This window comes from Rhodococcus sp. BP-160 (assembly GCF_019836205.1).
In the GTDB taxonomy this organism is placed as follows: Bacteria; Actinomycetota; Actinomycetes; order Mycobacteriales; family Mycobacteriaceae; genus Rhodococcoides.
In genome coordinates this window covers 57,672-173,014 of record NZ_JABUEK010000001.1, presented here as the reverse complement: position 1 = coordinate 173,014, position 115,343 = coordinate 57,672, and the positions used below count along the sequence as shown (strand labels likewise).

The window sequence follows — 115,343 nt, the reverse complement described above, 5'->3', positions numbered from 1 at the left end:
CGTGGTCGGTCTCATCTGTCGTGCGAGACTGGGACCCGTCACACTCGACCGAGGGGATTCGCGCGTTGGCCACCAGACTCACCACTCAGGACGCGTCCTTCTACTTCCTGGAGGCCAGTACGACTCCCATGCACGTGGGGTCGCTCGCCATCTTCCGGCTCCCGCGCGGGGGCTTCAGTTACGACGAACTGCTCACCCTCGTCGAGAGCCGGCTCGCTCTCGTTCCGCGCTATCGCCAGAAGGTGCGCGAGGTGGCCTTCGGCCTGGCTCGCCCCGTGTGGGTCGACGACCGCGACTTCGACATCACGTACCACATCCGGCGTTCCGCGCTGCCCAAGCCGGGATCCACCGAACAGCTGCACGACCTGGTCGCGCGACTCACCTCACGCCCTCTCGATCGCACGCGTCCGCTGTGGGAGATGTACCTGGTCGAGGGTCTGGCACGGAACCGGTTCGCGATCTTCACCAAGTCGCACTCGTCGATCGTGGACGGCGACAAGGCGCTCGAGATCAGTCAGGTCATCCTGGACGCCACCAAGGCTCCGACTCCGATGGCCGAGGAACTGTGGATGCCCGCGCGGGAACCGTCGGAGAAGGCGCTCGTCGCCCGGGCGCTCGCCGAGATGGTGTCGCGGCCGGGGGAGGGCGTGGAGGCGGTGCGCGGAGCCGTCGGTGACGTCACCCGCGCCGCCGGCGAGGCGGTACGCGCCGTGGGCAAGTTCGCGGCGGTGGTCCGCACCGCGGCGCAGACGGCACCGACGAGTCCACTGAACACGACCATCTCCCGCAACCGCCGGTACTCGGTGGCCAAGACCGATCTCGACGACTACCGGATGGTGCGGTCGAAGTTCGGGGGGACGGTCAACGACGTCGTGCTCACGGTCGTGTCCGGTGCTCTGCGGAACTGGTTGCTCTCGCGCGGTGAGCCCATCGGCCCGTACACGACGGTGCGCGCGATGGTGCCCCTGTCGGTGCACGCGGCCGCCACGGGGACGGGCGACGAGGGCGACGTGCCGCCCAACGAGGTCGAGTCCTTCCTCATCGATCTGCCCGTGGGCGAACCGAACGCCGTGGTGCGGTTGTCCCACGTGTCGCACGCGACGGAGGCTCACCTGGGACAGAGTCGCGGTGTGACGGCGTCGACCCTCATCACGCTGTCCGGGTTCGCGCCGGCCACGCTGCACGCGATGGGTGCGCGCGTCGGGTCGAGCCTGTCGCAGCGCATGTTCAACATCATCGTCACCAACGCCCCCGGCCCCCAGTTCCCGCTCTACGCGGGCGGTGCACGCATGCTCGAGATGTATCCGGTGCCGCCGCTCGTGCGCAATCAGGCGCTCAGCATCGGCCTGACGTCGTACGACGGCAACGTCTACTACGGTGTGAACGCGGACCGGGCAGCGATGCCGGACATCGACGTGATCACCACGTTGCTGCACGAGGCACTCGAGGAACTGGTCGACGCGGCGCGCGACGACAAGAACGTCCGCTGACGACGGTGAGGGAATGAGGCGCAGGTGAGGGTGTTCGTTCCGGCGACCATGCGGATGTTGCAGACACTGGTGGACGAGGGTGAGTTCTCGCCGATCAGTCGGACGGCCTTCGCCGTGACGCCGACGTTGCGGGAGGCGTACGTCTCCGGTGACGACGACGAGTTGGCCGACGTCGCGCTGCGGGAGGCCGCGCGGGCATCGCTGCGGCTGATCGGCGGTGAGCCGGAACTCGACTCCGACGATGACGGGGACGCCGACGAGGTCGCCGACGCCACTCCGAGCTTCCGCCGCGTCGTCATCGCCGCCGACGTCGATCCGGTGACCCTGCGTCCCGATCTCGACGACGCCGTGGTCCGCCTGCCGGCGCCGCTCTCCCTGACGGAGGTGGCGGCGGTCCACGTCGATCTCGCGGCGGCCGAGTCCGCCGTGAGCGCCGCTGTCGCCGCGGTGGACGCGGCCGACCTGGGGGATCCCGACGCCGAGTTCGTGCTGGGCGACGTCGAGGATCACGAACTCGCCTGGTACGCACCGCAGGAGATACCGTTTCTCCTGGAACTGCTCTGACACCGGAACTGCTCTGACACCGGAACCGCTCTGACACCGCCCTGTTTCGTCGCAGTCGTCGACTGCGTCCGTGGTGGCCGCTCGACCGAGGAGATGTGACATGGGAATCAAGGACTGGCTCGAAGCCCCGGCCGCGAGTGTGTCGTCCCCGCGGCGGCCGTCGCTGAACGTGGTGCGCGGTGCGTTCGCGCGCATCACCACGCCGTTGATTCCCGACGACTACCTGCACCTGGCCAATCCGCTGTGGTCCGCGCGCGAGTTGCGCGGCCGCATCGTGCGGATCGAGAAGGTGACCGGCGACGCCGCGACCATCGTCATCAAGCCCGGATGGGGCTTCGACTTCGACTACCGGCCGGGGCAGTACATCGGCATCGGCCTCCACGTCGACGGTCGGTGGCACTGGCGGTCGTACTCCCTGACGTCGCCGCCCGACTGGAAGGACAAGCAGATCTCCATCGCCGTCAAGGCGATGCCGGAAGGGTTCCTGTCCTCGCATCTCGTCGGCGGTGTGCCGTCGGGCACGATCGTGCGGCTCGCCGCGCCGAAGGGGAACTTCGCCCTTCCGGAGCCGCCGCCCGCCAAGATCCTGTTCGTCACGGCCGGCAGCGGCATCACACCGGTGATCGGCATGCTGCGCAGTCTCGACTCGCGCGGCCACATGCCCGACGTGGTGCACGTGCACTCGGCTCCCACGGCGGACGACGTGATGTTCGCCTCGGAGTTGGCGGCGCTCGACGCGAAGTACGACTCGGTCGTGTCCCACGTGCAGCACACCCGCTCGGACGGCAAGTTCGATCTGGGCTCGCTCGACGAGCACTACCCGGACTGGCGCGAGCGTCAGACGTGGGCGTGCGGTCCGGCGGCGATGCTCGACGACATCGAGAGGGTGTGGCGGGAGGCAGGCATCTCGGAGAACCTGCACACCGAGCGTTTCGAGATCGTGCGCACCGGCGCGCCGAGCGACGGCGGCACGGTCACGTTCTCCGTCTCCGACCGCACGGTGGCGGTGGACGGCGCCACCACGTTGTTGGAGGCCGGTGAGAAGGCCGGTGTGCGAATGCCTTTCGGCTGCCGCATGGGTATCTGCCAGACGTGCGTGGTGCCGCTGACCGACGGTCACGTCCGAGATCTGCGCTCGGGCAAGGAGCATGCGCACGGCGAGCGGATCCAGACGTGCATCTCCGCGGCTGCCGGGGACTGCACGCTCGAACTCTGACTCCGTCGGCCCCGGGTCGCGCCGCAGGGGTGATCGCACACACACCCTGCGCACAGGCTCGTCCGCTATTCTCGGAAAGGCCTGCCCGCCGATACCGAATCGGTGCGAGGAACGGCATACCGCGATCCGGGGAGTAGACCAGCATGGCCATCACGGACATCTTGGAGTTCGCACATCTGACCGACGAGGACATCGAGTCCCTCGGTCGTGAACTCGATGCCATCCGTCGGGACGTCGAGGACACCCGAGGACGCAAGGACGCGGAGTACATCCGCCGCACCATCGCGCTGCAGCGCGCGCTCGAGGTCGGCGGACGGCTCGCGATCATGGGTTCCCGCTGGCGCTCGGCCGCGCTGGTGGGCGCAGGTCTGCTGGCGGCCAGCAAGATCATCGAGAACATGGAGTTGGGCCACAACGTCTCTCACGGTCAGTGGGACTGGATGAACGATCCGGAGATCCACTCCACCTCGTGGGAGTGGGACCAGACCGGTCCGTCCGCGCACTGGAAGCGTGCGCACAACTACTCGCATCACACGTACACCAACATCGTCGGCATGGACCACGACGTGGGCTTCGGGATCCTCCGGATGACCCGCGACGAGAAGTGGCGGCCACGCAACCTGGTGCAGCCCCTGGGCAACCTGGTGCTGGCACTGACGTTCGAGTGGGGCATCGCTCTGCACGACCTGGACGCGGCGAAGCTCGAGGCTGGTGTTCCCGCGACGCAGCTGCTCTCGGAGCCGAACAAGGAGTTCGCTCGGAAGGTCGCGTCGCAGGTCGGCAAGGATTTCGTGCTCTTCCCGCTGCTCGCGGGTCCGGCGTGGCGTCGTGCACTCGGGGCGAACCTCACCGCCAACGTGGTGCGGAACCTGTGGGCGTACGCCGTGATCTTCTGCGGTCACTTCCCGGACGGCGCCGAGAAGTTCACGATGGGCCAGTTCGAGACGGAGACCCACGAGGAGTGGTACCTCCGGCAGATGCTCGGCAGCGCCAACTTCACGGCCGGCCCCACGATGGCGTTCATGAGCGGCAACCTCTGCTACCAGATCGAGCATCACCTGTTCCCGGACCTGCCGAGCAACCGGTACGCCGAGGTGGCCGTCCGGGTGCGCGCCCTGTGCGACAAGTACGACCTGCCGTACACCACCGGCAACCTGGCGACCCAGTACTGGAAGGCGCTGCGCACCATCTTCAAGCTGTCGCTGCCCGACCAGCTGCTTCGTCGCACGTCGGACGACGCGCCGGAGACCAGTTCGGAGCGCCGTTTCCAGAGCTCCGGCTCCTCCGTCGTGGACCGGGTGCGGTTCGATCCGATCACCGGTCGCAAGCGCGGACTGCGGTCGGCCCTGCACGAGGCGCGGCTCGAGGCGCGTCAGGCAGTGAAGCGGGTCACAGATACGACGGCGTAACCTACGGGTGCGTAACTTCCGGTAGAGTAACCACGGTCAGGCCCACACGGGCATCGACCACCTGCCGAGGAGTGACCACATGGCGATTTCCGACGTCAAGGAATATGCCCACCTCACCGAGGCCGACGTCGAGGCGCTGGGCCATGAACTCGACGCGTTGCGTCGGGAGATCGAAGAGTCGCGCGGCGAGAAGGATGCGCGGTACATCCGCAACACCATCCGTTTCCAGCGCTCCCTCGAGGCCCTCGGCCGCACCACGATGCTCGCCAGCAACCACCGCGCCGCGTGGTGGGCCGGTAGCGCGATGCTCGGTGTCTCGAAGATCGTCGAGAACATGGAGCTCGGCCACAACGTCATGCACGGCCAGTGGGACTGGATGAACGACCCGGAGATCCATTCCACCTCGTGGGAATGGGACAACACCGGTCCGTCCGAGCACTGGAAGCAGACCCACAACTACATCCATCACAAGTACACCAACGTGCTGGGCATGGACGACGACGTGGGCTACGGCCTCATCCGCGTCACGCGTGACCGCAAGTGGGTCCCGTTCAATGCCGGCAACCTCGTGTACAACACGCTGCTGATGCTCCTGTTCGAGTACGGCGTGGCGGTACAGCATCTCGAGCTGGGCAAGGCCGTGAAAGGCCGTGTGCCCAAGGAGGAGACGCGACGCAAGCTGAAGGAGGTCGGCGACAAGGTCGGCCGCCAGATGCTGAAGGACTATGCGATCACGCCGGCCATCACGTCGCTGTCGCCCGCCGCGTCCTACCGGAAGACGTTGACCGCCAACATCATGGCGAACGTCATCCGTAACATCTGGACGAACGCCGTCATCTTCTGTGGTCACTTCCCGGACGGTGCGGAGAAGTTCACGCGCCACGACCTCCAGGACGAGACGCAGGGGCAGTGGTACCTCCGACAGATGTTGGGCAGCGCCAACTTCCACGCCGGACCGACCCTCGCCTTCATGTCGGGCAACCTCTGCTACCAGATCGAGCACCACGTGTTCCCCGATCTGCCGAGCAACCGGCTCGCCGCGATCAGTGTGCGGGTCCGCGAACTGTGCGAGAAGTACGACCTGCCTTACACCACAGGGCCTTTCCTCGCCCAGTACGGCAAGTCCTGGCGCACCATCGCGAAGCTGTCGCTCCCCGACAAGTACCTCAAGGCCACGGCGGACGACGCACCGGAGACGGCATCCGAGCGCAAGTTCGGCGGCCAGGTCACGTCCACCGTCGATCCGGTCACCGGGCGCCGTGCCGGTCTGCTGACCGCGATCAAGGAATCCAAGCGCGGCACGGGACTGCGAAAGCTGCTCTCGCGCTGATCGATCGGTCGGAGCTCCGTCAGTAGGAGTCGTTCGACATCACGGCCACCAACAGCAGGCGAACCGCGGCGACGCGGTTCGCCTGCTGTCCTGTCAGGGTGTCCAGAGCGCACTCCGGGTCGGCCGGCGGCCCGAGGTGTGTGCAGCCGCGCGGGCAGTCCTCGATGGTGACGGCGAGGTCCGAGAACGCCGCGACGACATCCTCCGGCGAGATGTGGGCCAGCCCGAAGGACCGGATACCGGGAGTGTCGATGACCCAGCCTCCACCCGGAAGATGCAGCGACACCGACTGAGTCGACGTGTGCCGTCCCTTGCCGACGCCGGAGACGATGCCGACGGCGCGATGTGCCTCCGGCACCAGCCGGTTCACCAGGGTCGACTTGCCCACCCCCGAGTGGCCGATCAGCGCGGACGACTTCCCGGTGATCATCGCCAGGAGCTCGTCCAGCGGACGGTCCCGGCCCACCAGCACCACCGGCACGTCGAGGTCGGCGAAGACGGCGGCGAACTCGTCGGACGACGCCAAGTCGTCCTTCGTCAGACACAGCACGGGTCGGAGACCACCCACGAACGCTGCCACCATCGCGCGCTCGACGAAGCCCGAGCGGGGTGGCGGGTCGGCCAACGCCACCACGATCAGCAGCTGGTCCGCGTTGGCCACCACGACACGCTCGTACGGATCCGTGTCGTCGGCGGTGCGCCGCAGCACCGTTCGTCGTTCGTCCACGCGGACGATGCGGGCCAGGGCGTCGACGCGTCCCGAGACGTCGCCGACGATGCCCACCGCGTCACCGACGACGATCGGGGTCCGGCCCAGCTCGCGCGCTCGCATGGCGACCACGAGGCGCTCGGGATCATTGTCGATCACGCAGCCCCACCGGCCGCGATCCACCGACACCACCATCGCGTCCGAGGCGTCGGCGTGGGTGGGCCGGGTCTTCGTTCGTGGGCGCGTGCCCTTGCCCGGCCGGACGCGGACGTCCGACTCGTCGTACACCCGCCGGATCAGCGTGCACCACCTCCGGCCAGCATGGCGCTCCAGAGGGTCGCGAACCCCGGCAGCGTCTTGGCGGTGGAGTCGATGTCGTCGACCTCGACGCTCGGGACGACCAGACCGATCACGGCGCCCGCCGTGGCCATGCGATGGTCGGCGTACGCCCGCCAGGGTCCGCCGCGCAGCGGCGCCGGCTCGATGATCAGGCCGTCCTCGGTCTCCTCGACACCGCAGCCCAGAGCACCGAGTTCCGCCGTGAGTGCGGCGAGCCGATCCGTCTCGTGCCCGCGCAGATGGGCGATCCCGCGCAGGCGCGAGGGGGACCCGGCCAGGGCCGCCATCGCCGCGACCGTGGGGGTCAGCTCGCCGATGTCGTGCAGGTCCACGTCGACGCCCTCGAGCTTCTCGGGCCCCCGCGCCGTGAGCGACTCGGCAGTGAGCAACACCTCGGCCCCCATCGACGTGAGGATGTCGCGGAACGCGTCACCGGGCTGCGTCGTCCGGGCAGGCCACCGGGGCACGGTCACCTCACCGCCCGTGACGGCCGCCGCGGCGAGGAACGGGGTCGCGTTGGACAGGTCCGGTTCCACGACACGGTCTACCGGAGCCACGGCGCCGGGATGCACGCGCCACCGGTTCGGAACGCCCGAGTCCTCGGGAGTCTCCACCTCGATCCCGCTCTCGCGCAGCATCTCCACCGTCATGTCGATGTGAGGCATCGACGGCACCGGGGGACCGACGTGCTCGACGACGAGGCCCTCGTCGAACCGCGCCGCCGAGAGCAGGAGCCCCGACACGAACTGGGACGACCCGGACGCGTCCAGTCGGACCGTGCCCCCGCGGACCCGGCCCGTGCCGTCGACGACGAACGGCAACCGGTCCCCGCTCACGGGAACACCGAGGGCGCGGAGCGCGTCGAGAATGGTCTGCTGCGGGCGCGAGCGGGCGTGCTCGTCGCCGTCGAAGCGCGAGCGACCCGTGGCCAGCGCGGCCACGGGGGGAACGAAGCGCATGACGGTGCCGGCCAGCCCGCAGTCCACGTCGCCGCCGCGGCCGGGTCCGGGGGTGACCCGCACCGTCGTCCCGTCGTCGTCGGGGGACTCCACGACGGCACCCAGGGTGCGCAGCGCATCGATCATCAGATCGGTGTCACGGCTGCGCAGAGCGCCGGTCACCGTCGACGGTCCGTCCGCGAGCGCGGCCAGGATCAGGGCGCGATTGGTGATCGACTTCGACCCCGGGAGGTCGACGGTCGCACGGACGGGCTGCGGGGCGAGGGGCGCGATCCAGGACGTCACGGTCACAGTCTCTCACTGGCGGACGCGCGTCGGATGTCCGCGACGGTCGCGGCGGTCGCCCGGACGAGATCCTGTGCGGAGAGTTCGATCTCCAGACCGCGCCGACCGCCGCTGCAGAAGAGGGTCGAGTGCCCGAGTGCCGACGTGTCGACGACCGTGGGCAGGGGCGTGCGCTGACCGAGCGGGGAGACGCCCCCCAGGACGTAGCCCGTCGACCGGCGCACGGCTGCGGGATCGGCCATCGACACCTTGCTCGCCCCGAGGGCGGCGGCGACGGACTTCAGGGCGAGCATGTCCGGCACGGGAAGAACCGCGACCGCCAACGAGGAGCCCGTCGACACGACCAGGGTCTTGAACACCCGATCCGCCGACACACCGAGGCCGGCGGACAGTGCGTCGACCGCCTCGTCGCCGTACTGCTCGGTGCCGCGGTCGTGCTCGTAGGTGTGGACGGTGAACTCGATTCCGAGACGCGTCAGCATCGTCGTCGCGGGAGTAGCCGTTCCGGCCATGGCGTCGTGGTCCCTTCCCACCGTGATCCCCCGCCCCGCGAGTACGTCGAGAACGTCGTGATCGGCTGCTGGTACACGACATTCTGGCCGTACTCGCGGAGACGGTCCGGCAGCGGGGGGAACACGACGGCGGCCACGGCTGTTGCACGCAGCATCAGGACGGCGCGCACTGTGCGCCGCCGCTCGACGGAGGAGGGCGTGTGAACGTCGTTGCACCGGAGCGCTCCGGAGCCGAGAGGCTCTCGGCGACGCTGACGAATGTGGTGGTGATCCCATCGGTAAAGTGGAGTCCGGACGACCACGGTGAGCTCACCGGTTCCCGGACGTCCGAGGTCGACACCTCGGAGGACGGGGCGGTCGCCGCGGGGCACACGAGAGGGGCCAGCGTGACGGATCAGCCACAGACCGAGACCGGCACCACGACGGGCGCCGTCGATCCTGCGATCCTCGAGACAGAGGACGGCATCCGCTCGCGGGAGAACGCTGCGGATCTGACGGCGCGGTTCGAGCGTGACGCGCTCCCGCTGCTCGACCAGCTGTACGGCGCGGCCCTGCGGATGACGCGGAACCCGTCCGATGCCGAGGACCTGGTCCAGGAGACGTACGTCAAGGCGTACACGGCGTTCAAGAGCTTCCGCGAGGGCACGAACCTCAAGGCGTGGCTCTACCGGATCCTGACCAACACCTACATCAACTCGTACCGGAAGAAGCAGCGCCAGCCGGCGCAGTACCCGACGGACGAGATCACCGACTGGCAGCTCGCGGCCACCGCTGAGCACTCGTCCACCGGTCTACGGTCGGCCGAGGTCGAGGCGCTGGACGCCCTGCCCGACGACGACATCAAGGCGGCGCTGCAGGCGCTGCCCGAGGAGTTCCGCATGGCGGTGTACTACGCCGACGTCGAGGGATTCCCGTACAAGGAGATCGCCGAGATCATGGGCACGCCCATCGGCACCGTGATGTCGCGGTTGCACCGCGGCCGCAAGCAACTGCGCAACGAACTGGCGGAGGTCGCTCGCGACCGTGGATTCAACCGGTCCGCCGCGGCGACCGAGGAGGTAGCACGATGAGCGGCAACGAGTTCGAGGACCTGGACTGCTCGGCCGTCATCGCCGACGTGTGGACGTTGCTCGACAACGAGTGCGACGAGGCCAGCAGGCAGCGCGTGCAGCGTCACCTCGACAGTTGCGGTTCGTGCCTCGCGCAGTACGGCATCGAGGAGAAGATCAAGTCTCTGGTCGGCCGCAAGTGCGGCGGCGAGCGGGCTCCGGAAGGCCTGCGGGAGCGCCTGACGCTGGAGATCCGGCGGTCGGTGACCATCACCGCCACCGAGGACTGACCGCCTACACGACGAAGGGCCGGGACGCTGTGCGTCCCGGCCCTTCGTCGTGTGGTGCTCGTGATCAGCTGTTGGGGCGCTTGCCGTGGTTGGCTGCATTTCCCTTACGGCTGCGCTTCTTGCGTCCTCGCTTGCCCATGGTGGATCTCCTTCCTGTTCCACCCAGTTTCTCACGTGTGGTTGGCTGTACGACGAGCGGCCGTGCCTCCGGCGTGGTCCGTTCACCGAACGAGTCGACACGCGCGTGCAGACGAGCGGAACGGAACAGGGGGACCGTGATGGCCGAGGACGTCCGAGCCGAGATGGTGTCGACGGTGTTCCAGATCGTCGTCGCCGAGGGTGATCACGTGAACGAGGGCGACGCCGTGGTGGTGCTCGAGTCGATGAAGATGGAGATTCCCGTGCTCGCCGAGTCCGCGGGCACCGTGACGTCCATCGGAGTCGCCGTGGGTGACGTCATCCAGCAGGGCGACCTGATCGCCGTCATCTCCTGATCCGGTCACCACTCTGATCAGCCGACGCCGCACCGGGACAGGGTGATTCGTCGTGTCCACGCTGTCCGAGATGCTCGCCGAGCACACCGACCTGCCGGGTACGGCGGTCGATCATCTGCAACGCGTCGTGGGGGAGTGGCAGATCCTCGCGGACATCTCCTTCGCGGACCTGCTGCTCTGGGTGCCCGTCGACCATCCCGGATCGCGTGCGGTGACGTCGTCGGACACGGCGACGGTGGTGTGCGTCGCGCAGTGTCGTCCGACGACGGCCCCCACGGTGATTCCGTCGGACACGGTCGGTGCGGTGGTCGGGGAGACCGAACATCCCGAGGTCGCGGAGTGCCTGCGCACGGCGTCGATCGTGCGCGGCGGAGGTCGCCTCCCCGACGATCAGGGTCCGCCCCACGACGCCGTTCCCGTGCGCGTCGACGGCCGCGTGGTCGCCGTGCTGACGCGTGACTCCGCGCCGGTCTCCGGCCGACCGCCGAGCTTGCTGGAGGCCGCGTACCGCGACTGCGCCCACCACCTCTCCGACATGATCGCGGAGGGGTCGTTCCCCTCGCCGTCCGAGAAGACTGACGTCAACTCGAGCCCACGCGTCGGCGACGGGTTCATCCGCCTCGACACCGCCGGCATGGTCACCTACGCGAGCCCCAACGCGGTGTCCGCCTACCACCGGATGGGGTTGACAGCAGACCTCCCCGGCCACGACCTCGCTGCGTCGACCCGGTCGCTCGTCACCGATCCCTTCGACGCGGAGGAGATCGCCGCCACCATCGGAGCGGCCGTCACGTCCGCCGGGGGACGACGGATGGAGGTGGACGCTCGCGGTGCCACCGTGCTGCTGCGCACGGTTCCGCTGCGCCCGGCCGGCACGTCCGTGGGCGCTCTGGTGCTGGTCCGGGACGTCACCGAGGTGAAGCGTCGCGATCGCGCGCTGCTGAGCAAGGACGCGACCATCCGCGAGATCCATCACCGGGTCAAGAACAACCTGCAGACCGTCGCTGCTCTCCTGCGTCTGCAAGCTCGCCGGACCGACAACGACGAGGCCAAGGTCGCGCTGAGCGAGTCGGTCCGCCGGGTCACCTCCATCGCCCTCGTCCACGACGTGCTGTCGACGTCGGTGGACGAGGTCGTCGACCTGGACGAGGTGGTCGACCGCCTGGTTCCCGTCATGGTCGACATCGGCTCGCTGTCCGCGGACGTCACCGTCGGTCGCGAGGGCAGCCTGGGCGTGTTCCCGGCCGAACGGGCGACCCCGCTGGTCATGGTGCTCACCGAGCTGGTCCAGAACTCGCTCGAGCACGGGTTCGATCCGGGTGCGCGAGGCCGTGTGACCATCGAGTCCCGACGGTCCTCGCGCATGCTGGAGGTCACCGTGCGCGACGACGGCCGTGGAGTCTCCGACGACTTCGACGCGTCGGCGTCCGACCGGCTGGGACTGCAGATCGTCTCGACACTCGTCACGGTGGAGTTGGGCGGCACCATCAGCGTCGCGGCCGGGCCGGACGGGGGCACCGCTGCCGAGCTCCGCGTCCCGCTCGGACGCCGAGAACCACGCGGCTGATACGGCTGCCCCGTCGGACACACAAAAGGCCCGGCACCATGCGGTGCCGGGCCTGCGTGCGTCTTGCGAGCTGTGTCAGACCGCCGAGCGTGCGCGGGTACGCGCGTTACGACGCTTCAGCGCGCGACGCTCGTCCTCGCTCATGCCGCCCCAGACGCCCGCGTCCTGACCGGACTCGAGAGCCCAGGACAGGCAGTCCGCGGTGACGGGGCACCGGTTGCACACGACCTTGGCATCAGCGATCTGTGCGAGTGCCGGGCCGCTGTTTCCCACCGGGAAGAACAGTTCCGGGTCCTCGTCGCGACAGATAGCCTTGTGGCGCCAATCCATCCTCTTACTCCTCACTGAGCGCACGACGGCGCTGTCGAATAACTGATCCTGGACTCACGTCCGGATCGTGGGCTTGTTGTCCTGCAGTTCGCGAGCGCGGCAACCAATGTTTCCGCACTGTTACTTGTGAATGCTTTCACGAACCAAGCAGAAGTCAAGAGATGACGCGGTGCGGGTGGCCAAGCTCACTGGACCCGATTTGGTTTCACACCCGACGTCTGGTACCCGGATCGGGAGATGTGAAACACAGTAGCTTGGCCTACGGGGTATCGCCAGGTAAAGGCGCCACGACGGCGAGGGCGTCCGGTGCGGACGCGAATTCGACCTCGGTGCGTTCTCCCAGGTAGTCGCCGTCGACCTGCAGGCCGGTCGGTTCCACCGAACGCACGCGAATCCATTTCACGTCGTCCTCTCGGAGAAGCGCCCGTGAATGCGGACCGGACGTTCCGGACAGCATTTGCACGACCACTCGCAACGTCGTGAACACCTTCGTGGATCGCATTGCGAATATGCCGAGTCCGCTGTCGAACGAGGTGCCGGGGTTCGTTCGGACCGGACGTGCGTCGAGGAACGTCCACGGATCGGAGTTGGTCACGAACGCGAAGTGAACGCCCGTCACGGCCTCGCCGGTGTCGGTCTCCACGGTGAGGTGCGGGTCGCGACGCTTGCGGCGGAAGAACGTGGTGACCGCGGTCCGGACGTAGCGCGAGGGCGTGACCGCCTCGCCGCCCTTGCGGCCTCGATCGATCGCGTCGCACACGTCCGCGTCCCATCCGAGGCCGGCGTTGAACAGGAACCATGTCTTGTCGCAGTGCCCCAGGCCGATACGCCTGCTCGTTCCCGACTCCAGCAGATCGATGAGCTGGTTGGTGGCCTCGACCGGGTCCCGCGCGATGCCCAGCGAGCGAGCGAACACGTTGGCGGATCCGCCCGGGACGACCGCCAGCAGCGGCACGGGTCCCACGGTGACCGACTGCATGGAGGTCGGGGCAGGAACACCGAGAAGTCCGTTCACCACCTCGTTCACCGTTCCGTCGCCGCCGTGCACGATCACCAGATCGATACCGGCCCGGCGGGCCTCGGTCGCGAGTTCGCTCGCGTGTCCACGGTGCGTGGTGTGGAGCACTCTGAGCGACACCCTGCTCGCGAGCGCATGCGCCACCAGGTCTCGGCCGGCAGCCGTGGTGGACGTGGCGTTCGGGTTGACGATGAGGATGGCTCGCACGATCACTCAGAGTAGACGCGAGCGGCGGCGGCTCACGACCACCGGCGCGTGACCGTCGGCCACCTCGCGCGTGTGCTCTAGGGTGGCCTGGTGCGTCCGAAGCTGCCCGATTCCGGTGTTCCGGCACCGGTGCGCGCCGCGGGCCTGTTGGTGTCCGTGCAGGGCGCCACGGCGGTCGTGGTGGCACTCGTCCTGGTGATCCGCGGCGCCGCCGGCGCCGACGAGAGCGTCATCAACGGTTTCGGCACCGCGATCTGGTTCGCCGCACTCGGGGGCGCCGTGCTCACCGGTGGCATCGCCCTGATCCTCGGGCACCGCTGGGGCCGCGCCATCGCGATCGTCGCGCAGCTGTTGTTGCTCCCGGTGGTCTGGTCGCTCCTCACCGATTCCGGGCGGCCCGTGCTGGGCTCGTTGCTCGGCATCGTCGTCATCGGCGTCCTGGTCTGTCTGTTCAGCGGCCCCGCCACGAGGTGGCTCGCCGACGACTACGTCGAGACCGACGACGCCTGAGCGGCTCTCCGACCGACGCCGGGCAGCTCAGGAACCGAGGCGAGGATCCACGTTGTGGGTGTGGATCTGCCGGTACTCGTGCTCGTACCCCAGCACGGTGAAGCCGGCGGGCGCCAGCGCGAAGCGCTTTCCCTCTGTCACCGGTTGCTCGACCCACCGCGCGATGACCGACCTGGAGAAGTGGCCGTGCCCGACGAGCACGACGTCGCGCTCGGCGAGGGTGGGAACGACGACGGACAGGACGAGATCGGCCCGTGCGGACACGGCGTCGATGGTCTCGCCGGACGGTGACGGATGCGTCCACACGGTCCAGTGCGGCGCGGTCTCCCGGATCTGCGGAGTGGTCAGACCCTCGTAGTCGCCGTAGTCCCACTCGACCAGCGCGTCCCACACCCGATCGACGGTCAGTCCGGCCAGCTCCGCCGTCCGCAGCGCCCGCGATCGGGGGCTGCTGACCACCAGGGGACGTTCGAGCCCGAGCGCCGCGATGCGGTCCCCGGCGGCGCGGGCCTGATCCTCCCCGTCGGCGGTGAGAGCGATGTCCGTCCGTCCGGTGTGTCGACCGCTCGCCGCCCACTCCGTCTGACCGTGACGGATCAACACCAGTCTGGCGTCGGAGCGCCGCGGCGACGTCCCGGACCCTCCGGACGATGCGGGTGCCGGGTCACGGGGGTCGGGGTCTGCCATGGATCGATCATGCTCCCGGGTCGCGCCGCGTCGATGACGGAGGTCGTCCCGGTGACGGAGGTCTCGTGAAATCCGCTGGTGATCGCCGCCGGTGGGGTGTTTACTTCCTTGGTCCGATCACGCGACACCCGGCCTCGATGCCGGCGGATACAGATCAGCCAGGAGACTCCGCATGACCGATCAGAGCACCGAGAAGGGCGCGCAGGGGTCCCCGAACACCCCCGGGCAGGGTGGTGTCGACACCGGTCAGGGGCTGGACGCGGCCGTCCTCAAGATCGCCGCCGTCATCGTCATCGGCGCCATCATGTCGATCCTCGACGTGACCGTCGTGAGCGTGGCGCTGCCGACCTTCGCCTTCGAGTTCCAGACGTCCTACGCCAACGTCGCCTGGACCATGACCGGCTACACCCTCGCTCTCGCGACCGTCATCCCGCTGACCGGCTGGGCCGCGGACCGGTTCGGTACCAAACGCCTCTACATCCTGGCGCTGATCCTGTTCGTCGCCGGATCCATGCTGTGCAGCGTCGCGTGGGACATCACGTCGCTGATCGTGTTCCGCGTCCTGCAGGGCTTCGGCGGCGGCATGCTCATGCCGCTCGGCATGACGATCCTGACCCGCGCCGCCGGTCCTGAGCGCATCGGTCGTGTCATGGCCGTCCTGGGTGTACCGATGCTGCTCGGTCCGATCGCGGGCCCGATCCTCGGCGGGTGGCTCATCGACGCGGCGAGCTGGCACTGGATCTTCCTGATCAACGTGCCCATCGGCGCCGTGGCGCTGGTGGCCGCGTGGGTCATCCTCCCGAAGGACGCACCCGAGCCCTCGCAGTCCTTCGACTTCGTCGGCATGCTGCTGCTGTCGCCGGGCCTCGCGCTCTTCCTGTTCGGCGTCTCCTCGATCCCCGAGACCGGAACGGTGATGTCGGCTCGCGTACTGGTCTCCGCCGTCGTGGGGCTCGTCCTGGTCGCGGCGTTCGTGCGCCACGCCCTGCGGACCGAGCACCCGCTGATCGACCTGCGGCTGTTCGCCAACCGTCACCTGTCCGTCGCGGTGATCGCGATGAGCCTGTTCGCCATCGCGTTCTTCGGCGCGGGCCTGATCTTCCCGAGCTACTTCCTGCAGGTCCGCGGGGAGACCACGCTCATGGCCGGCCTGCTGCTCGCCCCGCAGGGACTCGGGGCGATGGTGTCGATGCCCATCGCCGGACAGCTCGCCGACAAGATCGGGCCGGGCAAGATCGTGATCACCGGCATGGTGTTCGTGACGCTGGGCATGGCCGTCTTCACGCAGGTGGGATCCTCGACCTCGTACGTCGTCCTGCTCGGCGCCCTGTTCGTCATGGGGTTGGGACTCGGCGCGACGATGATGCCGATCATGACCGCCGCGCTCCAGACGTTGGACGACGCGTCCGTCGCCCGCGGTTCGTCGCTGATGAACATCATCCAGCAGTCGGCCGGGTCGATCGGTACGGCCGTGATCTCGGTGGTGCTCACCAACCAGCTGCTCGACCGGGCGGCTGCGGGACCCGCCATCGCGGCACAGCGTGACCCGGCGATCGCCGAGCAGATCGGGCCGAATGCCGTGCAGGCCGGACTGGCGCAGGCAGCCGACGCGTTCGGCGGCACCTTCCTGGTGGCCACGATCATCGTCGCGTTCACCTTCGTGCCCGCACTCCTGTTGCCGCGCAAGAAGTTCCAGCGTGCAGACCAGGGTGACGCCGTCGCGCGCGGTGCGATGCTGCACTGAGCTCGGCCTCCGTTCCACCCCGTTCGGCCCGGTGCGGCATCACGCCACGCCGGGCCGAACGTCGCTCGACACACCGAGTGATGCCAAGATCGTGCTGTGACGACGATCCTGGCAGTGGCCAACCAGAAGGGTGGCGTCGCCAAGACGACCACCGTGGCATCGCTGGGAGCGGCGCTCGTCGCTCTGGGCCGACGAGTACTCGTGGTGGACCTCGACCCGCAGGGAAGTCTGACCTTCTCGCTGGGGCACAACCCCGACAAGCTGGAGACCTCGATCCACGAGGTCCTCACCGCCGGGGTTCCCGTGGGCGACGCCGTGCTCGGCACGGACGAGGGTGTGGACCTGCTCCCGGCGACCATCGACCTGGCCGGCGCCGAGGCGCTGTTGCTCATGCGTCCAGGCCGCGAGTACACCCTCAAACGCGCCCTCGCGCCCCTCCTCGAGAACTACGACGTCATCGTGCTGGACTGCCCGCCCTCACTGGGCGTGCTCACCCTGAACGGGCTGACGGCCGCGACGAGCGTGCTGATCCCGCTGCAGTGCGAGACGCTCGCTCACCGCGGTGTGGGTCAGCTGTTGCGCACCGTCAGTGAGGTCCAGCAGATCACCAACCCCGATCTGACACTCCTGGGCGCTCTCGCGACCCTGTACGACGCCCGCACCACGCACAGCCGTGACGTCCTCGCGGACGTGTCCGGTCGGTACGACATCCCGGTGCTCGCGCCGCCGATCCCGCGCACCGTGCGGTTCGCGGAAGCGTCGGCGTCCGGCACCTCGGTGATCGCGGGACGTAAGAACAAGGGCGCTCAGGCGTACCGCGACCTCGCCGACAACCTGGCCGCGCACTGGACCGAGGGCGCACCCCTGGCCACGTACGACGCCGACGCCTGAGGCTCAGCCCAGGGCGACGGTCTCGGCACCGCGGCGCTCGAACACGCTGGTGCCGAGGACGGACAGTGCGACCGGTCCGGTGTACTCGCCGCGGTCCACCGCGATCGTGCGGGAGGCGACGCCGTTCTCCGGATCCACCACCGCGATACCGCCGGAAACCGGGACGAGGAGCTGACCGGCCATCACAGCACCCGCGCCGAGAGTTCCGGCGAGAACCCAGCGCTGTGACAGATCGGACTGCGTGAAGCCGACGGTGTCGGCGCCCGTCCACCAGGAGACGACGGAACCGGTACGCACGATGTCGGATGCGAGGGCGTCGGCGGACGGTGTGGTGACGTCGGCAGTCACGGCCTGCGCGGAGACGAAGTTGGCGGACCCGTCGAAGAGTGCCACCCGGGCGACCTCGCTCCCGGCCGGGGGGAGGTAGACCGCGAGGCGATCCCCGACCACCGCGAGGACGCGTGCTGCCGCTGCGTCCGCGGGGACGTCGGCCAGGATGGTCGAGCCGTACACGTCGGGCACCGTGTTGTCCTTCGGTGCGGGGTTCATCGACGTCAGGCGCAGGCCTTCCTCACCGGGACACCGTTCCAGCACGGCGAGGCGGGTGCTCGCGGACGCGCTCGACACGAGGTCGCATCCGGTGCGGGGTTGGCTGCGCGGGTTGACCGGGGCGTCGACACGCCCGTACTCGAGTGTGCGCACGAGGTCGGAGCGCCAGAGTTCGAGGCGCGTGGCGCCGAGTTCGGTCACGTACGTGCCGTCGAACGACAACCGGACCGGGTCGTCGGCGTCGTTGGTGCGCTGGTCCTCGCGCGCTCCGGTGGACCCGTCGAGCTCGGTGACCTGGCCGCATCCCCGGCCGTCCCGGAACACCGCCACCGCCGCGTCCCACGCCCCCACGACCGAGCAGAGGGCCCGGTCACGCGTGTAGGACCAGGACGGCGAGCCGGTGGCGGGATCGAGTCCGGTCACCGCGTCGCCGGTGGAGACGACGACGGCTCCGCCGACGGTGGTCGGTGCCCCGGTTCCGGTGTCGTCGGCGCGCCAGATCTCCGAGAACGACTCGGGTACCGACAATGCCGACGCCGGGGCGGTGAGAGGCACGTCGGCGACCACGGACGTGGTGCCGCGAGCGTCGCTGCGGAACCAGATCACCGAGGCGCCCACCAGGACGACCACGACGATCACCACAGCGGCGATCACGTCGACGCGGGTGCGCCGTTCGGGAGCGAGCACGTCAGGTACGTGACGGTCAGTCGGACGTACCGGCGGACGACGAGGCCTCCGCCGACGCGCCGTTCTCACCGGCGTGCGCCGCGGACCCGGCGGACGACCGGCGTCGACGGCGACGACGGGGCTTGTCCGACGTGGATCCGTCACCGGACGCCTCGGCGGGACCTGTCGTGGCCGAACTGTCCGCGGTGGCGGCAGCGTCGGCGTGGCCCCCGCCGCGGGTGCGGCGACGTGACCGGCTCCGGCGCGACGTGGTGGTGGCCTCGCCGTCCGACGCCTGGTCCGAGTTCTCGCTCCGGCTCGAGCGGGTGTCCGTCTTCTCGGCGGCGGGAGTCTCGGCGCGCCGCTTCGCGATGCTGCCCGTGGTGCCGTGCGGGATGTTCAGCTCCGCGTACAGGTGCTCGGAGCTGGAGTACGTCTCCACCGGGTCGGGGATGTCGAGGCCGAGGGCCTTGTCGATCAGCTGCCAGCGGGGGATGTCGTCCCAGTCGACCAGCGTGACGGCGATACCGGTGCGGCCCGCACGACCCGTACGTCCGATGCGGTGGACGTACGTCTTCTCGTCCTCGGGGCACTGATAGTTGATGACGTGGGTGACGTCGTCGATGTCGATACCGCGCGCCGCGACGTCGGTGGCGACGAGCACGTCGATCTTGCCGGAGCGGAACGCCGCGAGCGACTTCTCGCGGGCGACCTGCCCGAGATCACCGTGGACGGCGCCGACGGAGAATCCGCGCTCGGCCAGATCGTCGGCGACCTTCTGGGCAGTGCGTTTGGTGCGCGTGAAGATCATCGTGGCGCCGCGGCCCTCGGCCTGCAGCACCCGCGCGACCATCTCCGCCTTGTCCAGTGCGTGTGCCCGGTAGACGTGCTGGGCAGTGCGCTCGTGGATCGCGGAGGACTCGGCCTCCTCGGCGCGGATGTGCGTCGGCCGAGTGAGGAACGTGCGGGCGAGCGTGATGATCGGCCCGGGCATGGTCGCCGAGAACAGCATGGTCTGACGCTTCTCCGGCACCATGCTCATGAGGCGCTCGATGTCGGGGAGGAAGCCCAGGTCCAGCATCTCGTCGGCCTCGTCGAGCACCAGGACGCCGACCTTGCCCAGGACGAGGTGGCCCTGTTTGGCCAGGTCGAGAAGTCGTCCGGGGGTGCCGACGACGACGTCGACGCCGGTCCGCAGGGTCTCGATCTGAGCCTCGTAGGGCCGTCCGCCGTAGATCGACATGACCTTCACGCGACCGTTGGCCGAGTGCAGGTGCTTCGACGCGTTCTCCAGGTCGGAGGTGACCTGGACGCACAGCTCGCGCGTGGGAACGATGATCAGCGCACGCGGGGTGCCGTCCAGGACCGTGGTGCCCGAGCCGTCGGCCGGACCGGTGGCGAGACGGTGCAGCAGCGGGACGCCGAAGCCGAATGTCTTGCCCATGCCGGTGCGGGCCTGGCCGATGAGGTCGTCGCCCGCGAGTGCCAGGGGAAGCGTGAGTTCCTGGATCGCGAACGTGCGCTCGATGCCGATGTCGGTCAACCCACGGACGATCTCGGGGTGAACGCCCAGCTCGGCGAAGGTCGGGGGAGTGTGGGTGGTGTCCAGGGTGGCCGAGACGGTGGTCTCCGCCACGTCGTCGGTCTCGTGGTCCACAGTGATCTTGCTCAGTGTTTCGGCCTTTCTCGTCTCTCGCCTCGCACGCACGACGAGGGCCAGGCCGCTCCGCGGCCGGTGTCGAAACCCTCGATTCGTCGACAGGCGCGATCGGGGTCGGCCGCAGATGCGGCGACACGATCGGCGGCAGACACGAATCAGGTGCGCGCACAATGTCGTGAGCACGGCTCCCGGTGCTCGCCGCGATCGCCTCCGACAGAGGTGACCACGGTGCGTCGGGCCGGCGTGCGGACCGTCTCGGTCCCTGCTGCCGGCACCGGTGGAGCGTGCTCGCGACCTATTCTACCTGGTCGGCACCCGACGCCGCGGTTCCGCTCGCGCGAGCCGTGTCGACGGTAGTCTCGGCAGCCATGCGAACAGATTCGGATCCACAGCACGGCGGGTCCACTCCGAACGTCCCGTCCGGGTCCGACGAGGGCCTTGCGACCGGGGGAACCGTGCCGGGTGATCATCCCGGAATCATCAGTCTCCTGGGCGTTCTCGCGTACGGCGAGATCTCGGCGTTCTACCGGTTGGTCGACGACGCTCGAATGGCCCCGACGCTCGGCGACCGCATCGCCATGGCGAGCATGGCGGCCGCCGAGATGAACCACTTCGAGGTGCTCGAGGCGGCCCTCGCGGAGCGCGGGCGGGACGTCCTGTCGGTCACCGAGCCTTTCGCCGCCGCTCTCGACGCTTACCATGCCTCGACGCTGCCCTCGACGTGGATGGAGGTGCTCGTCAAGACCTACGTCGCAGACGGCCTCGCCGCCGATTTCTACCGCGAGATCGCGCACAGCCTCCCGGACGACATCGCCGCCACCGTGCGCGAGGTGCTCGCCGAGACGGGCCACTCGGAGTTCGTCGTCACCGAGGTGGTGGCGCGTGTCGCGGCGAGTGCCGCGGACAAGGACCGGTTGATGCTCTGGGGACGCCGCCTGCTCGGGGAGGCCATCACCCAGGCGCAGTTCGTCCTGGCGCAGCGCGAGGAGCTGACCGAACTGGTCATGACGGCGTCGGGCGATTTCAACGGCATCGTGGCGCTGTTCGACCGCATGCAGGTCCGGCATTCCGAGCGCATGGCGATTCTCGGCCTCGTCTGACTCGTGTCGGTGTTCGCTGTGGGCGTGTGCGTCACGCACTCACCGGCGGCCGGTGCTGCTCTAACCTGAAGTGGACAGCAGGTTCGCGACAACGTTTCGGAGGTCGGCCGTGGAGGTCAAGATCGGAATTTCGGACAGCCCACGGGAATTGGTCATCAACAGCGCGCAGACGCCCGACGAGGTGGAGACCCTGGTCTCGAAGGCCTTCGGCGGCGAGGGTGTGCTGTCGTTGGTGGACGAGAAGGGCCGCAAGTTCCTGGTGCCCGCGGGCAAGCTCGCGTACGTGGAGATCGGTCCGTCCGACAGTCGTCGGGTCGGTTTCGCGTCGTCCGGCACCGCCTGACCGACGCGCCCACCGCGCACGAGGAACGGCCCCGCACCTGCTGGTGCGGGGCCGTCGTGGTTCGTGAGACCGGGGTGCGTCGCCTACTGGGACTGCAGGGGGACGTGCGAGAGTCCACCCCAGGCGAGGGTGACGGTGGTGTCCACCGCTTCCTCCTTGGTGATGGGGCGATCCGCCTCGAGCCAGTAGCGGGCGGTGAACTGGCTCGCGCCCACGAGGCCGACGGCGAGGATGCGGGCGCGGTGCGGGTCGAGTCCGGAGTCGTGGCTGACGAGGTCGAACACGGCGTCGACGCAGGCCTCGGTGGCCTGATCGACGCGGCTCTGCACCTGAGGATCGCCCATGAGGTCCGACTCGAACACCAGGCGGAATCCCTGGCTGTCGTTGTCGACGAAGTCGTAGAACGCGAGCACGGCGGCCCGGACGCGCTTGTGGTTGTCCGTCGTCGACCGCAGCGCCTGGCGCAGACCCGAGATGAGGCTGTCGACGTAGTTCTGCAGCACCGCGACGTAGAGGTCGAGCTTGCCGGGGAAGTGCTGGTACAGAACAGGTTTGCTGACGCCCGCGCATTCCGCGATCTCGTCCATCCCCGCGGCGTGGTACCCGCGGGCGACGAAGATCTCCCCGGCAGCGGCGAGGAGTTGGGCGCGGCGTGCATCACGGGGCAGTCGAGCACTGCGCCGGCCACTCCCGGTCCCGCCCACGGAGGAGCTTCGGTCGGCGACGTCTGTCATGTGTTTCGTGTGTCCCATCCGCCGCGACACCGGTGGACGAGGATCACTCAGACATCGGAACTACGCGGCATGAAAGTTCTTCCGGATCGTGACGACGATACCCCGGCGCGCCGACCGAAGGCCGCAGACGCGTGTGAGAACCTGGATCGGTGAGTGACCGACGGCAACCGCAGAGAGAGCCTGCGACGCGTGACGACCGTGCGCGACGCTCGCATCAGCCTCTGCGCGCCCAGTGGGATCCCACCGCGGTCGATCCCGGACGCACACGCGCCGCACGGCCGGAGCGCAGCGCCCGGAAGCAGAGCCGGCTGGGGCGGTTCACGTCGACCTACGGTTGGCGCGCCTACGCGATCCCGATCCTCGCGGTCGTGACGGTACTCGTGGTCGTCGACGCGATACGCGATCCCGGAACCGCGTCCACGACGGACTCGGCACCCGGATTCCCCGCGCTGAGCAACACGACCGACGACACCGGCATCATCGGTGTCCCGCCGCAGGCCGACGGGAACTTCGCCGCGACGGTGTCCAGCGGTCAGCTGCCCGACGGCGGTCAGTTCGCGGTGCAGGGCGCAGGCACGTGGCGCGTGGTGCCGGGAGTCACCGACCAGGTGGGCCAGGGCACCGAACGCACGTTCACCTACACCGTCGAGATCGAGGACGGCGTGGACACGACGGGCTTCGGAGGCGACGAGTCGTTCGGTCGCCTCGTCGACCAGACTCTCGCCAATCCCAAGAGCTGGACGAATGATCAGCGTTTCGCCTTCCGCCGCGTCGACACCGGTGATCCGGACTTCCGGGTCTCGCTGACGTCGCAGATGACCATCCGCGACGCGTGTGGGTACGACATCCAGCTCGAGGTGTCCTGCTACAACCCCGGTATCGGCAGGGTGGTGCTCAACGAGCCGCGCTGGGTGCGCGGCGCCGTGGCGTTCCAGGGCGACATCGGGTCGTATCGGCAGTACCAGATCAACCACGAGGTAGGCCACGCGATCGGGTACCAGGCGCACCAGCCCTGCGAGACCGACGGTGGCCTGGCCCCGATCATGATGCAGCAGACCTTCGGCACGGCGAACGACGACATCGCGGTACTCGATCCTGCGGGCGTGGTGCCGATGGACGGCAAGACCTGTCGCTTCAACCCCTGGCCGTACCCCAGGGCCTGACCGGGGAGGTACGAGGAGCATGACGATCGTCGACCCGGTGGTGGAACCGGGCCCGGAGCTGAGCCGCGACCAGGTCGGTCGGTACAGCAGACACCTGCTGCTACCCGACGTCGGAGTGCTGGGCCAGCGGCGTCTGCGCAACGCGAGAATCCTGGTGATCGGTGCCGGCGGCTTGGGTTCGCCCGTGCTGCTGTATCTCGCCTCGGCGGGCGTGGGCACCCTCGGCATCGTCGAGTTCGACGACGTGGACGCCTCCAACCTGCAGCGACAGATCATCCACGGCGAGGCCGACATCGGTCGGCCGAAGTCGGTCAGCGCCCGCGAGTCGATCCGGGCTGTGGACTCCACCATCGAGGTCCGGCTGCACCAGGTCCGGCTCGAGCCCCGCAACGCGGTGAACCTCTTCCGCCAGTACGACCTGGTGGTGGACGGCACCGACAACTTCGCGACGCGGTACCTCGTCAACGACGCGGCCGCCGTCGCCGGCATTCCCTACGTGTGGGGATCCATCTATCGCTTCGACGGGCAGGTGTCCGTGTTCTGGGACGCCGCACCCGGCGGTCTCGGCGTCGACTACCGGGACCTCTACCCGGATCCGCCCGCGCCGGGCACTGTGCCGTCGTGTTCGGAGGCCGGCGTGCTGGGCGTGCTCTGCGGGGTCGTGGGCTCGATCATGGCGACCGAGGCCGTCAAGCTGGTGACGGGCATGGGCGACACGCTGCTCGGGCGTCTGCTGGTCTACGACGCGCGCACCATGACCTTCCGCACGGTCACCCTGCGCCGGGACCCCGGTCGCGTGCGGGTGTCCGAGGTGGAGGAGGACTACGAGGTGTCCTGCGGTGTGGCCTCGCCCCTGCCGTCGGTGGACTCGGTGGACGGCGACCTCGATCCGGCGGCCGTGCGCGCGCTGCTGGACGGCGGTGCCCCGGTGGCACTGATCGACGTGCGGGATCCGGTCGAGTGGGACATCGTGCACCTCGACGGCGCAACGCTGATGCCTCTGCCGACGGTGGTGGCCGGTGACGCGGTCGCGTCGCTGCCGACGGACCGGCCGGTGGTGCTCTACTGCAAGACGGGTGTCCGCTCGGCCGAGGCACTCGCGGTCCTGCGGTCCGCCGGCATGGCCGACGTCCACCACCTGCGCGGCGGACTCGAGGCGTGGGCGCGCGACGTCGACCCCACCGTCCCGACGTACTGACACCGGGTTCGGTCACGCGTGCCGGGACACGCGCTCACCGGGGTCTGCGGACTCGCACCGCGGCGGCGGTACGGTGGCCGTCATGACATCGGCGGAACCTCCCCAGCACGTCATCGGCACGTTCGGGCTCCGAGACGTCGCGCCGGTGGCTCTGGGAGCGGACTGGGACGGCGGTTGGCGTCTCGGTGACGTCGTCCTGTCCCCGGTGGCCGATCACGCCCGCGGTGCCTGGTCGGCGAAGGTGCGCGAAACCCTTGCGGTGGAGGGGGTTCGGCTCGCACGGCCGGTGCGGTCGACCGACGGCCGCTACGTCGTGTCCGGATGGCGCGCGGACACGTACATCGAGGGGGTTCCCGAACCCCGCCACGACGAGGTCGTCTCGCTGGCGACCCGGCTGCACGTCGCGACGTCGCAGCTCGAGAAGCCGCGGTTCCTGACCCAGGCGCCGGTCGCGCCGTGGAGTGACGTGGACGTGTTCGTCGCCGCTGATCGTGCTGCGTGGGAACAGGTTCCGTTCCGCTCCGCGCGTGCCGGGGGAGCGGTGGAGCCGACGTCGCCGGACGGTGTGCGCAGTGTCGAGGTGATCGGTCAGCTGGCCACCCTGCGTCGGCCGGTGCGCGAGCCCGACCAGTTGGTGCACGGAGATCTGTTCGGCACGGTGCTGTTCGACGGCGTGCAGGCTCCCGGCATCACCGACATCACCCCGTACTGGCGCCCCGCGTCGTGGGCCGCGGCGGTGGTGGTCGTCGACGCGCTCTCCTGGGGCGGCGCGGACGACGGGCTCATCGGCCGCTGGGAGGATCTCCCCGAGTGGCCGCAGATGTTGTTGCGGGCGGTGATGTTCCGCCTCGCGGTGCACGCTCTGCATCCGCGCTCGACCGCCGAGGCGTTTCCCGGTCTGGCCCGTACCGCCGATCTGGTGCGCCTGATCCTCTAGTCGGTCGGCAGTGCGCCGGTGTCCCGATCATCGGCACCGTCCGCGGCGAGCTCGGTGAAGAAGCAGCGTGCGGCGGTGGCCGCCGCGTCGGCGTCCCCGGACACGACCGCTCGGACCAGGGCCGCGTGCTCCTCGTGGAACGCACGGTCGGAATCGGCGTCGTGGTCGAGGATGGTCTCCTCGATACTGGGGAGCAGGAAGTCGTAGACCTCCAGGTAGATGCTGTTGTGGCTGGCCGCGACGATGGCACGGTGCAGGGACACGTCGAGATGCAGGGCCCGGGTGCGGTCGACGTCCCACAGTGCGGTCCGATGCGCCAGGGTGTCCTCGAGCATCCGGACGTCCTCGTCGGTCCGCCGCTCGGCGGCCAGTGTGGCCGCGGTGATGTCGAGCGCCCGCCGCAGCTCCAGGACGTCGCGTCGCCGCGCGGACGAGAAGTACTTGCCGAGGGCCGACGGCATCTCCGACGACGCGAGCACGTAGGTGCCCGATCCCTGGCGCCGCTCGAGCATCCCCGCGTGCACCAGCGCCTGGACGGCCTCGCGAACGGTGTTGCGTCCCGTGCCGGTCAGCTCGGTCAACTCCGGTTCTGTGGGTATCCGCGTACCGACGGCCCACGTCCCGGACTCGATCTCGCCTCGTAACTGGTCGGTGACCTGCCCGATGAGGCTCTGCCGGCGTACGGGTTGCACGTCAGTGTCTTTCTCTCGTGTGGTGTCGGTCTCGGCCAGTCTAGTAGTCCTTTGCCAGACAGGTCGGATCATCCTATGATTCGTCCCATGACTGCGACCGCCACCACTGCCGAGCCCGGGTCACGCTCGACACTGCAGGGACGGCTGTTGGTGTTCGCGGCACTCATCCTGTCCGCGTTCACACTTCGGGCAGCGGTCACCTCGGTGTCGCCGCTGTTCCCCCGGATCGGCGACGACCTCGGGTTCGGCGCCGGCGCCATCGGGCTCCTCGGGATGCTCCCGACCGCGATGTTCGCGCTGTTCGGCGTGCTCACCCCGGTCATCGCGACTCGTCTCGGACTCGAACGGACGGCACTCGCCGCGGCGGCTCTGACCGGTGTCGGCATCTTCGCGCGGGCGTTCGCCCCCGGGCTCGGGTCGCTGGCGCTGCTCTCGGCGGTCGCCCTGGCCGGTATGGGCATCGGCAACGTGGTCATCCCGCCGCTGGTCAAGCGCTACTTCTCCGACCGGCTCGCCATGATGAGCACCGTCTACATCTGCCTCCTGCAGCTGGGCACGATCGTCCCGTCGCTCACGGCGGTCCCCGTCGCCGACGCGGTCGGGTGGCGCTGGTCGCTCGCGATGTGGGGTGTGGCCGCCGTCGCCGCCGTGGTGCCGTGGACGGCCATCGTGCTGACGCGACGCACTCGCCCCGCCGCCCCCGCGGTGCGCGGTGCGGAGTCTCCGGCGCAGGACGCCGCCGTGGAGGCCGAGCTCGACGGGCCGCTCACCGAGCCGTCGGCCCAGCCGGTGGCGCCGCCCGTCCCGGTCTGGCGCACCTCGCTCGGCTGGGGGATGGCCGGCATGTTCGCGATGACGTCCATGGTCACGTACTCGATGCTGACGTGGCTGCCCTCCCTCCTGGTCGAGGCCGGCATCAGCGAGGGTGCCGCCGGTGCCTCGCTCGGGGTGTTCGCCGCGGTCGGTCTCGCGGGTTCCCTGCTCGCGCCGTCCTTCACCAGTCGGATGGTCGACCCCTATCCCATCGTCATCGGCTGCGCGGTCTGCTATCTCGCAGGCTTCGCCGGCCTGCTGTGGGCGCCCGCGACGGGCACGGTGCTGTGGCTGGTGTTGGTCGGTGCAGGTCCGACGACGTTCCCGATGTCGCTCACGCTCATCAATCTGCGCACGCGCACGGCCGTCGGCTCGGCATCCCTGTCCGGCTTCACGCAGGGAGTCGGGTACACGATCGCCTGCGCCGGCCCCATTCTCTTCGGTGTGCTGCACGAGAACACCGGGGGCTGGGAGTGGTCGTTCGCGTTCCTCACGTGCGGCATCGCCGTGCTGCTGGTCGCCGCCAAGGCCGCCTGCCGTCCGCGCGTCCTCGAGGACGGGCCCGTCCGCCAGGCTCAGTCGCGACCCTGACCCTCACGAAGCAGACCCTCACCAACCCGGAAACACGGACGTGAGGTCAAGTTCACGCACGGGTCACAGCGTGCAGCGCCCCCGCAACATGGTTTTCCTATCTTTGGGCTTCCCCAGAGATCAGGAGGCCACTCGTGACCAGCTTGTCGGATACCGGCGCTGCCACGGCGCCCACCGGTGCCCCCGGTGCAGTCGCTCGTAAGCACCACATCACGAACTGGGACGCGGAGGACGTCGAGGCCTGGGAGGCCGGCGGCAAGCACATCGCCCGCCGCAACCTGATCTGGTCCGTCGTCGCGGAGCACGTCGGCTTCTCCATCTGGTCCATCTGGTCCGTGATGGTGCTCTTCATGCCGATGGCGCAGTACGGCATCGACCCGGCCGGGAAGTTCTTCCTGGTGGCCGTGCCGACATTGGTCGGCGCCATCCTGCGAATCCCGTACACGTTCGCCACCGCGAAGTTCGGCGGCCGCAACTGGACGATCTTCAGCGCCCTCGTGCTGCTGATCCCGACCGTGCTGACGTTGTACTTCATGATGAATCCCGCCTCGTACACGACGTATCTCGTCGTGGCCGCGTTCGCGGGACTGGGCGGCGGCAACTTCGCCTCCTCGATGACCAACATCAACGCCTTCTATCCCCAGCGTGAGAAGGGGTGGGCTCTCGGACTGAATGCAGGCGGCGGCAACATCGGTGTCCCCGTCATCCAACTCATCGGGCTCCTCGTCATCGCGACGGTGGGCAACACCGCACCCGAGATCGTGTGCGCCGTCTACCTCGTCCTGATCGCGGTCGCCGCCGTGGGCGCGGCCCTGTACATGGACAACCTGGACAACCAGAAGACCAACGGCCGCTCCATGATCGACGTGCTGCGCTTCTCCGACTCGTGGTGGATCGCGTTCCTCTACATCGGCACGTTCGGGTCGTTCATCGGCTACAGCTTCGCGTTCGGGCAGATCCTGCAGATCAACTTCCTCGCCGGTCTGGCCGACGGGGGCGCGGTCACCCCGGCCATGCAGGCACAGGCCTCCCTGCACGCCGCTCAGATCGCGTTCATCGGCCCGCTCCTCGGTTCCCTGTCCCGACCGATCGGCGGCAAGTTCGCCGACCGCGTCGGCGGCGGCCGCATCACGATGTACACCTTCGTCGCGATGATCTTCTCCGCCGGCATCCTCGTCGCGACGTCGATGACGGACGACGCCACGGCCGGAGCGGCGACCGGATCGATGATGGTGTTCTACGTCGTCGGCTTCATCCTGCTGTTCGTGCTCTCGGGGCTCGGTAACGGCTCCGTCTACAAGATGATCCCGGCGATCTTCGCGTCGAAGTCGACGTTGCTGGTGGGGATGTCGGCCACCGAGCAGGCCGCGTGGTCCCGCCGGATGTCCGGTGCGCTCATCGGTATCGCCGGTGCGATCGGCGCGCTCGGTGGAGTGGGCATCAACCTGGTCCTGCGCGCGTCGTACTCGGGCGCGGAGAAGTCGGCGACGTCCGCCTTCTGGGTCTTCCTCGTCTTCTACGTCCTCTGCGCCGCGGCCACGTGGGCCGTGTACCTCCGCCGATCCGGCGCGCGTACCGCGAACGAGCAGGACGTGGTCACCGTATGACCGTCGCTGCATCCGTGCCGGAGACCCTTCGGCCACCGGCCATCCGAGCAGGAACGGCGACGCACTGCCCGTACTGCGGGCTGCAGTGCGCGATGACCGTCACCGGCACGGATGCAGCGAGCGCCGGGATCGAGGCCCGCCAGTTCCCGACCAACAAGGGTGGTCTCTGCCAGAAGGGGTGGACCGCCGCCGAGGTGCTGCGAGTGCCCGGCAGGCTCACCACACCACTGGTGCGTGTCGACGGGGAACTCGTCCCCACGACCTGGGACGCCGCACTCGACGCGGTGGCCACGACGCTTCGACGCGTCCGGGCCGAGCACGGCGCCGACGCGGTCGGGATCTTCGGGGCGGGCGGGCTGACCAACGAGAAGTCCTACATGCTCGGCAAGTTCGCCCGTGTCGCGCTGGGCACGTCGAACATCGACTACAACGGGCGGTTCTGCATGTCGTCGGCCGCGGCCGCCGGCAACAAGTCGTTCGGAATCGACCGAGGACTGCCGTTCCCGTTGGCGGACATCGGTTCCGCGCGGGCCGTGCTGGTGCTGGGCGGCAACGTCGCGGAGACGATGCCCCCCTTCGTGCAGCATCTCCGGACCGCCGCCGACGCGGGCGGGCTCATCGTCGCCGACCCACGGCGCACCGCGACGGTGGACCGGGCGCTGTCCGCCGGCGGAGTGCACCTGCAACTGTCGCCGGGCACCGACCTGGCACTCGCGCTGGGCCTGGTGCATCTGGCGGTGGTCGAGGGGTACGCCGATCGCGACTACATCGACTCACGCACCGAGGGTTTCGACGAGTTCTGGACGGCGGCGGCGCAGTGGTGGCCGGAGCGGACCGAGCGCGTCACCGGCGTTCCCGTCGCTCGCCTGCGGGAGACGGTGCGGTTGCTGGCGCAGTCACGGGACGCGGGTACGGGCGCCTACGTGCTCACCGCCCGTGGAGCCGAACAGCACGCGTCCGGAACCGACACGGTCTCGGCCGTCATCGGACTCTCTCTCGTGCTGGGGCTGTGCGGACGACACGGAACCGGATACGGCTGCATCACCGGCCAGGGCAACGGACAGGGCGGACGCGAGCACGGGCAGAAGGCGGACCAGCTTCCCGGATACCGCAAGATCACCGATCCCGCAGCGCGTGAACACATCTCCGCCCTCTGGGGTATCGAGCAGTCCGCACTCCCGGGTGCGGGACTGAGCGCCTACGAACTGCTCGACGCCCTCGGCACCCCCGGTGGTCCCCGCGCGCTCATGGTGCACGGCTCGAACATCGCCGTCTCGGCCCCGCGGGCCGGTCACGTCGTCGATCGGCTCGCCTCACTCGAGATGCTCGTCGTCACCGATTTCGTGCTCTCCGAGACTGCCGCAATGGCCGACGTGGTGCTGCCGACGCTGCAGTGGGCCGAGGAGGAGGGCACCATGACCTCCCTCGAGGGCCGCATCCTGCGCCGGCGCAGGGCCGTGGACGCTCCCGAGGGCGCGCGCGGGGAGCTCGACATCCTCGCCGATCTCGCCGTTCGCCTGGGCCAGCCCGCCGACCGCTTCCCCCGCGACGCACGGACGGTGTTCGAGGAGTTGCGCCGAGCGTCCCGCGGTGGCATCGCCGACTACTCGGGCGTGACCTACGAGCGTCTCGACGCCGGGGAGGCGCTGCATTGGCCGGTACCGTCGGAGACGCACGGCGGCACACCGAGACTGTTCCTCGATCGTTTCGAGACACGTACCGGGCGAGCGCGTTTCGTCACGGTCGACCAGGTCGGGCCCGCAGAAACCACCGACGCCGACTTTCCTCTCCTCGCGACGACGGGGCGGGTGCTCACGCACTACCAGTCCGGTGCGCAGACCCGGCGCGTACCGTCCCTGTCGGAGGCGGCAGGCCCGATGTTCGTCCAGGTCCACCCGGACACCGCCGGTCGCGCGGGGCTCGAGGACGGCGACGACGCGGACGTCGTCTCGCGCCGCGGAACGGTCGTCGCCCGCGTGCGGTGCGACGCGTCGATGCGGCTCGACACGGTGTTCCTGCCGTTCCACTTCGCCGATGCGGCGCGCGCCAACCTCGTGACCAACCCGGCACTCGATCCCACCAGCCGGATGCCCGAATTCAAGGTCTGCGCGGTGCGCGTCGCCGCGCACCTGGTCGGCGCGACGGACGGGGAGACGGCATGAGTGCACCTCATCGCGTCGTCGTGGTCGGGAACGGCCTCGCCGGTGCCCGGTTGCAGGAGGAGATCCACCGACGCGACGCGGATGCGGCCCGCGTCCAGGTGGTCGTCTACGGCGACGAGAATCACGCCGCGTACAACCGCATCCTGCTCTCCAACGTGGTCGCCGGGCACCTGACCCCGAGGGACACTCGAATCAAGCCCGAGAACTGGTGCGAGCGCAACGGTCTGGAGACGCACATCGGGGTCGCGGTCACGTCGATCGATCGCGAGCGCCGCACGATCACGCGCTCGGACGGGTCCACGGACACCTACGACACGCTCGTCCTCGCCACCGGCTCGCGGTCCTTCCTGCCGCCCGCGCCCGGCATGACCGACGCGGACGGTCACCCCGCGGACGGTGTGGTGGCGTTCCGCACTCTCGCCGACTGCGACGCCATCACCGCAGCAACGGGACCCGGTTCCCGCGTCGTCGTGATCGGCGCCGGGCTTCTCGGCATCGAAGCCGCACGCGGCGCCCTCATGCGCGGATCGGACGTCACCATCGTCCACCCCCGCGCGTATCCGATGGAGAAGCAGATGGACGGCGGTGGCGGCGCCGTGCTGACCCGAGTGTTGCGAGAGCTGGGGATGGACGTGGCGCTGGGCGCTCGGGCCGAGGCTCTGCGTACCGCGCCCGACGGCACGCGCGAACTCGTGTTGTCCGACGGCAGCGCGTTGCCCGCCGACCTGGTCGTCGTCGCGGCCGGGATCCGTCCGAACATCGACCTCGCCGTCGCGGCCGGGCTCGACGTCGACCGCGCTGTCGTCGTCGACGACGACCTGCGCACCTCCGACCCGCACATCCGCGCGATCGGCGAGTGCGCCCAGCACCGCGGTGAGGTCTACGGCCTGGTCCAGCCCGCCTGGGAGATGGCCGGGGTGGTCGCGGACCAGCTGTGCGGCAGCGCGTCCCGCGCCGAGTACCACGGCACCGCGCAGATCACCCGCCTCAAGGCGCACGACGTCGACCTCGCCTCGATGGGCGAGATCGACGTCGACCCGAACGACACCGAGTCCGAGGTCCTCGTCATGAGCGACCCCACCCGCGGCCGGTACGCGAAGGTCGTCGTCCGCAAGGACCGCCTGGTCGGCGCGGTGATGCTCGGCAACCCGGAAGTCGTCGGAACGCTCAGCCAGTACTTCGACGGCGGATCGCTCGTCCCCGTCGACCGTATGACCCTGCTGCTCGGGCACCTCGTCGGTGGACCCACCGAGAGCGCCAACCCGTCGACCATGCCCGACGCAGCCGTGATCTGCCGCTGCAACACCGTCACCAAGAAGCACTTGGTCAGCGCGTGGCGCGGCGGTGCCCACACCCCCGAGGCCATGGCCGAGAAGACCCGCGCCACCACCGGTTGCGGTAGCTGCGTGGGCGTCGTCGACGGCCTCTGCGACTGGCTGCACCGAGCGGATCCCGTCCCCGACAACGACCGGCCTCCGGCCTTCCCGGTCCCCGACAACGACCGGCCTCCGGCCTTCCCGGTCACCGCATGACCGACCCGAGTCACACCACCCGTTCACCGTTTCCCGAGGAGATTGTCATGACCGACCAGACCGCTCACCGCACAGCCGTGGTGGTGGGACACGGAATGGTGGGCCACCGGTTCGTCGAGGCGCTGCGCGCACGCGACACGGCCGGCGAGTGGTCCGTCACCGTCCTGTGCGAGGAGGCCCTCCCCGCCTACGACCGCGTCGGGCTCTCGTCCTACGTCGGCGCCTGGGACCACAAGGAACTCGCGTTGGCGGGCAACGACTATGTCGGGGACGCCGCGGTGACCCTCCGTACCGGCGTGCGGGCCGAGTCGATCGACCGCGACGCTCGGGTGGTCACCACCTCGGACGGTGCGGCGGTGCCGTACGACGCTCTGGTCATGGCCACGGGGTCCTACCCGTTCGTCCCGCCCATCGCGGGGCACGACCTCGATCGCTGCTTCGTCTATCGCACGATCGACGACCTTGATCGCATACGCACCTGCGCCGACGCGGCCGGCCCCGGCGCGGTGGGAGTGGTCGTCGGCGGCGGCCTGCTCGGTCTCGAGGCTGCGAACGCCCTGAAGCAGATGGGCATGACGCCGCACGTGGTGGAATTCGCGCCGCGACTGATGCCGCTGCAGGTCGACGAGGGCGGCGGTGCGGTCCTGGCGAAGCTCGTCACCGAGCTCGGTGTCACCGTCCACGCCGGTGTCGGCACCTCGGCCATCGCCGAGAACGATCACGGCATCGACGTCACTCTGGCGGACGGCAGCGTCATCGATGCCGCCCTTCTGGTGTTCTCGGCGGGTGTCCGCCCGCAGGACGCTCTCGCCCGCACCAGCGGCCTCCCGGTCGGCGAGCGTGGTGGCATACTCACCGACATCGGTTGCCGTACCGAGGATCCCGCGATCTACGCCATCGGCGAGTGTGCGGCCATCGAGGGCCGGTGCTACGGTCTCGTCGCTCCGGGGTACTCCAGCGCGGAGGTCGTCGCCGATCGGCTCGTCGGCGGTACCGCCGAGTTCCCGGGCGCGGACCTCTCGACCAAGCTCAAACTGCTCGGTGTGGACGTCGCCAGTTTCGGAGACGCGATGGGCGCCACCGAGGGCGCACTCGAGGTGGTGCTCAACGATGCCGCGAAGGGCACCTACGCCAAGCTCGTGCTGTCGGACGACGCGAGGACTCTGCTCGGCGGCATCCTGGTGGGGGACGCGTCGGCGTACGCGACGCTGCGCCCGCTCGTCGGCCGCGAACTCCCGGGCGATCCGGCTGCACTGATCTCGCCGAGCGGCGAGAAGCTCGGCGCCGGAGCGCTTCCCGACGATGCCGAGGTGTGCTCGTGCAACGGTGTGGACAAGGGGACCATCTGCTCGGCCATCGCTGCGGGCGCCTGCGACATCGCCTCGGTCAAGTCCTGCACCGACGCCGGCACCACGTGCGGTGGCTGTCTTCCCACGATCAAGTGGTTGCTCGCCGCGTCGGGCGTGGTCATGTCGAAGGCCCTGTGCGAGCACTTCTCCCAGTCGAGGCGCGAGTTGTTCGAGATCGTCGCCGGCGCGGGCATCCGCACGTTCTCCGGTCTCGTCGCCGCTCACGGCCGCGGCGCCGGCTGCGACATCTGCAAGCCGGTCGTGGCCTCGATCCTGGCGTCCACGTCCTCGGAGCACATCCTCGACGGTGAGCAGGCTGCACTGCAGGACACCAACGATCACTTCCTCGCCAACATCCAGAAGAACGGCACCTACTCCGTCGTGCCGCGGATGCCGGGTGGGGAGTGCACTCCCGAACAATTGATCGTCATCGGTGAGGTGGCACGCGACTTCGGTCTGTACACCAAGGTGACGGGTGGTCAGCGCATCGACATGTTCGGCGCGCGCGTGGAGCAGCTCCCCGCCATCTGGAAGCGACTGGTCGACGCCGGCATGGAGTCGGGTCAGGCCTACGGGAAGTCGTTGCGCACCGTGAAGAGTTGCGTCGGGTCCACGTGGTGCCGCTACGGCGTGCAGGACTCCGTGGGCATGGCCGTCGACCTCGAGAAGCGCTACCGGGGTCTGCGGTCCCCGCACAAGATCAAGTTCGGTGTGTCCGGCTGCGCCCGCGAATGCGCCGAGGCGCGCGGCAAGGACGTCGGCATCATCGCGACCGAGAGTGGGTGGAACCTGTACGTCGGCGGCAACGGTGGGCAGTCGCCCAAGCACGCGCAACTCCTCGCGTCGGGGCTGGACGACACCACCCTCGTCCGGTACATCGACCGGTACCTCATGTTCTACGTGCGCACGGCGGACCGCCTGCAGCGCACGGCGCCGTGGGTCGAGAGTCTCGAGGGCGGACTCGACCACCTGCGCGCCGTCGTGTGCGAGGACAGCCTGGGTATCGCCGCGGACCTCGAGGCAGCGATGGCGTCGCACGTCGAGGGCTACCGGGACGAGTGGCGGGGTGTGTTGGAGGACGAGACCAAGCTCGCGCGCTTCGTCTCGTTCGTCAACGCCCCGGAGGAGTCCGACCCCACCGTCTCGTTCGACGAGTCCGGTGCCCGCAAGGTTCCGGTCCTGATGGGGATGCCGTCCGTTCCGGTCGGGTGAGTGGCCGGGAAGGCCGGAGGCCGGCCGAGATGTGGCCGGGAAGGCCGGAGGCCGACCGAGACGTGGCCCGTCATGTCGCCGTAACGGCCGAGTAACACCAGCCCCGTAGAACTGTCCCCAGGGAGGACCATCATGACTGTCATCGACTCAGCACCTCGCCATTCCACGACCGTGACCAGCGGCGACACCGACGAGTGGATCACCGCGCTCGCACTCTCGGAACTCACTCCGGGTCGGGGAGTCGCCGTGTTGCTGCCCTCCGGGGCGCAGGTGGCGTTGTTCCGCACCGGCGACGAGGAGCTGTTCGCCGTGAGCAACATCGACCCCTTCGGACGGGCCGCCGTGATGTCGCGCGGACTGGTCGGGGACCGCGGCGGCGAGCCGACCGTCGCGTCGCCGTTGCTCAAGCAGGTATTCTCGCTGGTGGACGGCCGTTGCCTCGACGACCCGGACACGACCTTGGCGGTACACGAGGTCACCGTGATCGACGGCGTCGTCGCAGTGTCCGCCCAGCCCTCGGGCGCATCGACCCAGACCTCGGGCACATCCGTCCGGCCGAGAAGTGGAACGGAGACGACATCCCCGTGATCGATCAGCCGACCTCGTCCGACGCTCCCCTCGCGGGGTTCACCGTGGGCGTCACCGCGGCTCGACGCGCCGACGAACTGGCCTCGCTGCTGGTACGGCGCGGAGCGAACGTGGTGCACGCCCCGGCGATCAGGATCATTCCGCTGTCGGACGATGCGGAGCTCGGTCGTCGTACGCGCGAGATCATCGAGTTTCCGCCGGCCGTGACCGTGGCCACCACGGGCATCGGTTTCCGTGGCTGGATGGAGGCCGCCGACGGCTGGGGTGACGCCGAGGAGCTCACTCGCGCTCTCGAGGGCACCCGCATCCTCGCCCGTGGGCCGAAGGCCAAGGGAGCCATCCGTGCAGCAGGTCTGCGCGAGGAGTGGTCACCGGAGTCCGAGTCGTCCGCGGAGGTGCTGGAACATCTGTTGGCGGAGGGCGTGGACGGCGTCCGCGTCGCGGTGCAACTGCACGGCGCCACCACCGAGTGGGAGCCGGTTCCGGACTTCTGCGAGGTGCTGCGGCAGGCCGGCGCGACGGTCATCCCGGTTCCGGTCTACCGCTGGGTGCAACCCGACGACTCGGCACCGATGGACCGCATGATCGAGGCCGTACTGTGTGGTGACCTCGATGCGGTGACCTTCACCAGTGCCCCCGCCGTGGCCTCGATGTTGATGCGCGCCAAGGAGAACGGTGTGCTGGAACCGATGCTGCAGTCGTTCCGCGATCGGGTGCTCGCCGTGTGCGTCGGGCCCGTGACCTCCGCTCCGCTCGACGTACTGGGTGTTCCCACGACGGCGCCCGCGCGGGCGCGTGTCGGAGCTCTCGTGCGCCACGTCGCCGACGAACTTCCGCGTCGAGCGGGCATCGTCCGGGCCGGCGGTCACGAGTTACGCGTTCTCGGCGCGTGCGTCGTCGTCGACGGCACACCCAAGGCTCTGTCACCCGCGGGCATGGCCGTGCTGAAGACTCTCGCTCGCCGTCCCGGACAGGTGGTCTCCCGCGAGGACCTGCTCGCCGCTCTGCCGGGCGGGGGCGGCGACACCCATGCCGTCGAGACGGCCATGGCGCGAGTGCGGTCCGCGCTCGGCGCACCCAGAGCGATCCAGACCGTCGTCAAGCGGGGATACCGCCTCGCCGTCGACGACAGCGCGGACGACCTGATCGACGCCGTGTCGAGTGTTCCGGGCGGCGGCCTCGGCCGGACGGGCGAGGCGTCGTGAGCGATCCTCGACTGGTCCTCGTCGCGCACGGCACGCGCAACCCCGCCGGCGTCGAGGTGATCGCCGCGCTGGCCGACGCCGTGGCTCCGCACGTGGGCCCGGTGCGGGTCGCCTTCGTCGACGTGCTGGGACCCACTCCGTCGGAGGTTCTGCGCGATGTCGACGGCCCCGTCGTGGTCGTGCCCGCCTTCCTGGCCTCGGGTTATCACGTGCACGCGGACGTGCCCCGCGAGATCGCCGAGAGCGGTCACGACGACGTCCACGTCACCCGCGCACTGGGCCCGGATCTCGACCTCGCGCGGGTACTGCGTGACAGGCTCGAGCAGATCGGATGGACGACCGGCGATCGCATCGTCCTCGCCGCGGCGGGCTCCTCCGACGTGCGGGCCCTCGACGACGTGCACACCGCGGCGGATCAGCTCGCCGCCGTCACCGGATCGGCGGTCACCGTCGCCTACGTCGCCACGGGCGAGCCGCGCGCGGCGGACCTGGTCCCCACTCTGAAGGCCACCGGGGAGAAGGTCTTCGTCGCCTCGTACCTGTTGGCGCCCGGTCTCTTTCACACGAGGTTGCGGTCCGCTGGAGCGGACGGTGTCACCGAACCGCTGGGGCTGCACGGGGGAGTGGTGCAGCTGCTCGTCGATCGCTACCGCGAGGGTGCCGACGTCATCTCTGCGGCAGCGGCACGATCTCGACGGGAGCGCCCGGACTCCGGCCTGCAGTGACGACGGCGATGCCGTCACGGCCCACCAGCGCGGCGAGATGTGCTGTACGCACAGAGCTCTCGCACCGCCAGGTACCCGCACCGAGGTAGGACGCGGGCAGGGCTCGAGTGACGTCACCGGCATCGACCTCGGTGGCCAGTGTTCCGGTCAGCGGTATCGGGACGGACCGTCCGGTCAAGGCCGCGGCGATGGCGGGCCCGAGCAGCATCACCGTGGTGACGGCGGCATACGGATTGCCGGGAACACCCAGGACCACGCGATGATCGGGCAGCTCCGAGACGGAGGCGGAACCGCCGGGGCGACAGGCGAGTCCGTCGACGACACGGTGTGCTCCGGCACGTCGAAGTGCGTCGTCCAGTCGATCCGCGGCGCCGCCGCCGGTCGCGCCGATGATGACGACGACGTCCGGCGGTGCGGAGTCCGCACCGCCGTGGATCGCCGCGTCGAAGGCATCGTCGGTGTCGGCGCAGTGCGCGACGTCGGCGAGTGCGAACCCGCACGACCGTAGGTACGTCGGCATGACCGGCCCGATGGTGTCGCGGATGCGCCCGGCCACCGGCGCGGTGTCGTCGCCGATCTCGTCGCCGATCTCGTCGCCCGTGAGAACGAGTCGGACGGTCGGGGCGGGGCGCGTCGACGCCCGGATCACGCCGGCAGAGAGCGCGGCCGACACGACGGCGGGGGAGATGACGGTGCCCGCCGGCGCGAGTTCGCTTCCGCCGTCCCAGTCCTCGGCGACACTGCGGGCGTCGTCGCGCACGGGTGCGCCGTCCGACCGGTGGAGCAGACCGTCGTCGTCGAGAACGACGAACTCGTCGCGTACCACGCCCGCCTCCGCCGGAACCGCTGCGCCGGTGGCGATGCGCACCGCGTGGCCGGTGTCGAGGACGACGTCGTCGGTGGCGCCGGCGACCACCACGGCGTCGTCGACGTGCCAGGGTCCGTCGCCGCGCACGGCGTAGCCGTCCATCGCGGACGTGACGAAGCTCGGAAACGGGCGTGCGGCGATCAGCGGCTCCGCGAGCGTGCCGCCGAGGCTGTCGGCCAGGGACGCGGTACGAGGTGTGATCGCGGTGAGTCTGCTCCCCACGAGGACGCGCGCCACCTCGACGGAGGGGCGTCTCGACGCGGTGCGGACGGCCGCGAGTTCGGTGGGCGTGTCCACGTCGTCGATGCCGGTGAGCGCCACGGTGCCCACGACGTCCGGCAGGGCGTCGCGGATGGACGGGCCGCGCTCGGCGTCCGCCGGACAGCGTGCGAGCGCGGCGGTGACGCCTCGAACGAGGGCGTCGCGACGCCAGGCGCCCACGAGGTACTGGGTGCGACCGGTCGAGTCGGTTCCGAACACTGCTTCGACTGTCTTGTCTCGCAGCAGTTCTCGCACGAGCAGTCGGAGTGCAGGCTCGGTGATGTACGGCAGGTCGGCGGACAGGGTCAACACGACGTCGTTCTCCCGCGGACCGTCACCGTCACCGTCGTCGACGGTGACGGCCAGCCCGGCCGCCAACGCACGTACCGGGCCTCCGAACGGCGGGTCCTCGCGGGTGCGGCGGACACGCCTCGGTCCCGGCGGGTCGGCAGTCACGTCGTCCGGTCCGACGAGGACGGTGACGGTGCAGAACGACGTCGCTCCCAGCACCCGATCGACGAGGGTGACTCCGTCCACGAGCGCGGCAGGCTTGGTGGTTCCCTGCATCCGTGAGCTGCGTCCGCCGGCGAGTATCAGCGCGTCCGTGCGCGCTGTGCGTCCCGACATGTGATCCACAGTAGTGGAGGCGACGCGGCAGCCTCATCGACCGGTGGTGGACACGGGCCGACTGCGCGGTGGGCCCTCGAGAGAGTGGCGACCGCCGCCCGCGACGGCGACGGCGCCGAACCCGATGCTGAGAGTGGACAGGGCCAGAAGTGTTCCGATGACGATCATGGACAGAGTCTCGACCGGCGAGAGGCCTGATGGAGCAGTCCACTGGACTCGAGTGGACTGTGGCATAGTGGCGGCATGGCATCCACTCCTGCACGGCTGCGCGACGGGTTGTCGGCGCGCGCACTCGCCGCCGCGATCGACATGACCGCCGTCGCGCGGGACAGTCGGTCCCTGTACCTCGGACTCGCGCAGGAACTGCACCGTCTCGTTGAGGAAGGCGCGGTGGCCGCCGATGCCCGCCTGCCCGCGGAGCGCGTCCTCGCGTCGGTGCTGGGGGTCAGCCGTGTGACGGTCGCGTCGGCCTATCGCGAACTCCGTGAGCACGGCATCGCGGTGTCGGTGCACGGGGCGGGCACCTTCGTCGTTCCGCGCGGGGACAGTCAGCCGTGGGGCGGCATCCTGCGCGGCACCCAACCGGGCGTGCTCGAATTCGTCAACGCCGCGCCGCCGGCCTCGGCCCTGCTGGGACCCGCTTACGACGCTGCTGCCCGCGCGCTGAGCACGACGGGCCTGCACGTCGGCTACGTGCCCACCGGTGTGGGCCGACTGCGCGAGGCGATCGCCCGGTACTACTCCGCTCGCGGGCTCCCCACCAGCGCCGACCAGATTCTCGTGACCGCGGGCGCCAGCGATGCGTTGCACGCCGTGATCGACACCTTCGTCGAACAGGGCAATCGTGTGCTGACCGAACACCCGACCTACCCGGGCGCCATCGACATGGTGCGAGCCGTGGGTGGCAAGTGTGTTCCGGTGGCCATCGATCCGGATGATCCCGACACGTTCGTGGAGAACATGGACAGGGCTGCGCGGCAACATGATCCGGTACTGGCCTACCTGATGCCCGACCACTCCAACCCGTCCGGAGCGGTGTTGCCCGAGACGTCCCGGCGTCGGCTCGCGGCCACGCTGCATCGGCACGCCGTGGTGACCGTGGTGGACGAGGCGTCGGCCGACCTCCGTCTCGACGGCGACGCCGACGTCGAGCCGTTCGGCGCACCGGTCCCGGACCGCGCCTGCATCACGGTCGGATCGTTGAGCAAGACCGTCTGGGGCGGGCTGCGGGTGGGGTGGGTGCGCGCGGACCCGGTGCACCTGGCGCGCGTGGCCACGACCTACGCGAGGCGGCAGCTCTCGGTGTCGATGATGGATCAGTACACGGCCGTGGAACTGTTCGGCGAGTACGACGCGGTGGTGACGCACCGCGCCGATCAACTGCGGGCGGGTCGCGACGCGGCGATGGCGGCCGTGACGCGGTCGCTGCCGGGCTGGACCTTCCACCGGCCGCGCGGCGGACTGTCGCTGTGGTGCACATTGCCACCGGGTGTCCGGTCGACGGACCTGGTGGAATCGGCCCGCGGGCGCGGACTGCTGCTCGCCCCCGGGTCACGCTTCGGGACGGGATACGCCTTCGACGAGTGCCAACGCATCCCGTTCTCCCGCAGCCCCGAGGAGATCGAGGACGCGGTCGCCGTCCTGGCGGAACTGGTGGGAGCGGGAGTCGATGCCGGGCCCCGCGAAAGCGTTCCGTCGCACGCCGTCCCCGAAGCGATGGTCTGACACTCGATCAGGGCTCGTGGCGGTACCGGACCGAGGCCAGAGCGATGCGGCCGTCGACGGACGACACCCCCTCCTCGGCCAGCGCCGCGAGCTGACGTGTCACGAGGTGGGGAGCCGGGCGGCCGTCGGCACGGATGACCCGGTGCCACGGCAGATCGGAGGAGTCCGTCCGCATGATCCACGCGACGATGCGTGGGCTGGGCAGTCCGACGACCCGGGCGATGTCGCCGTACGTGGTGACACTGCCCGGGGGGACTGCGGCCACGACGGCGCGCACGGCCTCGACCTGTTCGTCGGTGATGCGGCTCACGACGTCGTCACGCGTCGGATCATCTCGTCGACCAGAGCTGCCGATTCGGGACCCTTCGCCTGCGGCACCATGTGGTCGCAGTCCAGGTCGACGATCCGCACGTCCGGCGACGAGCGGACGAGTGCGTCCCGGAACTCCGGTGTGAGGTACGGCGGGTCCACCCGCGCGGCGCGCACGACGGTGACCGGAATGTCACTGGGCGGCAGCACGAACGGGCGCGCGAGCTCGCCCCACGACGCGACGACGGCGGCCGTCGACGTCCGCCATCGCACTCGCCCGTCGTCGGTGTCCACCAGGTGTTCGGCGATCTCCTCGTCGACGAGAGCCGGGTGGACGTCGGACCACGCGCCGTGGAGCTTCTCCGAGCGTGCCTCCGCGGCATCGGTGTAGTCGTCGTACAGCACCGTCGACTGCGCCGTCTCCAGCATCGAGTCCGGCGACAGGCCGATGGCGGGATCGAGCAGCACCAGTCCCGCGACGAGCGACGGGAACGACCTCGCGAGATGGATCGCGAGCGCGCCCCCGTAGGAGTGGCCGACCACGACGACGGGCCCGGCCGAGTGGGCCCGTAGGACGTCGGCCAGCCGATCGACCTGGCGCTCGATCGACCACGGCGGAGTCCACGGTGCCCTGCCGTGACCCACCAGGTCCGGAGCGACGACGCGGGCCTCGGGCAGGTGCTCGCTCCACCGATGCCAGCGCCTGCCGTGGCCGGTCATGCCGTGGATCGCCAGGACCACCGGTCCGGACGCCGGGCCGTACACGGCGACGTCGTCGGCATCCGTCGTGGGGGCGGGGGATTCGGAGGTCGTCGGCATGGGGTCTCCTGAGCGGTCGAGTGTCGACGCGGTGGCGGAACCGAGTCGGTCTCGGAGAGGGGGCTGTGTGGGAACTGGGGGTGTGTCGGACTCCCATGATGCAATGCGCCTCATGAACGACGACGGCGCGGGCACCACCGGAGACGCGGCTGTCACCCGTGGCGGTATCCGGCTGGTGCGCCGGACGCACCGTGTCGCGCAGGTGCGCACGTGGCCGCAGGAGTGTGCGCCGCTGGTCGCGCCGAGTGAGCCCGGCGACTCCCGGCCGTGGCAGGTTCTGGGCGGTCCGGGCACCGGGAAGACCGCGCTCGTCGCCGATGTGGCGGTGGCGCGGATGACGGCGCCGGGAAGCGATCCGGAGTCGGTCCTGGTGCTCACGCACTCGCGTCAGGCGGCCGTCGACATGCGCGAGCAGATCACCGCCGGGCTGTTGGGCGTGTCCTCCGAGCCCCGCGCGACACGCGAGCCACTCGTACGCACGGTGCACTCGTACGCCTTCGCCGTGCTGCGGTTGCAGGCGTCCGCCTACGGCAATCCGCCGCCGCGTCTCCTCACCAACGCGGAGCAGGACTCCGTGATCCGCGAGATGCTCCGCGGTGAGATCGCGGACGGCGCCGCCCGGTGGCCGGATCGCGTGCGCCCGGCGCTCGGACTGGTGGGCTTCGCGTCCGAGCTCCGTGATCTCGTTCTGCGCGCCGCGGAACGCGGGCTCGGTCCGGAGGACCTGATCGCGTGGGGGCGGAAGCACTCTCGGCCCGAGTGGGTCGCTGCGGGCAAGTTCGCCGCACAGTACGAACAGGCGATGTTGCTTCGAGGATCGGTCGGCGTCGAGACTCCGGAGGCCACGTCGCCCGGACTGGACGCGGCCGAGCTCGTGGGTGCAGCGCTCACGGCGTTCGCGACGGATCCGGACCTGCTCGTCTCCGAACGTCGGCGCATCCGCCACGTGCTGGTGGACGATGCCCAGCACCTCGATCCGCAGGCGGCCCAGCTGGTGCGGCTGCTCTCCGCCGGTGCGTCGTCCACCGTCGTCGCCGGCGATCCCGATCAGGCGGTCTTCTCCTTCCGCGGCGCGGACGCGCACTTCCTCACCGATCTGGACGACGGGCACGGTGGTCGTCGTGTCGTGTTGTCCCGCAACCACCGTTCGGACTCCGGTGTCGGCTCGGTGCAGCGGGCGATCACCGCGCACCTGTCCGGTCGGGTCGCACACCGTGTCGGCACGCAGTTCCGCGACGACAGGGCGGAGGACGAACACCCGTCGGCCGAGGAGGAGACCCGCGCGGTTCCGCCGGTGCGGGTGGTCGTCGCGTCCTCGACGGCGAAGGAGGCCACCGCCATCGCCGACACGTTCCGCCGCGCGCATCTCGCCGACGGCGTGCCCTGGTCGGAGATGGCCGTCGTCGTCCGCTCCGTTCCGCGGTCGCTGCCGTCCCTGCGTCGCGCGCTGCACGCCGCGGGGGTGCCGGTGGTGTCGTCCGCCACGGCCGTGCCCCTGCATCGGCACCGTGGTGCGGCTGCCCTGCTGCTCGCGATGCGTGCGGTCGCCGCTGCCCGGTGCGCGCCCGAGCGGTCGGCGGCGGTGTTCTCCGACGACGCTGCGTTGGCATTGCTCGAAGGTCCCATCGGAGGGGCGGATCCGCTCGCCGTCCGCAGACTGCGTCGCGGGCTACGGCGGGGCGATGTGGCCGAGGGCGGCGAGCGGGACTCGTCCGTGCTGCTGCGCGCCGCGATGATCGGCTCCTCGGTCGACCCGCTCGTCGCACGTCTGTCCGACGTCGAGAAGGCACCGCTCACCCGCGTCCGTGCCGTGGTCACGGCCATCGCGAAGGCAGTGGGCCCGGCCGGTCGTCGCGTCGAGGACGCACTCTGGGCCGGGTGGCGTGCCACCAGGCTCGAACGCCGGTGGGTGGCGTCGTCCGCCCGGGGTGGGCCTCTCGGCGTGCAGGCAGATCGGGATCTGGACAGCGTCGTCGCGTTGTTCGACGCCGCGGCCGCGTACGTCGACGCACTCCCGCGCGGCACCCTGGAGGGGTTCGTCGAGTACGTCACCGACCAGGAGGTTCCCGTGGGCGACGGGCGGCGTCCCGCGATCGTTCCCGACGCGGTGCGGATTCTGAGTGCCCATGCCGCGGTCGGGCGCGAGTGGGACGTCGTCGCGGTGGCGGGCGTACAGGAGGGACTGTGGCCCGCGCTGCGCCCGCGCGGATCGCTGCTCGGGGTAGAGGCCCTGGTGGATCTCGCCGCGGGTGTCTCCGACGGCGATCGCGAGTTGGACGATCGGGTCTCGCGGACCGCACCGTTGCTCGCGGAGGAACGTCGCCTGTTCCTGGTGGCGTGCAGCCGCGCACGGTCGAGCCTGCTCGTCACCGCCGTCGACTCGGTGACCGGTGGCGCGGACACCGTGCGGTCGAGGTTCGTGGACGACCTGCTCGCGTCCGATGCCGTGCGGTACTCGGACGTCGAGGAGAGCGACTCCGGTGCCGGCCCCACCGCGCCTCTCGGCCGGGTGCTCGCGTTGCCCGCTCTGGTCGCCGAGCTGCGTGCGGTCGTGTGCGACCGTCGTGTCGCGGAGAACGACCCCGACCGCCATGCGCGCGCCGCACGGCACCTGGCGCGACTGGCGAGTGAAGGGGTGCGCGGCGCCCACCCGGACGAGTGGTACGGGCTGTCCGGAACCAGTACCGAGATGCCGCTGTGGGATCCGGCGGACGGGCCGGTGTCGTTGTCGCCGTCCACGGTGGAGGTGCTCACCGCGTGCCCGCTGCGGTGGGCTCTCGAACGCAACGGGGGCACCGACGGCGACACCGTGCACGCGGTCACCGGAACGCTGGTGCACACGCTGGTGCAGGCAGTGGCCGGTCGGGTGCCGCCGGACGAGGTGCGCAGAGAGCTGGAGAAAGCTTGGGTGGCAGTCGATCTCGGATCTGCGTGGTTCTCGCGCAAGGAGCTCGCACGTACCGCCACCATGATCGAGACGTTCCACGAGTGGATGTCACGCTCACGCGGCGAGCTGACGGAGGCCGGTGTCGAGGTGCCGGTGGACGGGGTGTTGGAACCGCGCACGCCGGACGAGCCCGCCGTCGCGCTGCGCGGACGGATCGATCGGCTCGAACGTGACCCCGACGGACGACCCGTGGTCGTCGACGTCAAGACCGGTAAGAACGCGGCGACGGCCGCGGCGACGGCCGAGCACGCGCAGCTCGCGACGTATCAGGTGGCACTCGCCGCCGGTGCGGTCGAGGGCGAACCGGCCGGCAGTCCCGGCGGCGGGCGGTTGGTCTACGTCGCCAAGCCGCACACCAGGACCGGTGCCACCGAACGAGCGCAGGCAGCACTCACGGGGGAGACCCTCGAGCAGTGGCGCACCGTCGTCGTCGACGCGGCGCGTGCCACGCGGGGCCCGGTGTTCGAGGCTCGCGTCAACGACGGCTGTCGGCACTGCCCGATAGCGTCGTCCTGCCCGGCACAGGACAGAGGCAGGCAGGTGACCGAAGGATGAGAGACGTGGCCCGAGTGAGCCCCGCCGAGGTCGCCGTCGCTCTCGGCCAGTTCCCGCCCACCGACGAGCAGTCGGAGATCATCGCGGCTCCGCGCGGTCCGTTGCTGGTCGTCGCCGGCGCCGGTGCCGGCAAGACGGAGACCATGGCGGCGCGAGTGGTCTGGATGGTGGCCAACGGTCTGGTCCGGCCGGAAGAGGTGCTGGGCCTGACCTTCACGCGCAAGGCCGCCCAGCAGCTCACCACGCGCATTCGCCAACGGCTGGCCCGATTGGCCGGGTCCGACCTGCTGCGGCGTCTCGATCCGTCCGGTGAGCTGCGGCGCACCGTCATGTCGGGCGAGCCCGAGGTGAGCACGTACCACTCGTACGCGGGCCGACTGCTCCAACGCCACGGCATGGTGCTGCCGCTCGAACCGTCCACGACTCTCGTGTCGGAGACCGAGCTGTGGCAGCTGGCCCACCGCGTGGTGGCCGCATGGGACGGCGACGTCCCACTGGACCGGGCACCGGCGTCGATCACGGAATCCGTGCTCGCCCTGTCCGGTCAGCTCGCCGAGCACCTGGTCGAACCGGGCGACCTGGGAGAGGCCCACACAGAGCTCGAGAAGCTGATCCACCATCTGCCACCGGGCCCGAAGCAGAAGAGCGGCGGTCCCACCAAGGACCTGCTGGGCATACTGCAGGTGCAGGAACACCGGCTCGATCTGCTGCCCCTGGTGGCGCGGCTCCACGAGGTCATGACCCGTGACGGACTGCTCGACTTCGGGCGGCAGATGTCCCTGGCCGCCCGTGTCGCGGCGGACCACCCGGACGTGGGCCGCGACGAGCGCACGCGGTGCCGGCTGGTGCTGCTCGACGAGTACCAGGACACCGGTCACGCGCAGCGCGTCCTGCTGTCCTCGCTGTTCGGGGGTGGCCGTGACTCCACTCTGACGGTGACGGCCGTCGGCGACCCGATGCAGTCGATCTACGGCTGGCGCGGTGCGTCCGCCGCGAACCTGCCCCGGTTCGGTACCGACTTCCCACGCTCTGCGCGCTACCCGGCCCCGGTGCGTCAGTTGTCGACCAGCTGGCGCAACCCGCCCGAGGCGCTCGCGCTGGCCAATGCGGTGGCTGCCCCGTTGCGCATGCGCGGTGTCGCGGTGGACGAGTTGCGCGCGCGTCCCGGTGCGGTGCCCGGCGATGTCCGGCTCGCGCTGACCACCACGGTGGACGACGAGCGCCGGTGGATCGCCGAGGCGATCGCGCGGGAGTACCGCACGGCGCGGGAGGACGGGCGCACTCCGCCCACCGCGGCGGTCCTGGTGCGGCGCAACGCCGATGCGGGGCCGATGGCCGAGGTTCTGCGCGGCGCAGGCCTGCCCGTCGAGGTCGTCGGACTCGGTGGGCTGCTCCGGACGCCCGAGGTCGCCGACCTCGTGGCGATGCTGCGGCTGGTGAGCGACCCGCTGGCCGGCAGCGCCGCCATGCGCGTTCTCACCGGCTCGCGCTGGCAACTGGGTGCCGCCGATCTGCGTGCCTTGTGGAGGCGAGCGCGGGAGATCGCGGCGCACACCGGCCGCGGGCGGACGGGCACGGTCACCGACGCCGAGGAGTTGGGGCGCGCGCTCGAGGACGGCATGCCCGGGGAGCGATCGGAACAGTCCGGGCTGGTGGACGCCCTGGCGGATCCGGGCGACCCGTCGCGCTACTCCGAGGCGGGACATCGGCGCATCCTCGCCCTCGGCGGGGAACTGCAGTCACTGCGCCACCGGCTCGGTCAGCCACTTCCCGATCTGGTCGCCGACGTCGAGCGAGTGCTCGGGATCGACGTGGAGGCGGGGGCGCGTCGTCCGTCGGGGGACGCGGGCGGGCGCGAGCATCTCGACGCCTTCGCCGAGGTGGTCGCCGAGTACGGCGATCAGCAGACGGCGACTCTCACCGGACTGCTGTCCTTCCTGTCCGCCGCCGAGTCCGTGGAGGACGGCCTCGCGCCCGGCGAGGTCGACGTCGACCCGCACCGGGTGCAGGTTCTCACCGTGCACTCCGCGAAGGGTCTGGAGTGGGAGGTCGTGGCGGTACCGCACGTCTGCGAGAGCGTGTTCCCGTCCACCAGGTCGTCCGCGTCCTGGTTGGGCTCGGTGGCCGAGCTACCGCCGTCCCTGCGCGGTGACAGGGCGATTCCGGGTGACGACGCCGGGGGCGTCCCCGTTCTCGATCTCGAGGGCGCGACTCACCGCGGCGACATCGCCGACGCCGTCACCGAACACAAGGCTGCGCTCGCACGTCGCCGACTCGACGAGGACCGACGGTTGTTCTACGTCGCCCTCACGCGCACCGAGCGGGTGTTGCTGGTCTCGGCGCACCACTGGGCTCCCGGCGCCTCGTCGCCGAAGGGTCCCTCGTCGTTCCTCGCCGAACTGCACGGCCTCGTCGAGACCACATCGGCGATCGGCGGCGCGGAGATCGGGACCGTGCAGCACTGGGAACCCACTCCGCCGGACGGAGCCGACAACCCCTACGCGACAGTCGAACTGACGGCACTCTGGCCGGCCGATCCGCTGGGTGCCCGCCGCGAGGACGTGATCATGGGATCTGCAGCCGTGCGCGCCGCACTCGTCGAGTCGGCATCGGTCGAGGAATCGTCGTCCGAGAATTCGGACAGCGACGATCCCGACGGGTGGGCGCGTGACGTCGAACTGCTTCTCGCCGAACGTGATGCGGTGTCGCGGCCGGAAACCGACGTCGTCGTGCCCGACACGATGTCGGTGAGCCAGGTGGTCCACCTCGTCGCGGATCCGGACGCCCTGGCATCGACGCTGCGGCGACCGGTCCCGTTCGCGCCCAACCCCTTGGCGCGTCGCGGCACCGCGTTCCACGCCTGGGTCGAACGACGCTTCGGGGCGACCCGCCTGCTCGACCTGGACGAGCTGCCCGGCGCGGCGGACGGCGCCTCGGCCGCCGACACGGACCTTGAGGAGCTGCAGCGTGCGTTCGACGCGTCACCGTGGGCGTTGCGCAGTCCCGTCGAGGTGGAGGTCCCGTTCGAGACGTCGGTCGGTGGAGTCGTGTTGCGGGGACGGATGGACGCCGTGTTCGCGGACTCCGACGGTGGCTGGACGGTGGTGGACTGGAAGACCGGCGCGCAGCCGACACCGGCCGAGGAACGTGCGGTGGCGATCCAGCTCGCCGCCTACCGACTCGCCTGGGCGGAGCTGATGTCGGCGACCCGCTCCGAGCCGGTGCCCCTCACCACGGTGCGGGCGGCCTTCCACTACGTGCGATCGGGAGTCACCGTGTCTCCGACGGATCTCCCGGACGCGGAACGGTTGGCGGAGATCATCTCCACGGCGGGCGCGGACCCGGCGACGTGATCAGCGCGCGTCGCGGTACACCTTCCAGGACTGCGTGATCAGCGGGATCTGTAGCGGCAGTCGAGCCACGACCCCCACCTTCATCGCGGTCGAGGTCTTCTCGCTCTGCAACCACGACGCGGCCATCTGCAGGTTGGCCGGGAACACGGCCACGAAGAAGGCGGCGGCCGCGGCGCCGGTCAGGCGACGAGTGCGGGGAACGATCAGTCCGGCCGCCAGTCCGAGCTCCGCCACTCCCGACACGTACGTGTACGTCCGCGGTGATCCGGGGAGCACGTGCGGCACCTGGGAATCGAACGGCGCCGGTGTGACGAAGTGCAGGACACCGGCTCCGCCGAGGAGGACCGCGAGTCGCTGCGCCGCCGTGTCCGCCGCCCGTCGGCGCGACGGGAGTCGAACGGAATCGAGCAGCGGCAGGGTACGGAGCGTCATGGTCGCAGCCTGCACCATCGTCTGCTCGTTGCCAACAGGACGGTGGAGCACCGGAGTTCTGCAGCGACTGATGGGGGTCGGCGGCTCGATGCTCCGATACAGTCACGGCAGCCGACGAGGCGGATCGACGACCACGAGCGACGGACGAGGACCACATTCATGGCAGGACGGTTGCGGAATCGGCTGCTGAACACCGACACCGGACTCACGGATCGCCCCGACTTCGCACTGGTGGGTGTCCTGCGGATCCCGGAGTTCGAGCAGAGCCCCTGGCGGGCGATCTACCAGCGCATCATCATCGCGCTCGCGACGCTCTTCGTGGCCGCCATGGTCGTCTACGTGGACCGGGACGGGTACGCCGACAACCAGGACAATCAGCTGTCCTTCCTCGACGCTTTCTATTACACGACCGTGTCGCTGTCGACCACCGGCTACGGCGACATCGCGCCCATCACCCCGTCCGCGCGCCTGGTGAACATCCTGGTCATCACGCCGCTGCGCGTCTTCTTCCTGATCCTGCTCGTCGGCACCACCCTGTCAGTGCTCACCGAACGTTCGCGCCAGGCGTTCAAGATTCAGCGATGGAGGCGCAACGTGCGCAATCACACCGTGGTCGTCGGGTACGGCACGAAGGGTCGCACCGCGATCGCCGCGATGCTCGGAGACGGGGTGTCGGCCTCGGACATCGTGGTCGTCGACACCGATCAGTCGTCCCTGGACGCGGCGAGCAACCTGGGCCTGGTGACCGTGCAGGGCTCGGCCACCCGGTCGGATGTCCTGCGCCTGACCGGTGCTCAGTACGCCGCGTCGATCATCGTCGCGACCAACCGGGACGACACCGCCGTGCTGGTGACGCTCACGGCGCGGGAGATCGCGCCCAAGGCGAAGATCGTGGCCGCGGTGCGCGAGGCGGAGAACGTGCATCTCCTGCGCCAGTCGGGCGCCGATTCCGTGGTGGTCTCCTCGGAGACCGCCGGGCGACTGCTGGGTATCGCGACGACCACGCCGAGCGTCGTGGAGATGATGGAGGACCTGCTGACCCCCGAGGCGGGCTTCGCGATCGCCGAGCGCGAGGTCGAACGCGACGAGGTCGGCGGATCGCCCCGCCACCTGTCGGACATCGTGCTCGGTGTGGTCCGTGACGGTCGTCTGGTGCGGGTCGGTTCGCCCGAGGTCGATGCGATCGAGGCGGACGACAGACTGCTCTACATCCGACGCGTCTCCAACTGACCAGCCGCACTGCGGTGCACCGGATCTGCCGCCGTCGGACCCGGTCAGTAGGGTCGTGACGTGTCCTTCCGACTTCTGTCCGAGCCCATGCTCTCGCGTTCCCCGATCGACCGCGCCGAGGAATTGCGTCGCGACGACGCGGCACTCGCCGCAGGGTGGCCCACCGCACGGCTGTTGCGCGTGGACAGTCAGGGTCGCGTGCCGGTCGAGGACGGTCGAGTGGCGCTCGTACCGGCCGTCGACACGGCGGACTCGCCGCCGGAGGACGCAGTGTTCCTGGGAGTCGTCGACGACCACCACGTCTGGGCGGTCTCCGTCTCCGCACTCGCCGGCGAGGTGACGGATCTGCGGTCGTTCGGCGACGTCCTCACGGAGTCGTCGGCGGGGCTGGTCGTGACGGCGGTGGCGTTGTTGAACTGGCACCGGTCAGCGGCGTTCAGTGCGCGCGACGGATCACCGACCGTGCTCTCGTCGGCGGGGTGGTCCCGCACCAGCACCATCACGGGCCACGAGGAGTGGCCTCGGTCCGACCCGGCGATCATCGTCCTCGTGCACGACGGGACGGACCGAGTCCTCCTCGCACGCCAGCCGATGTGGCCGGAGCGTCGGATGTCGGTGCTCGCCGGTTTCGTGGAGGCGGGGGAGTCGCTCGAAACGTGTGTGAGCCGCGAGGTGGGCGAGGAGGTCGGTCTCGACGTGTCCGACATCACCTATCTCGGCAGTCAACCCTGGCCGTTCCCGCGCTCGGTGATGATCGGGTTCGCGGCGCGCGCGAACGCTGCACAACCGCTGTCGTTCAACGACGGTGAGATCGCGGAGGCGCGATGGTTCACCCGTGACGAGGTACGCACCGCCCTCGCCGCCGGGGACTGGAGCGCCTCGGAGGACGCTCCGCTCCTACTTCCGGGAAGCATCTCCATTGCCCGCGCGATGGTGGAGTCGTGGGCGGCGCTCGAGTCCTGACGAACGCGAGCGCCCACGCCTCAGTTCAGGCCGATGGCCTTCTTGACCTGCGCGAGGCTGGGGTTGGTCGCAGTGGAACCGTCGGCGTACTTCAGAGTCGGCACGACGTGGTTTCCGTTGTTGACGCTCCCGACGAACTCGGCGGACGCGGGATCCTTCTCGATGTCGATCTCCGTGTAGGCGATGCCGTTCTCGTCGAGCTGCGTCTTGAGACGTCGGCAGTAGCCGCACCAGGTCGTCGAGTACATCGTCACTGCGGGCACGTGGGCTGTGTCTTTCTGCTGTGCTGTGGTCACGCAACTCTCAACGCGGAGTCATCGACGGTTGTTCCGATCGGGCGGTGGGCGCGCCGGCGGTGTCGGTGCGGGCTGACATGATGGCCACGTGAACGACAGGGATGCGGTGGAGGGTCTCGACCCCGAACAGTCGGCCGCCGTGCTCGCTCCGCGAGGCCCCGTGTGTGTGCTCGCGGGTGCAGGAACCGGCAAGACCAGGACGATCACCCGTCGCATCGCCCACCTCGTCGCGGACGGGCACGTCAAGCCGAGTCAGGTCCTCGCCGTCACGTTCACCGCGCGGGCTGCGGGGGAGATGCGCGAACGGCTCCGCGTCCTCGGTATCCGGGGGCAGTCGTCCGACGGGCAGGTGCAGGCGCGCACGTTCCATGCCGCCGCGATGCGGCAGCTCAAGTACTTCTGGCCGCAGGTCGTGGGAAACACGGACTGGCGTCTGCTGGATCGCAAGTTCGGCGTCGTCGGGCAGGCCGCCTCCGCTGCCGGCGTCTCGACGTCCACCGACAGTGTCCGCGACCTGGCGGGTGAGATCGAGTGGGCCAAGGCCTCGCTGATCGCGCCCGAGGACTATCCGGCCGCCGCCGCACGGCTGCACCGCGACACGCCGACCGACGCGGATCGTGTCGCCGCGGTCTACGAGGGTTACGAGGAACTCAAGAACCGCGATCCCGATGCTGTGCTCCTCGACTTCGACGATCTGCTGCTGCACACGGCGGCGGCGCTCGAGAACAGCCCGTCCGTCGCACAGGAGTTCCGCGAGCGGTACCGGTGCTTCGTCGTGGACGAGTACCAGGACGTCACTCCACTGCAGCAGCGTGTGTTGGACGCCTGGCTGGGCGATCGGGACGACCTGACGGTGGTCGGCGACGCCAACCAGACGATCTACTCCTTCACCGGGGCCACACCGCGGTTCCTGCTCGACTTCTCGCGGCGGTTCCCGGAGGCGACGGTGGTGCGCCTCGAGCGCGACTACCGGTCCACTCCGGAGGTCGTCGGGCTCGCCAACAAGGTCATCGGCGCGGCGAAGGGGCGCATCGCGGGGACACGGCTCCAGCTCATCGGACAGCGCGCGGCGGGACCGGACCCCACCTTCGTGGAGTACGACGACGAGGCGTCCGAGGCAGCGGGAGTCGCGCGCACCATTCAACGGTTGATCCGTACCGGCACGGCGCCGTCCGAGATCGCTGTGCTCTATCGCATCAACGCTCATTCCGAGGCGCACGAGAAGGCGCTGACGGATCTGGCAATTCCGTATCAGATCCGCGGCGGCGAGAGCTTCTTCCAGCGGCAGGACGTCCGGTCGGCCGTCGCCGCCGTTCGATCGAGCGCCGCCCGGGACGACCTGCCGTCCGACGCACGCAGCGGGGCCGGCCTGCCGCGGCTCGTGGAGGCGGTGCTGGCTCCACTGGGACTGTCGGCGACGGAACCCAACGGTGCTCAGGCGCGGGAGAAGTGGGCTGCGTTGCGGGCTCTCGTCGCGCTCACCGAGGATCTCGTCGTCCAGGTACCCGATCTCGATCTCGAGGGACTGGTGCGTGAGTTCGCGATGCGCGCGGAGGCTCGGCACCCTCCGGTGGTGGAGGGGGTGACGCTGGCGTCACTGCACGCCGCCAAGGGACTCGAATGGGACGCGGTCTTCCTCGTCGGTCTCACCGACGGCACGCTGCCCATCAGTCACGCTCTGGGAGACAACAACTCGTCGCCCGACGAGGCCGCGGTGGAGGAGGAGCGTCGCCTGTTGTACGTGGGTGTGACGCGCGCCAGGGAGCACCTCGAACTGTCCTGGGCGCTGGCCCGTAACGAGGGCGGTCGCAAGTCGCGTCGGCGTTCGCGGTTCCTGGTCGACCTAGTTCCCGAGTCGTCGCCCGCATCGCGCATCGCCGCACCCACCGTCCACAAGAAGCGGCCGGTCTGCCGTGTGTGCGGCAAGCCCGTCATCGGCACGGTGGCCACCATGCTCGGCCGGTGTGAGAACTGCCCGTCCGACGTCGACATCGCTCTGCTCGAATCCCTGCGGACCTGGCGGTCGGAGACGTCGAAGGCGCTCAAGGTTCCTGCCTACGTGGTCTTCAGCGACAACACGCTGACCGCCATCGCGGAGCAACGGCCACGCGACGATCGCGGGCTCGTCGCGATCCCGGGTATCGGGGCGAAGAAGCTCGAGCGGTTCGGAGCCGACGTCTTGGCGCTCGTCGACGCCCGTCTCTCCGCCACCGAGTGAGCGCATCTCCGCAGGTCGAAAAAGGGTTGTGCGGTCTGAGGCAGCCGTTTACTGTGTATTTCGTACCGCGCGCCCCGTGAGGGTTTCCGGTGCGTGACCTGCTCGATTCCGACTCGCCGCCGAAGGAGGTGTCACCCGTGGAGATCTACACCACCGCAGCGCTTCTGCAGCAGAAGTCTGCCGTCTGCAGCACCGGCATGAACAAAGCCGGCGCAGGCGCAGTCGCCGAAGCAATCGCACTGAGCACGAACGGTTTCGGAGTGGCACCCTTGCCGCGCCGTCACCGCGAGCGCTGGGCGCATCGCGCATCCGTGGGCACCGGAGTCGATCGGGACATCACTCGATAGGCACCGCACAGCATTCCTTCGTCGAAGGCCACGGATTCGCACCTGCGAACCGTGGCCTTCGTCGTGGGACACCCCTCGACGCCGTTCACGGATCTCGCCAGATCTGTCGAGTTCGACACCACCGTGAATCGCAGCAGAAGAGGAGAACGACGTGTCACCCGCCACCACCCGGACGACATGCCGCACCGACGACACCACGACCGACCGGTCCGTGGCCGCCATCGACGACTTCGTCGCAGATCAGTTGCCGTGCCGCCGAGCCGATCCGGATCTCTGGTTCGCCGAGTCGCCCGACCGTCTCGAACGCGCCAAGCAGCTGTGCGCACACTGCCCCATCAGGTCGGGGTGCCTCGACGCGGCGCTCGACCGTGCCGAGCCGTGGGGAGTGTGGGGCGGCGAGATCTTCGATCAGGGAGTCGTCATCGCGCGCAAGCGGTCTCGCGGCCGTCCCCGCAAGAACCCGGTTTCACCCGCACCGTCCGTCGTCTGTGCTTGACGGTCGGTGCGGGTGTCGCCCGGCTACTCGGCGAACCCGGGCATCCACTCGGTGAGAATCGCCATGTACGGAGCATTCGCGTCGAGCTGGGCGCAGATGCCCACCGATCCCAGGAGAACGCGGAAGATCACCGCGTACCGCGGCGGCAGATTGAGGGACCGGGCCGTACGGAACTGCGGACCGTTGAAGTCCGCGGCCTTGCCTGCCGTGCCCTGCAGCCACTTTCGAGTGAAGTGGAACGACTCGGTCTTGATCGGATCGGTGAAGGGGCGGAGATAGTCGGCGATCTCCTGCTCGGTGACCTCGCGGCCGGGAATCACGAATCCCGTCTCGCGCAGCAGTTCCGTCAGCTCGTCGAACTCCTCGTCGCGCGAGAGTCGCACCATCCGACCGAGTTCCGGGGGCAGACCGTCGGGGAGAGTGAGGCACGCACCGAAGTCGATGACGCCGAGCCTGCCGTCGGCGAGCAACTTGAAGTTGCCGGGGTGCGGATCGCCGTGGATGCGGCGGACGCGCTCCGCCGATTCGAAGTGGAAGCGGGCCAGGTTCTCGCCGGCGGTGTTGCGCTGCTCCGCGGTTCCGGTGGCGATGACGGAGGAGAGGGACGTTCCTTCCATCCACTCCGTGATGACCACCTTGGGAGCACTCGCCACGACACGAGGCACGGCGAATCTTTCGTCCCCGTCGTAGACCGCGGCGAACGCACGCTGGTTCTCGCCTTCGATCCGGTAGTCGAGTTCCTCCTCCGTGCGCGCCGACATCTCGTCGAGGACGGCCTTCACGTCGGTTCCCGGCACGATGGTGCCGAGGATGCCGACGAAACGCGACAGCGTCTTGAGGTCGGCCTTCAGCGCCTCGTCCGCACCCGGGTACTGGATCTTGACCGCCACGTCGCGACCGTCGGACCAAGTCGCTCTGTGCACCTGCCCGATGGAGGCCGACGCGGTGGCCGTGTCGTCGAAGTCGGAGATGCGCGAGCGCCACCCGGTGCCGAGCTGTTGATCCATCACCCGATGGACCGTCGCGATCGGCATCGGGGGCGCCTCGGCCTGCAGCTTGGTCAGCGCCTCGCGGTAGGGCTCTGCCATCTCCTCGGGTACGGCCGCCTCCATGACGCTGAGAGCCTGACCCAACTTCATCGCTCCGCCCTTGAGTTCGCCGAGGACGGCGAACATCTGCTGGGCGGCCTTGGCGCTGAGTTCGGCGTCGATCTCCGCACGATTTCCGCCCGCGAGTTTGCGTCCGAAGCCCATCGCTGCGCGGCCTGCCATCCCGAGGGGGATGCTGGCCAGCTTGGCTGTCCGGGCGGAACTGCTGCGGGGGATGTCGGGCATGACTCCATCATGTCTGACGATCGGCCGACGCGCCGCGACCGGTCGAGACCCGGCCGCGCATCCGTGACACGTCACACCGTCCGTCACCGACGAGCGCAGGTGCACAACAGGTGACGCGGCCATCGTCGACGGCGGGTGGCCGCGGCGACGAGGTCCACCTCCAGGCTGTGCCCGACGGTCATCGGTGCGGGCGAGTCCGCGTGTGCGTCGAGGAACTCGGTGACCTGCGCGACCGCGAACGCCGCGGTGGCGGCGATGGTGGCGCCGCTCGCGGACCCGACGGTGCCGAGGAGCTGCGCGGCGAGGTGCGGCCACTCCCGGTCGTAGTCGCACCGCGTCAGCTCGACGCACTCGAGGCAGGGCGTGTGTCCGGGAAGGACTAGCGGTCCCACCACGCCGACGCCGTCGCGCAGCCGCACGGGAAGGTGCGGGATGCCGTCGTCCATGAGCACCCGGGAGACCTCGGGGGCACAGAGCACGGTGTCCGCCACGACCACGCAGTCGACGTCCGCGTGTCTGTGGGGGAGCGACACGTGCCGGCGCTGGACGCGGCCCGTCGGGGACAACCCGATGGACACCGCATCCGACAGGGGACCGCGTCCCAGAACGAGGACCGTGCGGACGGCGGACGACCGCGGACGACGACGTCCGAGCACGCCCAGTCGTTCGAGTTCGGCCTGCACCGCGGTGAGCACTGCCGCGTCCACGCCGAGTTCGGCTGCACGCCAGTACACGTCGGGTATCGACCGTCGTCCGTCCAGGAGACGCAGCACCGAGGCCATGACGGCCGGCGTCACGCCGTCCGGCGGGGTGAGGACCACCCGGCGCTCGGGATGCCAGCCGACCTGCAGCCGACCGTCTCGGCGCACGAGGAGCGTGACCGACTCGGCCAGGTGCGGGAGGCCGTCCCGGTCGGCGCGCGTGCGGGCGATCTCGGGCGAGCTCGCGTGGCGTGTCTCCGTCATCCGCAGACGATGGCACGCCCCACACTGCGGACGGGGGTGTCTCGCGCCGTTTGTCCACAGGCGTACGACGCTCAGAGCTGCGACGCAGTCACGCGGGCGCCGGGAAGTCCCAGGTCGGCGGAATCAGACGGGGGCGGGGCCCTCGTCGTCTCCCTCGGCCTTCTTCTCGGCCGCGCGCTTGCGCTCGAACTCCTCGAGCTGCGCGATGGGGTCGTCGAAGGACCCGGTGTCCCCGCCCACGATGCGATCGATGAAGGACGACGAGTCGTCGAGGTCCGCGGTGTCGGGCAGCAGATCGGGGTGGGCCCACACACCGTCGCGGCCGTCGATACCTGCAGCGTCGGTCAGTCGACGCCACAGATCGGCTGCTTCACGCACCTTGCGCGGCCGCAATTCGAGGCCGATGAGCGTCGCGAAGGTCTGCTCGGCCGGGCCGCCGGACGCGCGACGGCGCCGCATCGTCTCCGACAGCGCGGACGCTCCCGGCAGCCGCTCGCCCAGAGCGGTGGTCACCACCGTGTCCACCCACCCCTCGACGAGGGCCAGCAGTGTCTCGAGGCGCTCCAGGGCCGCCTTCTGCTCCGGGGTCGTCTGCGGCTCGAACGCACCCTGCTGCAGGATCTTCTCCAGCTGGCTCGGGTCGGTGAGCGCGGACGGATCGATACCGCGGGCCGCTTCCTCGATGGCACCGAAGTCCATCCGGATGCCGCGCGCGTACTCCTCGACGGTGGCCAGAACGCGCTGACGCAGCCACGGCACGTGCGAGTAGAGACGGTGGTGGGCGACCTCGCGCGCGGCGAGGAACACGAGCACCTCGCGCTCGGGCAGTTCGGTGCCCTCGCTGAACACCGCGACGGCGTCGGGAAGCAGCGCCGCAGTGTCCGACGGGCCGAGCGGCAGGCCGATGTCGGTCGAGGTGAGGACCTCCTTGGCCAGCTGGCCCAATGCCTGGCCCAGCTGTGAGCCGAACGCCATGCCGCCCATCTGACCGAGCATGCCGATCATCGGACCGACCATCTGTTGCGCCTCCGGCGGCAACGCGGAGGTCCACATGCCGGAGATCTGCTCGGCGACGGGATCGCACAACCGCTTCCACGTGTCGAGCGTGTTGTCCAACCATTCCTGCGGAGTCCACGCCTCGGTGCGCACCGCGCCGGCCGGGAGGATGGTGGCCTCGTTCAGCCACTGCTCCGCCAGGTGCGCCGCGTCGACGACGGCGGACTTCGATCCCTCCCGCACGGGGGTGGTCGACCCGATCTGCTGGAGGGCCAGCTTCTTCGCCAGGTCGTAGTTCACCGGTCCGGACGTGGCACCGGATCCCATCCCGCTGAACATCTGACCCATCTGCGTGAACATCTGGCCGAGCGCCGCCGGATCGAAACCCTCGGCGCCGAAACCGAATCCGCCGGCACCACCTCCGGGCGTGCCGGAGCCGCCGCTCGACCCCTCGTTCTTGTCCGGGTCGTCGTCGGAATTGGAGAATCCGAAAGGCGTGTTGGTCATGGTTCAACGGTACAAGCCGAACACGGGTTCGGCGGCGATGCCGAGTGCGCCGAGCGCGAACACAGCGACGCCGCGGGCGACGTCGACGCGTCTCCCCGACAGCGTTGACGGTGTCGTTCTCTACTGTGGTGACGTGAATCGAAGGATCGCGACGCTCCTGGTCGCTCTGTTGCCGGTGGTCGTCCTCGGAGTTCTGGGATCTGCGGTCACCGTTCCGTTCGCGGCCCTCGGGCCCGGACCGACGTTCGACACACTCGGTGAGGTGGACGGCAAGCCCGTCGTGGACGTCCAGGGCACCGACGTCGATCGGCCGTCCGGCCACCTGAACATGACGACCGTGGCGGTGCGGGACGAGTTGACGGTGTTCGACGCTCTCGGCCTCTGGCTCAGCGGCAGGCAGGGGTTGGTCCCGCGCGACGAGATTTACCCGCCCGATCGCAGCCGAGAAGAGGTCGAGAACGCCAACCAGGCCGACTTCGCGGAATCCGAGGACAGTGCGGAACTCGCAGCCCTGGATCACCTCGGACTGCCCACGGTGCTCACGGTCGCGCAGATCGGCGACGACAGTCCCGCGGCGGGCGTCCTCGAGGAGGGTGACCGGGTGACCGCGATCGACGGCGTGCCCGTGTCCACTGTGGCCGACGTCCAGAAGGCTGTCGGTGCCGTGAATCCCGGCACGACCATCTCGGTGGACGTCACGCGGGACGGCGCGACGACGACGGAGAACGTCACCGTCGCCGCCCGTCCGGACGACGCCGAGCGCGGCTATCTCGGCATCACCCCGGAGGAGACACCGGACGTGCCGTTCACCGTGGAGTTCAATCTCGCCGACGTCGGCGGCCCGTCCGCCGGACTGATGTTCTCGCTGGCGGTGGTGGACAAGCTCAGTCCCGGCGACCTCAGCGGCGGTGCCTTCGTCGCCGGCACAGGAACGATCGACGCCGACGGCGCGGTGGGTCCCATCGGCGGCATCCCGTACAAGTTGGTCGCCGCACGCGAGGCCGGCGCGACGATCTTCCTCGTTCCCGCGGACAACTGCGCCGAGGCGGCGCCGCGGACGCCGGAGGGGCTACGCCTGGTGAAGGTTACGAGCCTGGACGATGCGATCGGGTCGCTCGACGCGCTGGCCGGTGGGGGAGACGCCCCGTCCTGCTCGTGACGATCCGGGTGCGAACGCTAGTAGTCCTCGTCCTCGGGATCCGCGTCGAGCGTGGCGTGCAGCGCCGCGACGACGTTCGGTGCCAGGTTCTCGTAGGTCAGTAGCTCCGGCGCCTCGTCGAAACTGCTGTCGTCCTCGTTCTCGGGACGCAGCTGCAGCAGGGCGATGGACGGACCGTCCCGAAGTACGGCGACGATGAGCCGCCCGTCGCGCCGGTCGGGGTGCTCCTCGGCCGTGAGGCGCGCGGCCTGGTCCGCCGCGTCGCGATCCGCCAGGAGCGGAGCGAGGGCGCTGTCGAGATCCGATTCGGCCTCGGGCGGCAGAACGACGATTTCCTCGACCAGTGCGCACCCGGCGACCGAGGCCGGCCAGGTGGTCGTGCCGAGGAACTCGTCGAGCGCGTGCGATCCGCCCGCGACGTCGGCGGGCAGCCGCTCCTGGGCGACAGGGGTCAGGTCGGCGCCGTCCTCGAGCTGGTCGAGCAGGCTGGGCTCCGCGGCCGCCAGATCCTCGGTCGGGACCAACGCGAACAACTGAGGCCCCTGGTCCCACCCGCCGGCGTCCACGTAGTCGACGACCTCGCGCACACAGCGGGCGAGGGCGCGTTCGGCGCGGGCGTCCCCGGATTCGGGATCGAACCACTCGCTCCCGGTCACGATGCATCCTCGTTGTCACTCACCGCTCCATCCTCGCATCGAGGGCTAGAGTCGTGGACGTCGCCACGGCGGGACACTCCGCGTTCGAGGGTGTCCGTACAGTGGTCGAAAACGGACATGTGGTGTCGTCACGGTGGTGTCACGAGGCGACGGCGCGCGAGATCTTGGAGTGTGGCACGTGGGCATGAGGCCCCCAACCGGTTTACCGTCGTTGTCGAGACGGAGCCGTACGTTACTGGTCCTGGCGTTGGTTCTGGCCGCGCTGTTGCTCATCGGTCCCCGGTTGGTGGACACGTACACGGACTGGTTGTGGTTCGGGGAGGTCGGCTTCCGCAACGTCTTCACGACGGTGCTCCTCACTCGCGTGATCACGTTCCTCGTCGTCGCTCTGTTGGTGGGCGGCACGGTGTTCGGTGCACTCACCGTCGCCTACCGGTCGCGTCCGGTCTTCGTGCCCACGGCCGGACCGAACGATCCCATCGCTCGCTACCGCACCACCGTCATGTCGCGTCTGCGCGTGTTCGGTATCGGCATCCCGGTCGTCATCGGCCTGCTCTCCGGCCTTGTCGCACAGGGCAACTGGGTCACGGTGCAGATGTTCCTGCACGGTGGTTCCTTCGGCGTGCAGGATCCGCAGTTCAACCTGGACGTCGGCTTCTACGCCTTCGATCTACCGTTCTACCGGTCGATCCTCAACTGGCTCTTCGTCGCCGTCGTCATCGCCTTCTTCGCGGCGCTGGTCACGCACTACATCTTCGGCGGCCTGCGCCTCAGCGGCCGCGAGGGTGCGCTGACCAAGTCGGCGCGCATCCAGTTGGCCGTGCTCGCCGGCACCTTCGTCGTCCTCAAGGCGGTGGCGTACTGGTTCGATCGTTACGCACTGTTGTCGAGCAGCCGTAAGGAGCCCACGTTCACGGGCCCCGGCTTCACCGACATCAACGCCGTCCTGCCCGCGAAGCTCATCCTGCTGGCCATCGCTGTCATCTGTGCGGGTGCCTTCTTCGCGGCGATCTTCCTGCGCGATCTGCGGATCCCGGCACTCGCCACCGCACTTCTCGTCCTGTCGTCGATTCTCGTCGGCGCCGTCTGGCCGTTGGTCGTCGAGCAGTTCTCGGTGCGCCCCAACGCTGCAGACAAGGAGCGGGCGTACATCGAACGGAACATCGAGGCCACCCGAGCCGCCTACGGCATCACGGACGACACCGTGACCTACGAGGACTACACGGGCGTCGGTTCCGCATCGCCTCGGGACGTCCCCGCGGACCAGACCACCATCGCCAACACCCGTCTGCTCGATCCGAACGTGCTCTCGCGCACCTTCACCCAGCAGCAGCAGCTCAAGAACTTCTACGGGTTCCCGTCCACGTTGGACGTCGACCGCTACGAGATCGACGGGCAGCTCCAGGACTACATCGTCGCGGCGCGTGAGCTGTCCCCCAACAGCCTCACCGGTAACCAGACCGACTGGATCAACCGGCACACGGTGTACACGCACGGCAACGGTTTCGTGGCGGCCCCGGCCAACCGCGTGAACGCCGCCGTGCAGGACGCGACGAGCACCGAGTCGAACAGCAACTCCGGGTACCCGATCTACACCGTCAGCGACCTCGCGTCGCAGGCCGCGGACGACCAGGTCATTCCGGTGGAGCAGCCCCGCATCTACTACGGCGAGGTCATCGCGTCGTCCAACCCCGACTACGCCATCGTCGGTGGCAGCGAAGGCTCGGACGGCCGCGAGTACGACACCGACACCTCGCGCTACACCTACACCGGTTCGGGTGGCGTCGGCATCGGCAACTGGTTCAACCGGTTGGCGTTCGCGGCGAAGTACACCGAACGCAACATCCTCTTCTCGGGCGCCATCGGCGACGACTCGAAGATCATCTTCAACCGCGATCCTCGTGAGCGCGTGCAGAAGGTCGCACCGTGGCTGACCGCGGACGGCAACTCCTACCCGGCCGTGGTCGGTGGAAAGATCGTCTGGATCGTCGACGCGTACACCACGCTGGACCAGTACCCCTACGCGCAGCGCAGTTCGCTCGAGGGACTGGTGCAAGACAGCATCGACGCCAACACCGGTCGACTGCTTCCGCGTGACGAGGTGTCCTACATCCGCAACTCGGTCAAGGCCACCGTCGACGCCTACGACGGGTCCGTGAACCTGTACCAGGTGGACGACAACGATCCCGTCCTCGCCGCGTGGATGGGCGCGTTCCCGGGTGCGGTCCAGCCCGAGTCGGCGATCTCCGACGAACTGCGTCAGCACTTCCGCTACCCCGAGGACCTGTTCAAGGTCCAGCGCGAGATGCTCGCCAAGTACCACGTCAACGATCCCGGCGAGTTCTTCACCAACAACGCGTTCTGGTCGGTTCCCAGTGACCCGACCGTCGAGGGTGGCACCAACCTCAACCAGCCGCCGTACTACGTCCTGATCGGTGATCCGGACACGGGCCAGCCGTCGTTCAGGTTGACCAGTGCGATGGTGGGCTTCAACCGAGAGCTGTTGTCCGCGTACATCTCCGTGCGCTCCGATCCGGAAGGTTACGGCGAGTTCACGGTGCTGCAGTTGCCCACCGACACGCAGACTCAGGGTCCGCAGCAGGCGCAGAACTCGATGACGTCGGACACCCGTGTGGCGTCGGACCGAACGCTGCTGCAGCAGTCCAACAGGATCCAATACGGCAACCTGCTGACACTGCCCATCGCCAACGGCGGAATCCTGTACGTCGAGCCGCTGTACACCGAGCGCAACACGACGAACACCTCCACGTTCCCGCAGTTGTCTCGCGTACTCGTGAGCTATCGCGAGCCGGGTGCAGGCGGCGGTGTCCGCGTCGGGTACGCGGCGACGCTGGCCGAGGCACTGGACCAGGTGTTCGGTTCCGGTACGGGCAGCGTGGCGACCGCGCCGGGCGGTGAGGCGACAGAGCCGCAGCCGGACAACGGCTCGTCGACCGGCACCACCCCGGCACCCACCGAGGGGTCTGCCACCACGCCTCCGTCCACGTCGGCCGCACCCGCTACGCCCGTCGACCGGACGGCGGCGGTGAACAACCTCAACAGTGCGCTGGCAGCAGTGCGGACCGCGCAGCAGTCGGGTGACTTCGCCCAGCTCGGTACCGCGTTCGACAACCTGCAGCGCGCGATCGACCAGTACAACAGCACCGGGGGATAGTCGGCCCGGTAGTCACGACCGAAGCCCCGTCACTCGTCACGAGTGGCGGGGCTTCGTCGTGAGCGCGGGTCGTTGTGTTCGGGTCGTTGCGCGCGGGTTCCAGCGCCCCGCACGCGTTGCCGCCGGCGGGTGGGGGTGTGCGGCTTGTGCGACGTGTGCGGATGGCAGTGTTGGTATCGGGGAGCCGGGTTGCGGGGGAGCCGCTGCGTCGACCCGCACGGGTTCCAGCGCCCCGCACGCGTTGTCGCCGGCGGGTGGGGGTGCGCGGCTAAGGAAACGTGTGCGGATCGCCTGCGCCGACGACGGGGCCGGGGCGTGGCCGGGTGTGGGGGAGCCGCCGCGTCGACCCGCACGGATTCCAGCACCCCGCACCCCTTCCCGCCTGCTGGAGGGGGTGTGAGCCCCGAGCACAGGGTGCAGATCGCGTCGCGGGGCCGGTGCGGGGACACCAGGGCCCCAGCAGACGCCCCGCACACGACGAAGCGGGCGCACCCGATGATCGGGTGCGCCCGCTTCGGACGTTCGAGAGGATGCTCTAGCGAGCGAGGCCCGCGAGGACGCCGGAGTTGGCGGCCACGAAGTCCTGGTACTGCTGGCCGACGCCGTACTGCTGGGCCAGTGCTGCGCCCTGCTCGACGGCGGACTGCACGGGTGCCGGTGCGGCGGGTGCAGCAGGCGCGGGAGCGGGTGCCAGCGCGGGCGCCTCGGCGACCGACGTGGTGCCCGACGAGAGGTACTGGCCGCAGGTGGGCCATGCGCCGACGCCCTGGGTCGCGAGAACGTTCTCGGCGACGCGGATCTGCTCGGCCTTGGAGGCGCTGGACGCGGTGCCGGAGCCGCCGTTGGCCGCCCAGGTGCTCTGCGAGAACTGCAGGCCACCGTAGTAGCCGTTGCCGGTGTTGATGCCCCAGTTGCCGCCGCTCTCGCACTGTGCGACGCCGTCCCAGTTGTGGGCGGGTGCTGCGGAGGCGGTTCCGGTGCTCAGGACGAGCGGTGCGGCGACGACGGCGCCGGTGACGGCGGCCCATCCGAGCGCGCGGGTGGTGAAGTTACGTGCAGTGGTCATGCGGGGTAGATCCTCTCAGCGCTGGTCGACGTGAGCGCGCAGGCGAGTGACGCCTGCATTCGCTCGAATCCCTGCCCCCATCGAGTCGGGTCTCCGATCCCGCGGGGCAGAAGAATCCAGCGGCGGGTCGGCCTGGCCCTTGTTTCGGGCCGAGCGCGACGGTAACGAAACAATCACGAGCCGTCACCCGGCCCTCTGGCGAGGTCGGAAACGGGCGAGATGGTGGGTTCGTGCCATCTCTGCAGGTCATGACGGATGACAACCGTCTCGTGTCCTCCTCGTGACCCCATCGTTATGTGAGGGGGAACACGGGTGAAAAGAGACCGCGGTCACCCTCCGGGGCTCGATCTCGTTGCTCAGCAGGCGATTTGCAATTCACCGACGCCGTCCGGTAACTTCTTGTTCAGCAAGAACGCAGTACAGCTTGCACCGCAGACGGAGCCGAAACGTTCTCGATGCTGACGCGGGGTGGAGCAGCTCGGTAGCTCGCTGGGCTCATAACCCAGAGGTCGCAGGTTCAAATCCTGTCCCCGCTACCACCACGAAAGGCCCGACAGTCTCAGACTGTCGGGCCTTTCGCGTTGCCGCGGGCACCGGCGTCGACTCGATCGGATCAGAGCGACGTCGGTGCCTGGTGCTCAGTGAGAGATGTCTGGATCCGCCGACGTCATGCCCGTGCTGGGCGCGTCGTTCTCGTCGACGTCCCCGCCGGCGTCCGTACGGTCCCCCGAGTCGTCCGTCTCGTCCAGATCGACGGCGTCCGCACCCTCGAGGTGGGTGAGGCCCACCTCGGCCTCCGCGACGAGGCCCTTGGCTTTGTCCTCGATCTTCTTCGCCCAGTCCGACATGGCAGTCTCCCTCGTGTTCGCCGTGCTTCGTCCGTTCCAGCTTGCCAGAACAGCAGAAAGGCCCGGCACATGTGCCGGGCCTTTCTCAGGGTCGTGTGACCGTCACTTCAGCTCGGCGGACGTCTTCCCGAGCACGCGGCGAGCCACGATCAGCTGCTGGATCTGCTGGGTGCCCTCGAAGATGTCGAGGATCTTCGAGTCGCGTGACCACTTCTCGAGCAGCAGGTGCTCGGAGAAGCCGAGCGTGCCGGCCAGTTCCACCGCCTTGAGCGTGATGTCGGTGGCGCTACGGCCTGCCTTCGCCTTGGACATCGACGCCTGCAGCGAGTTGGGCTCCTTGTTGTCCGCCATCCACGCAGCGCGGAGAGCGAGCAGGTAAGCAGCCTCCCAGTCGGCCTCGAGCCGGATGTACTCCGCAGCAGCGGCCGACTGGCTGTAGGTTGCAGCGTCGTAATCGATGACCACTCCGGCGTCGGTCAGGATCGACCGGAGCTCCTCGAGCGCTGCACGGGCGACTCCGATGGCCATGCCGGCGACCAGAGGACGGGTGTTGTCGAACGTCTGCATGACGCCGGCGAAGCCCTTGTCCGTGTCGACGTCCGGGGAACCCAGGAGGTTGTCCTTCGGGATGCGGCAGTTGTCGAGGAGCAGGGCTGCGGTGTCGGACGCCTTGATTCCCAGCTTGTGCTCGAGGCGTGCGACGGACAGGCCCGGCGCGTCCCGCGGGACGACGAAGGACTTGATTGCGGCGCGGCCCTTGGTCTTGTCGACGGTGGCCCACACGACGATGTGCGTGGAGCGCTCGCCGGCCGTGACGTAGATCTTCTCGCCGTTCAGGACCCACTCGTCACCGTCGAGTACCGCGGTGGTGCTCACGGCGGCCGAGTCGGAACCGAACGAGGGCTCGGTGATGGCCATCGAGGCCCACACCTTGCCGAAGCGCTCGAGCTGCTCGTCGGTGGCGACGGCGGCGATGGCGGAGTTGCCGAGGCCCTGGTACGGGATGGACAGGGTCAGACCCACGTCGCCCCAGCAGGTCTCGATGACGTTGACCAGAGCGGACATGTTGCCGCCGTTGGCATTCGCGGTCTTGCTCGGCTTCGGAGCGTCGCCCTTGGCCTCACGGCCGCCATTGGCGCCGCCGATCTCACCGCCGGCGTCGCTCATGCCCTCGATCATGGCGGCCATGGTGTCGAGCTCGACCGGGTAGGCGTGCTCAGCCAGGTCGTACTTGCGCGACACGGGGCGCATGATCTCGGCCGCGACCTGGTGAGCCTGGTTGGCCGACGCCCTGAGCTTGCGAGGAAGTTCGAGATTGATCATGAGAGTTCCAATCGAAAGGTGGGGTGTCGGATCAGATCAGGACGATGCCCTCGGCAACGCCGACGGCGCGGAGATCGCGGTACCAGCGCTCGACCGGGTGCTCCTTGGTGAAACCGTGTCCGCCGAGAAGCTGGACACCGTCGAGGCCGATCTGCATGCCCTTGTCCGTCGCGAGTCGTCGGGCGAGCGAGGCCTCGCGTGCGAAGGACAGTCCCTGCTCCGCACGGGACGCACCACGCTGGATGACCAGGCGCAGACCGTCGAGCTCGATCGCGATGTTGGCCACCATGAAGGCGACGGCCTGACGGTTGCTGATCGGCTCGCCGAACGCGGTGCGGTCGTTGACGTAGGGGACCACGTAGTCCAGGACGGCCTTCGACGTGCCGGCGGCCATGGACGCCCAGCCGAGACGCGCGAGCCGGATGGCGTCGGTGTAGTCGGACACGTGGGCGTCCGCGTCGCCGTCGCCCAACAGGTTGGCCTCGGGTACGGCGACGCCGTCGAGATGCAGTCGGCCGATGCCCGCTGCACGCAGACCCATGCTGGGGTCCGCCTCGACACTCAACCCGGCGCTGTCCGACTCGACGATGAAGAGAGCGGGACGGCCGTCGAGTTCGGCGGCGACGATGAACAGCTCGCAGGCGGCGGCCGACGGCACGAGGCTCTTGACGCCCGTGAGCTTGTAGCCGCTGGGGGAGCGGACTGCCTTGGTCTGCAGCGCGAACGGGTCGAAGAGCGCGCGCGGCTCGTTCACGACGAGAGCGGCACTGGGCACCTTCTCACCCGTGAAGGACGGCAGGTACGTCTTCTGCTGAGTCTCGGTGCCCCACTGCGTGAGCGCCACCGCCACGCCGCTGGGGGCGAGGATCGGCAGGGCCAGGCCCATGTCCCCGTACGCGAGCGCCTCGGCGACGAGGGCGTTGGTGACGGCGCCGCGCTCACTGGCCGCGCCCTCGAGGTTCTCGGGGACGTTGATGAGGGTGATGCCCAGTTCGGCGGCGCGAGCGACGAGGTCGTCCGGCGATGCCGCGGCCTCGTCGGCGTCGTGCGCTGCGGGGCGCATGATCTCCTCGGCGAACTCGAGTACCGTCTCGACGATCATCTTCTGCTCGTCGTCGGGAGTCAGGTCGAAGTAGTCGAGTCCCTTGGTGGAGGACTCGGGCAGACGCTCGGGCTTGCCTCCGCCGGACACCTTGGAGAAGGTCCGGGTGGCGGCACCGAGTGTCTTGAAGCCGGTCTTCGTGCTCTCGTACGTGACACGGTCGATCGTCTGGCGCAGGTTGTACTTCTCGGCCAGGTCGGAGCCGGAGAGCTTGGTGAGCACGCGCATCGCGGTTCCGATGGCGTCGCGTCGGATCGGGTTGAGCCCGACCGCTGACGTGTCGCGCACCGGGCGCCGAGACGCATCGGTCTTGGTCGTGGGGGCGCTGTCGTTCTTCGTCATGATCACCCAGCTGTTCTCGGTGTTCGGTCGTGGACGGAGCCTATCTTACTCGTCGGTAAGTTCGGTGTCTACCGTCGAGTAAGGTCGGCGCGTCAGGCGCCCGAGGACGGCGTCGTGCAGAAGCGCGTTCGACGCCACCGCACTGCCTCCGTGCGGCCCCGCCGCACCGTCGAGAGCGGTGAAACGGCCGCCCGCCTCCCGTACCAGCACGTCGAGCGGAGCCAGGTCCCACAGTGATACTTCGGGCTCGGCGGCCACATCGATCGATCCCTCGGCGACCAGGCAGTACGAGAGGAAGTCGCCGTAGCCGCGGACGCGCCACACCTCGTCGGTCAGATCCAGGAAGTTCTCTCGCAGACCGGCGTCCTTCCACCCGCTGAGGCTGGAGAATCCTAGGCTCGCCGAGGACGGAGACGCCACCGACGACACCGACAACCGTCGCGGCTCGCCGGCACCGAAGCGTGCGAACGCTCCCAGCCCGTCGGCCGCCCACCATCGCCGCGCGAGAGCGGGAGCGCTGACCACTCCCACGACCGGCACGCCGTCGGAGAGCAGCGCGACCAGCGTCGCCCAGATCGGCACACCGCGGACGAAGCTCTTGGTGCCGTCGATGGGATCGAGCACCCACTGACGCCCGGAGAGGACGGCGTCGCCGCCGAACTCCTCGCCCAACACCGCATCGCCCGGTCGGACCTCACCGAGCAGCCGCCGGATCTCGGTCTCGACGGCCAGATCCGCGTCCGAGACGGGTGTGAGATCCGGCTTGTCCTCGATGCGCAGGTCCACGGCCAGGAATCGCGCCGTGGTGATGGCGTCGGCCGCGTCCGCGAGACGGAGGGCGAGGGTGAGATCGTCGGCGAGGTCGGTCACGGCACAGGACGTTACTGCGGTGCGGGCCCGTCGGTCGTTGCCGGTAACCTCGGGCGCGTGCATCCTGACGTATCCGCTGACATCGCCGAACTCGACACCACCCTCAAGACCGTGGAGTCGGTGCTCGACATCGAGGAACTCCGTCGCCGGATCGACGAGCTCGAACACCAGGCTGCCGACCCCGAGCTGTGGAACGACCAGGACCACGCCCAGCAGGTGACCAGCGCGTTGTCGCACGCGCAGACCGAGTTGCGGCGGGTCGAGGCGCTGCGCCAGCGGCTCGACGATCTTCCGGTGCTGTACGAGCTCGCCGAGGCGGAAGAGGGCGAGGCCGCCGCCGAGGCGCTCGCGGAGGCGGACGCCGAGCGCGTCTCCCTGCACACCGACGTCGAGCTGCTCGAGGTGCGGACCCTGCTGTCGGGTGAGTACGACAAGCGTGACGCGCTGGTCAACATCCGGTCCGGCGCCGGCGGGATCGACGCCGCGGACTGGGCCGAGATGCTGATGCGCATGTACATCCGCTGGGCCGAGAAGCACGGATACGGCGTGGAGGTCTACGACACCTCGTACGCCGAGGAGGCCGGCATCAAGAGCGCCACCTTCGCGGTGAAGGCGCCCTACAGTTACGGAACTCTGTCGATCGAGCAGGGCACGCATCGTCTCGTGCGCATCAGCCCCTTCGACAACCAGGGTCGCCGCCAGACGTCCTTCGCCGAGGTCGAGGTGCTGCCGGTCGTCGAGACCACCGATCACATCGAGATCCCCGAGAACGACATCCGTGTCGACGTGTACCGCTCGTCGGGACCGGGTGGTCAGTCCGTCAACACCACCGACTCCGCCGTGCGGCTCACACACATTCCGACCGGCATCGTCGTCACCTGCCAGAACGAGAAGTCGCAGCTGCAGAACAAGGTGTCCGCCATGCGCGTGCTGCAGGCCAAGCTGCTCGAGGTCAAGCGCAAGGAGGAGCGCGCCGAGATGGACGCCCTCAAGGGCGACGGCGGCAGCTCCTGGGGTAACCAGATGCGCTCGTACGTCCTGCACCCGTACCAGATGGTGAAGGATCTGCGGACCGAGTACGAGGTCAACAACCCGTCCTCGGTGCTCGACGGTGACATCGACGGCTTCATCGAGTCGGGCATCCGCTGGCGTATGCGTGCAGAGCAGGAGTAACAGGTGAGCGCCTTCTGGCCACTGCCTCCCGATTTCGTCTTCTGGCTCCAGAACAACTTCCTCGAGATGATCCTGTGGATCCTCGGCGGCATGCTCGCGGCGCGGGCGGTGGGGTGGGCCGGCGGCAAGATCACCGGCCGCATCGACCGGACCTACCAGCAGACCGACGCGCTCGTGCGCACCGAGGCGGCGAAACACCGCCACTCGGTGGCGCAGGTCGTCACCTGGGTGGTCGTGGCACTCATCTACGTGCTGGTCGCCATCCGGGTCCTGCAGCGCCTCGGCTTCCCGATCACCAGCCTCGTGGCTCCGGCGACCGTGCTCGGTGCCGCGCTCGGTTTCGGTGCCCAGCGCATCGTCCAGGACATCCTGTCCGGGTTCTTCATCATCACCGAGCGTCAGTACGGGTACGGCGACGTGGTCCAGCTCGCGATCACCGGCACCGCGGGCGACGCGATCGGCACCGTCGAGGACGTGACGCTGCGCGTCACGCGGGTGCGGTCGGCCGAGGGCGAGGTGATCACCGTGCCCAACGGGCAGATCGTCAAGGCGGTCAACCTGTCGAAGGACTGGGCGCGCGCGGTCATCGACGTGCCGGTGCCGCCGTCCGCGGATCTCTCGCGCGTCACCGAGCTGCTGAAGTCGGTGGGCGAGGAGGCCTACCGCGACGGTCGGCTCACCGAGTTGCTGCTCGACGAGCCCACCGTCATGGGTGTCGAGAGCATCGAGGTGGACCAGGTCAACCTGCGCCTCGTCGCCCGCACCCTGCCGGGAAAGCAGTTCGAGGTGGGACGTGAGCTCCGCGCGCGCATCGCTCTGACACTGCGCAACGACGGCATCACCGTCTCGCCCGAACTCTCCGCCGACCGTCCCGTGGGAGGCGAACAGTGACCTCGAACGAACCCGAGAGCCCGGCGACCGATCATCCGGACGCTCCGCGATCGACGTTCCGCCCCGGGTGGATGTCGCGCATACCGGCGCGCATCCTCGGCCGTTTCCGCACGACAACCGTGGTGATGGTGCTCGCCTTCCTGGCAGTACTGGTGCTGTGGAACAACGTGCGCTTCGACCCGACCCTCAACGAGAACTCGCCGGTGTACGTCCCGCCCGCACCGTCGTCGTCCGAGGCGCCGCCCCCGGCGGAGACCTACGCCCCGACGACCACCACGTTCCGGTCGACCACGACGGCCGTGCCGACCACGACCGATCCGGCCTCGCCGCAGGACGGTGTCACGACGACCGCGCCGGCGCCCACGACCACCACCGGCACGACGACACGCGCGCCCGGGTTCCAGCTGCCGACCATCCCCGGTCTGCCGTTGCCGAGCGGAACGAACTGACCCGCGCGTCGCTGTAGCGGCACCGTCGGGACGCGCGGCTACACTGGCGACCCGTGATCAGCGTGGAGAACGTCTCGAAGTCCTACAAGTCCTCGACTCGACCCGCGCTGGACAAGGTGTCGGTGACGGTGGAGAAGGGCGAGTTCGTCTTCCTCATCGGGCCGTCGGGCTCGGGCAAGTCGACCTTCATGCGCCTGCTCTTGCGCGAGGAGATGCCGACCTCGGGCGACATCACGGTGGCGGACTTCCACGTGAACAAGCTCGCCGGGCGGCGCGTGCCGAAGCTGCGGCAGAGCATGGGATGCGTCTTCCAGGACTTCCGCCTGCTGCAGAACAAGTCGGTGTCGGAGAACGTCGCGTTCGCCCTCGAGGTGATCGGCAAGCCGCGCGGGGTGATCGAGCGGACGGTGCCGGAGGTGCTCGAGCTGGTCGGCCTGTCCGGCAAGGCGGATCGTCTCCCGTCCGAGCTGTCCGGCGGTGAGCAGCAGCGAGTCGCCGTGGCCCGCGCCTTCGTGAACCGGCCGCTCGTGCTGCTCGCGGACGAGCCCACCGGCAACCTGGACCCCGACACCAGCCAGGACATCATGTTGCTGCTCGAGCGCATCAACCGCACGGGCACCACCATCCTCATGGCCACTCACGACAACCACATCGTCGACTCGATGCGTCGCCGCGTCGTCGAGCTCGACAACGGCCGGGTGGTCCGCGACGAGGCACGAGGGGTGTACGGCGTGGGTCGTTAGATCCCGCTCTCGGCTCCGTCCCCTCCTCGCGCCTCGGCGCAACGACCTCTCGAAGAAAGTGTGTGAACCGTGCGCGCTAGTTTCCTTCTCGGCGAAGTTCTCACCGGACTGCGCCGCAACATCACGATGACCATCGCGATGGTGCTGACCACCGCCATCTCCCTCGGTCTGTTCGGTGGTGGCCTGCTGGTCGTGCAGATGGCGGGGAAGACGCAGCAGATCTTCCTGGATCGCGTCGAGGTCCAGATCTTCCTGACCGACGACATCTCGACCACCGACCCGGACTGCACCTCGGGTATCTGCGCCGGCCTCCGCACGGACCTCGAATCGACGCCGTCCGTGGTGTCGGTGCAGTACCTCAACCGGGAGGACGCCGTCGCCGACGCGACCGATCGCGTCTTCAAGGATCAGCCGGAGCTGGCGTCCCTGGTGTCACCCGAGAGCTTCCCCGCGTCGTTCAAGGTGAAGCTCAGCGATCCCGAGCGGTTCGGCGTGATCAACGACGAGTTCGGGGCGCGGCCGGGTGTGCAGAGCGTGCTCAACCAACGCGAACTGGTCGACCGGCTGTTCAGCGTCCTCGCGGGCGTCCGCAACGCCGCGTTCGCGGTGGCTGTGGTCCAGGCCGTCGCGGCGGTCCTGCTGATCGCCAACATGGTGCAGATCGCCGCGTTCACCCGTCGGACCGAGGTGGGCATCATGCGCCTTGTCGGCGCCACGCGGTGGTACACGCAGCTGCCCTTCCTGCTCGAGGCCATCGCGGCATCGCTGGTGGGTGCGGTGCTCGCCATCGCCGGACTGTTCACCGCCAAGGCGGCATTCATCGACTCGGTGCTGGACGACCTGTACCAGGCCAACATCCTGGCTCGGGTGACGACGAGCGACGTCCTGTTGGTCTCGCCGATCCTGCTTCTGGTCGGCGTCGGCATGGCCACGATCACCTCCTACATCACCCTGCGCCTGTACGTCCGGCAGTAGCGCACCCGGCACCCGGAACAAACGGGTGGACGGAGTCCTTATGGTTGTCAGAAGTCACGTCCACCCGCGCCCGAAGGAGTTCCAGCTGTGAAGGAGAAAGGTCGCAAGGCGATTGCGACCAATCGCAAAGCGCGACACAACTACACGATCCTCGACGTCTACGAGGCCGGAGTTGCCCTCGTCGGCACCGAGGTCAAGAGCCTGCGTGACGGGAAGGCGTCGCTGGCCGATGCCTTCGCCACCGTCGACGACGGCGAGGTGTGGCTGCGCGGCCTGCACATTCCCGAGTACATGGCGGGAAGCTGGACCAACCACGCGCCGCGGCGCAACCGCAAGCTCCTGCTGCACAAGCGGGAGATCGAGGTCCTCATCGGCAAGACGCGTGAGGGCAACATGACGCTGGTACCGCTCTCCATGTACTTCAACGAGGGCAAGGTGAAGGTCGAGCTGGCCCTGGCGAAGGGCAAGCAGGACTACGACAAGCGTCAGGACCTGGCTCGCCGAACGGCGGAACGCGAGGTCACCCGTGAGCTCGGTCGTCGCATAAAGGGAATGCGCTGACCGCGATCGTCCTCGCGCTGATCGCGGCGCTCGGGTACGGCGTCAGCGACTTCGTCGGAGGAGTCGCGTCCCGACGCGTCGCCGCGCTGCGCGTGGTGATCGTCTCGTACCCGGTTTCGGTACTCGTCGTGGCGGCGGTGATGCCGTTCGTCGGAGGCACTCTCACCGCGTCGTCCGTGGTGTGGGGTGCGTTGTCCGGACTGGCCGGCGGTGTCGCCGTGTGGTGGTTCTACCTGGCACTCGCCGCCGGGCCGATGGCCGTCGTGTCGCCGATCACGGCCGTTCTGGTGGCCGGTGTACCGGTCGGCGTCGGGCTCGTCCTTGGCGAGCGACCCGGCGTCCTGGCATACATCGGCATCGCGCTGGCGCTGGTGGCCGTGCTCATGGTCAGCAAGGAATCACCCGACGACGCCGCAGGTGACGTGGCCGGCGGACGGACTCTGCGATTCACGCCCCGGGTGGCATGGCTGACCGTCGGTTCCGGTCTGGCATTCGCGTTGACGTTCATCTTTCTCGACCGGGCCGGGGAGGACGACGCGGGTCTGTGGCCGTTGCTGGCAAACCGGGTCACCGCCACCGCCCTCGTGTGGGCGGTCGCCCTCGGCACCGGCATGTTCTCGTTCCCCCGTGGCGGCGTTCTGAAGCTGGCCGCCTGGATCGCTCTTCTGGACGTCGCCGCCAACGCCGCGTTGCTCTATGCCTTCCAGGGTGGGCTGCTGTCCCTCGTCAGCGTGATCGCCTCGCTGTATCCCGCCGCGACCGTGCTGCTGGCCATGGTGATGCTGGGGGAGCGGGTGGCCAAGGTGCAGATCGTCGGCATGGTCATCGCCCTGGGCGCGGTTGGGCTGATCACCGCGGGTGCCTGACCACCTGGCGGTGGTCGCGCTCCGGGTGGGCGCCACACTCGAGGTGCTCCTCTGCTACGAATGGAATGCATGAACACCGAAGCAGGCGCCCGTGTCGTGGTCACCGGAGCGACGGGCTACATCGGCGGTCGACTCGCCCCGCGACTGACGGAGGCCGGCTACCGGGTTCGCGTCCTCGCCCGGTCGCCTCAGAAGCTTCGCGACGTGCCGTGGGCTGCGGACGTCGAGGTGGTGCAGGGCGATCTGAGTGATCGCGAGTCGCTGGACGACGCGTTCCGGGACGTCGACGTCGTCTACTACCTCGTCCACTCCATGGGGGGATCCGACCACTTCGCCGAGGCGGAGCGTCGGAGTGCGGAGAACGTGGCCGAAGCGGCGAAGGCCGCCGGAGTGCAGCGCATCGTGTATCTCGGCGGCCTCCACCCGGTGACCGGCGCGTTGTCCCCGCACCTCGAATCGCGTGCCGAGGTGGGCCGGATCCTCATCGAGTCCGGCGTCTTCACCGTGGTGCTGCAGGCGGGTGTCGTCATCGGCTCCGGATCCGCGTCGTTCGAGATGATCCGGCACCTCACCAATCGACTGCCCGTCATGACGACCCCCAAGTGGGTGCACAACCAGATCCAGCCGATCGCCGTCCGCGACGTGCTGCACTACCTGATCGAGTCGGCGACCGCTCCGTTCGAGACTTCCCGTACCTGGGACATCGGTGGGCCGGACGTCCTGCAGTACGGCGAGATGATGAACGAGTACGCGAGTGTGGCGGGTCTGCGCAAGCGTCGCATGCTGGTGTTGCCGGTGCTGACTCCCCGACTCGCCGGTCACTGGATCGGGTTGGTCACGCCGATCCCACGCGGACTGGCCATGCCCCTCATCGAGTCACTGCAGTACGACGCCATCGCCCACGAACAGGACATCGACACGGTCGTCCCTCCGCCGGAGGGTGGATTGACCACCTTCGCCGATTCCGTGCACCTCGCGCTGCGGCGCATCGAGGACGGGGAGGTGGAGACCACGTGGTCCAACGCGACCGATGCCGGCGCCCCCTCCGATCCGCTGCCGTCGGACCCGGACTGGGCCGGCGAGGTGGTGTACGTCGACGAACGTGCGCAGGACTGCAACGCGCCACCGGAACTGCTGTGGGACGTCGTCGAGGGCATCGGTGGTGAGAACGGGTGGTACTCGTTCCCCGCTGCCTGGGTCATCCGCGGCTGGATGGACAAGATCGTCGGGGGCGTGGGACTCAAGCGCGGCCGTCGGGATCCGCGTCGGTTGGTCAACGGCGAGGCGCTCGACTGGTGGCGCGTCGAGGAGATCGAGCGCGGGTCGCTGCTGCGTCTGCGCGCCGAGATGAAGGCGCCGGGCGGTGCCTGGCTGGAACTGCGCGTCCTTCCGCGCGACGGCGGGACCCGCTCCCGCTACGAGCAGCGCGCGATCTTCTTCCCGCGGGGGCTGGGCGGACGGCTGTACTGGTTCGCCATCATGCCGTTCCACGGTGTGATCTTCCGCGGCATGCTCGAGAACATCACGGGCAAGGCCGAACGCGCGGCCGACACCGGTGACAAACGGGATGAAACCCGCGTCGGATGACGTTAGACTGATGTGTCCACCGGGAAGACCGGTGGGACGAGACTTCGCCACAGCGGAGGAAAGGGGCTGAACGGTTTCGACTGTGTGCGTCTAGTCAGGGGAAGCGTGCCGGTGCAGGCGAGAGACCACCGCAAGCGTCATCGCAAAAATATAAGCGCCGATTCCAATCAGCGCGACTACGCACTCGCTGCCTAAGTAGCGACTGCGTGTCTGTCAGTCCGATCTTGCCCTCGGGTCGGGTACTGGCATCAGCTAGAGGGCTCACCTGGTCACTCGGTCACGGAGTGATGTGGGACATCAAACAGTGGCTGGGATCGTCATCCAGGCTTGTCTGCGAGATCTGGAGATCCGAGTAGAGGCTTAGCAGACTGCGCACGGAGAAGCCCTGGCAAACCGACACAGGACCCGGGTTCGATTCCCGGCAGCTCCACCGAACGGCCGGACACCATCAGGTGTCCGGCCGTCGTCGTGTCACCCCCCTGACGTCCGGCAGTGAGGGCGCGACGTTCGCCACTGCCAGGCATCCAGCGGCCGGAGCGCCCCGAATCAAGAACCATGAGTGTTGACGACGTCGCGGCCCCGACTCTGCACGGGCTCCGGTCCGGGCCCGCAGACTCCGCGGTGCTGGTTCTGCACGGCGGCAAGGTGACCAGCCACGACCGTGCCCGTCCGTGGCAGCTGTCGGCCCTGCGCATGGTCCCCTTCACTCGCATGCTCCGGCGCGCGACGGGGCCATCGGTCGCGGTGACCCAGTTGCAGTACCGGTATCGCGGCTGGAACGGCGCCGACCGCAGTCCCGTCGCGGACGCGTGGTGGGCGTGCGAGCAGATCCGCGACACGTACGGACCGGGGACTCCCATCACCGTGCTCGGTCACTCCATGGGCGGTCGCACGGCAGCAGCGATCGCGGGGCACCCCGACGTGGTGGCTCTCGTCGCGCTGGCGCCGTGGTGGCCCGATGGCAGGGAGACCGACACCCTGCGCGCCGATCAGCGCCTGTTGGTCCTGCACGGCACCGTCGACCGGTGGACCGACCCCGTCGCGTCCCGCGCCGCGACCGAACGCGCCGCCGCGCGCGGTGTCGACGCCTTGTTCGTTCCGATGGCGGGAGCGGGTCACTTCATGCTTCGATCACCGCGGACATGGTCGCGGCGGGTACGGGAGTTCGTCGTCGACCAATCGCGCGAGGTGTCGTCTACGAAACCCGAGTGACATTGCGAGCGGTCCGACGCACAGCGGCCGGCCGATCGCATCACGTAGGGAGAAGACACATGGCTCACGATGCTCACACCGACCGGCGCATCGCCGTGGTCGGCGCCGGCGTCGCCGGCCTCACGGCAGCGTACGTGCTGTCGAAGACTGCTCGCGTCACGCTGTACGAGGCCGACGGCCGTCTCGGCGGTCACGCGGACACCCACGTCGTGTCCACCCCGCAGGGTGATCTGCCCGTGGACACGGGCTTCATCGTCCACAACGACCGGACATACCCGACACTGCAGCGACTGTTTCGCGAATTGGACATTCCGACACAGGAATCGGACATGAGCATGTCGATCCGCTGCGACGGATGCGGGCTCGAGTACTCGGGTGGGCAGGGCCTCTCCGGGCTGATCCCCGGCCCCGGCAGTGTGGTCCGCGGTCGCTACCTGCGGATGCTGCTCGAGGTCACCCGCTTCCACCGTGTCGCCCGTGCGCTGCTCGCGTCCGACGACGATGATGCGACGGTCGCCGATGTGCTTGCCCGGCACGAGTTCTCGCAGTACTTCGAATCGCACTTCATGACGCCCCTCGTGTCCGCCGTGTGGTCGTGCGAGCCGTCACGGGCCCTGGACTACCCGGCCCGGTATCTCTTCTCGTTCCTCGAGCATCACGGGATGCTCGGCGTCGGCGGTTCGCCGACCTGGCGCACCGTGACCGGTGGATCCGCCCGCTACGTCGAGCGTGTCGCCGAGACGATCGCCGACATCCGTTCGGGCACACCGGTGGCCGCCATCCGTCGGGGCGACCGGTCGGTCGAGATCGAGGACGCCTCCGGGCACACGGAGACGGTCGATGCCGTCGTCGTCGCGACGCATCCCCAGCAGGCGCTGAAGATGCTGGCCGAGCCCACTTCGACGGAGCACCTCGTTCTCGGTGCCATGCCGTACTCGCCCAACGTGGCTCGGCTCCACACCGACGAGAGCGTGCTCCCGCGTCTGCGGCGTGCCCGCGCCTCGTGGAACTACCGCATGCCGGCGTGCGATGCGGCGCCGGGCGGAGTGGTGGTCACCTATGACATGTCACGGCTGCAGCGGCTGCCCGACACCGGCTCCCGGTACCTCGTGACATTGGGCGACGAGGACGATCCCACGGCCGAGGGTGCCGCACTCGACCCGTCCGCCGTGCTCGAGACGATGCGGTACGAGCATCCCCTCTACACGTCCGAGTCGGTCGCCGCGCAGGCGCGACTCGGCGAGCTCGACACCGACCTGGTCGCTTTCGCGGGCGCCTACCACGGGTGGGGCTTCCACGAGGACGGTGCGGCCTCGGGCCTGCGCGCGGCGGAACGTCTCGGCGGGGTCTGGGCATGACCGCCGTCGACACCCGCGCCGCTGCCGGTACTCGCACCGCCATGATCTACGAGACCTCCATCAGGCACGTGCGGCGCGAGCCGATCGAGAACGAGTTCACGTATCGCAGCTACTCGTGGTTCGTCGACATCGACGCACTCCCGTCGCTGCCCGGCCCGCTCGCGCCGTTCGCGAAGATCGACGCCGCCGACCACGTGGGCGATCCGTCGGCGACGCTGCGGGCCAACCTCGACGACTTCCTCCGGGCACACGGCCGGGTACCCGTCGCGGGGCGGATCACGATGCTGACCAACGCTCGTGTTCTCGGGTACGTCTTCAACCCCCTGACGGTCTACTGGCTGCACGATGTCGCCGGCCGCGTCGAGCACGTGGTCGCCGAGGTGCACAACACCTACGGCGAACGTCACCGCTACCTGCTGGACACGGACGCGCGCGGGGCGGCGCGCACGCCCAAGGAGTTCTACGTCTCGCCGTTCAACGACGTCAGCGGGGAGTACGCGATGCGCCTCCCGGAGCCCGACGGCTCCCTCGCCCTGTCGATCACGCTGCTCCGGGACGGGCACCCCCCGTTCGTCGCGGTCATGTCCGGCACCGGACGCCCCGCGACGACGGGCCGCGTCCTGGGCGTTCTCGCACGAGCCCCCCTCGCCCCGCACGTGGTCACCGCGCGCATCCGGCGTCAGGGGATCGGGTTGTGGGCGCGTGGGCTCCGCACGGTTCCGCGTCCGCCGGTGCGCGGCGACGTACCCGCCGTGGTGGACCGGCACGGTCCGCTCTCCACTCCGCTCGGCTCGGCAGTACTCCCTCGATCAGAAGGCACCAGGATGACTCAGTACGCCGTGGCATCGACCGTCGACGCCGAACGTTGGCCCTCCATCGCGACGGCGCCGGTCACCGTCAAGGCGCGCCTCGCCGCGCCCGTCGCCGACGCTCTCTTCCGCAGGGCGGCAGAACATCTCGCGATCCGGGTCGAGATGCCGAACGGCGTCGTCATCGGAGGTGGCGCGAACGATCCCACCGCCCCGGTGATGACGATCCACCGCCCACGCGACTTCGCGGCGCGCGTGGGGGAGAGTGGGCTCATCGGATTCGGTGAGGCCTACATGGCCGGCGACTGGGACGCGCCCGACCTCACGGCGGCACTCGGTGTCTTCGCCGAACGCATGGCGACCCTCATCCCGAAGTGGTTGCAACGCCTGCGCGGCCTGTACATCCCCAAGCAGCCGGTCTCCGAGACCAACACCACGAGCAACACGCGCTCGAACATCTCGCGCCACTACGACCTGTCGAACGAGATGTTCGAACTGTTCCTGGACGAGACCATGACCTACTCGAGTGCGCTGTTCCCGTCGCTGACCCCGCAGCCGGGATGGGACGACATCGCCGCCGCGCAGCGGTCCAAGATCGATCGACTGCTCGATCGCGCGGGGGTGACCGCGGGAACACGCGTTCTGGAGATCGGCACGGGCTGGGGCGAACTCGCCATCCGCGCCGCCGAACGCGGTGCCACGGTGCGGTCGGTGACCCTGTCCACCGAGCAACTGGAACTCGCGTGCAAGCGCATCGACGCCGCCGGCCACGCCGACCGGGTCCAGGTCGATCTCCTGGACTACCGGCTGGTCGACGGCGAGTACGACGCGATCGTGTCCGTCGAGATGATCGAGGCCGTGGGACACCAGTACTGGGGCGAGTACTTCCGCACCATCGACTCGTTGCTCGCCCCCGGAGGCAAGGTGGCGATCCAGGCCATCACCATGCCGCACGAGCGCATGCTGGCCACGCGCAACACGTACACGTGGGTACACAAGTACATCTTCCCCGGCGGGTTCCTCCCGTCGATCCGCGCGATCGAGAGCATCACCGAGAAGGAGACGACGCTGCGCGTGCGAGAGCGTCTGTCCATCGGCGACCACTACGCCCGCACCCTGCGCCTGTGGGACGAGCGCTTCCACGCGCACGCCGAGGAGGCCCGGATGCTGGGCTTCGACGACGTGTTCGCCCGCATGTGGCACTTCTACCTCTGCTATTCCGAGGCCGGTTTCGGCTCCGGCTACATCGATGTCCAGCAGATCCTGCTCGAACGAAGGAGCGACCGATGACCGGCACCCCCACCGTGGCCGCACGGCTCGAAGACCTGATCGCCCCCTTCGTCGGCGGCGCGCTGCCGGTGCACCTGACTGCGTGGGACGGCTCGACCGCCGGCCCCACCGACGCGCCGAAGGTGACGCTGTACAGCCCGAACGTCCTGCGACGGTTGCTGTGGAGCCCGGGGGAACTGGGTGCTGCTCAGGCGTACGTCACCGGTGAACTCGACGTGGAAGGTGACCTCGACGAGGCGCTGACGCACGTGTGGGACGTGGTGCGCACCCGTCGGCTGACGGCCGTGCGGCCCAGCCCGAAGGCGATCGTCGAGCTCGTCCGCACCGCGGCGTCGCTCGGTGTCGTCGGGGTGAAGCAGGCCCGCCCTCTTCCCGCCCCCGCCTCGCAGGCGGTCATCAAGGGTCGGCTGCACTCGCTGGTGCGCGATCGCGCGGCGATCAGCCACCACTACGACCTGTCGAACGAGTTCTACGAGATGGTGCTCGACCCGCAGATGGCGTACTCGAGCGGCTACTGGACGTCGGACTCGCCCGACTACGGCCTCGAGGACGCGCAGCGCGACAAGCTCGACCTCGTGTGCCGCAAGATCGGCCTCGGCCGCCCCGGAATGCGGTTCCTCGACGTCGGGTGCGGATGGGGGTCGCTGAGCCTGCACGCGGCGGAACATTTCGACGCGCAGGTCGTCGGCGTCACCATCTCCCGCGAGCAGAAGGCCTTCATCGACAAGCGCATCGCGGACCGCGGCCTGCAGGACCGGGTGGAGATCCGCATCCAGGACTACCGAGAGGTGCCCGACGGCCCCTTCGACGCCGTCGCGTCCATCGAGATGGGCGAGCACGTAGGCGAGAAGAACTATCCGATCTACGCGAAGGCGCTGCACGACAACGTGGTGCCCGGCGGCCGGGTGCTGGTGCAGCAGATGTCGCGCAAGGCGGGGGACAACCCTGGCGGCGGTGCCTTCATCGAGTCGTTCATCGCCCCCGACATGTACATGCGGCCCGTGGGCGCGACGGTCGCCATGATCGAGGAGTCGGGTCTCGAGGTCCGCGACGTGCACGCCCTGCGCGAGCACTACGTCCGCACCGTCGACGCCTGGTACGCGACCTTCGAGAGCCGCTGGGACGATCTGGTCGCACTCGTCGGAGACGAGGTGGCGCGGGTGTGGCGTCTGTACCTCGTGGGCGGCGGAATGGCGTTCCGCGACGGCCGGATGGGTGTCGACCAGATCCTGTCCGTCCGCCCCGACGACCGCGGCGTGTCCTCGATGCCGCTGGTGCGGACGCACGGATGACGGACTTCTCCTGGTCCGATCTGGCCGTCGTGTCGGCGTTCTCCCTGCTGGCGGTGGCGGTTGTCCTCACCGTCACCGCGGTCGTCGGCTTCCGTATCGGTCAGCACAACGTGGTCGACGTGAGCTGGGGGGCAGGCTTCGTCGCGGTGGCGATCGCCGCGGCACTGGCCGGGTCCGGCGACGGGTGGCGGCGAGTGCTGATGCTGGTGCTCGTCGGAGCCTGGGGCACCCGTCTCGCGGTCTCGATGTTCCGCCGCTCACGGGGCAAGGGCGAGGACCCGCGGTACGAGAAGATGCTGTCGAACGCGCCGGGCAGCCCCGCTGTGTACGCGATCCGCAAGATCTATCTCACGCAAGGTGTCGCGCTGTGGTTCGTGTCGCTGCCGGTGCAGGTCGCCGCCGTGTCCGACGGATCGTTCGGCGTCGTCTCTGCGGTGGGCGTCGCTCTGTGGGTCCTGGGCATCGTCTTCGAGACGGTGGGGGATCGTCAGATGGACGCCTTCAAGGCAGACGCGTCCCGCAAGGGCACCATCATGGACCGGGGCTTGTGGCGGTACACGCGCCACCCCAACTACTTCGGTGATGCCTGTGTCTGGTGGGGCATCTTCCTGGTCTCCGCGGCGCACTGGCCCGGTGTGCTGACCGTCCTCTCGCCGGTTGCCATGACGTACTTCCTCGTGTTCGCGACGGGTGCGCGGCTGCTCGAGCAGCACATGGCGGAGCGGCCCGGATATCGCGAGTACCAGCAGCGCACCAGCTACTTCGTTCCGCTCCCGCCCCGCAAGGCCTGAGCGGGCCCGACTTCCGGTCACGCACGCAGCCCCGAGGAGGGGTGGTCTGCGCGCGTGACCGGTTCACCTCGAGATCAGGTCACCGTCGGACGAGGAGCGCGACCGGGAGCGCGGAGAGCAGTGAGGACACGGTGACCGTTCCGCTGAACGACCCACCATTCACGAGGTCGGTCCACTCACCGTCCGGCAAAGCCAGCGAGGTGTCACCCCATCCGGCCTCGCCGAGGCGCATCGACCACCGCGTGGCGACGGCGACGACGTCGGCGTCACCGTCGGCGGGTCCACGACCGAACGCCACGACGTGGTCGGCGGCCGCGCCGGTCGCGAACACCGGAACGTAGGACCCGCCCACGAAGCTGTCCGGACGGTCGCGGCGCAGCCGTGCGGCACACCGGGTCACGTGGAACTTGGCGGCGCCGCTCGCGTCGAGCGCCGGCGTCCCGTCGATGTCCAGGAGAGCCTTGCGGGCGTCGTAGTCCACGTCCCGGCGGTTGTCGGGGTCGACGAGAGAGTCCTCCCACAGCTCCGTGCCCTGGTAGATGTCCGGGATGCCGGGACCCGCCAGGTGGAGGAGCTTTTGTCCGAGCGAATCGCTCCACGCGTGCGGAGCGATCTGCTGGACGAACGTCGTGAGCGAGGGAGCCACCGCTCCGTCGACGATGCCGTCGATCCACGTGTGGACGGCAGACTCGAAGTCCTCGTCCACGTCGTTCCAGCCGGTGTACGAGCCCGCCTCGCGGATGGCCTTCTCGGCGTAGGCGTGCAGTCGCTCGCGGTACTCGTCCGTGACCACGCCGTCGGTCGGCCAGGTGCCGACGATGTTCTGCCACAGGAAGAGTCCGGTGGACCCGTTGGGCGACGGAGCCTGCTCCTCCCAGTCGCTCAGGCACGCGCGCCACAGGTCGGGCACCTGAGACAGCACGCCGATGCGCGCCCGGACGTCCTCGCCGCGCTTGGTGTCGTGTGTCGAGAGGGTCGTCATCGCGGCAGGCCACAGCCGGGCCCGCTCGGACAGGCGGAGGTGGAACTCCGGCACCGACCGACCGAAGCGGGACGGGTCACCGCCGACCTCCTGGAGCGAGACCAGCCGCGACGTGCGGTAGAACATGCAGTCCTCGACGCTCTTCGCCATCACGGCGCCCGCGACCTGCTGCAGACGTCCCGACGCCTCGCCGCGTGCGGCCACGGCGGCCGCGACGACATCGAGGGCGGGAACCAGTTCGGGGCGATCCGCGGCGACGTCGCCGAGCAGGCGGGGCAGCATGCCGGCCAGCGGCGCGTAGTCGGAGCGGTACACCGGCATGCGGGCGACGATCTCGGTCACGGCCTCGCGGGCGAGGTCGGCGTCGAACGACGTTCCGGTGTCGCGGGCGATCGCCGCTACCAGGCGCCGCACCTCGGGAGCGAGCTGTGTGCTCGCCGTGTCGGCCTTGATGGTCCGCTCGGCCTCGTGCACCCAGTGTGCGTCCCCCGCGTGGCCGGTGACGTCCGACGACAGTCGCGTCAGCGGCTCCTCGCCCGACGGGTCGAGGAACACCCCACCGAGATCGGCGAGAGCGTCGTACCCGGTGGTTCCGTCGACGGGAAGGGTGACGTCGAGCGGCTCCTCGGCGGTGAGGATCTTCTCGACGACGAGCCACGAGTCGAGTCCGACGACGCCCCGCAAGCGAGCGAGATACTCGGCCGGTGCGGTGAGCCCGTCCGGATGGTCGACGCGCACACCGTCGACGAGACCGTCGCGGAACCAGCTGCCGACCTCGGCGTGCGTCGCGTCGAAGACCGCGGGGTCCTCCTGACGGAGACCGGCCAGGTCGCTGACGGAGAAGAACCGGCGGTACCCGATGCGCCCGGAGCGCCATCCGACCAGTTCGTAGGACTGCTTGTCGTGCAGTGCTTTCGCGTCGTCCCCGCCGTCGTCGGTCGCAGGGTCCACCGGGAAGCGGTTCTCGTAGTAGGCCAGCGTGGCCTCGTCTCCCGACCGGTCGACCGAGAGTTCGTTCACGTCGGCATCGTCGCCCAGCACGGGGAGCGCGATGCGCTCCGCACCGGCCCAGTCGATGTCGAACCACGAGGCGTACTGCGATGCGCGTCCGTGTCTCAGCACGTCCCACCAGAACGGGTTCTCCCGCGCCGTGGCCACACCGAGGTGGTTGGGCACGATGTCGACCACGACGCCCAGGCCGTGGGACCGGCACTCGGCGACGAGGTCCTCGAGAGCGGCTCGACCACCGAGTGCCTCGGAGACGGTGCGCGGATCGGTGACGTCGTACCCGTGGGTGGAGCCCTCGGCCGCCGTCAGGATCGGCGACAGATAGACGTGGGAGACACCGAGTTCGGCGAGATAGGGAACCAGCGACGCGGCATCGCGGAGAGTGAAGCGATCACCCCGTAGCTGGAATCGATAGGTCGAGGTGATCGCGTGGCTCATGTCGCTTCCTTACCCCGTTTTCCGTAGCACCAACAGTGACCGTGCTTGCACCTCGACAGCGGTGCCGGCGACGATGACTCGATCGTCGGCTCCGGTGGCCGAGGCGGTGTCGAGCGCGACGGTCCACTCGTCGGCGTACTTGCCGTCCAGTGTGGTGAAGTCGATCGGCTCGTGATGGGCGTTGAAGCACAGGTAGAACGTGTCGTCGACGACCCGGTTGCCCCGGTTGTCGGGCTCGGGAATGTTCTCGCCGTTGAGGAACACCGCCAGCGACTTGCCGAAGCCGCTGTCCCAGTCCTCCTCGGTCATCTCCTCGCCGGTCGGGGTGAGCCACGCGATGTCGCGCGTCTGCTCCGCCTTGCGGATCGGCCGGCCCTCGAAGAAGCGTCGTCGACGGAACACCGGGTGGTCGTTGCGGAGTGCGATCACGCGGGACGTGAACTCGACCAGATCGGCGTTCGTCTCCGCCAGCGACCAGTCCATCCAGGCCAGTTCGGAGTCCTGGCAGTAGACGTTGTTGTTGCCCTGCTGGGTCCGGCCCATCTCGTCGCCGTGCGCGAGCATCGGCGTGCCCTGGCTGAGCATGAGCGTCGCCAGCATGTTGCGGATCTGACGGGCGCGCAGCGACAGCACCTCGGGGTCGTCCGTCGGCCCCTCGACACCGCAGTTCCATGACCGGTTGTGGCTCTCGCCGTCGTTGTTGTCCTCGCCGTTGGCCTCGTTGTGCTTGTCGTTGTAGGACACCAGATCGTGCATCGTGAAGCCGTCGTGCGCGATGACGAAGTTGATGCTCGCACCGGGGCGGCGACCCGTCGCTTCGTAGAGGTCGGAGGATCCGGTGAGCCGCGACGCGAACTCGCCGAGTGTCGCCGGCTCACCGCGCCAGTAGTCGCGGACGGTGTCGCGGTACATGCCGTTCCACTCGGTCCAGAGACCGGGGAAGTTGCCGACCTGGTAGCCGCCCTCACCGACGTCCCACGGCTCGGCGATCAGCTTGACCTGGCTCACCACCGGGTCCTGCTGGACCAGGTCGAAGAATGCGCTCAACTTGTCCACGTCGTGCAGTTCGCGGGCCAGGGTCGATGCGAGGTCGAAGCGGAAGCCGTCGACGTGCATCTCGGTGACCCAGTAGCGCAGGGAGTCCATGATCAGCTGCAGGGTGTGCGGGTGACGGACGTTCAGGCTGTTACCCGTGCCCGTGTAGTCCATGTAGAAATACGGGTCGTCGTCGACCAACCGGTAGTACGCGGCGTTGTCGATGCCGCGGAACGCGATGGTCGGACCCATGTGGTTGCCCTCGGCGGTGTGGTTGTAGACCACGTCGAGGATCACCTCGATGCCGGCTTCGTGGAACGAGCGCACCATCGTCTTGAACTCCGACACGGCCGAACCGGCCATGGGGGAGGACGCGTACTCGTTGTGCGGGGCCATGAAACCGAACGAGTTGTAGCCCCAGTAGTTGCGAAGTCCCTTGTCCACCAGTGTCTGATCCTGCATGAACTGATGCACCGGCATCAGTTCGATGGCGGTGACGCCGAGCTTCTCCAGGTGGCTGATCACGGCCGGATGGCCGAGACCGGCGTACGTACCGCGCAGATCCTCCGGGATGTCCGGGTGGGTCATCGTCATGCCCTTGACGTGGGCCTCGTAGATGACGGTCTCGTTGTAGGGGCGACGCGGCGAGCGGTCGTTCTGCCAGTCGAAGAACGGATTGACGACGACCGTCGTCATCGTGTGTCCCAGCGAGTCGTGCTGGGGGAAGTGGTTCTCGGGCTCGGGCTCCGGATCAGGCTCGGGTGCAACGGTTCTGGCAGTCGCGACGTTGGCGCGGGTCGCGTCGACGGTGCGCGATGCGGTGGCCGATCCCGCGGGGCCGGCGACGTGTGCCTCGCCGGGATGCACGGCGTCGTCGCTCTCCTGCGCTGCGGGCACGGGACGTTCGGGAATGTCGATGTCGTAACTGAAGAGCGAGCGGTCACCGTCGAACGATCCGACGAACGCCTTGCCGTAGGGGTCGAGCAGCAGCTTGCTCGCGTCGCACCGCTGTCCCGCTCCGGGATTCCACGGGCCGTGCACGCGGTAGCCGTACCGCTGGCCGGGCTGGACCTGGGGGATGTAGGCGTGCCAGACGTACCCGTCGACCTCTTCGAGGCGGACGCGGGTCTCGTGACCGTCGGCGTCGATGAGGCAGAGATCGACGGCCTCGGCGACCTCGGAGAAGAGCGCGAAATTGGTTCCGGCGCCGTCGTAGGTGGCGCCCAGGGGATACGCGCTGCCGGGCCATACCTGGATCGATGGTTCGTGTGCATGGTCGACGGACATGCTCGGAACCCTATCCCGGCTGCGGCGAAGGACACCTGTCGGCGAGGTCCGTCGCAGGCCGGAGCGTCGGCCGCCCGGGCTCAGCCCAGTCGTGCGATCAGCGCGTGCCCGAGGTCGGTGCCCGATCGCCAGGCGCTCTCGACGCGGGGCGAGCCCTCCGGGCACCACTGATCCCCGGCGAAGCCGACCAGACGGTCTCCGTGCGAGACGATGTCGTGGCTCGCGTCGTGCTGGGAGGCGGGCTTGGCGAAGGTCCAGCGGTGGGCGTGCGTCCAGATCGGAGTGCCGATGCCCGTGAGCGCGGCGACGGCGTCGACGACGGCGGGGATCGCACCGGCGGGATCGTCGAGGTGTCGCCGGGCGCGCTGCGCGGACGTGTGGGCGACCAGGACCGCGGCTCCGTCGCCCCGGCGTGCGCCGTCGCGCGCGAGGAACTCGACGTCCGCGTCGTCGGACACGAAGGCGGCGTCGGGGAAGGGGAGTCCGGCGGCGTCGTCGTCGGTGAGCCCGAGGACCACCGCGACGACGGGGTCGTAGTCGACGGCGTCGGGCACGGTCACCAGGCGGGAGGCCTGCGGGTCGGGCATGGCCAGGACCACGTGTCCGTCGGGCAACGCCCGGGCCTCGGTGGCGTCGACAGGGATGCCGGACAGCACGTCCTTCACCAGAGATCGCAGGCCCGCCGGCGTTCCCCACCGCGTGGGTCCCGATTTCTGTTCCGGCTCCGCCCCGGCCCGCACCACCGTGAAGGTGTCGGTCCACTCGTGCACGAGACCGCGAGAGGCCCAGTCGGACACGACGTCCCGGAACCCGTCGTCGCGGACGGTGAAGTAGCCGGCGCCCACATCGACTCGGCGTCCGTGCAACTCAGGGGACGACATCCGACCGCCGACGGCGCGGCCCCGGTCACGCAGCACGAACGGGACACCGGCGTCGCGGAGCACGCGAACGCATGCGGCACCGGCGATACCGGCTCCGAGGACGGTGACGGGAGAGGTCGAGGAGGTCACTCGTTCAGCGTACGGACGCGGCTCCGGACGCCGTCGACGAAGAGTTCGAGGCCGAAATCGAACCGAGCGGTGGCATCTCGATCGAGGTCACCGTCGTCGGGGTGTCGATCCGCGGCCAGCGCACCCGCGGACTCCATCTGCAGCCGGGACTGTTCGTCGCTCGTCGCACCCAGCACGTAGTAGAGCAGGGCGTCCGCGGCGTGTCCCGCGTCTTCCGGGGTCAGCCCGGTGGCGCGGAGATCGTCGACGACCGTGGTCCGCACGGGGTGCGTCACCGTGCGGGCGGACAGGCTGGAGGCGACCACCTCGGCGCCGTCCCGGTGAGCCAGGAGAGCGTCCCGAAGTCCGTGAGCGCGGCCGCGCACGGCGTCCAGCACATCGGAGGTGACGTCAGCGGGCACGGCGTCGAGGCGGCTCAGGATGCGATCGGACACCGCGCCGAGCAGCGCCTGCTTGTTCGCGACGTGCCAGTACAGCGCGCCGGGCGCCACACCGAGCGAGCCGGCCAATCGGCGCATCGTGAGGTCGGCGAGACCGTAGTCGTCGAGAATGGTCAGTGCGCCGTCGACGACGTCGTCTCTGCGCAACTGCATTCCGCACCTCTCCCGACTCGTGTCGCGGGCCCGTCGGCCACGCAGCGACAGCCTAGGCTGGCCGACGTGAGTGATGTCGACACGACGGGGTTCGCCTCGACCGCACCCGGGATCGGCGATGCGGGTCGGCCGTCGCGCGGCGCGTTCACCCGGCGTTCGATCCGGATCGTGCTCGCGACCGCGGTGGTCGGTGCCGTCCTCGGGATCCTGTGGGCTCTGCTCGCGCCCGTGGAGCACGTCGCTGCCGTCGGTGACGGCCGCGCGATCGTGTTGACCGGCGAGAGCGATCATCGCTTCGACGCACTCGCTCTGTTCCTCTGCGTGACCGCCGCGGCCGGGGTGCTGACCACGGTCGCCGTCTGGGCTCGCGTGGCCGAGCGAGGGCCGCGTCTGGTCCTCGACATCGTGGTGGCGTCGGCGCTGGCGTCCGCCGCGGCGATCGGTGCCGGCCTCGCCGTGGGCGCGGTGCGGTATCCGAGTGCCGACGGCGCCCTTCGCGGCTATGTCGTCGCACTCGCCCCCGGTGTCTCGACGTGGCTGGCTCTGCTCGCGCAACCTCTGGCTGCGGCGGTCACGCTCGTTCTCATCACGGCGCTGTCGCCGTCGGACGATCTGGGTCGGGACGAGTCCCCCGAGGAGTGATCCGTTCGGGTCTCGAACGCCGGGTTCGTCTGCTTGAATGAGCGCTCTCAGGGCGGCCCACGACGGGCCGCGGGCGGGGGCCGACCTCTTCGAACGGCGAGGGTCTCCAGGACGTGGCGAACACCATTCGGCGGTGGTTGACCAGACCCGTCGATTACGCGTGGACCGTCCACTACTTCGAGACGAACACCGCGCTCGGCTCGACCCGCGTCCTCATCGGTCTGTCCTGCCTCCTGTTCTCCGTCCTGTACGTCGTCGCCGGACTCGCCCCGCCGACCGCTCCGACGGGAGCAGCGCTGACGATCGTGCTCGTGAACGCGGTGGGGACCGCCGGCGTCGGGCTCGCGTGGATCCGCGGACCGTGGCCCTCACGCCGGATGTCGACGGCCTTCGTCGTGTACGCGGACGTCGGACTCTCCGTGGTGCTTCTCTCGCTGTCCGACCCGCTCGCCGTGCTGCCCTGCACGATCCTGTTCGGCGTCGCGAGCAGTTACGTGGCGACGTTCCACACGCCGCGGGTGTTCGCCGTCCACCATTCCCTCACCGTGGTGGTCTGCGTCGGGTTGTTCGTCCGAGCGATCGGCTCGGAGTCCGTGCTCGGAGCGGCGCGCACCTCGCTCGCCGTCACCTACGGACTGCTCATCGTGATGGTTCTCTTCCTCGCACCGATCTCCATCTACCGCCTGCAGTTCCTGCAACGCGGCGACGTCACCGCCGCGTACGTGGATCCGCTGACCGGCCTGCGCAACCGGCGGGGACTCACCGTCGCGGCGGGCGAACTGCTCGGCACCCGGAACGGTCTCGTCGCGGTGGTCATCGACATCGACCGCTTCAAGTCGATCAACGACCGCTTCGGACACCACCACGGCGACCTCGTCATCCGTCGGACGGCGGACACCATCGACGAGATGTTCCCGTCTCCGTCGATCACGGCCCGCACCGGCGGGGAGGAGTTCGCCGTCGTGACCGCGCTGCCGATGGACGAGGTGCTCGACCGGGCGCGGCGGATGCGCAGCGCCTACACGGCGCGGTCGGACCACGAGTCGAGTCTGAGCATCGGGGTCGCTCGCGAGGAGCGGGTCGTCACCTCGCACGACGTGGAGGTGCTCCTCATCTGTGCCGATCGAGCGATGTATTCCGCCAAGGCGGACGGCGGCGATGCCGTCGTCGGCTACGGCACTCTCACGTAGGTGGTCGGAGCGCGGCGAACTCGTCGGTCACACGTAGTGCGCTGTCCCGGAAGCGGTACAGCGCGGCGGGACGTCCTCCGGACGGGCCCGGGGGAGCGGTGTGGCCGGTGGACTCGATGACGCCCCGCCTGGTGAGCACCCGTTGGAGATTGGTGGTGTCGACCTGGTAACCCAGTGCGGCGCAATAGATGTCGCGCAAGGTCGACAGGCTGAACTCGACGGGCGCGAGCGCGAAGGCGATGTTGGTGTACGACAGTTTGGCCGCCAGTCTCGCGCGGGCGTGCGCCACCATCGTGCCGTGATCGAACGCGGTCTCGGGGAGCGTCGCGACCGGGTGCCACGCGGTGTCGACGGGAAGTCGCGGGTCCCCGACGATGGGGACCAGACCGAGGAACGTCGAGGCGATGCGGCGATCGCCGGGGACGCGCCCGGGATCGGAGAAGACGGACAGCTGCTCGAGGTGGCGTACCTCGCGCACGTCCACCTTCTCCGCCAGCTGACGTCGCGCGGAGTCGGTCAGGTTCTCGTCGTTCCGGAGGAGCCCGCCGGGGAGTGACCAGGTTCCGCGCGCCGGGGCGAGTGCGCGCTGCCACAGCAGCACGCACAGTTCGGCAGGCTCGCGGGGCTGCAGCTCGCGCACCTGGAAGACGACGGACAGCACTTCGTGCACCGGTCGGGTGGCCGGATCGGGAGCACTTCCGGTCGGTCCGTCGGCGGCGGTGCTACGATGAATCACGTTTTCGATCATAAGTCGAAAACCCCGTCGGGTCCATTCCGGCGGATCGGCACCGGCGCACGCGAGCGCTGGACGCACGCGAGGAGCACGACATGGCGATCACCACCACGCGATTCGGCGGGAACTCCGCGGTCGTCGACGGACCGACGGGTTACGCCGGCGTCGATGCCGGCCCGGAGTGGGCCGAGGAGATCCTGCGCCTGGCAGAGGCGAAGAACGCGACGATCCTGGCGCACAACTATCAGCTGCCCGCCATCCAGGACATCGCCCACCACGTCGGCGACTCGCTCGCGCTCTCGCGCATCGCCGCCGAGGCGCAGGAGGAGACCATCGTCTTCTGCGGCGTGCACTTCATGGCCGAGACGGCCAAGATCCTCGCGCCGTCCAAGACGGTCCTCATTCCCGACGAGCGGGCGGGCTGCTCTCTCGCCGACTCCATCGACGCGGCCCAGCTGCGTGAGTGGAAGGCCGAGCACCCGGACGCCGTCGTCGTGTCGTACGTGAACACGACCGCCGAGGTGAAGGGACTGACGGACATCTGCTGCACCTCGTCCAACGCGGTCGAGGTCGTGCAGTCCATCGACCCGGACCGCGAGGTGCTCTTCCTGCCGGACCAGTTCCTCGGGGCCCACGTCCGTCGGCAGACCGGTCGCACCAACATGCACATCTGGGCCGGTGAGTGCCACGTCCACGCCGGCATCAACGGCGACGAGCTCACCGCACGGTCGCAGGCGTACCCCGAGGCCGAGCTCTACGTCCACCCCGAGTGCGGGTGCGCGACGTCCGCGCTCTACCTCGCCGGCGAGGGATTCGTGCCCGAGGACCGCGTCAAGATCCTCTCGACCGGCGGCATGCTCGACGCGGCGCGCACCACGGGTGCGAAGCAGGTTCTCGTCGCCACCGAGATCGGCATGCTGCACCAGCTGCGCAAGGCGGCGCCCGGTGTCGACTTCCAGGCCGTGAACGACCGCGCGTCCTGCCCGTACATGAAGATGATCACCCCCGCGGCGCTGCTCCGGTGCCTCACGGAGGGCAAGGACGAGGTGCACGTCGACGTCGCGACGGCCGAACGCGCACGCGCGTCCGTCGAGCGGATGATCGCCATCGGCTCGCCCGGCGGCGGCGAGTGACCACTGCGGCCACTCCGGGCGAAAGTGTCGCTGCCGCTCCGGGCTGGGAGGCCGCGGCCGATCTCGTCGTGGTCGGCGGGGGAGTCGCCGGTCTCGCCGCGGCGATCGAGGCGACCCGGTCCGGGCTGAGCGTGCTGGTGCTGAGCAAGGACGCGGCGGGTACGGCGACGCAGTACGCCCAGGGCGGCATGGCCGTCGCGATCGGCGAGGACGTCGAGGCTCACGTGCGCGACACGATCGTCGCGGGCGCCGGTCTGTGCGACGAGGCCGCGGTGCGCTCGATCGTTGGGGCCGGCGCCGACGCGCTGAGTGTGCTCACCGGCATCGGTGCTCGGTTCGACAGCGGCGCGGACGGCTCCATGGCCCGCACTCGTGAGGGCGGCCACTCGGTCGGCCGCATCGTGCACGCGGGCGGCGACGCCACGGGGCGCGAGATCCAGCGCGCTCTGTCGTCCGCGGCGCCCGCGACGGTGAACGGCGCGACCGTGCTCGACGTCCTGGTCGGCGACCGCGGTGTGGCGGGCGTGCTCGTATCGCTCTCGCCGGACGATCTCCACGCGAACCTCGGCGTGGTGCACGCACCCGCCGTGCTGATCGCCACCGGTGGCACCGGAATGCTGTACTCGGCCAGCACGAACCCGTCCGGCGCCACGGCCGACGGCCTCGCTCTCGCACTGCGGGCGGGCGCGGACGTGGCGGACGTGGAGTTCGTGCAGTTCCACCCGACCGTGTTGTTCCGCCCCGGCGGCCGCGGGCGGCTCCCGTTGGTCAGCGAGGCGGTCCGCGGTGAGGGCGCGCGTCTCGTCGACGCCGACGGCCGCTCGATCATGGCGGGCGTGCACCCGCTGGGTGATCTCGCTCCCCGCGACGTCGTGTCCCGGGCGATCGCCGCTCGGCTGGCCGAGAGCGGCGCTGATCACGTCTTTCTCGACGCGCGGTCCGTGCCCGACATGGCCCTGCGTTTTCCCACCGTCACCGAGGCCTGCCTCGCTCAGGACGTGGACCCGACGGAGCAGCCGATCCCGGTGGCCCCTGCAGCGCACTATGCATGCGGCGGTGTCGTCACAGACGAGTACGGCCGCACCTGCGTCGCCGGGCTCCACGCCGCGGGCGAGGTGGCCCGCACAGGACTGCACGGAGCGAACCGTCTCGCGTCGAACTCGCTGCTCGAGGGCGTGGTGCTGGGGACCCGAGTGGCTCGCAGCGCCCGAGACCGGGTGTCCGTCCGCTCCCTGACGTCCGGCGATCCGTCTGCGCGACACCGGGCGCCCCGGCTCGACAGGGAAGTCCTCCAGTCCGCGATGACCCGTCACGTCGGCGTCGTCCGCGACGACACAGGTCTGCGCGAGGCAGCGGCGATCGTGGGAGCCGCTGTCCCGCGCGAGCTCACGTCGACCCACGACGTCGAGGACGCCGCACTGACACTGCTGGCGTCCGCGACCGCCTCGGCAGCTCTCGCCCGCACCGAGACGCGGGGTGCGCACACGCGCGCCGATCACCCCCGGTCCGACGACGCACAGCGCCGCAGCACCGTCTTCCGGCTGGCCGACGACGGCAGCCTCGCGATCGTGCGGAATGCCCGCAGCGCCGACCAGGTCGGCCCGATAGGAGTCTCATGACCACACCCGCCGCTGCTCTCGACCCCGTCGATCGGGACGAGATCCTCCTCGTCGTGCGCCGCGCGCTGGAGGAGGACCTCCGATACGGGCCCGATGTGACGAGCCTCGCCACGGTGCCCGAGGGCGCGCGCACCCGCGCCGCGGTCGTCTCGCGGGCACACGGCGTCGTGGCGGGCCTCGACGCCGCGCTGGCGGTGCTCGACGAGGTGATCGGCGACCACGTCGTGCTCTCCCGGATCGCCGACGGCACCCGGGTCGAGCCGGGTGACGTGGTGCTGTCGGTGGAGGCACCGACCAGGGCCCTGCTCACCGCGGAGCGGACGATGCTCAACATTCTCTGCCACCTGTCCGGCATCGCGACCGCGACCGCGGCGTGGGTCGACGCGGTGTCCGGCACGGGATGCGTCGTACGGGACAGTCGCAAGACCTTGCCCGGGCTGCGTGCGCTGCAGAAGTACGCCGTGCGTGCCGGCGGCGGGCAGAACCACCGCATGGGCCTCGGCGACGCGGCACTGATCAAGGACAACCACGTGGTCGCCGCGGGCTCGGTGGTGGCGGCTCTGCGCGCCGTCCGAGCCGCGGCGCCGGACATCGCCTGCGAGGTCGAGGTGGACACTCTCGAGCAGCTCGACGACGTGCTGGCCGAGGGCGTCGACCTGGTGCTGCTCGACAACTTCCCGCTGTGGCAGACGCAGATGGCGGTGCAACGTAGGGATCGAGCAGCTCCCGCGACGAAGCTCGAATCGTCCGGCGGGCTGTCCCTGGACTCGGCCGCCGAGTACGCGGGCACCGGTGTGGACTTCCTCGCGGTCGGCGCGCTCACCCACTCCGTGACGGTGCTCGACCTGGGGCTCGACTTCGAGTGACGTTTCGCGTGAGCGGGATCCGGGCACAGGACCGCACATGACATCTGTGAGCACTGTGGACCGCGGCGATCGCGTCATCGCCCGCCGCGTGACCGTGAACGCCCCTGCCGACGACCTCTTCGCTCAGGTGGCGGATCCGCACCGGCACGGCGAGCTGGACGGCTCCGGAACGGTGAAGGACACGGTGAAGGGTCCGACGACGCTCTCGCGCGGAGCGAAGTTCTCCGTGGGCATGAAGCAGTTCGGCGTGCCCTACCGCATCACCAGCACCGTCACGGAGTTCACCGACACCGGGGACACCAAGGTGATCGAGTGGCAGCACCCGCTGGGCCACAAGTGGCGCTGGGAGTTCGTCGCGGTGGGCCCCTCGTCCACCGAGGTGACGGAATCGTTCGTCTACGGAACGGCGAAGATCCCTAAGATGCTCGAGGTGACCAAGCAGACGGCACAGAACGCGAACGGCATCACGAAGACGCTGGAGAAGCTGGCGGCCCGCTACTCCTGAGACCATGGTGCGGGCAGGCCGGAGGCCGGTCGGTGGGACCAGGTGGATCGTCCCCCTCGGGGCGCCGGTCGGGGCTCGAGCGATAATCGACGTGCGCCGACCGGCGCGCCCTTGCTCGACCCGAGAGGATCACCCATGACTGCCCGCACCGAGTTGCGACGCGTGGATCTACGCGGCAGCTCTCCGTCCACCGCCGAGCTGCGCGCGGTTCTCCCACGGGGTGGAGTGGACGTGAACTCGGTGCTGCATCTGGTCACCCCGGTGGTCGAGGCGGTGCGTGAGCGCGGCGCCGACGCGGCGCTCGAGTACAGCGAGACGTTCGACCGCGTGCGTCCCGACTCCGTGCGAGTCCCGGCCGCCGAGCTCGAGAAGGCTCTGGACCAGCTCGATCCCGACGTGCGGGCGGCACTCGAGGTGTCCATCGAGCGGTCGCGCATCGTGCACGAGGATCAGCGTCGGTCCGAGACCGTGACCACCGTCGTCCCCGGTGGAACCGTCACCGAGAAGTGGGTCCCGGTCGAGCGAGTCGGACTGTACGTACCGGGCGGCAACGCCGTGTACCCGTCGTCCGTCGTCATGAACGTAGTCCCCGCGCAGGTCGCCGGCGTCGGCAGCCTCGTCGTCGCCTCGCCGCCGCAGGCGGACTACGGCGGCCTCCCGCACCCCACCATCCTGGCGGCGGCAGCGTTGCTCGGCGTGGACGAGGTCTGGGCGGTCGGCGGTGCCCAGGGCGTCGCACTGCTCACCTACGGCGGCGTGGACACCGACGGAGCGCCGCTCGAGCCCGTGGACATGATCACCGGCCCGGGCAACATCTACGTCACCGCGGCGAAGCGGTTGTGCCGTGGAGCGGTGGGCATCGACTCCGAGGCCGGGCCCACCGAGATCGCCATCCTGGCCGACGACACCGCCGACCCGGTGCACGTCGCCGCCGATCTGATCTCGCAGGCCGAACACGACGTGCTGGCGGCGAGCGTGCTCGTCACCACCTCGGTCGCCCTGGCGGACGCCGTCACGCGCGAGGTCGCCGAGCGCACGCTCACCACCAAGCACTCCGAACGCGTCGCGACGGCGCTGTCCGGTGAGCAGTCGGGCATCGTGCTGGTGGACACGGTGGACGACGGCATCCGCACGGTCGACGCCTACGCCGCGGAACACCTCGAGATCCAGACCGAGAACGCCTCCGAGGTGGCGGGCCGCATCCGCAGCGCCGGAGCGGTGTTCGTCGGACCGTGGTCGCCGGTGAGCCTCGGCGACTACTGCGCCGGGTCGAACCACGTCCTGCCGACGGCCGGATGCGCCCGTCACTCGTCCGGGTTGTCGGTGCAGACCTTCCTGCGCGGCATCCACATCGTCGACTACTCGCGCGACGCTCTCGACGGCGTCGCGAAGCACGTCGTCGCCCTCGCGAACGCGGAGGATCTGCCGGCGCACGGTGATGCCGTCCGCGTGCGGTTCGAGAGCCGATCGTGACGGCCGCGCCCGGCGCCGGGACCGCACTGTCGGACCTGCCGCTGCGCGACTCGCTCGTCGGGAAGTCTCCGTACGGTGCGCCGCAGCTCGAGGTGCCGGTGCAGCTCAACACCAACGAGAACCCGCACCCACCGTCGGCAGCGCTCGTGGAGGACGTCGCCCGCTCCGTGCGGGAGGCGGCAGCGTCGCTGCACCGCTATCCCGATCGGGACGCCGTCTCACTGCGCACGGATCTCGCCGCGTACGTGGCGGCCCGTACGGGGGTGCCCGTCACCGTCGACAATCTGTGGGCCGCGAACGGATCGAACGAGATCCTGCAGCAACTGCTGCAGGCATTCGGGGGGCCGGGACGCACGGCGCTGGGATTCGTGCCGTCGTACTCGATGCACCCCATCATCTCGGCGGGCACCCAGACCGAGTTCCTCGATCTGCATCGGCGTGACGACTTCTCGCTGGACGTCGACGCGGCCGTGGCCGCGATCGAGTCGATGACGCCGGACGTCGTGTTCGTCACCAGCCCCAACAACCCGACGGGACACAGTCTCTCGCTCGACGACCTCCGGCGTCTCGCCTCCGCGACCACCGGGATCCTCGTCGTCGACGAGGCGTACGGCGAGTTCTCGGCGGCGCCCAGCGCGGTCGACCTCATCGACGAGTTCCCCAGCCGAGTCGTCGTCAGCCGGACCATGAGCAAGGCCTTCGCGTTCGCGGGTGGGCGACTCGGGTACCTGGTGGCCGCTCCGGCCGTCGTGGACGCACTGCTCCTGGTGCGGCTGCCGTACCACCTGTCGGTGCTCACGCAGGCTGCTGCGCGCGCCGCACTGCGCCATGCCGACGACACGCTGGCCTCGGTGGCCGAGCTGGCGGCCGAGCGTGATCGCGTCGTCGCCCGACTCGCCGTCCTGGGCTACCGAGTGGTGCCCAGCAGCGCCAACTTCGTGCTGTTCGGCCTGTTCGACGATGCGCCCGCGGTGTGGGCTCGGTACCTCGATCAGGGTGTGCTCATCCGCGACGTCGGCATCGCGGGGCATCTCCGCGTCACCATCGGCACCGTGGCCGAGAACGATCGGTTCCTCGACGTCAGCGCCGACCTGTCCGAGGACGTCGTCCACTCGTCCGCCCCCGCCACCTGAACCCCAGCAGAGGATCCGACCAGTGAGCAGCATCATGACCCCGAACCGCATCGCGCGCATCGAGCGGACCACCAAGGAGTCGTCCATCACGGTGGAGCTGAATCTCGACGGCACCGGCATCGTCGACGTGTCCACCGGTGTGCCGTTCTTCGACCACATGCTCACCGCGCTCGGGACGCACGCGAGTTTCGACCTCACGGTGCACGCGAAGGGCGACATCGAGATCGAGGCGCACCACACCGTGGAGGACACGGCCATCGTGCTCGGTCAGGCGCTCGCGCAGGCTCTCGGTGACAAGAAGGGAATCCGCCGCTTCGGTGACGCGTTCGTCCCGATGGACGAGACGCTGGCACACGCCTCGGTCGACGTGTCCGGTCGGCCGTACTGCGTGCACACCGGGGAACCGGAGCACATGCTGCACGCGATCATCGGCGGCTACCCGGGAACCCCGTACGCCACGGTGATCAACCGCCACGTCTTCGAGTCGATCGCGTCCAACGCGCGTATCGCACTGCACGTCCGGGTGCTGTACGGACGCGACCAGCACCACATCACCGAGGCCGAGTTCAAGGCCGTCGCTCGCGCCCTCCGCGCGGCCGTCGAGCCCGATCCGCGGGTCTCGGGAGTGCCGTCGACGAAGGGAAGCTTGTGAGCAGCGGGAAGGCCGGAGGCCGGCCGGAGATCGGCGGGAAGGCCGGAGGCCGGCCGGGAAGAGCAGGCAAGTCTGTCGCGCTGCTGGATTACGGTTCGGGGAATCTGCACTCGGCGCAGCGCGCACTCGAACGTGTGGGTGCCGACGTCACGGTGACGTCCGATCACCGAGTCGCGCTGCAGGCCGACGGACTGGTCGTGCCCGGTGTCGGCGCGTTCGGCGCATGCATGGACGGTCTGCTGTCGGTGCGCGGCGACGAGCTCGTCGACAAGCGGCTCGCCGGGGGTCGCCCCGTGCTCGGCATCTGCGTCGGCATGCAGATCATGTTCGACCGCGGCGTCGAGTTCGACGTGCCTGCCACCGGCTGCGGCCAGTGGCCCGGCACAGTGGAGAAGCTGCACGCCGAGGTGCTCCCGCACATGGGCTGGAACACGGTGCGCCACGGCGAGGACTCGGTGCTGTTCGCGGGCATGGACCCCGACACGCGCTTCTACTTCGTGCACTCGTACGGCGTGCAGGACTGGGAGATGGCACCGAGCGAGTCGCTCGCCGCTCCGGTTCTCACGTGGGCCGATCACGGCGGCGAGTTCCTCGCGGCGGTGGAGAACGGCCCTCTGTCCGCGACACAGTTCCACCCGGAGAAGTCCGGCGACGCCGGCGCCACGCTGCTCGAGAACTGGCTCCGCACCCTCGGATGAGCGAGCCCCGCGAGTTCTCACTGGGTCGCCACACCGGGCTCGTGCTCGGTGCGGCGACCCTGATGCTCGCCGCGACCACGCTCGTCCTCTGGCTGCTGCAGCCGAGTGGTCCGGTGGGGCTGCTGGTGGTGGCCGTCGGACTCGTCGCCACGGGCGTCTGCGCGTCGCTGGTGGCGAAGGCGTCCGTTCGCCGATCCTTCGGCGAGGAGCCCGACGGGTCCGAGCCGTCCGACTGACGCGCCGCCCTGCCCGGTGTCGCCGCGGATCGTGCCGGTAACCTCGTCGAACGTGAGCCTGGTACTTCTCCCCGCAGTCGATGTCGCCGATGGTCAAGCTGTTCGTCTCGTGCAGGGAGAGGCAGGCAGCGAGACCGCCTACGGCTCTCCGCGCGACGCCGCGCTGGCCTGGCAGAACGACGGCGCCGAGTGGGTGCATCTGGTGGATCTGGACGCCGCCTTCGGTCGCGGTTCGAACCGCGACCTCCTCGCGAGCGTGGTGGGGGAACTCGACGTGAAGGTCGAACTGTCCGGTGGCATCCGCGACGACGAGAGCCTGCGGGCAGCGCTGGCGACGGGCTGCGCGCGCGTCAACCTCGGCACCGCCGCACTCGAGGATCCGGAATGGTGCCGCCGCGCCATCGGTGAGTACGGCGATCGTGTCGCCGTGGGACTGGACGTGCGCATCGTCGACGGTGAGCACCGCCTGCGCGGACGCGGCTGGGTGAGTGACGGCGGCGATCTGTGGGAGGTGCTGGAGCGGCTCGACCGCGACGGGTGCTCGCGGTACGTGGTCACCGACGTCACGCGGGACGGCACCCTCACCGGCCCCAATCTCGAACTGCTCGAACAGGTCTGCGCTGTCACCGAGGCGCCGGTCATCGCGTCCGGCGGAGTGTCCACCGTCGCGGATCTGGTCGCCATCGCCACGCTGACCGACAAGGGCGTCGAGGGTTCCATCGTCGGCAAGGCCCTCTACGCCGGCCGCTTCACGCTGCCGGAGGCCCTCGCCGCCGTCGCGGACAGCGCACCGTCGGCGACATGACCGCCGTGGACCTGGACGCTCTCGCGGCCACCGCGCGCACCCTGCTCGACGGCACCCACGAGCGGTTCGTCGCGGGCGCCGGCGCGCCCAGCGCCGTTGCCAAGGGGCCGGACGACTTCGCCACCGCGGTCGACCTCGAGCTCGAACGTCGGCTGGTCGAGGAACTGCAGGAGCAGACCCAGATCCCCGTGCACGGCGAGGAGTTCGGCGGGCCACCCGTCGAGTCCGGCACCGTGTGGGTACTCGATCCGATCGACGGGACCTTCAACTACTCGTTCGGGCTGCCCACGGCGGGCACACTGCTGTCGCTGCTCGTCGACGGGCGCCCGGTCATCGGCCTGACGTGGCTTCCCCTGATCGGCCAACGCTTCTGGGCGGTGGAGGGTGGACCCGTGCATCGTGACGGGGAGGCGCTCCCCGCGCTGCCCACCTCCGCACTCGCCTCCTCCATCGTCGGATTCGGTGCGTTCAACATCGACAGCCGCGGCCGATTGCCCGGCGCCTACCGGGTGCAGGTGCTCTCGGACATCAGCCGCGTCTCCTCACGGATCCGCATGCACGGGTCGACCGGGCTGGACCTCGCGTACACCGCGGCGGGAACACTCGGTGCGTCGATCGTGTTCGGTCACCATGCGTGGGACAACGCCGCGGGAGCGATGCTGGTCCGCGCCGGCGGCGGGATCGTCACCGATCTGGCGGGCGAGCCGTGGACGGTGACCTCGACGTCGGTGCTCGCCGCAGCCCCCGGCGTGCACGAGGAACTGCTGCAGGTGCTCGCCGGAGTCGGCGAGCCGTCCTCGTACACACCGACATCGCGCGCACGGGAAGGAGTCCGGAGATGAGTGTCGCCGTACGCGTCATCCCGTGCCTGGACGTCGACGCGGGCCGCGTCGTCAAGGGCGTCAACTTCGCCGATCTGCGCGACGCCGGTGATCCCGTCGAGCTCGCCGCGAAGTACGACGCCGAGGGTGCCGACGAGTTGACCTTCCTCGACGTCACCGCGTCGTCCGGTGGTCGCGCCACGATGCTCGACGTGGTGACCCGCACCGCGGAGCAGGTGTTCATTCCGCTCACCGTGGGCGGCGGTGTCCGCACCGTGCAGGACGTGGACACGCTCCTGCGAGCGGGCGCCGACAAGGTGTCCGTCAACACAGCAGCGCTCGCGCGACCGGAGTTGTTGCGCGAGTTGAGCTCTCGATTCGGATCGCAGTGCATCGTGCTGTCGGTCGACGCCCGGACGGTGCCCGAGGGCGAGGCGCCGACGGCGTCCGGTTGGGAGGTGACCACGCACGGCGGCCGCCGCGGTACCGGCGTCGACGCCGTGGAGTGGGCACACCGCGGGGCCGATCTCGGGGTGGGCGAGATCCTGCTCAACTCGATGGACGCGGACGGCACGAAGGCCGGCTTCGACATCGCCATGATCACCGCTGTCCGCGCGGCCGTCCGGGTCCCGGTCATCGCCAGTGGCGGCGCCGGCGCCGTCGAGCACTTCGCGCCCGCCGTGGCCGCGGGTGCCGATGCCGTTCTCGCGGCCAGCGTCTTCCACTTCGGCGAGATGACCATCGGCGACGTCAAGGGCGCTCTGCGCGCGGGCGGTGTGGAGGTTCGATGAGCGCCCCCGTTCTCGATCCGGCGATCGCCGACCGTCTCAAGCGCACCGACGACGGACTGGTGTGCGCCGTCGCGCAGGAACGCGGCACCGGTGACGTGCTCATGGTCGCGTGGATGGACGACACGGCCCTGGCCATGACGCTCGCGACGCGCAAGGGCACGTACTGGTCGCGGTCACGGCAGGAGTACTGGGTCAAGGGCGAGTCGTCCGGACACGCACAGTACGTCCACGAGGTCCGCCTCGACTGCGACGGAGACACGATCCTGCTGACGGTCGATCAGACCGGCGGCGCCTGCCACACCGGTGATCACTCGTGCTTCGACGCCGACGTGTTGCTGAGCGAGCCCCCGACCGCCTGAGTACCGGCGGTCAGCCACCGCCGTCGCGGGCGATGCCGGCGTCGAGGTTGGTGACCATGACCTCGGCGAGCGCTCGCATCGTCTCGACCTGCTCGTCGTCCAGCCCGTCGAACACGAGTGACCGCACCGTGGAGACGTGGCCGGGAGCCGTGGCGACCACCTTCGCGTACCCCTCGTCCGTGAGAACGGCGTGGGAGCCGCGGCCGCCGCTGATGCTCTCCCGCCGGGCCCATCCGGCGCGCTCGAGCTTGGTCATCACGTGCGACAGCCGGGACAGCGACGCGTTGGCGAAGTCCGCGAGGTCACGTAGGCGCAGCCGACGATCCGGAGCCTCGGACAGCGTCGCCATCACGAAGTAGTCGAAGTGCGTCAGTCCGGAGTCGCGCTGCAACTGGGTGTCCAGCGCGGCGGGCAACCGGGTCACGAAGGCGACCAGCACGCGCCAGGCGTCCTGCTGTGCCGGTGTGAGCCAGCGCATCTCGTCCGGGTGCGTCTCGGACGGCGGTGTCGCGGTCATCGGGTGCGCGTTCCTCTCCTCGTGCCGGATCACGACCGACCAGTTCGGTTTCCGACTCGTCGAGTGTCCCACCGCCCGTGCGACCACCGCGTTCGGCACCTCCCGAACCCGGCGGGACGGCACCCGGGAAGATGACACCCATGGATTCGCAGAAGGACCCGGCACCCGGAACCACCACCCGGGAGCAGTTCCGCCAACTGGCCGCCGTCCATCGCGTGGTCCCCGTCGTCCGCAAGGTCCTCGCGGACTCCGAGACTCCGCTGTCGGCGTACCGCAAGCTCGCCGGTGACCGGCCCGGCACGTTCCTGCTCGAATCAGCCGAGAACGGGCGGTCGTGGTCCCGGTGGTCGTTCATCGGTGCGGGCAGCCCCAGTGCGCTCACGGTTGTGGACGGCGAGGCCGCGTGGATGGGGGAGACGCCGGCGGGTGCCCCGTCGGGTGGCCATCCGCTGGACGCACTCGGAGCCACCATCGAGCTGCTCCGCTCCGAACGGTTGCCGGACCTGCCCCCGCTCACCGGTGGGATGGTGGGGTATCTCGGCTACGACGCGGTGCGCCACATCGAGCGACTGCCCGACCTCACCGAGGACGATCTGCAGATCCCCGAGATGGTGATGCTCCTCGCGACCGATCTGGCCGCGGTGGACCACCACGAGGGTGCGATCACCCTCATCGCCAACGCGGTGAACTGGAACGGCACCGACGAGCGGGTCGACGAGGCGTACGACGACGCGGTGGCACGGCTCGACCGCATGACCCTCGCACTGTCGTCCGCCGCGGAGTCCACGGTGGCGTCGTTCTCGCGACCCGAGCCGCAGTTCCGGCGCCAGCGGACCTCCGAGGGGTTCGGCGCCGACGTGCACCGCCTGGTCGAGGAGATCGAGGCGGGCGAGGCGTTCCAGGTGGTGCTGTCCCAGCGTTTCGAGATGGAGACCACCGCGACGCCGCTCGACGTCTATCGCATGCTCCGACGCTCCAATCCCAGCCCGTACATGTACCTGATGCACGTCCCCGGCGCGGACGGCGAGACCGCGTTCTCGATCGTCGGGTCGAGCCCCGAGTCCCTCGTGACGGTCGCCGACGGTGTCGCGACGACGCACCCGATCGCCGGGACCCGGTGGCGCGGCGCCACCGAGGAGGACGACCTCTTGCTCGAGAAGGACCTCCTCGTGGACGAGAAGGAGAACTCCGAGCACCTCATGCTGGTGGACCTCGGACGCAACGATCTCGGGCGGGTCTGCGAGCCGGGCACGGTCAAGGTCACCGAGTACCGCCACGTCGAGCGCTACAGCCACGTCATGCACCTGGTGTCGACGGTGACGGGTCGGCTCGACGAGGGCAGGCACGCACTCGACGCCGTCCGCGCCTGCTTCCCGGCGGGCACGCTGTCGGGCGCTCCCAAGGTGCGGGCGATGGAGCTCATCGAGGAACTCGAACCGACCCGCCGCGGCGTCTACGGCGGCATCGTCGGATACCTCGACTTCGACGGGGACGCCGACACGGCGATCTGCATCCGCTCCGCCCTCATCAAGAACGGCACCGCGTACGTCCAGGCGGGTGCCGGCGTGGTGGCCGACTCGGTCGCCGAGTACGAGGACACCGAGGCGCGCAACAAGGCGATGGCGGTGCTCAGCGCGGTGGCCGCAGCGGAGACGGTGATCACCGTCGGAGGCGCCGAGTGAAACGCGGGGGCGTCGGTCTCGCCGCGCTGCTCCTGGCTCTCGCGGCGCTGGCGCTGTGGGCGTCGTCGCGCATGACCTGGGTCCGGGTCGTCAGCTCGGACGGGCTGGGGGAGCAGCAGACGTCCTCGCTCGTCGGGGGTACGTGGGCCGCGGCGACCACGCCGTTGGCCATCGCGGCCATCGCTGCGGTGGCGGCTCTGTTCGCGATCCGCGGACGGTGGACGGTGCTGCTCGCGGTGCTCGTCGCGCTCGTCGGTGTCGGAGCCGCCGTTCCCGCGGTGCAGTTGATCGTCTCGGGCGTGGATCCGGAGCGCGCCGGCGCGCTGGCGGAACTCCCCGGTCGTGCCGAGGTCCTCTCCGCGGAGGCGAGCCGCGCGCCCGCCGCACTCGCGCTCCTGGGCGGTCTGCTCGCGCTGGCCGCCGCCGTCGTGGTCGCGCGCACGTCCCGCTCCAAGGCCGGCCTGTCGGCTCGGTACGACAGTCCCGCGGTGCGCCGTGAGCGCGCCGAACAGGACGTTCGGTCTGCTGCAGTGGACGCCGACGAGGAACCGAGCGAGCGGGCCATCTGGGACGCACTGGACTCCGGCGCCGACCCGACCGTGACCGACGACGCCACCGGTGTCGACGACCGACCCCGCGGCGGTGAGACCCGCTAGTCGGTGGTGTTACTCCGGCCTCTACTCTGAGCGCACCGGATGAGCAGCGCCACACATCCACTGCGATGTCGAGCAGACATTCACCACTCTGGCGGAAGGACGCGGGGGACACCGATGACCGTTCTCGATTCGATCCTCGACGGTGTACGGGCCGACACGCAGGCCCGTGAATCCGTGGTGGACTTCGCCTCCGTCAAGAAGGCCGCCGCCGCCGCGCGGCCGGCTCTCGACGCCGCCGCCGCGCTCATCGAGCCGGGCATCGCCGTCATCGCAGAGGTCAAGCGCGCCAGCCCTTCCAAGGGTGCGCTGGCCGACATTCCGGACCCCGCCGTGCTCGCGGGTGCCTACGAGTCGGGCGGAGCGCGCGTCATCAGCGTGCTCACCGAGGAGCGCCGCTTCCGCGGATCGCTGGACGATCTCGACGCCGTGCGTCGCGCCGTCGAGATCCCCGTGCTGCGCAAGGACTTCATCGTCGGGCCGTACCAGATCCACGAGGCTCGCGCCCACGGCGCCGACATGATCCTGCTGATCGTCGCGGCTCTGGAGCAGGACGCCCTCGCGTCCCTGCTCGACCGCACCGAGTCGCTCGGCATGACCCCGCTGGTCGAGGTGCACACCGAGGAGGAAGCGGACCGCGCGCTCGAGGCCGGCGCCAAGGTCATCGGCGTCAACGCCCGCAACCTCAAGACGCTCGACGTCGACCCGGACACCTTCTCCCGCATCGCGCCCGGCCTGCCGTCGGACATCATCCGGGTCGCCGAGTCCGGCGTCCGCGGCACCGCCGATCTCCTGGCCTACGCCGGAGCGGGTGCCGACGCGGTTCTCGTCGGTGAGGGACTGGTCACCAGCGGCGACCCGCGGTCCGCGGTGCGTGACCTGGTCGCGGCCGGAACGCACCCCTCGTGCCCGAAGCCTGCGCGCTGATTTCAGGCTCCACCCGGCTCGTCGTCCCGGTGTGTCATCGGGCAGACTCGACACCGTGACTACCAGCTATCTTCCGAACTCGAGCGACGGCATCACCGATCGCACCGATCACGACCCCGACCTCGGCGGACACTTCGGTAAGTACGGCGGCCGCTACGTGCCCGAGGCGCTCATGGGCGTCATCGAGGAAGTCACCACCGAGTACGCCAAGGCGCGCGGAGATCGAGACTTCCTCGACGAGCTCGATCGTCTGCAGCGCGACTACACCGGTCGCCCGTCGCCGATCTTCGAGGCGGCGAATCTGTCGAAGCAGGCCGGTGGGGCCCGCATCTTCCTCAAGCGCGAGGACCTCAACCACACCGGTTCGCACAAGATCAACAACGTGCTGGGCCAGGTGCTGCTCGCCAAGCGGATGGGCAAGACCCGCGTCATCGCCGAGACCGGCGCCGGCCAGCACGGCGTCGCCACGGCCACGGCCTGTGCGCTGCTCGGCCTCGAGTGCCTCGTCTACATGGGCGAGGTGGACACCGAGCGTCAGGCCCTCAACGTCGCCCGGATGAAGCTCCTCGGTTCCGACGTCGTCGCGGTGACGTCCGGCTCGCGCACACTCAAGGACGCCATCAACGAGGCGCTGCGCGACTGGGTGACCAACGCGGACGAGACCTACTACTGCTTCGGCACCGTCGCCGGACCGCACCCGTTCCCCATGATGGTCCGCGATTTCCAGCGCATCATCGGCATGGAGGCACGCGCGCAGATGCTGCACGATCACGGCCGGCTTCCCGACGCCATCGCCGCGTGCGTCGGCGGCGGGTCGAACGCCATCGGCATCTTCCACGCCTTCATCGACGACGCGGACGTCCGGCTGATCGGGTACGAGGCAGCCGGCGACGGCATCGAGACGGGTCGCCACGCCGCGACCATCGGTGCGGGCTCGCCCGGCGCCCTCCACGGCGCCTTCTCGTACCTTCTGCAGGACGAGGACGGTCAGACCATCGACTCGCACTCCATCTCCGCCGGGCTCGACTACCCGGGCGTCGGACCGGAGCACTCGTACCTCAACGACATCGGGCGAGCCGAGTACCGACCCATCACCGACACGGAGGCCATGGAGGCCTTCACTCTGCTGTGCAAGACCGAGGGCATCATCCCGGCGATCGAGTCCGCGCACGCCATCGCGGGTGCCGTGAAGCTCGGCCGTGAACTCGGTGACGGCGCCATGATCCTGGTCAACCTCTCCGGTCGCGGAGACAAGGACGTCGACACCGCCGCGAAGTGGTTCGGCATCCTGGACGAGAAGGGCAACGTGACGTGAGCACCCCCACCCCCATCCCGGTGCACTCCGGTCCGTCGCGGTTGGGCCCGGTCTTCGACCACACCCGCGGTGAGCACCGCGCCGCCCTCGTCGGCTACCTGCCCGCCGGGTTCCCGACGGTGCCCGAGTCGATCGACGCCGTGCGCGCGCTCGTCGACAGCGGCTGCGACATCATCGAGGTCGGCGTCCCGTACTCCGATCCCGTCATGGACGGCCCCACCATCGCGGCCGCCGCAGGGCGCGCCCTGGCCAACGGCGCCCGCGTCCGCGACGTCTTCACCGTGGTCGAGGCCATCGCCGACGCCGGTGGCAAGGCCGTCGTCATGACGTACTGGAACCCGGTCATGAAGTACGGCGTGACCGAGTTCGCCGCGAATCTCGCGTCGGCGGGCGGCCTCGGCATGATCACGCCGGACCTGATCCCCGACGAGGCCGGCGACTGGCTCGGCGCCTCCGAGGAGCACGGGCTCGATCGCATCTTCCTCGTCGCACCGTCGTCGACGGAGGAGCGTCTCTCGCGCACCGTGCAGTCGAGCAGCGGTTTCGTCTACGCCGCGTCGACCATGGGCGTGACGGGTGCCCGCGATGCGGTGTCCTCTGCCGCGCCCGCACTGGTGTCCCGCATCCGCGTGCACTCCGACATCCCCATCGGCATCGGCCTCGGGGTGCGTTCCGGTGCCCAGGCCGCGGAGATCGCCGCGTACGCCGACGCCGTCATCGTCGGATCCGCGCTCGTCTCCGCCGTCGACCAGGGTGTCGGCGCCGTCTCCGCGCTCACCGCAGAACTCGCCGAGGGCGTGCGGTCGGCGAAGGCCGCGTCGTGATGCTCGCGGCGAACACCGCCGTGCTCGCCTACATCCCCAGTCCGCCGCAGGGCGTCTGGTACGTCGGGCCGCTCGCACTGCGGGCGTACGCCTTCTTCATCATCGTCGGCATCGTCGTCGCGATCGTGTGGGGTGACCGCCGCTGGGTCGCCCGCGGCGGCGACAAGGGAACCGTCCTCGACGTCGCCGTGTGGGCCGTGCCGTTCGGACTCATCGGCGGTCGGCTCTACCACGTCATCACCGACGCGCCGACGTACTTCGGCGAGGGTGGCAATCCGATCGACGCCCTCAAGATATGGCAGGGCGGTCTCGGCATCTGGGGCGCCGTCTTCCTGGGTGGTGTCGGCGCGTGGATCGCCTGCAGGCGACGCGGGATACCGCTCCCGGCCTTCGGCGACGCCGTCGCGCCGGGCATCCTCCTCGCGCAGGCCATCGGCCGCATCGGCAACTACTTCAACCAGGAGCTCTACGGACGCGACACCACCCTGCCGTGGGGCCTCGAGATCTACGAACGCGTCGACGCCAACGGTCGGGTCGACTCCCTCGCCGGCGTCTCCACCGGAATCGTCGAGCGGGTCGTGCATCCGACGTTCCTGTACGAACTGTTGTGGAACGTCGTCGTCGTCGTGCTCCTGGTGCTGGTCGACCGTCGCTTCCGCCTCGGACACGGCCGCATCTTCGCCCTGTACGTCGCGGGCTACTGCGCCGGACGCTTCGTCATCGAGCTGATGCGCAGCGACTTCGCGACGCTGATCGGCGGCATCCGCGTCAACTCGTTCACCTCCGGCATCGTCTTCCTGCTCGCGCTGGCGTACGTCGTCCTCGCGCCCAAGGGTCGTGAGGAACCGGCCACGCTGCGCACCCGGACCGACGAGGTCGAGCCTGACGGCGAGGTGACGGACGAGGCGGACGCCGATGCTCCGGCGAAGGACGAGGACCGATCCACCAGCGAGGTGACCACCCCGACGACGAGTGAGGACGAGGGACGTGACCGATCCGGACAAGCCTGACCTGACGAAGAAGTCGACCGGCTCGGACCCCGTGGGGTCCGACGACGTCACCGGGAGCACTCCCGGTCCGGGGTGGAACACCAACGCCAGTTTCGGCGAGGGTCCGGGTTCCGGCGCCTACCCGTCCTACCCGTCGCCGGGGACGTACCCCGAACCGTCGGCCGGTGACACGGCTGCCTTCGGCTACCCGGTCGGCGAGTACGGCTCCTGGAATCGTGAGCCCGAGTCGACGGACTGGTCCGCACGGCCGGCCGCGGACACCCCGTACGCCCAGCCCCAGTACGGTCAGCCCCAGTACGCCCAGCCGCAGTACGCCCAGCCGCAGTACGGGCAGCCCCAGTACGGTCAGCAGCCGCAGTACGGGCAGCCACCGTTCGCGGGCGGCCACGGCGTCGATCCGATGGCGCCGTTCGGTCGAGACATGGGGACGGGTGAACCGTTCGGCGACAAGTCGAAGGTGACGGCAGGTGTTCTCCAGTTGGCCCCGCTGCTCTTCGGTCTGCCGCTCGGCATCGGCCGGTTCTACATCGGCTCGACGGTGCTCGGCGTCGCGCAGCTCGTGTCGTTCATCGTGAGCGTCCTGCTGACCGTGACGATCATCGGCGCGTTGATCGGTATCCCGCTCTACGCGGCCGTCTGGCTGTGGTGCCTCGTCGACGGCATCGTGATGCTCGTGAGCAAGGTCCGCGACGGGAACGGCCGACTTCTCAAACCCTGAACGACCTCCCGGTTAACTACTGGCCAGTAGCCCAATTGTCAGGACATAGAGCGGCGTCGTCGATAGGAATCGGGTCCGGCGGGGACTAGGCTTGCGCCCGTGACCCGACGGACGAAGATCGTATGCACCCTGGGACCGGCGACTGCCACCGACGAGAGAATCAAGGAACTCGTCGAGAGCGGAATGGATGTGGCTCGGCTGAATTTCAGCCACGGCGACTACCCCGACCACGAGGCGAACTACAAGCGGGTGCGTGCGGCGTCGAACGCCACCGGGAAGGCCGTGGGCATCCTCGCCGACCTGCAGGGTCCGAAGATCCGGCTGGGCCGGTTCAAGGAGGGCAAGACCACCTGGGCCAACGGTGAGCTGATCCGCATCACGGTCGAGGAGTGCGAGGGCACCCACGATCGGGTCTCCACCACCTACAAGGAACTCGCGCAGGACGCCAAGGAAGGCGATCGCCTCCTCGTCGACGACGGCAAGGTCGGTCTGGTCGTCACCGGTGTCGAGGGCAACGACGTCCTCTGCCGCGTGACCGAGGGCGGCCCCGTCAGCAACAACAAGGGCGTGTCCCTCCCCGGCATGGACGTGTCGGTTCCCGCCATGTCGGACAAGGACACCGAGGATCTCGAGTTCGCTCTGGCCCTGGGAGTCGACTTCATCGCACTGTCGTTCGTGCGGTCGCCGGCCGACGTCGAGCTGGTGCACGCGATCATGGACCGAGTGGGCCGCCGGGTCCCCGTCATCGCCAAGATCGAGAAGCCGGAAGCGGTCGACAACCTCGAGGCCATCGTCCTCGCTTTCGATGCGGTGATGGTCGCGCGTGGTGACCTCGGGGTCGAGCTCCCACTCGAGCAGGTGCCGCTGGTGCAGAAGCGCGCCATCCAGATCGCGCGCGCCAACGCCAAGCCCGTCATCGTCGCCACGCAGATGCTCGAGTCGATGATCGAGAACTCGCGTCCCACCCGCGCGGAGGCGTCCGACGTCGCGAACGCGGTGCTCGACGGCACCGACGCCGTCATGCTGTCCGGCGAGACCTCCGTCGGCAAGTTCGTCATGGAGACGGTGCGCACGATGGCACGCATCGTGGAGACCGTCGAGATGGAGGGCGACGCGGTTCCAGCGCTCACCCATACTCCGCGCACCAAGCGCGGCGTCATCTCCTACGCGGCTCGCGACATCGGAGAGCGGCTCGACGCACGCGCTCTCGTCGCCTTCACGCAGTCCGGTGATACCGTGCGGCGCATGGCGCGTCTGCATTCGCGGCTGCCGCTGCTGGCCTTCACGTCCATCCCCGAGGTGCGCAGTCAGCTCGCTCTGACCTGGGGCACCGAGACGTTCCTGGTGCCGTTCGTCGACACCACCGACGGCATGGTGCGTGAGGTCGACAAGTCGTTGCTCGAGCTCGACCGTTATCACCGCGGCGACCAGGTCGTGATCGTCGCCGGTGCGCCTCCCGGCACTGTAGGCTCCACCAACTTGATCCACGTGCACCGAATCGGAGAAGAGGACCGGTAAGTGACCAAACTGGGGGGAACGGTCGACAGACCGGAATCGGCGCGTCGGGGGGACGCGCCGATCGCCACGGCGGGGCGCTCACGCGACCTCGACGTGTTGCTGGACATCCTCGACCTCACGGAGGTCGACGAGAACACCTACGTCGGCCGCCACCCGGCAGAGGTCGGGAGCAGAACGTTCGGCGGACAGCTGGTCGCCCAGGCGCTGGTCGCGGCCGGCCGCACCGTCAGCGGGGCGAGGCCGATCCACGCCATCAACGCACACTTCATTCGCGGCGGAGATGTCAAGCGAGACATCACTTTCCGCGTGGAACGTCATCGTGACGGCCGCGCCTTCGCCAACCGTCAGGTGACGGCCTACCAGGGTGACGAGGAGCTGTTCGTCATGCTCGCCGCCTACCAGGACTCGCGCGGCGGCCTCGAGCACAGCGTCGAGTGGCCCGAGGTGGAGTACCCGGAATCGCTGCCGCCGCTGGGCAACCACTTCGACGGGTACGAGGACCGTCTGAAGATGTTCGTGGACGCGCTGAAGCCGATCGACATGCGGTACGCCAATGATCCGGCCTGGATCATGAAGGGCACCGGAGAACGGTCGAACCACAACAGGGTATGGATGAAGTCCGACGGACCGTTGCCCGACGATCCCGCTCTGCACGTCGCCACGATGGGATACGCGTCGGACACGACGGTGCTCGACTCGATCATCACCACACACGGTCTGTCCTGGGGTTTCGACCGCATCGTGGCCGCGACGGTGAACCATTCCATCTGGTTCCATCGTCCGTTCCGCTTCGACGAGTGGATGCTCTACGCCACCGAGTCGCCGGTCGCCGCGGGGTCCCGCGGACTGGCCACCGGCCGATTCTTCTCGCGCGGAGGAGAATTGGTGGCGACCGTGGTGCAGGAAGGGCTCATCCGCCATTTCCCGGCACGATGACGCGGTCGTCGGTCACCACGAAGACGTCGTCGAAGCGGTCGGTCCCGAACTCCGAGAGCAGGCCGGCGATGAATTTCGTTCCGGGCGCGCACTTCCCGCTGAGAATGCGGGAGACCGTGGCCGGGTCGACCCCGATGCGTTCGGCCAGTTGCCCGTCGGTCGTGATGTGAGCGAAGCGCCGTAGTCGTTCCAGCCCGTCGCGGTCCAGCTCGAGATTCGCCATCGATTCCCCCCGGTGATCGATCGTGTCGCGCTCGTTGCGCGCACGAGACGAAAGGTACACATGCACTGGCGGGCGGGCAATCGACACACTGCGCGTGAACTTGCGTCCGTGTCAGTAGTGTTCGCGCCATGGATCAGACGTCCGGGGTGGGGGAGACGTGGTGGGAGTATCTGAACCGCGTCACAGACAGAGCATCACAAGTGGAGATCGCGCGGGCTGCAGGGGTGGACCCCGCGTCGGTCTCGAGATGGAAACTGGGGAAGAACACGCCGAGTGCGGATCGCGTGATCGCGGTCGCACGGCACTTCGGTCGGAATCCGGTGGAGGCGCTCGTCGTCGCGCGCTACCTCGAGCCTCGAGAAGTCGACGCGTCGATCGAGTTGGCCGCCAGCGCCGCCGCGCTGACGGACGACGAGTTGATCACGGCCGTCCGACGTCGACTCGAGCTCGCGCGGGGCATGGTCGCATCGGGGTCACCGGTGAGCCACGACTGACCGGGGTGTTCAGGGCGTGCGCTCGTCGATGACGAAGATCGCGAGCGTCGCCGCCAACACCGCGGCCGGTATCCACGCGGCGCGGACGCCGACTGACCCGGTCGCGGCGGCGCCGGCGAGTGCGCCGAGGACGAACACGGCGATCACGGCGCTGTAGACACCGAACGCCCGTCGGCCGGCGGAGTCGCGGTCGACGATCGCAGCGAAGCCGGCCTCGGTCACGCGCATCAGATTTCCGGTCATCGCGATCGCGATGTAGTTGAGATCGCCGATGTTCCGGAACAGGGCGATCTGCAGCGCGGCGA

Annotated in this window: 107 protein-coding genes, 1 tRNA gene, 1 other RNA gene and 1 pseudogene (1 of these 110 only partly in view); 76 read left to right on the top strand and 34 right to left on the bottom strand. The window is 69.4% G+C overall.

What is annotated here, in order from left to right:
- The first annotated feature begins 65 nt into the window (after positions 1-65).
- From HQ306_RS00785 to HQ306_RS00765, 5 genes are all read left to right on the top strand, one after another.
- Positions 66-1,490, top strand: a complete 1,425-nt coding sequence (locus HQ306_RS00785) for a wax ester/triacylglycerol synthase family O-acyltransferase (RefSeq protein WP_222627115.1) — start codon at positions 66-68, stop codon at positions 1,488-1,490.
- A 48-nt stretch (positions 1,491-1,538) separates the two neighbouring features.
- Positions 1,539-2,054: a hypothetical protein gene (locus HQ306_RS00780; RefSeq protein WP_197027843.1), complete on the top strand. Its 516-nt coding sequence runs from the start codon at positions 1,539-1,541 to the stop codon at positions 2,052-2,054.
- Between the two features lie 100 nt (positions 2,055-2,154).
- Entirely contained in the window at positions 2,155-3,270 is a 1,116-nt protein-coding gene (locus HQ306_RS00775; protein WP_027506861.1) for a ferredoxin reductase, read from the top strand.
- Between the two features lie 143 nt (positions 3,271-3,413).
- Positions 3,414-4,679 carry a fatty acid desaturase gene (locus HQ306_RS00770; RefSeq protein ID WP_222627113.1) on the top strand — a complete coding sequence of 422 codons (1,266 nt, stop codon included), beginning with the start codon at positions 3,414-3,416 and terminating at the stop codon, positions 4,677-4,679.
- A gap of 79 nt (positions 4,680-4,758) precedes the next feature.
- Positions 4,759-6,009 carry a fatty acid desaturase gene (locus HQ306_RS00765; RefSeq protein WP_056447802.1) on the top strand — a complete coding sequence of 417 codons (1,251 nt, stop codon included), beginning with the start codon at positions 4,759-4,761 and terminating at the stop codon, positions 6,007-6,009.
- A 19-nt stretch (positions 6,010-6,028) separates the two neighbouring features.
- Here HQ306_RS00765 and rsgA read toward each other — a convergent pair whose 3' ends face one another.
- Genes rsgA through HQ306_RS00750 form a run of 3 tightly spaced genes read right to left on the bottom strand, consistent with a single transcriptional unit; the run spans position 6,029 to position 8,813 of the window.
- The gene (gene rsgA, locus HQ306_RS00760; RefSeq protein ID WP_155957112.1) at positions 6,029-7,006 is read right to left on the bottom strand and encodes a ribosome small subunit-dependent GTPase A; all 978 of its coding nucleotides are present in this window, start codon (positions 7,004-7,006) and stop codon (positions 6,029-6,031) included.
- An 8-nt stretch (positions 7,007-7,014) separates the two neighbouring features.
- Positions 7,015-8,301: a 3-phosphoshikimate 1-carboxyvinyltransferase gene (aroA, locus tag HQ306_RS00755; protein ID WP_308115499.1), complete on the bottom strand. Its 1,287-nt coding sequence runs from the start codon at positions 8,299-8,301 to the stop codon at positions 7,015-7,017.
- A 2-nt stretch (positions 8,302-8,303) separates the two neighbouring features.
- Positions 8,304-8,813 carry an aminoacyl-tRNA deacylase gene (locus tag HQ306_RS00750; RefSeq protein WP_222627110.1) on the bottom strand — a complete coding sequence of 170 codons (510 nt, stop codon included), beginning with the start codon at positions 8,811-8,813 and terminating at the stop codon, positions 8,304-8,306.
- Between the two features lie 443 nt (positions 8,814-9,256).
- Here HQ306_RS00750 and HQ306_RS00745 point away from each other — a divergent pair, with 443 nt between their 5' ends.
- Both HQ306_RS00745 and rsrA read left to right on the top strand, forming a co-directional pair.
- A complete protein-coding gene (locus tag HQ306_RS00745) occupies positions 9,257-9,883 on the top strand; it encodes a sigma-70 family RNA polymerase sigma factor (RefSeq protein WP_037186858.1) in 627 nt (208 codons plus the stop codon).
- Positions 9,880-10,152, top strand: coding sequence for a mycothiol system anti-sigma-R factor (gene rsrA, locus HQ306_RS00740; RefSeq protein ID WP_027506855.1), 273 nt, complete (start codon positions 9,880-9,882; stop codon positions 10,150-10,152). The genes HQ306_RS00745 and rsrA overlap by 4 nt, the downstream gene beginning before the upstream one ends.
- A gap of 64 nt (positions 10,153-10,216) precedes the next feature.
- On the opposite strand, the gene HQ306_RS22720 is transcribed toward rsrA, so the two are convergent.
- Entirely contained in the window at positions 10,217-10,291 is a 75-nt protein-coding gene (locus HQ306_RS22720; RefSeq protein ID WP_110293457.1) for a 50S ribosomal protein bL37, read from the bottom strand.
- Positions 10,292-10,430: 139 nt separating this feature from the next.
- Here HQ306_RS22720 and HQ306_RS00735 point away from each other — a divergent pair, with 139 nt between their 5' ends.
- Positions 10,431-10,646 (top strand): biotin/lipoyl-binding carrier protein, encoded by a 216-nt coding sequence (locus HQ306_RS00735; RefSeq protein WP_027506854.1) that lies wholly within the window; start codon positions 10,431-10,433, stop codon positions 10,644-10,646.
- A gap of 52 nt (positions 10,647-10,698) precedes the next feature.
- Entirely contained in the window at positions 10,699-12,213 is a 1,515-nt protein-coding gene (locus HQ306_RS00730; RefSeq protein ID WP_222627108.1) for a sensor histidine kinase, read from the top strand.
- 75 nt (positions 12,214-12,288) lie between these two features.
- Here HQ306_RS00730 and HQ306_RS00725 read toward each other — a convergent pair whose 3' ends face one another.
- Both HQ306_RS00725 and HQ306_RS00720 read right to left on the bottom strand, forming a co-directional pair.
- Positions 12,289-12,543: a WhiB family transcriptional regulator gene (locus tag HQ306_RS00725; protein WP_027506852.1), complete on the bottom strand. Its 255-nt coding sequence runs from the start codon at positions 12,541-12,543 to the stop codon at positions 12,289-12,291.
- Between the two features lie 259 nt (positions 12,544-12,802).
- Positions 12,803-13,768, bottom strand: a complete 966-nt coding sequence (locus tag HQ306_RS00720) for a diacylglycerol kinase family protein (protein WP_027506851.1) — start codon at positions 13,766-13,768, stop codon at positions 12,803-12,805.
- 87 nt (positions 13,769-13,855) lie between these two features.
- Here HQ306_RS00720 and HQ306_RS00715 point away from each other — a divergent pair, with 87 nt between their 5' ends.
- A complete protein-coding gene (locus HQ306_RS00715) occupies positions 13,856-14,278 on the top strand; it encodes a hypothetical protein (RefSeq protein WP_027506850.1) in 423 nt (140 codons plus the stop codon).
- Between the two features lie 27 nt (positions 14,279-14,305).
- Here HQ306_RS00715 and HQ306_RS00710 read toward each other — a convergent pair whose 3' ends face one another.
- Positions 14,306-14,965 carry an acid phosphatase gene (locus HQ306_RS00710; RefSeq protein WP_081821426.1) on the bottom strand — a complete coding sequence of 220 codons (660 nt, stop codon included), beginning with the start codon at positions 14,963-14,965 and terminating at the stop codon, positions 14,306-14,308.
- Positions 14,966-15,137: 172 nt separating this feature from the next.
- On the opposite strand from HQ306_RS00710, the gene HQ306_RS00705 reads away from it, so the two are divergent.
- The gene (locus HQ306_RS00705) at positions 15,138-16,709 is read left to right on the top strand and encodes a DHA2 family efflux MFS transporter permease subunit (RefSeq protein ID WP_081821425.1); all 1,572 of its coding nucleotides are present in this window, start codon (positions 15,138-15,140) and stop codon (positions 16,707-16,709) included.
- Between the two features lie 96 nt (positions 16,710-16,805).
- Complete coding sequence (locus tag HQ306_RS00700) at positions 16,806-17,600, top strand: ParA family protein (RefSeq protein ID WP_222627106.1); 795 nt, start codon at positions 16,806-16,808, stop codon at positions 17,598-17,600.
- 3 nt (positions 17,601-17,603) lie between these two features.
- On the opposite strand, the gene HQ306_RS00695 is transcribed toward HQ306_RS00700, so the two are convergent.
- Both HQ306_RS00695 and HQ306_RS00690 read right to left on the bottom strand, forming a co-directional pair.
- Positions 17,604-18,836, bottom strand: coding sequence for a PQQ-binding-like beta-propeller repeat protein (locus HQ306_RS00695; protein ID WP_222627104.1), 1,233 nt, complete (start codon positions 18,834-18,836; stop codon positions 17,604-17,606).
- Positions 18,837-18,852: 16 nt separating this feature from the next.
- Positions 18,853-20,523 carry a DEAD/DEAH box helicase gene (locus tag HQ306_RS00690; protein ID WP_037186721.1) on the bottom strand — a complete coding sequence of 557 codons (1,671 nt, stop codon included), beginning with the start codon at positions 20,521-20,523 and terminating at the stop codon, positions 18,853-18,855.
- 320 nt (positions 20,524-20,843) lie between these two features.
- On the opposite strand from HQ306_RS00690, the gene HQ306_RS00685 reads away from it, so the two are divergent.
- Together HQ306_RS00685 and HQ306_RS00680 are read left to right on the top strand one after the other, a co-directional pair.
- A complete protein-coding gene (locus HQ306_RS00685; RefSeq protein WP_051613614.1) occupies positions 20,844-21,575 on the top strand; it encodes a ferritin-like fold-containing protein in 732 nt (243 codons plus the stop codon).
- Between the two features lie 109 nt (positions 21,576-21,684).
- A complete protein-coding gene (locus HQ306_RS00680; protein WP_027506844.1) occupies positions 21,685-21,918 on the top strand; it encodes a DUF3107 domain-containing protein in 234 nt (77 codons plus the stop codon).
- Positions 21,919-22,001: 83 nt separating this feature from the next.
- Here HQ306_RS00680 and HQ306_RS00675 read toward each other — a convergent pair whose 3' ends face one another.
- The gene (locus tag HQ306_RS00675) at positions 22,002-22,652 is read right to left on the bottom strand and encodes a TetR/AcrR family transcriptional regulator (RefSeq protein ID WP_027506843.1); all 651 of its coding nucleotides are present in this window, start codon (positions 22,650-22,652) and stop codon (positions 22,002-22,004) included.
- A gap of 149 nt (positions 22,653-22,801) precedes the next feature.
- Here HQ306_RS00675 and HQ306_RS00670 point away from each other — a divergent pair, with 149 nt between their 5' ends.
- The 3 genes from HQ306_RS00670 (at position 22,802) to HQ306_RS00660 (ending at position 25,950) form a co-directional block, all read left to right on the top strand.
- Positions 22,802-23,815: a DUF3152 domain-containing protein gene (locus HQ306_RS00670; protein ID WP_222627102.1), complete on the top strand. Its 1,014-nt coding sequence runs from the start codon at positions 22,802-22,804 to the stop codon at positions 23,813-23,815.
- Between the two features lie 19 nt (positions 23,816-23,834).
- Complete coding sequence (gene moeB, locus HQ306_RS00665; RefSeq protein WP_222627100.1) at positions 23,835-25,013, top strand: molybdopterin-synthase adenylyltransferase MoeB; 1,179 nt, start codon at positions 23,835-23,837, stop codon at positions 25,011-25,013.
- Between the two features lie 82 nt (positions 25,014-25,095).
- Positions 25,096-25,950: a TIGR02569 family protein gene (locus tag HQ306_RS00660; protein ID WP_222627098.1), complete on the top strand. Its 855-nt coding sequence runs from the start codon at positions 25,096-25,098 to the stop codon at positions 25,948-25,950.
- Here HQ306_RS00660 and HQ306_RS00655 read toward each other — a convergent pair.
- Positions 25,947-26,642, bottom strand: a complete 696-nt coding sequence (locus tag HQ306_RS00655) for a FadR/GntR family transcriptional regulator (protein WP_037186716.1) — start codon at positions 26,640-26,642, stop codon at positions 25,947-25,949. The two genes, HQ306_RS00660 and HQ306_RS00655, sit on opposite strands and share 4 nt — an antisense overlap.
- Positions 26,643-26,729: 87 nt before the next feature.
- Here HQ306_RS00655 and HQ306_RS00650 point away from each other — a divergent pair, with 87 nt between their 5' ends.
- From HQ306_RS00650 to HQ306_RS00615, 8 genes are all read left to right on the top strand, one after another.
- Positions 26,730-28,046, top strand: a complete 1,317-nt coding sequence (locus HQ306_RS00650; protein WP_222627096.1) for an MFS transporter — start codon at positions 26,730-26,732, stop codon at positions 28,044-28,046.
- A 134-nt stretch (positions 28,047-28,180) separates the two neighbouring features.
- A complete protein-coding gene (locus HQ306_RS00645) occupies positions 28,181-29,653 on the top strand; it encodes a nitrate/nitrite transporter (protein ID WP_373425225.1) in 1,473 nt (490 codons plus the stop codon).
- Positions 29,650-31,815 (top strand): molybdopterin oxidoreductase family protein, encoded by a 2,166-nt coding sequence (locus HQ306_RS00640; RefSeq protein ID WP_222627094.1) that lies wholly within the window; start codon positions 29,650-29,652, stop codon positions 31,813-31,815. Before HQ306_RS00645 ends, HQ306_RS00640 begins: the two co-directional genes overlap by 4 nt.
- Positions 31,812-33,347, top strand: coding sequence for an FAD-dependent oxidoreductase (locus tag HQ306_RS00635; RefSeq protein WP_222627092.1), 1,536 nt, complete (start codon positions 31,812-31,814; stop codon positions 33,345-33,347). The genes HQ306_RS00640 and HQ306_RS00635 overlap by 4 nt, the downstream gene beginning before the upstream one ends.
- Positions 33,348-33,394: 47 nt before the next feature.
- On the top strand, positions 33,395-35,908 hold the full coding sequence (gene nirB, locus HQ306_RS00630; RefSeq protein ID WP_222627090.1) for a nitrite reductase large subunit NirB: 2,514 nt from the start codon (positions 33,395-33,397) through the stop codon (positions 35,906-35,908).
- 132 nt (positions 35,909-36,040) lie between these two features.
- Positions 36,041-36,496 carry a nitrite reductase small subunit NirD gene (gene nirD / locus HQ306_RS00625; protein WP_051613601.1) on the top strand — a complete coding sequence of 152 codons (456 nt, stop codon included), beginning with the start codon at positions 36,041-36,043 and terminating at the stop codon, positions 36,494-36,496.
- Positions 36,496-37,701, top strand: coding sequence for a uroporphyrinogen-III synthase (locus tag HQ306_RS00620; RefSeq protein ID WP_222628501.1), 1,206 nt, complete (start codon positions 36,496-36,498; stop codon positions 37,699-37,701). Before nirD ends, HQ306_RS00620 begins: the two co-directional genes overlap by 1 nt.
- Complete coding sequence (locus HQ306_RS00615) at positions 37,698-38,426, top strand: sirohydrochlorin chelatase (RefSeq protein ID WP_082544648.1); 729 nt, start codon at positions 37,698-37,700, stop codon at positions 38,424-38,426. Before HQ306_RS00620 ends, HQ306_RS00615 begins: the two co-directional genes overlap by 4 nt.
- Here the strand turns inward: HQ306_RS00615 and HQ306_RS00610 are convergent.
- Positions 38,368-40,182 carry an NTP transferase domain-containing protein gene (locus HQ306_RS00610; RefSeq protein WP_222627088.1) on the bottom strand — a complete coding sequence of 605 codons (1,815 nt, stop codon included), beginning with the start codon at positions 40,180-40,182 and terminating at the stop codon, positions 38,368-38,370. The two genes, HQ306_RS00615 and HQ306_RS00610, sit on opposite strands and share 59 nt — an antisense overlap.
- A 33-nt stretch (positions 40,183-40,215) precedes the next feature.
- Entirely contained in the window at positions 40,216-40,350 is a 135-nt protein-coding gene (locus tag HQ306_RS21965) for a hypothetical protein (protein ID WP_261769634.1), read from the bottom strand.
- Positions 40,351-40,425: 75 nt separating this feature from the next.
- Between HQ306_RS21965 and HQ306_RS00605 the strand changes: the two genes are divergently transcribed.
- Entirely contained in the window at positions 40,426-41,907 is a 1,482-nt protein-coding gene (locus tag HQ306_RS00605; protein ID WP_056447838.1) for a PLP-dependent aminotransferase family protein, read from the top strand.
- 7 nt (positions 41,908-41,914) lie between these two features.
- On the opposite strand, the gene HQ306_RS00600 is transcribed toward HQ306_RS00605, so the two are convergent.
- Together HQ306_RS00600 and HQ306_RS00595 are read right to left on the bottom strand one after the other, a co-directional pair.
- Positions 41,915-42,217: an MGMT family protein gene (locus HQ306_RS00600; RefSeq protein WP_027506835.1), complete on the bottom strand. Its 303-nt coding sequence runs from the start codon at positions 42,215-42,217 to the stop codon at positions 41,915-41,917.
- Complete coding sequence (locus tag HQ306_RS00595; protein WP_222627086.1) at positions 42,214-43,035, bottom strand: alpha/beta fold hydrolase; 822 nt, start codon at positions 43,033-43,035, stop codon at positions 42,214-42,216. Before HQ306_RS00595 ends, HQ306_RS00600 begins: the two co-directional genes overlap by 4 nt.
- Before the next feature lie 112 nt (positions 43,036-43,147).
- Here HQ306_RS00595 and HQ306_RS00590 point away from each other — a divergent pair, with 112 nt between their 5' ends.
- Together HQ306_RS00590 and HQ306_RS00585 are read left to right on the top strand one after the other, a co-directional pair.
- Positions 43,148-46,537: an ATP-dependent DNA helicase gene (locus HQ306_RS00590; protein WP_222627084.1), complete on the top strand. Its 3,390-nt coding sequence runs from the start codon at positions 43,148-43,150 to the stop codon at positions 46,535-46,537.
- Positions 46,534-49,890 (top strand): ATP-dependent DNA helicase, encoded by a 3,357-nt coding sequence (locus tag HQ306_RS00585; RefSeq protein WP_222627083.1) that lies wholly within the window; start codon positions 46,534-46,536, stop codon positions 49,888-49,890. Before HQ306_RS00590 ends, HQ306_RS00585 begins: the two co-directional genes overlap by 4 nt.
- Here the strand turns inward: HQ306_RS00585 and HQ306_RS00580 are convergent, their stop codons facing one another.
- Entirely contained in the window at positions 49,891-50,322 is a 432-nt protein-coding gene (locus HQ306_RS00580) for a hypothetical protein (RefSeq protein ID WP_261769633.1), read from the bottom strand.
- Positions 50,323-50,481: 159 nt separating this feature from the next.
- Here HQ306_RS00580 and HQ306_RS00575 point away from each other — a divergent pair, with 159 nt between their 5' ends.
- Positions 50,482-51,552: a TrkA family potassium uptake protein gene (locus tag HQ306_RS00575; protein WP_027506830.1), complete on the top strand. Its 1,071-nt coding sequence runs from the start codon at positions 50,482-50,484 to the stop codon at positions 51,550-51,552.
- Between the two features lie 87 nt (positions 51,553-51,639).
- Positions 51,640-52,515, top strand: coding sequence for an NAD(+) diphosphatase (gene nudC / locus HQ306_RS00570; protein WP_222628483.1), 876 nt, complete (start codon positions 51,640-51,642; stop codon positions 52,513-52,515).
- A gap of 20 nt (positions 52,516-52,535) precedes the next feature.
- Here the strand turns inward: nudC and HQ306_RS00565 are convergent, their stop codons facing one another.
- The gene (locus tag HQ306_RS00565; protein WP_037186837.1) at positions 52,536-52,763 is read right to left on the bottom strand and encodes a mycoredoxin; all 228 of its coding nucleotides are present in this window, start codon (positions 52,761-52,763) and stop codon (positions 52,536-52,538) included.
- Between the two features lie 136 nt (positions 52,764-52,899).
- Here HQ306_RS00565 and HQ306_RS00560 point away from each other — a divergent pair, with 136 nt between their 5' ends.
- The 3 genes from HQ306_RS00560 (at position 52,900) to HQ306_RS00550 (ending at position 55,872) form a co-directional block, all read left to right on the top strand.
- A complete protein-coding gene (locus HQ306_RS00560; protein WP_222627081.1) occupies positions 52,900-55,029 on the top strand; it encodes an ATP-dependent DNA helicase UvrD2 in 2,130 nt (709 codons plus the stop codon).
- 89 nt (positions 55,030-55,118) lie between these two features.
- Positions 55,119-55,376, top strand: a complete 258-nt coding sequence (locus HQ306_RS00555; protein WP_222627079.1) for a hypothetical protein — start codon at positions 55,119-55,121, stop codon at positions 55,374-55,376.
- Between the two features lie 151 nt (positions 55,377-55,527).
- Positions 55,528-55,872, top strand: coding sequence for a WhiB family transcriptional regulator (locus tag HQ306_RS00550; RefSeq protein ID WP_155957109.1), 345 nt, complete (start codon positions 55,528-55,530; stop codon positions 55,870-55,872).
- Positions 55,873-55,895: 23 nt separating this feature from the next.
- Here HQ306_RS00550 and HQ306_RS00545 read toward each other — a convergent pair whose 3' ends face one another.
- The 3 genes from HQ306_RS00545 to HQ306_RS00535 form a co-directional block, all read right to left on the bottom strand.
- Positions 55,896-57,206 carry an AarF/ABC1/UbiB kinase family protein gene (locus HQ306_RS00545; protein ID WP_027506825.1) on the bottom strand — a complete coding sequence of 437 codons (1,311 nt, stop codon included), beginning with the start codon at positions 57,204-57,206 and terminating at the stop codon, positions 55,896-55,898.
- Between the two features lie 83 nt (positions 57,207-57,289).
- Entirely contained in the window at positions 57,290-58,171 is an 882-nt protein-coding gene (locus HQ306_RS00540; protein WP_222627077.1) for a hypothetical protein, read from the bottom strand.
- Positions 58,172-58,294: 123 nt separating this feature from the next.
- Positions 58,295-59,674 (bottom strand): zinc-dependent metalloprotease, encoded by a 1,380-nt coding sequence (locus HQ306_RS00535; protein WP_027506823.1) that lies wholly within the window; start codon positions 59,672-59,674, stop codon positions 58,295-58,297.
- A gap of 133 nt (positions 59,675-59,807) precedes the next feature.
- Here HQ306_RS00535 and HQ306_RS00530 point away from each other — a divergent pair, with 133 nt between their 5' ends.
- Entirely contained in the window at positions 59,808-60,833 is a 1,026-nt protein-coding gene (locus HQ306_RS00530) for a PDZ domain-containing protein (protein WP_222627075.1), read from the top strand.
- Positions 60,834-60,850: 17 nt separating this feature from the next.
- On the opposite strand, the gene HQ306_RS00525 is transcribed toward HQ306_RS00530, so the two are convergent.
- Positions 60,851-61,489 carry a PPA1309 family protein gene (locus tag HQ306_RS00525; protein WP_231476446.1) on the bottom strand — a complete coding sequence of 213 codons (639 nt, stop codon included), beginning with the start codon at positions 61,487-61,489 and terminating at the stop codon, positions 60,851-60,853.
- A gap of 178 nt (positions 61,490-61,667) precedes the next feature.
- On the opposite strand from HQ306_RS00525, the gene HQ306_RS00520 reads away from it, so the two are divergent.
- On the top strand, positions 61,668-64,664 hold the full coding sequence (locus HQ306_RS00520) for a UPF0182 family protein (RefSeq protein WP_222627073.1): 2,997 nt from the start codon (positions 61,668-61,670) through the stop codon (positions 64,662-64,664).
- 535 nt (positions 64,665-65,199) lie between these two features.
- Here HQ306_RS00520 and HQ306_RS00515 read toward each other — a convergent pair.
- A complete protein-coding gene (locus HQ306_RS00515; RefSeq protein ID WP_222627072.1) occupies positions 65,200-65,730 on the bottom strand; it encodes a transglycosylase family protein in 531 nt (176 codons plus the stop codon).
- Between the two features lie 462 nt (positions 65,731-66,192).
- Here HQ306_RS00515 and HQ306_RS00510 point away from each other — a divergent pair.
- Positions 66,193-66,269: transfer RNA gene (locus HQ306_RS00510), tRNA-Met, on the top strand.
- A 99-nt stretch (positions 66,270-66,368) separates the two neighbouring features.
- On the opposite strand, the gene HQ306_RS00505 is transcribed toward HQ306_RS00510, so the two are convergent.
- From HQ306_RS00505 to HQ306_RS00490, 4 genes are all read right to left on the bottom strand, one after another.
- Complete coding sequence (locus HQ306_RS00505; RefSeq protein WP_037186691.1) at positions 66,369-66,578, bottom strand: hypothetical protein; 210 nt, start codon at positions 66,576-66,578, stop codon at positions 66,369-66,371.
- Positions 66,579-66,680: 102 nt separating this feature from the next.
- On the bottom strand, positions 66,681-67,901 hold the full coding sequence (locus HQ306_RS00500; protein WP_222627071.1) for an acyl-CoA dehydrogenase family protein: 1,221 nt from the start codon (positions 67,899-67,901) through the stop codon (positions 66,681-66,683).
- Positions 67,902-67,932: 31 nt separating this feature from the next.
- Positions 67,933-69,351, bottom strand: a complete 1,419-nt coding sequence (locus HQ306_RS00495; RefSeq protein WP_027506817.1) for an acyl-CoA dehydrogenase family protein — start codon at positions 69,349-69,351, stop codon at positions 67,933-67,935.
- Positions 69,352-69,390: 39 nt separating this feature from the next.
- Complete coding sequence (locus HQ306_RS00490) at positions 69,391-70,215, bottom strand: inositol monophosphatase family protein (RefSeq protein WP_222627070.1); 825 nt, start codon at positions 70,213-70,215, stop codon at positions 69,391-69,393.
- A 57-nt stretch (positions 70,216-70,272) separates the two neighbouring features.
- Between HQ306_RS00490 and prfB the strand changes: the two genes are divergently transcribed.
- The 15 genes and pseudogenes from prfB to HQ306_RS00415 all read left to right on the top strand — a co-directional run bounded on the left by prfB (position 70,273) and on the right by HQ306_RS00415 (position 84,212).
- A complete protein-coding gene (gene prfB, locus HQ306_RS00485) occupies positions 70,273-71,388 on the top strand; it encodes a peptide chain release factor 2 (protein WP_027506816.1) in 1,116 nt (371 codons plus the stop codon).
- Positions 71,389-71,454: 66 nt separating this feature from the next.
- Positions 71,455-72,279, top strand: a complete 825-nt coding sequence (locus tag HQ306_RS00480; protein ID WP_081821432.1) for a mechanosensitive ion channel family protein — start codon at positions 71,455-71,457, stop codon at positions 72,277-72,279.
- Positions 72,276-72,728 carry a hypothetical protein gene (locus HQ306_RS00475; protein WP_222627069.1) on the top strand — a complete coding sequence of 151 codons (453 nt, stop codon included), beginning with the start codon at positions 72,276-72,278 and terminating at the stop codon, positions 72,726-72,728. The genes HQ306_RS00480 and HQ306_RS00475 overlap by 4 nt, the downstream gene beginning before the upstream one ends.
- A gap of 53 nt (positions 72,729-72,781) precedes the next feature.
- Entirely contained in the window at positions 72,782-73,471 is a 690-nt protein-coding gene (gene ftsE, locus HQ306_RS00470; protein WP_222627068.1) for a cell division ATP-binding protein FtsE, read from the top strand.
- A 69-nt stretch (positions 73,472-73,540) separates the two neighbouring features.
- The gene (ftsX, locus tag HQ306_RS00465) at positions 73,541-74,446 is read left to right on the top strand and encodes a permease-like cell division protein FtsX (RefSeq protein ID WP_027506812.1); all 906 of its coding nucleotides are present in this window, start codon (positions 73,541-73,543) and stop codon (positions 74,444-74,446) included.
- Positions 74,447-74,533: 87 nt separating this feature from the next.
- Positions 74,534-75,007: an SsrA-binding protein SmpB gene (gene smpB / locus HQ306_RS00460; RefSeq protein ID WP_027506811.1), complete on the top strand. Its 474-nt coding sequence runs from the start codon at positions 74,534-74,536 to the stop codon at positions 75,005-75,007.
- The gene (locus HQ306_RS00455; RefSeq protein ID WP_155957108.1) at positions 75,004-75,873 is read left to right on the top strand and encodes a DMT family transporter; all 870 of its coding nucleotides are present in this window, start codon (positions 75,004-75,006) and stop codon (positions 75,871-75,873) included. Before smpB ends, HQ306_RS00455 begins: the two co-directional genes overlap by 4 nt.
- Positions 75,874-75,942: 69 nt before the next feature.
- Positions 75,943-77,460, top strand: coding sequence for an SDR family oxidoreductase (locus HQ306_RS00450; RefSeq protein WP_051613594.1), 1,518 nt, complete (start codon positions 75,943-75,945; stop codon positions 77,458-77,460).
- Positions 77,461-77,522: 62 nt separating this feature from the next.
- Positions 77,523-77,893, top strand: a transfer-messenger RNA (tmRNA) gene (gene ssrA / locus HQ306_RS00445).
- Between the two features lie 122 nt (positions 77,894-78,015).
- Entirely contained in the window at positions 78,016-78,672 is a 657-nt protein-coding gene (locus tag HQ306_RS00440; RefSeq protein ID WP_037186676.1) for a S9 family peptidase, read from the top strand.
- A gap of 59 nt (positions 78,673-78,731) precedes the next feature.
- Positions 78,732-80,030, top strand: a complete 1,299-nt coding sequence (locus HQ306_RS00435; RefSeq protein WP_222627067.1) for an NAD(P)/FAD-dependent oxidoreductase — start codon at positions 78,732-78,734, stop codon at positions 80,028-80,030.
- Positions 80,027-80,746 (top strand): annotated as a pseudogene (locus HQ306_RS00430) (DUF1365 domain-containing protein); the annotation flags it as partial. The gene HQ306_RS00435 and the pseudogene HQ306_RS00430, both read left to right, overlap by 4 nt.
- A gap of 108 nt (positions 80,747-80,854) precedes the next feature.
- On the top strand, positions 80,855-82,129 hold the full coding sequence (locus HQ306_RS00425; protein WP_056448067.1) for a cyclopropane-fatty-acyl-phospholipid synthase family protein: 1,275 nt from the start codon (positions 80,855-80,857) through the stop codon (positions 82,127-82,129).
- A complete protein-coding gene (locus tag HQ306_RS00420; RefSeq protein WP_027506806.1) occupies positions 82,126-83,421 on the top strand; it encodes a cyclopropane-fatty-acyl-phospholipid synthase family protein in 1,296 nt (431 codons plus the stop codon). Before HQ306_RS00425 ends, HQ306_RS00420 begins: the two co-directional genes overlap by 4 nt.
- A complete protein-coding gene (locus tag HQ306_RS00415) occupies positions 83,418-84,212 on the top strand; it encodes a DUF1295 domain-containing protein (protein WP_222627065.1) in 795 nt (264 codons plus the stop codon). The genes HQ306_RS00420 and HQ306_RS00415 overlap by 4 nt, the downstream gene beginning before the upstream one ends.
- 79 nt (positions 84,213-84,291) lie before the next feature.
- On the opposite strand, the gene treY is transcribed toward HQ306_RS00415, so the two are convergent.
- The 4 genes from treY to HQ306_RS00395 form a co-directional block, all read right to left on the bottom strand.
- Positions 84,292-86,640: a malto-oligosyltrehalose synthase gene (gene treY, locus HQ306_RS00410; RefSeq protein WP_222627063.1), complete on the bottom strand. Its 2,349-nt coding sequence runs from the start codon at positions 86,638-86,640 to the stop codon at positions 84,292-84,294.
- A gap of 9 nt (positions 86,641-86,649) precedes the next feature.
- The gene (gene glgX / locus HQ306_RS00405) at positions 86,650-88,962 is read right to left on the bottom strand and encodes a glycogen debranching protein GlgX (RefSeq protein ID WP_222627061.1); all 2,313 of its coding nucleotides are present in this window, start codon (positions 88,960-88,962) and stop codon (positions 86,650-86,652) included.
- An 80-nt stretch (positions 88,963-89,042) separates the two neighbouring features.
- The gene (locus HQ306_RS00400) at positions 89,043-89,972 is read right to left on the bottom strand and encodes an NAD(P)/FAD-dependent oxidoreductase (RefSeq protein WP_027506802.1); all 930 of its coding nucleotides are present in this window, start codon (positions 89,970-89,972) and stop codon (positions 89,043-89,045) included.
- Positions 89,969-90,565 carry a TetR/AcrR family transcriptional regulator C-terminal domain-containing protein gene (locus HQ306_RS00395; protein WP_027506801.1) on the bottom strand — a complete coding sequence of 199 codons (597 nt, stop codon included), beginning with the start codon at positions 90,563-90,565 and terminating at the stop codon, positions 89,969-89,971. Before HQ306_RS00395 ends, HQ306_RS00400 begins: the two co-directional genes overlap by 4 nt.
- A gap of 66 nt (positions 90,566-90,631) precedes the next feature.
- On the opposite strand from HQ306_RS00395, the gene HQ306_RS00390 reads away from it, so the two are divergent.
- Complete coding sequence (locus HQ306_RS00390) at positions 90,632-91,207, top strand: DUF2567 domain-containing protein (protein WP_222627059.1); 576 nt, start codon at positions 90,632-90,634, stop codon at positions 91,205-91,207.
- A 113-nt stretch (positions 91,208-91,320) separates the two neighbouring features.
- A complete protein-coding gene (locus tag HQ306_RS22490) occupies positions 91,321-92,397 on the top strand; it encodes a GGDEF domain-containing protein (protein ID WP_222627057.1) in 1,077 nt (358 codons plus the stop codon).
- Here the strand turns inward: HQ306_RS22490 and HQ306_RS00380 are convergent.
- On the bottom strand, positions 92,390-93,058 hold the full coding sequence (locus tag HQ306_RS00380) for an NUDIX domain-containing protein (RefSeq protein WP_222628480.1): 669 nt from the start codon (positions 93,056-93,058) through the stop codon (positions 92,390-92,392). The genes HQ306_RS22490 and HQ306_RS00380 overlap by 8 nt on opposite strands.
- A gap of 167 nt (positions 93,059-93,225) precedes the next feature.
- Between HQ306_RS00380 and nadA the strand changes: the two genes are divergently transcribed.
- The 13 genes from nadA (at position 93,226) to hisI (ending at position 104,221) form a co-directional block, all read left to right on the top strand.
- Positions 93,226-94,263 (top strand): quinolinate synthase NadA, encoded by a 1,038-nt coding sequence (gene nadA, locus HQ306_RS00375; RefSeq protein ID WP_222627055.1) that lies wholly within the window; start codon positions 93,226-93,228, stop codon positions 94,261-94,263.
- On the top strand, positions 94,260-95,882 hold the full coding sequence (locus tag HQ306_RS00370; RefSeq protein WP_222627053.1) for an L-aspartate oxidase: 1,623 nt from the start codon (positions 94,260-94,262) through the stop codon (positions 95,880-95,882). The genes nadA and HQ306_RS00370 overlap by 4 nt, the downstream gene beginning before the upstream one ends.
- A complete protein-coding gene (gene nadC / locus HQ306_RS00365) occupies positions 95,879-96,748 on the top strand; it encodes a carboxylating nicotinate-nucleotide diphosphorylase (RefSeq protein ID WP_056447907.1) in 870 nt (289 codons plus the stop codon). The genes HQ306_RS00370 and nadC overlap by 4 nt, the downstream gene beginning before the upstream one ends.
- Before the next feature lie 37 nt (positions 96,749-96,785).
- Positions 96,786-97,253, top strand: coding sequence for an SRPBCC family protein (locus HQ306_RS00360; protein WP_027506797.1), 468 nt, complete (start codon positions 96,786-96,788; stop codon positions 97,251-97,253).
- Positions 97,254-97,388: 135 nt separating this feature from the next.
- On the top strand, positions 97,389-98,726 hold the full coding sequence (gene hisD / locus HQ306_RS00355; RefSeq protein WP_222627051.1) for a histidinol dehydrogenase: 1,338 nt from the start codon (positions 97,389-97,391) through the stop codon (positions 98,724-98,726).
- The gene (locus HQ306_RS00350; protein WP_222627049.1) at positions 98,723-99,859 is read left to right on the top strand and encodes a histidinol-phosphate transaminase; all 1,137 of its coding nucleotides are present in this window, start codon (positions 98,723-98,725) and stop codon (positions 99,857-99,859) included. Before hisD ends, HQ306_RS00350 begins: the two co-directional genes overlap by 4 nt.
- 34 nt (positions 99,860-99,893) lie before the next feature.
- On the top strand, positions 99,894-100,511 hold the full coding sequence (hisB, locus tag HQ306_RS00345; protein WP_222628477.1) for an imidazoleglycerol-phosphate dehydratase HisB: 618 nt from the start codon (positions 99,894-99,896) through the stop codon (positions 100,509-100,511).
- A 29-nt stretch (positions 100,512-100,540) separates the two neighbouring features.
- A complete protein-coding gene (hisH, locus tag HQ306_RS00340) occupies positions 100,541-101,209 on the top strand; it encodes an imidazole glycerol phosphate synthase subunit HisH (RefSeq protein WP_222628474.1) in 669 nt (222 codons plus the stop codon).
- On the top strand, positions 101,206-101,445 hold the full coding sequence (locus tag HQ306_RS00335; RefSeq protein ID WP_027506792.1) for a hypothetical protein: 240 nt from the start codon (positions 101,206-101,208) through the stop codon (positions 101,443-101,445). Before hisH ends, HQ306_RS00335 begins: the two co-directional genes overlap by 4 nt.
- Positions 101,446-101,497: 52 nt before the next feature.
- A complete protein-coding gene (gene priA, locus HQ306_RS00330) occupies positions 101,498-102,250 on the top strand; it encodes a bifunctional 1-(5-phosphoribosyl)-5-((5-phosphoribosylamino)methylideneamino)imidazole-4-carboxamide isomerase/phosphoribosylanthranilate isomerase PriA (protein ID WP_222627047.1) in 753 nt (250 codons plus the stop codon).
- Complete coding sequence (locus HQ306_RS00325; RefSeq protein ID WP_222627045.1) at positions 102,247-103,092, top strand: inositol monophosphatase family protein; 846 nt, start codon at positions 102,247-102,249, stop codon at positions 103,090-103,092. Before priA ends, HQ306_RS00325 begins: the two co-directional genes overlap by 4 nt.
- The gene (hisF, locus tag HQ306_RS00320) at positions 103,089-103,862 is read left to right on the top strand and encodes an imidazole glycerol phosphate synthase subunit HisF (RefSeq protein WP_222627043.1); all 774 of its coding nucleotides are present in this window, start codon (positions 103,089-103,091) and stop codon (positions 103,860-103,862) included. Before HQ306_RS00325 ends, hisF begins: the two co-directional genes overlap by 4 nt.
- Positions 103,859-104,221, top strand: a complete 363-nt coding sequence (gene hisI, locus HQ306_RS00315; RefSeq protein WP_056447928.1) for a phosphoribosyl-AMP cyclohydrolase — start codon at positions 103,859-103,861, stop codon at positions 104,219-104,221. Before hisF ends, hisI begins: the two co-directional genes overlap by 4 nt.
- A 10-nt stretch (positions 104,222-104,231) precedes the next feature.
- Here the strand turns inward: hisI and HQ306_RS00310 are convergent, their stop codons facing one another.
- Complete coding sequence (locus tag HQ306_RS00310; protein ID WP_222627041.1) at positions 104,232-104,738, bottom strand: MarR family winged helix-turn-helix transcriptional regulator; 507 nt, start codon at positions 104,736-104,738, stop codon at positions 104,232-104,234.
- Between the two features lie 140 nt (positions 104,739-104,878).
- Between HQ306_RS00310 and HQ306_RS00305 the strand changes: the two genes are divergently transcribed.
- From HQ306_RS00305 to HQ306_RS00265, 9 genes are all read left to right on the top strand, one after another.
- Positions 104,879-106,420, top strand: coding sequence for an anthranilate synthase component I (locus HQ306_RS00305; protein ID WP_261769628.1), 1,542 nt, complete (start codon positions 104,879-104,881; stop codon positions 106,418-106,420).
- Positions 106,417-107,076 carry a TIGR02234 family membrane protein gene (locus HQ306_RS00300; protein ID WP_222627037.1) on the top strand — a complete coding sequence of 220 codons (660 nt, stop codon included), beginning with the start codon at positions 106,417-106,419 and terminating at the stop codon, positions 107,074-107,076. Before HQ306_RS00305 ends, HQ306_RS00300 begins: the two co-directional genes overlap by 4 nt.
- A gap of 114 nt (positions 107,077-107,190) precedes the next feature.
- Complete coding sequence (trpC, locus tag HQ306_RS00295; RefSeq protein WP_027506784.1) at positions 107,191-108,000, top strand: indole-3-glycerol phosphate synthase TrpC; 810 nt, start codon at positions 107,191-107,193, stop codon at positions 107,998-108,000.
- Between the two features lie 55 nt (positions 108,001-108,055).
- Positions 108,056-109,315, top strand: coding sequence for a tryptophan synthase subunit beta (gene trpB, locus HQ306_RS00290; RefSeq protein WP_027506783.1), 1,260 nt, complete (start codon positions 108,056-108,058; stop codon positions 109,313-109,315).
- A gap of 20 nt (positions 109,316-109,335) precedes the next feature.
- Positions 109,336-110,139: a tryptophan synthase subunit alpha gene (trpA, locus tag HQ306_RS00285; protein ID WP_056448083.1), complete on the top strand. Its 804-nt coding sequence runs from the start codon at positions 109,336-109,338 to the stop codon at positions 110,137-110,139.
- On the top strand, positions 110,139-111,149 hold the full coding sequence (lgt, locus tag HQ306_RS00280) for a prolipoprotein diacylglyceryl transferase (RefSeq protein WP_222628471.1): 1,011 nt from the start codon (positions 110,139-110,141) through the stop codon (positions 111,147-111,149). Before trpA ends, lgt begins: the two co-directional genes overlap by 1 nt.
- Positions 111,127-111,867 (top strand): TM2 domain-containing protein, encoded by a 741-nt coding sequence (locus HQ306_RS00275; RefSeq protein ID WP_222627035.1) that lies wholly within the window; start codon positions 111,127-111,129, stop codon positions 111,865-111,867. Before lgt ends, HQ306_RS00275 begins: the two co-directional genes overlap by 23 nt.
- Positions 111,868-111,966: 99 nt before the next feature.
- Positions 111,967-113,385: a pyruvate kinase gene (gene pyk, locus HQ306_RS00270; RefSeq protein ID WP_027506780.1), complete on the top strand. Its 1,419-nt coding sequence runs from the start codon at positions 111,967-111,969 to the stop codon at positions 113,383-113,385.
- Between the two features lie 60 nt (positions 113,386-113,445).
- Entirely contained in the window at positions 113,446-114,321 is an 876-nt protein-coding gene (locus HQ306_RS00265) for an acyl-CoA thioesterase II (protein ID WP_027506779.1), read from the top strand.
- Here HQ306_RS00265 and HQ306_RS00260 read toward each other — a convergent pair.
- Positions 114,296-114,544, bottom strand: a complete 249-nt coding sequence (locus HQ306_RS00260) for a helix-turn-helix transcriptional regulator (RefSeq protein ID WP_027506778.1) — start codon at positions 114,542-114,544, stop codon at positions 114,296-114,298. The genes HQ306_RS00265 and HQ306_RS00260 overlap by 26 nt on opposite strands.
- Positions 114,545-114,672: 128 nt before the next feature.
- Between HQ306_RS00260 and HQ306_RS00255 the strand changes: the two genes are divergently transcribed.
- Positions 114,673-115,038: a helix-turn-helix transcriptional regulator gene (locus HQ306_RS00255; RefSeq protein ID WP_082544652.1), complete on the top strand. Its 366-nt coding sequence runs from the start codon at positions 114,673-114,675 to the stop codon at positions 115,036-115,038.
- A gap of 9 nt (positions 115,039-115,047) precedes the next feature.
- Here HQ306_RS00255 and HQ306_RS00250 read toward each other — a convergent pair whose 3' ends face one another.
- On the bottom strand, positions 115,048-115,343 hold the final stretch of the coding sequence (locus HQ306_RS00250; protein ID WP_056447941.1) for a YoaK family protein. 364 nt of this gene lie beyond the right edge of the window; the window shows 296 of its 660 coding nt (coding positions 365-660); its start codon lies beyond the right edge, outside the window; it ends in the stop codon at positions 115,048-115,050.

Bases quoted from the DNA above. Each gene is read 5' to 3' on its own strand.
- rsrA (WP_027506855.1), top strand. From the start codon at position 9,880: ATGAGCGGCAACGAGTTCGAGGACCTGGACTGCTCGGCCGTCATCGCC.
- HQ306_RS00705 (WP_081821425.1), top strand. From the start codon at position 15,138: ATGACCGATCAGAGCACCGAGAAGGGCGCGCAGGGGTCCCCGAACACC.
- HQ306_RS21965 (WP_261769634.1), bottom strand. From the start codon at position 40,350: ATGATCGTCATCGGAACACTTCTGGCCCTGTCCACTCTCAGCATCGGG.
- HQ306_RS00605 (WP_056447838.1), top strand. From the start codon at position 40,426: ATGGCATCCACTCCTGCACGGCTGCGCGACGGGTTGTCGGCGCGCGCA.
- HQ306_RS00480 (WP_081821432.1), top strand. From the start codon at position 71,455: ATGATCCTGTGGATCCTCGGCGGCATGCTCGCGGCGCGGGCGGTGGGG.
- lgt (WP_222628471.1), top strand. From the start codon at position 110,139: ATGCTCGCGGCGAACACCGCCGTGCTCGCCTACATCCCCAGTCCGCCG.
- moeB (WP_222627100.1), top strand. From the start codon at position 23,835: ATGACGATCGTCGACCCGGTGGTGGAACCGGGCCCGGAGCTGAGCCGC.
- HQ306_RS00500 (WP_222627071.1), bottom strand. From the start codon at position 67,901: ATGATCAATCTCGAACTTCCTCGCAAGCTCAGGGCGTCGGCCAACCAG.
- HQ306_RS00775 (WP_027506861.1), top strand. From the start codon at position 2,155: ATGGGAATCAAGGACTGGCTCGAAGCCCCGGCCGCGAGTGTGTCGTCC.
- HQ306_RS00435 (WP_222627067.1), top strand. From the start codon at position 78,732: ATGGCTCACGATGCTCACACCGACCGGCGCATCGCCGTGGTCGGCGCC.
- HQ306_RS00440 (WP_037186676.1), top strand. From the start codon at position 78,016: ATGAGTGTTGACGACGTCGCGGCCCCGACTCTGCACGGGCTCCGGTCC.
- HQ306_RS00325 (WP_222627045.1), top strand. From the start codon at position 102,247: ATGACCGCCGTGGACCTGGACGCTCTCGCGGCCACCGCGCGCACCCTG.
- HQ306_RS00540 (WP_222627077.1), bottom strand. From the start codon at position 58,171: ATGACGGAGACACGCCACGCGAGCTCGCCCGAGATCGCCCGCACGCGC.
- hisD (WP_222627051.1), top strand. From the start codon at position 97,389: ATGACTGCCCGCACCGAGTTGCGACGCGTGGATCTACGCGGCAGCTCT.
- HQ306_RS00515 (WP_222627072.1), bottom strand. From the start codon at position 65,730: ATGACCACTGCACGTAACTTCACCACCCGCGCGCTCGGATGGGCCGCC.
- HQ306_RS00725 (WP_027506852.1), bottom strand. From the start codon at position 12,543: ATGGATTGGCGCCACAAGGCTATCTGTCGCGACGAGGACCCGGAACTG.
- trpC (WP_027506784.1), top strand. From the start codon at position 107,191: ATGACCGTTCTCGATTCGATCCTCGACGGTGTACGGGCCGACACGCAG.
- nadC (WP_056447907.1), top strand. From the start codon at position 95,879: ATGACCACACCCGCCGCTGCTCTCGACCCCGTCGATCGGGACGAGATC.
- treY (WP_222627063.1), bottom strand. From the start codon at position 86,640: ATGAGCCACGCGATCACCTCGACCTATCGATTCCAGCTACGGGGTGAT.
- HQ306_RS00585 (WP_222627083.1), top strand. From the start codon at position 46,534: ATGAGAGACGTGGCCCGAGTGAGCCCCGCCGAGGTCGCCGTCGCTCTC.
- HQ306_RS00575 (WP_027506830.1), top strand. From the start codon at position 50,482: ATGGCAGGACGGTTGCGGAATCGGCTGCTGAACACCGACACCGGACTC.
- HQ306_RS00260 (WP_027506778.1), bottom strand. From the start codon at position 114,544: ATGGCGAATCTCGAGCTGGACCGCGACGGGCTGGAACGACTACGGCGC.
- hisI (WP_056447928.1), top strand. From the start codon at position 103,859: ATGAGCGCCCCCGTTCTCGATCCGGCGATCGCCGACCGTCTCAAGCGC.
- HQ306_RS00735 (WP_027506854.1), top strand. From the start codon at position 10,431: ATGGCCGAGGACGTCCGAGCCGAGATGGTGTCGACGGTGTTCCAGATC.
- HQ306_RS00535 (WP_027506823.1), bottom strand. From the start codon at position 59,674: ATGACCAACACGCCTTTCGGATTCTCCAATTCCGACGACGACCCGGAC.
- HQ306_RS00335 (WP_027506792.1), top strand. From the start codon at position 101,206: ATGAGCGAGCCCCGCGAGTTCTCACTGGGTCGCCACACCGGGCTCGTG.
- HQ306_RS00305 (WP_261769628.1), top strand. From the start codon at position 104,879: ATGGATTCGCAGAAGGACCCGGCACCCGGAACCACCACCCGGGAGCAG.
- glgX (WP_222627061.1), bottom strand. From the start codon at position 88,962: ATGTCCGTCGACCATGCACACGAACCATCGATCCAGGTATGGCCCGGC.
- HQ306_RS00770 (WP_222627113.1), top strand. From the start codon at position 3,414: ATGGCCATCACGGACATCTTGGAGTTCGCACATCTGACCGACGAGGAC.
- HQ306_RS00505 (WP_037186691.1), bottom strand. From the start codon at position 66,578: ATGTCGGACTGGGCGAAGAAGATCGAGGACAAAGCCAAGGGCCTCGTC.
- HQ306_RS00765 (WP_056447802.1), top strand. From the start codon at position 4,759: ATGGCGATTTCCGACGTCAAGGAATATGCCCACCTCACCGAGGCCGAC.
- HQ306_RS00310 (WP_222627041.1), bottom strand. From the start codon at position 104,738: ATGACCGCGACACCGCCGTCCGAGACGCACCCGGACGAGATGCGCTGG.
- HQ306_RS00750 (WP_222627110.1), bottom strand. From the start codon at position 8,813: ATGGCCGGAACGGCTACTCCCGCGACGACGATGCTGACGCGTCTCGGA.
- HQ306_RS00450 (WP_051613594.1), top strand. From the start codon at position 75,943: ATGAACACCGAAGCAGGCGCCCGTGTCGTGGTCACCGGAGCGACGGGC.
- HQ306_RS00360 (WP_027506797.1), top strand. From the start codon at position 96,786: ATGACATCTGTGAGCACTGTGGACCGCGGCGATCGCGTCATCGCCCGC.
- HQ306_RS00640 (WP_222627094.1), top strand. From the start codon at position 29,650: ATGACCGTCGCTGCATCCGTGCCGGAGACCCTTCGGCCACCGGCCATC.
- HQ306_RS00780 (WP_197027843.1), top strand. From the start codon at position 1,539: ATGCGGATGTTGCAGACACTGGTGGACGAGGGTGAGTTCTCGCCGATC.
- HQ306_RS00685 (WP_051613614.1), top strand. From the start codon at position 20,844: ATGCGAACAGATTCGGATCCACAGCACGGCGGGTCCACTCCGAACGTC.
- HQ306_RS00425 (WP_056448067.1), top strand. From the start codon at position 80,855: ATGACTCAGTACGCCGTGGCATCGACCGTCGACGCCGAACGTTGGCCC.
- HQ306_RS00595 (WP_222627086.1), bottom strand. From the start codon at position 43,035: ATGCCGACGACCTCCGAATCCCCCGCCCCCACGACGGATGCCGACGAC.
- HQ306_RS00610 (WP_222627088.1), bottom strand. From the start codon at position 40,182: ATGTCGGGACGCACAGCGCGCACGGACGCGCTGATACTCGCCGGCGGA.
- HQ306_RS00420 (WP_027506806.1), top strand. From the start codon at position 82,126: ATGACCGGCACCCCCACCGTGGCCGCACGGCTCGAAGACCTGATCGCC.
- hisB (WP_222628477.1), top strand. From the start codon at position 99,894: ATGACCCCGAACCGCATCGCGCGCATCGAGCGGACCACCAAGGAGTCG.
- nudC (WP_222628483.1), top strand. From the start codon at position 51,640: ATGCTCTCGCGTTCCCCGATCGACCGCGCCGAGGAATTGCGTCGCGAC.
- HQ306_RS00545 (WP_027506825.1), bottom strand. From the start codon at position 57,206: ATGCCCGACATCCCCCGCAGCAGTTCCGCCCGGACAGCCAAGCTGGCC.
- HQ306_RS00675 (WP_027506843.1), bottom strand. From the start codon at position 22,652: ATGACAGACGTCGCCGACCGAAGCTCCTCCGTGGGCGGGACCGGGAGT.
- nadA (WP_222627055.1), top strand. From the start codon at position 93,226: ATGGCGATCACCACCACGCGATTCGGCGGGAACTCCGCGGTCGTCGAC.
- HQ306_RS00590 (WP_222627084.1), top strand. From the start codon at position 43,148: ATGAACGACGACGGCGCGGGCACCACCGGAGACGCGGCTGTCACCCGT.
- HQ306_RS00565 (WP_037186837.1), bottom strand. From the start codon at position 52,763: ATGTACTCGACGACCTGGTGCGGCTACTGCCGACGTCTCAAGACGCAG.
- HQ306_RS00415 (WP_222627065.1), top strand. From the start codon at position 83,418: ATGACGGACTTCTCCTGGTCCGATCTGGCCGTCGTGTCGGCGTTCTCC.
- HQ306_RS00660 (WP_222627098.1), top strand. From the start codon at position 25,096: ATGACATCGGCGGAACCTCCCCAGCACGTCATCGGCACGTTCGGGCTC.
- HQ306_RS00255 (WP_082544652.1), top strand. From the start codon at position 114,673: ATGGATCAGACGTCCGGGGTGGGGGAGACGTGGTGGGAGTATCTGAAC.
- HQ306_RS00650 (WP_222627096.1), top strand. From the start codon at position 26,730: ATGACTGCGACCGCCACCACTGCCGAGCCCGGGTCACGCTCGACACTG.
- HQ306_RS00395 (WP_027506801.1), bottom strand. From the start codon at position 90,565: ATGCAGTTGCGCAGAGACGACGTCGTCGACGGCGCACTGACCATTCTC.
- nirB (WP_222627090.1), top strand. From the start codon at position 33,395: ATGACCGACCAGACCGCTCACCGCACAGCCGTGGTGGTGGGACACGGA.
- hisF (WP_222627043.1), top strand. From the start codon at position 103,089: ATGAGTGTCGCCGTACGCGTCATCCCGTGCCTGGACGTCGACGCGGGC.
- HQ306_RS00580 (WP_261769633.1), bottom strand. From the start codon at position 50,322: ATGACGCTCCGTACCCTGCCGCTGCTCGATTCCGTTCGACTCCCGTCG.
- nirD (WP_051613601.1), top strand. From the start codon at position 36,041: ATGACTGTCATCGACTCAGCACCTCGCCATTCCACGACCGTGACCAGC.
- HQ306_RS00635 (WP_222627092.1), top strand. From the start codon at position 31,812: ATGAGTGCACCTCATCGCGTCGTCGTGGTCGGGAACGGCCTCGCCGGT.
- HQ306_RS00710 (WP_081821426.1), bottom strand. From the start codon at position 14,965: ATGGCAGACCCCGACCCCCGTGACCCGGCACCCGCATCGTCCGGAGGG.